This window comes from Candidatus Zymogenaceae bacterium (assembly GCA_016931225.1).
Lineage (GTDB): Bacteria > Desulfobacterota > Zymogenia > Zymogenales > Zymogenaceae > JAFGFE01.
On record JAFGFE010000003.1, the window covers coordinates 1 to 97,901 of the forward strand.

General features: G+C 55.4%; 80 protein-coding genes. 24 read left to right on the forward strand and 56 right to left on the reverse strand.

What is annotated here, in order from left to right:
- The 3 genes from JW885_00695 to JW885_00705 form a co-directional block, all read left to right on the forward strand.
- A partial coding sequence (locus JW885_00695) for a hypothetical protein (GenBank protein MBN1880661.1) occupies nt 1–375 on the forward strand: 375 nt, incomplete at its 5' end.
- A 536-nt stretch (nt 376–911) separates the two neighbouring features.
- Nucleotides 912–1,304, forward strand: a complete 393-nt coding sequence (locus JW885_00700; protein ID MBN1880662.1) for a hypothetical protein — start codon at nt 912–914, stop codon at nt 1,302–1,304.
- Nucleotides 1,305–2,051: 747 nt separating this feature from the next.
- Nucleotides 2,052–2,444, forward strand: coding sequence for a hypothetical protein (locus JW885_00705; GenBank protein ID MBN1880663.1), 393 nt, complete (start codon nt 2,052–2,054; stop codon nt 2,442–2,444).
- 175 nt (nt 2,445–2,619) lie between these two features.
- On the opposite strand, the gene JW885_00710 is transcribed toward JW885_00705, so the two are convergent.
- The 6 genes from JW885_00710 to JW885_00735 all read right to left on the reverse strand — a co-directional run bounded on the left by JW885_00710 (nt 2,620) and on the right by JW885_00735 (nt 9,531).
- Nucleotides 2,620–3,918, reverse strand: coding sequence for a bifunctional folylpolyglutamate synthase/dihydrofolate synthase (locus JW885_00710; GenBank protein ID MBN1880664.1), 1,299 nt, complete (start codon nt 3,916–3,918; stop codon nt 2,620–2,622).
- A 79-nt stretch (nt 3,919–3,997) separates the two neighbouring features.
- Nucleotides 3,998–4,849, reverse strand: a complete 852-nt coding sequence (locus JW885_00715) for an acetyl-CoA carboxylase carboxyltransferase subunit beta (protein ID MBN1880665.1) — start codon at nt 4,847–4,849, stop codon at nt 3,998–4,000.
- 9 nt (nt 4,850–4,858) lie between these two features.
- Nucleotides 4,859–5,623 carry a 3',5'-cyclic-nucleotide phosphodiesterase gene (locus JW885_00720; GenBank protein ID MBN1880666.1) on the reverse strand — a complete coding sequence of 255 codons (765 nt, stop codon included), beginning with the start codon at nt 5,621–5,623 and terminating at the stop codon, nt 4,859–4,861.
- A gap of 18 nt (nt 5,624–5,641) precedes the next feature.
- Nucleotides 5,642–6,298: a Crp/Fnr family transcriptional regulator gene (locus JW885_00725; GenBank protein ID MBN1880667.1), complete on the reverse strand. Its 657-nt coding sequence runs from the start codon at nt 6,296–6,298 to the stop codon at nt 5,642–5,644.
- 72 nt (nt 6,299–6,370) lie between these two features.
- Nucleotides 6,371–7,438, reverse strand: a complete 1,068-nt coding sequence (locus JW885_00730) for a GAF domain-containing protein (GenBank protein ID MBN1880668.1) — start codon at nt 7,436–7,438, stop codon at nt 6,371–6,373.
- Between the two features lie 731 nt (nt 7,439–8,169).
- On the reverse strand, nt 8,170–9,531 hold the full coding sequence (locus tag JW885_00735) for a TrpB-like pyridoxal phosphate-dependent enzyme (protein MBN1880669.1): 1,362 nt from the start codon (nt 9,529–9,531) through the stop codon (nt 8,170–8,172).
- A gap of 891 nt (nt 9,532–10,422) precedes the next feature.
- On the opposite strand from JW885_00735, the gene JW885_00740 reads away from it, so the two are divergent.
- Nucleotides 10,423–10,851 (forward strand): prepilin-type N-terminal cleavage/methylation domain-containing protein, encoded by a 429-nt coding sequence (locus JW885_00740; GenBank protein ID MBN1880670.1) that lies wholly within the window; start codon nt 10,423–10,425, stop codon nt 10,849–10,851.
- A 174-nt stretch (nt 10,852–11,025) separates the two neighbouring features.
- Here JW885_00740 and JW885_00745 read toward each other — a convergent pair whose 3' ends face one another.
- From JW885_00745 to JW885_00780, 8 genes are all read right to left on the reverse strand, one after another.
- Entirely contained in the window at nt 11,026–11,541 is a 516-nt protein-coding gene (locus JW885_00745; GenBank protein MBN1880671.1) for an OmpH family outer membrane protein, read from the reverse strand.
- Between the two features lie 115 nt (nt 11,542–11,656).
- A complete protein-coding gene (locus tag JW885_00750; protein MBN1880672.1) occupies nt 11,657–12,169 on the reverse strand; it encodes an OmpH family outer membrane protein in 513 nt (170 codons plus the stop codon).
- A gap of 149 nt (nt 12,170–12,318) precedes the next feature.
- Complete coding sequence (locus JW885_00755; protein MBN1880673.1) at nt 12,319–13,041, reverse strand: hypothetical protein; 723 nt, start codon at nt 13,039–13,041, stop codon at nt 12,319–12,321.
- A 185-nt stretch (nt 13,042–13,226) separates the two neighbouring features.
- On the reverse strand, nt 13,227–14,930 hold the full coding sequence (locus JW885_00760; protein ID MBN1880674.1) for a hypothetical protein: 1,704 nt from the start codon (nt 14,928–14,930) through the stop codon (nt 13,227–13,229).
- Nucleotides 14,931–15,388: 458 nt separating this feature from the next.
- Entirely contained in the window at nt 15,389–15,601 is a 213-nt protein-coding gene (locus tag JW885_00765) for a zinc ribbon domain-containing protein (GenBank protein ID MBN1880675.1), read from the reverse strand.
- Between the two features lie 26 nt (nt 15,602–15,627).
- Complete coding sequence (gene trxB / locus JW885_00770; protein MBN1880676.1) at nt 15,628–16,587, reverse strand: thioredoxin-disulfide reductase; 960 nt, start codon at nt 16,585–16,587, stop codon at nt 15,628–15,630.
- Between the two features lie 337 nt (nt 16,588–16,924).
- Nucleotides 16,925–17,206, reverse strand: coding sequence for a zf-HC2 domain-containing protein (locus JW885_00775; GenBank protein MBN1880677.1), 282 nt, complete (start codon nt 17,204–17,206; stop codon nt 16,925–16,927).
- Entirely contained in the window at nt 17,178–17,798 is a 621-nt protein-coding gene (locus JW885_00780; protein ID MBN1880678.1) for a sigma-70 family RNA polymerase sigma factor, read from the reverse strand. The genes JW885_00775 and JW885_00780 overlap by 29 nt, the downstream gene beginning before the upstream one ends.
- A gap of 239 nt (nt 17,799–18,037) precedes the next feature.
- Here JW885_00780 and ybgF point away from each other — a divergent pair, with 239 nt between their 5' ends.
- The 3 genes from ybgF to acs all read left to right on the forward strand — a co-directional run bounded on the left by ybgF (nt 18,038) and on the right by acs (nt 22,695).
- The gene (ybgF, locus tag JW885_00785) at nt 18,038–18,913 is read left to right on the forward strand and encodes a tol-pal system protein YbgF (GenBank protein MBN1880679.1); all 876 of its coding nucleotides are present in this window, start codon (nt 18,038–18,040) and stop codon (nt 18,911–18,913) included.
- A gap of 411 nt (nt 18,914–19,324) precedes the next feature.
- Nucleotides 19,325–20,605 (forward strand): OFA family MFS transporter, encoded by a 1,281-nt coding sequence (locus tag JW885_00790; GenBank protein MBN1880680.1) that lies wholly within the window; start codon nt 19,325–19,327, stop codon nt 20,603–20,605.
- A 122-nt stretch (nt 20,606–20,727) separates the two neighbouring features.
- Entirely contained in the window at nt 20,728–22,695 is a 1,968-nt protein-coding gene (gene acs, locus JW885_00795; protein ID MBN1880681.1) for an acetate--CoA ligase, read from the forward strand.
- A 133-nt stretch (nt 22,696–22,828) separates the two neighbouring features.
- On the opposite strand, the gene JW885_00800 is transcribed toward acs, so the two are convergent.
- The 17 genes from JW885_00800 to JW885_00880 all read right to left on the reverse strand — a co-directional run bounded on the left by JW885_00800 (nt 22,829) and on the right by JW885_00880 (nt 42,250).
- Nucleotides 22,829–23,467 carry a hypothetical protein gene (locus tag JW885_00800; protein ID MBN1880682.1) on the reverse strand — a complete coding sequence of 213 codons (639 nt, stop codon included), beginning with the start codon at nt 23,465–23,467 and terminating at the stop codon, nt 22,829–22,831.
- A gap of 292 nt (nt 23,468–23,759) precedes the next feature.
- On the reverse strand, nt 23,760–25,430 hold the full coding sequence (locus tag JW885_00805) for a long-chain fatty acid--CoA ligase (protein MBN1880683.1): 1,671 nt from the start codon (nt 25,428–25,430) through the stop codon (nt 23,760–23,762).
- A gap of 390 nt (nt 25,431–25,820) precedes the next feature.
- Complete coding sequence (locus JW885_00810) at nt 25,821–27,866, reverse strand: tetratricopeptide repeat protein (GenBank protein MBN1880684.1); 2,046 nt, start codon at nt 27,864–27,866, stop codon at nt 25,821–25,823.
- Between the two features lie 47 nt (nt 27,867–27,913).
- Nucleotides 27,914–28,678, reverse strand: a complete 765-nt coding sequence (locus JW885_00815; protein ID MBN1880685.1) for a 1-acyl-sn-glycerol-3-phosphate acyltransferase — start codon at nt 28,676–28,678, stop codon at nt 27,914–27,916.
- The gene (gene fusA, locus JW885_00820) at nt 28,675–30,729 is read right to left on the reverse strand and encodes an elongation factor G (GenBank protein ID MBN1880686.1); all 2,055 of its coding nucleotides are present in this window, start codon (nt 30,727–30,729) and stop codon (nt 28,675–28,677) included. The genes JW885_00815 and fusA overlap by 4 nt, the downstream gene beginning before the upstream one ends.
- A gap of 72 nt (nt 30,730–30,801) precedes the next feature.
- Nucleotides 30,802–31,623, reverse strand: a complete 822-nt coding sequence (locus JW885_00825; protein MBN1880687.1) for a glutamate racemase — start codon at nt 31,621–31,623, stop codon at nt 30,802–30,804.
- Nucleotides 31,624–31,842: 219 nt separating this feature from the next.
- Nucleotides 31,843–32,232, reverse strand: a complete 390-nt coding sequence (locus JW885_00830) for a DUF2752 domain-containing protein (GenBank protein ID MBN1880688.1) — start codon at nt 32,230–32,232, stop codon at nt 31,843–31,845.
- Between the two features lie 49 nt (nt 32,233–32,281).
- Nucleotides 32,282–32,632 carry a CD225/dispanin family protein gene (locus JW885_00835; protein MBN1880689.1) on the reverse strand — a complete coding sequence of 117 codons (351 nt, stop codon included), beginning with the start codon at nt 32,630–32,632 and terminating at the stop codon, nt 32,282–32,284.
- Nucleotides 32,633–32,875: 243 nt separating this feature from the next.
- The gene (locus JW885_00840; protein MBN1880690.1) at nt 32,876–33,496 is read right to left on the reverse strand and encodes a V-type ATP synthase subunit D; all 621 of its coding nucleotides are present in this window, start codon (nt 33,494–33,496) and stop codon (nt 32,876–32,878) included.
- Between the two features lie 126 nt (nt 33,497–33,622).
- The gene (locus tag JW885_00845) at nt 33,623–35,020 is read right to left on the reverse strand and encodes a V-type ATP synthase subunit B (protein MBN1880691.1); all 1,398 of its coding nucleotides are present in this window, start codon (nt 35,018–35,020) and stop codon (nt 33,623–33,625) included.
- A gap of 23 nt (nt 35,021–35,043) precedes the next feature.
- Nucleotides 35,044–36,828, reverse strand: a complete 1,785-nt coding sequence (locus JW885_00850) for a V-type ATP synthase subunit A (protein ID MBN1880692.1) — start codon at nt 36,826–36,828, stop codon at nt 35,044–35,046.
- A 94-nt stretch (nt 36,829–36,922) separates the two neighbouring features.
- Nucleotides 36,923–37,252, reverse strand: coding sequence for a V-type ATP synthase subunit F (locus tag JW885_00855; GenBank protein ID MBN1880693.1), 330 nt, complete (start codon nt 37,250–37,252; stop codon nt 36,923–36,925).
- Nucleotides 37,239–38,393: a V-type ATPase subunit gene (locus JW885_00860; GenBank protein MBN1880694.1), complete on the reverse strand. Its 1,155-nt coding sequence runs from the start codon at nt 38,391–38,393 to the stop codon at nt 37,239–37,241. The genes JW885_00855 and JW885_00860 overlap by 14 nt, the downstream gene beginning before the upstream one ends.
- Before the next feature lie 196 nt (nt 38,394–38,589).
- Nucleotides 38,590–39,201: a V-type ATP synthase subunit E gene (locus JW885_00865; GenBank protein MBN1880695.1), complete on the reverse strand. Its 612-nt coding sequence runs from the start codon at nt 39,199–39,201 to the stop codon at nt 38,590–38,592.
- A gap of 82 nt (nt 39,202–39,283) precedes the next feature.
- The gene (locus JW885_00870; protein MBN1880696.1) at nt 39,284–39,763 is read right to left on the reverse strand and encodes a V-type ATP synthase subunit K; all 480 of its coding nucleotides are present in this window, start codon (nt 39,761–39,763) and stop codon (nt 39,284–39,286) included.
- A 130-nt stretch (nt 39,764–39,893) separates the two neighbouring features.
- Nucleotides 39,894–41,939, reverse strand: coding sequence for a V-type ATP synthase subunit I (locus tag JW885_00875; GenBank protein ID MBN1880697.1), 2,046 nt, complete (start codon nt 41,937–41,939; stop codon nt 39,894–39,896).
- Nucleotides 41,936–42,250 carry a hypothetical protein gene (locus tag JW885_00880; protein MBN1880698.1) on the reverse strand — a complete coding sequence of 105 codons (315 nt, stop codon included), beginning with the start codon at nt 42,248–42,250 and terminating at the stop codon, nt 41,936–41,938. Before JW885_00880 ends, JW885_00875 begins: the two co-directional genes overlap by 4 nt.
- A 312-nt stretch (nt 42,251–42,562) precedes the next feature.
- Between JW885_00880 and JW885_00885 the strand changes: the two genes are divergently transcribed.
- From JW885_00885 to JW885_00895, 3 genes are all read left to right on the forward strand, one after another.
- Complete coding sequence (locus JW885_00885; GenBank protein ID MBN1880699.1) at nt 42,563–43,924, forward strand: MFS transporter; 1,362 nt, start codon at nt 42,563–42,565, stop codon at nt 43,922–43,924.
- A 111-nt stretch (nt 43,925–44,035) separates the two neighbouring features.
- Nucleotides 44,036–45,937 carry a potassium transporter TrkA gene (locus JW885_00890; GenBank protein ID MBN1880700.1) on the forward strand — a complete coding sequence of 634 codons (1,902 nt, stop codon included), beginning with the start codon at nt 44,036–44,038 and terminating at the stop codon, nt 45,935–45,937.
- A gap of 65 nt (nt 45,938–46,002) precedes the next feature.
- Nucleotides 46,003–49,143, forward strand: a complete 3,141-nt coding sequence (locus JW885_00895; protein MBN1880701.1) for a hypothetical protein — start codon at nt 46,003–46,005, stop codon at nt 49,141–49,143.
- A 109-nt stretch (nt 49,144–49,252) separates the two neighbouring features.
- On the opposite strand, the gene JW885_00900 is transcribed toward JW885_00895, so the two are convergent.
- Nucleotides 49,253–50,452 (reverse strand): (Fe-S)-binding protein, encoded by a 1,200-nt coding sequence (locus tag JW885_00900; GenBank protein MBN1880702.1) that lies wholly within the window; start codon nt 50,450–50,452, stop codon nt 49,253–49,255.
- A 354-nt stretch (nt 50,453–50,806) separates the two neighbouring features.
- Between JW885_00900 and JW885_00905 the strand changes: the two genes are divergently transcribed.
- The 7 genes from JW885_00905 (at nt 50,807) to JW885_00935 (ending at nt 59,432) form a co-directional block, all read left to right on the forward strand.
- On the forward strand, nt 50,807–52,288 hold the full coding sequence (locus tag JW885_00905; protein MBN1880703.1) for a PAS domain S-box protein: 1,482 nt from the start codon (nt 50,807–50,809) through the stop codon (nt 52,286–52,288).
- 212 nt (nt 52,289–52,500) lie between these two features.
- Nucleotides 52,501–54,693, forward strand: coding sequence for a penicillin acylase family protein (locus JW885_00910; GenBank protein MBN1880704.1), 2,193 nt, complete (start codon nt 52,501–52,503; stop codon nt 54,691–54,693).
- 83 nt (nt 54,694–54,776) lie between these two features.
- Nucleotides 54,777–55,181 (forward strand): hypothetical protein, encoded by a 405-nt coding sequence (locus tag JW885_00915; protein MBN1880705.1) that lies wholly within the window; start codon nt 54,777–54,779, stop codon nt 55,179–55,181.
- A 66-nt stretch (nt 55,182–55,247) separates the two neighbouring features.
- On the forward strand, nt 55,248–55,490 hold the full coding sequence (locus tag JW885_00920) for a MoaD/ThiS family protein (protein MBN1880706.1): 243 nt from the start codon (nt 55,248–55,250) through the stop codon (nt 55,488–55,490).
- Between the two features lie 169 nt (nt 55,491–55,659).
- A complete protein-coding gene (locus JW885_00925; protein MBN1880707.1) occupies nt 55,660–56,376 on the forward strand; it encodes a hypothetical protein in 717 nt (238 codons plus the stop codon).
- 726 nt (nt 56,377–57,102) lie between these two features.
- Nucleotides 57,103–58,287 (forward strand): MFS transporter, encoded by a 1,185-nt coding sequence (locus JW885_00930; GenBank protein MBN1880708.1) that lies wholly within the window; start codon nt 57,103–57,105, stop codon nt 58,285–58,287.
- A gap of 68 nt (nt 58,288–58,355) precedes the next feature.
- Nucleotides 58,356–59,432, forward strand: coding sequence for a dipeptide epimerase (locus JW885_00935; GenBank protein ID MBN1880709.1), 1,077 nt, complete (start codon nt 58,356–58,358; stop codon nt 59,430–59,432).
- A 240-nt stretch (nt 59,433–59,672) separates the two neighbouring features.
- Here the strand turns inward: JW885_00935 and JW885_00940 are convergent, their stop codons facing one another.
- The 12 genes from JW885_00940 to JW885_00995 form a co-directional block, all read right to left on the reverse strand.
- Nucleotides 59,673–60,437 carry an alpha/beta hydrolase gene (locus tag JW885_00940; GenBank protein MBN1880710.1) on the reverse strand — a complete coding sequence of 255 codons (765 nt, stop codon included), beginning with the start codon at nt 60,435–60,437 and terminating at the stop codon, nt 59,673–59,675.
- Nucleotides 60,430–61,413, reverse strand: coding sequence for an MBL fold metallo-hydrolase (locus JW885_00945; protein ID MBN1880711.1), 984 nt, complete (start codon nt 61,411–61,413; stop codon nt 60,430–60,432). The genes JW885_00940 and JW885_00945 overlap by 8 nt, the downstream gene beginning before the upstream one ends.
- Nucleotides 61,414–61,428: 15 nt before the next feature.
- Nucleotides 61,429–62,676 carry an anaerobic glycerol-3-phosphate dehydrogenase subunit C gene (locus JW885_00950; GenBank protein ID MBN1880712.1) on the reverse strand — a complete coding sequence of 416 codons (1,248 nt, stop codon included), beginning with the start codon at nt 62,674–62,676 and terminating at the stop codon, nt 61,429–61,431.
- 170 nt (nt 62,677–62,846) lie between these two features.
- A complete protein-coding gene (gene glpB, locus JW885_00955; protein MBN1880713.1) occupies nt 62,847–64,124 on the reverse strand; it encodes an anaerobic glycerol-3-phosphate dehydrogenase subunit B in 1,278 nt (425 codons plus the stop codon).
- A gap of 36 nt (nt 64,125–64,160) precedes the next feature.
- Nucleotides 64,161–65,756 carry an anaerobic glycerol-3-phosphate dehydrogenase subunit A gene (gene glpA / locus JW885_00960; protein MBN1880714.1) on the reverse strand — a complete coding sequence of 532 codons (1,596 nt, stop codon included), beginning with the start codon at nt 65,754–65,756 and terminating at the stop codon, nt 64,161–64,163.
- A gap of 58 nt (nt 65,757–65,814) precedes the next feature.
- Nucleotides 65,815–67,302: a glycerol kinase GlpK gene (glpK, locus tag JW885_00965; protein ID MBN1880715.1), complete on the reverse strand. Its 1,488-nt coding sequence runs from the start codon at nt 67,300–67,302 to the stop codon at nt 65,815–65,817.
- 161 nt (nt 67,303–67,463) lie between these two features.
- Nucleotides 67,464–69,728 (reverse strand): 4Fe-4S dicluster domain-containing protein, encoded by a 2,265-nt coding sequence (locus tag JW885_00970; GenBank protein ID MBN1880716.1) that lies wholly within the window; start codon nt 69,726–69,728, stop codon nt 67,464–67,466.
- A 63-nt stretch (nt 69,729–69,791) separates the two neighbouring features.
- A complete protein-coding gene (locus JW885_00975) occupies nt 69,792–70,766 on the reverse strand; it encodes an electron transfer flavoprotein subunit alpha/FixB family protein (GenBank protein ID MBN1880717.1) in 975 nt (324 codons plus the stop codon).
- A 103-nt stretch (nt 70,767–70,869) separates the two neighbouring features.
- Nucleotides 70,870–71,631 carry an electron transfer flavoprotein subunit beta/FixA family protein gene (locus JW885_00980; GenBank protein MBN1880718.1) on the reverse strand — a complete coding sequence of 254 codons (762 nt, stop codon included), beginning with the start codon at nt 71,629–71,631 and terminating at the stop codon, nt 70,870–70,872.
- Between the two features lie 45 nt (nt 71,632–71,676).
- Nucleotides 71,677–72,822, reverse strand: a complete 1,146-nt coding sequence (locus tag JW885_00985) for an acyl-CoA dehydrogenase (GenBank protein MBN1880719.1) — start codon at nt 72,820–72,822, stop codon at nt 71,677–71,679.
- Between the two features lie 68 nt (nt 72,823–72,890).
- Nucleotides 72,891–74,867: an enoyl-CoA hydratase/isomerase family protein gene (locus tag JW885_00990; protein ID MBN1880720.1), complete on the reverse strand. Its 1,977-nt coding sequence runs from the start codon at nt 74,865–74,867 to the stop codon at nt 72,891–72,893.
- A gap of 63 nt (nt 74,868–74,930) precedes the next feature.
- Complete coding sequence (locus tag JW885_00995) at nt 74,931–75,545, reverse strand: TetR/AcrR family transcriptional regulator (GenBank protein ID MBN1880721.1); 615 nt, start codon at nt 75,543–75,545, stop codon at nt 74,931–74,933.
- 446 nt (nt 75,546–75,991) lie between these two features.
- On the opposite strand from JW885_00995, the gene JW885_01000 reads away from it, so the two are divergent.
- Complete coding sequence (locus tag JW885_01000) at nt 75,992–76,693, forward strand: transglycosylase domain-containing protein (GenBank protein ID MBN1880722.1); 702 nt, start codon at nt 75,992–75,994, stop codon at nt 76,691–76,693.
- 129 nt (nt 76,694–76,822) lie between these two features.
- Here JW885_01000 and JW885_01005 read toward each other — a convergent pair whose 3' ends face one another.
- From JW885_01005 to JW885_01015, 3 genes are all read right to left on the reverse strand, one after another.
- Entirely contained in the window at nt 76,823–77,266 is a 444-nt protein-coding gene (locus JW885_01005; GenBank protein MBN1880723.1) for a hypothetical protein, read from the reverse strand.
- Between the two features lie 60 nt (nt 77,267–77,326).
- Nucleotides 77,327–77,779 carry a MarR family transcriptional regulator gene (locus JW885_01010; GenBank protein MBN1880724.1) on the reverse strand — a complete coding sequence of 151 codons (453 nt, stop codon included), beginning with the start codon at nt 77,777–77,779 and terminating at the stop codon, nt 77,327–77,329.
- Between the two features lie 407 nt (nt 77,780–78,186).
- A complete protein-coding gene (locus JW885_01015; protein ID MBN1880725.1) occupies nt 78,187–78,684 on the reverse strand; it encodes a cache domain-containing protein in 498 nt (165 codons plus the stop codon).
- Nucleotides 78,685–78,948: 264 nt separating this feature from the next.
- On the opposite strand from JW885_01015, the gene JW885_01020 reads away from it, so the two are divergent.
- On the forward strand, nt 78,949–79,560 hold the full coding sequence (locus JW885_01020; protein MBN1880726.1) for a flavodoxin family protein: 612 nt from the start codon (nt 78,949–78,951) through the stop codon (nt 79,558–79,560).
- Between the two features lie 53 nt (nt 79,561–79,613).
- Here the strand turns inward: JW885_01020 and JW885_01025 are convergent, their stop codons facing one another.
- Together JW885_01025 and JW885_01030 are read right to left on the reverse strand one after the other, a co-directional pair.
- Nucleotides 79,614–80,405: an aldo/keto reductase gene (locus tag JW885_01025; protein MBN1880727.1), complete on the reverse strand. Its 792-nt coding sequence runs from the start codon at nt 80,403–80,405 to the stop codon at nt 79,614–79,616.
- 175 nt (nt 80,406–80,580) lie between these two features.
- A complete protein-coding gene (locus JW885_01030) occupies nt 80,581–82,323 on the reverse strand; it encodes a hypothetical protein (protein MBN1880728.1) in 1,743 nt (580 codons plus the stop codon).
- Between the two features lie 297 nt (nt 82,324–82,620).
- Between JW885_01030 and JW885_01035 the strand changes: the two genes are divergently transcribed.
- Nucleotides 82,621–83,325, forward strand: a complete 705-nt coding sequence (locus JW885_01035) for a cysteine hydrolase (protein MBN1880729.1) — start codon at nt 82,621–82,623, stop codon at nt 83,323–83,325.
- Nucleotides 83,326–83,371: 46 nt separating this feature from the next.
- Here JW885_01035 and JW885_01040 read toward each other — a convergent pair whose 3' ends face one another.
- Nucleotides 83,372–83,827: a PaaI family thioesterase gene (locus tag JW885_01040; protein MBN1880730.1), complete on the reverse strand. Its 456-nt coding sequence runs from the start codon at nt 83,825–83,827 to the stop codon at nt 83,372–83,374.
- Nucleotides 83,828–84,162: 335 nt separating this feature from the next.
- On the opposite strand from JW885_01040, the gene aroF reads away from it, so the two are divergent.
- Nucleotides 84,163–86,052, forward strand: coding sequence for a 3-deoxy-7-phosphoheptulonate synthase (gene aroF, locus JW885_01045; GenBank protein MBN1880731.1), 1,890 nt, complete (start codon nt 84,163–84,165; stop codon nt 86,050–86,052).
- A gap of 253 nt (nt 86,053–86,305) precedes the next feature.
- On the opposite strand, the gene JW885_01050 is transcribed toward aroF, so the two are convergent.
- From JW885_01050 to JW885_01065, 4 genes are all read right to left on the reverse strand, one after another.
- Nucleotides 86,306–87,553, reverse strand: a complete 1,248-nt coding sequence (locus JW885_01050) for a PAS domain-containing protein (GenBank protein ID MBN1880732.1) — start codon at nt 87,551–87,553, stop codon at nt 86,306–86,308.
- A gap of 277 nt (nt 87,554–87,830) precedes the next feature.
- Nucleotides 87,831–88,253 (reverse strand): Zn-ribbon domain-containing OB-fold protein, encoded by a 423-nt coding sequence (locus JW885_01055; GenBank protein ID MBN1880733.1) that lies wholly within the window; start codon nt 88,251–88,253, stop codon nt 87,831–87,833.
- Nucleotide 88,254: 1 nt separating this feature from the next.
- A complete protein-coding gene (locus tag JW885_01060; GenBank protein ID MBN1880734.1) occupies nt 88,255–89,433 on the reverse strand; it encodes a propanoyl-CoA acyltransferase in 1,179 nt (392 codons plus the stop codon).
- A 536-nt stretch (nt 89,434–89,969) separates the two neighbouring features.
- Nucleotides 89,970–91,040: a hypothetical protein gene (locus JW885_01065; GenBank protein ID MBN1880735.1), complete on the reverse strand. Its 1,071-nt coding sequence runs from the start codon at nt 91,038–91,040 to the stop codon at nt 89,970–89,972.
- 259 nt (nt 91,041–91,299) lie between these two features.
- Between JW885_01065 and JW885_01070 the strand changes: the two genes are divergently transcribed.
- Both JW885_01070 and JW885_01075 read left to right on the forward strand, forming a co-directional pair.
- Entirely contained in the window at nt 91,300–92,160 is an 861-nt protein-coding gene (locus JW885_01070) for a hypothetical protein (GenBank protein MBN1880736.1), read from the forward strand.
- 171 nt (nt 92,161–92,331) lie between these two features.
- A complete protein-coding gene (locus JW885_01075) occupies nt 92,332–93,180 on the forward strand; it encodes a hypothetical protein (GenBank protein ID MBN1880737.1) in 849 nt (282 codons plus the stop codon).
- 144 nt (nt 93,181–93,324) lie between these two features.
- Here the strand turns inward: JW885_01075 and JW885_01080 are convergent, their stop codons facing one another.
- Both JW885_01080 and JW885_01085 read right to left on the reverse strand, forming a co-directional pair.
- Complete coding sequence (locus JW885_01080; protein MBN1880738.1) at nt 93,325–94,710, reverse strand: MFS transporter; 1,386 nt, start codon at nt 94,708–94,710, stop codon at nt 93,325–93,327.
- Between the two features lie 556 nt (nt 94,711–95,266).
- Nucleotides 95,267–96,724 carry a hypothetical protein gene (locus JW885_01085; GenBank protein ID MBN1880739.1) on the reverse strand — a complete coding sequence of 486 codons (1,458 nt, stop codon included), beginning with the start codon at nt 96,722–96,724 and terminating at the stop codon, nt 95,267–95,269.
- Between the two features lie 446 nt (nt 96,725–97,170).
- On the opposite strand from JW885_01085, the gene JW885_01090 reads away from it, so the two are divergent.
- Complete coding sequence (locus JW885_01090) at nt 97,171–97,737, forward strand: manganese efflux pump (GenBank protein ID MBN1880740.1); 567 nt, start codon at nt 97,171–97,173, stop codon at nt 97,735–97,737.
- The last annotated feature ends 164 nt before the right edge of the window (nt 97,738–97,901 follow it).

The following is a 97,901-nucleotide window of genomic DNA, read 5'->3' on the forward strand; positions in this document are numbered from 1 at the left end:
GTCAATGAGTTCTATGAAATTCACATCGACCGAGCGAAGAATCGATGCTATATCACATTTAAGGGATACTGGAAGAGCATTGATGAGGTACCGGATATTGTAAAAGATCTCACCACGTTTCCGAAATTGCTCATGCCAAATTTCACGACGCTGACCGATATACGCGAATTTAAAACCCCCGCCCCTACTGTCATGGAGGCTTTTATCGAAGCCCAGAAGGAAAACTCGAAACATGCTTATAGGAAAGCGGCCCGGGTGGTGACCCAACCCTTGGAAAAGATGGCCGTCGAAAGGGTCTGGAAGGGTGGGGGCTTTGAAGGGCAATCGGCTCTTTTCAACACCATAGAAGAGGCCGAGGCGTGGCTTGATGAATGAGGTCATAGGATAAAAAAGGCGACCCGTGCGACCGCCTGTTTCATCCGTGTAAAATTTACGTTGTTTTGTACATTGTACTATTTAGCCGTCAAAGAGAAACAACATGCATATGCTATGAAATACTTCAATTAAATTAAACACACAATGTAATCCACCGGAAGGCGAGAAATCGACTTCCGGTTTTTTTTATATGTAAAAGCCGGATGTGTATCGAACAGGAGACCGTCACGAAACCGTATATGACGGCATCCTCCACCGCCTCTTCTGCCGTATAAATCGACCCTTCCGATTGTCACTCCCTGCCTCCTTCTTCACCATGTTCAACACCTCGCCACTTCACCTCCGGCAATACGTATACCCATGATGCAACGACACTCTGTGGTATGTACAGACATGCCGGAGTAATGACGGCATTACTCCCGCTACAGATACGGAATTGTGTTTGACTTTAAAACATACTCATATTAGTATGGTAATATATTATAGTATATTCAGGTTGTAAGTACGATTGTTATAGTAGAAAAGGGGACAAAGCGATGAAAGAGCCGATTGTAGTCAATGAGTTCTATGAAATTCACATCGACCGAGAGAAGAATCGATGCTATATCGCATTTAAGGGATACTGGAAGAGCATTGATGATGTGCCGGATATTAAAGCGGACCTCACCAAGTTTCCGAAAATGCTCATGCCAAATTTCACGACGTTGACCGATATACGCGAATTTAAAACCCCCGCCCCTGAAGTCATGGAGGCTTTTATCGAAGCCCAGAAGGAAAACGCGAAATTTGCTTACAGGAAAGCGGCCCGGGTGGTAACCCAACCCTTGGAGAAAATGGCCGCCGAACGGGTCTGGAAGGGCTCTGGCATTGAAGGGGAAATGGCTCTTTTCAACAGCATAGAAGAGGCCGATGCATGGCTTGATGAATGAGGTCATAGGATAAAAAAGGCAACCCGCGCAACTGCCTGTTTCATCCGCGTAAAATCCGCGTTGCCTTGTACATTGTATTACAAAGCCATCTAAGAGAAACAACATGCATATGCTATGAAATACTTCTATAAAATCAAACACACAATGTAATCCACCGGAAGTCGAGAAATCAACTTCCGGTTTTTTTAACATGTAAGAGCCGGATGTGTATCGAACAGAAGACCGTTACGAAACCGTATATGACGGCATCTCTCACCGCCTCCTCCACGGTGTGAAACGAACCGGTGACCGGAACTCGGCCGCAATTCCTTGCCCATTCCTTCGCCGCGTTGAGCGCCTCGGCCACGCATCCGTAGCGTGAGTATACGACACCCAATCCCTTCAACGCCGCCCTTTCCAGCGTGTCCGTCCCCGTCGCCCGCTCAATCCACAACCGGAAGAAGTTTGCACACAATACTCAGGTGGCCCCCGCCTCCCGGGGTTTCTACGTCTTATCCCGTATCGTCTCTGTCGCCGGGGTGATTCCCCGCTACGTTTTTCCACCCTGAAAACATCTCGATATACTCCGTCTCAAACACATCAAGAAACCACTCGATCAGCACATCTCTTATATTATTACAAAACAACTATACTTTATCATCAATCAATAATAGTTATCAATTTGAAATTATTCTTGATTCCATCGAATAATAGCAATATAATATATTTGAAATGTATATTATTCATGGTGTTGTTGAGGGGGTGCCGATGAAACAGGAAATTGTGAAAAACGAATACTATCAACTCATCGTTGATATCGAAAAGAACAGGCTGTACTACAACCTTTTTGGATTCTGGCGAAGTTTGGACGTTGTTCCCGACAACTATAAAGACATGAAAACAGCCATGTCAAAACTAAAACCGGGATTCGATGTTGTAGGTGATCTCAGATTTGCGAAGCCTCCACCAGAACCGGTCGCAGAGCTTCACATAAAAACCCAGAAACTTGCAATGGATATGGGTCTTGCAAGAACAGCCGAAATATACAGCGAAGATGCAGTGAAATTTATGGCGGAGCGTTATTCTCGAGAATCGAAGATGGACACACAGGTGTTTTCGAATATATTGGATGCTGAAAACTGGCTCGATTCATTCAAGTAACAACATGACTTCCATAATAGCGCCGTTGGAAATAAAAGACATCAGCATGTGATAAACGACACTCGCACAGTGACAAAACGAGCCGGACTTTGCCGGGAGGGGAGAAATCTCCTCCCGGTCTTTTTACTCACGTATAATTCCAGCATCTTTCCGACGAGACACCACATACGGATCTCTATAATGTGGTATCCCCCACCGCCTCCTCCACGGTGTGAAATGAGCCGGTGACCAGAACCCGGCCTCCCTCCCCCGCCCATTCCCTCGCCGCGTTCAATGCATCTGCCACGCTTGCGTGGTGTGAGTACACGGCACCCAATCCCTTCGCCGCCTGCCCCAGCGTGTCCGTCCCCGCCGCCCGCTCGACATCCGGCCGGGCCAGGAAAAAGCGATCGGCGATTCCAACAAGCTCTTCCATTACACCCTCGATGTCCTTATCCGCCATCATCCCCAGGACCAGGGCCGTGGGCTTTTCCGGGAGCGTCCCCATATACGCAGCCAGTGCCTTCGCCGCGGCCCGATTGTGGGCCACATCCACGATCACCTCGGGCCGCTCCGATATCACCTGGATGCGCCCCGGCAGCCGCGCCTCCCTTAACCCCGCACGTATCGCCTCATCCAATATCGTCACCCCCCGCTCTCCAAGGGATTCCTCCAGATATTCCAGCGCCGCAATCGCCGTCGCGGCGTTCTCCCCCTGGTGGCGGCCGAAGAGCCCCGTCCGGATGCCGGTGACGGTCCTTTTCACGCCCCGGTAGGTCAGGACGCCGCCCGCTCCCTCCTCCATGAAAAAATCCTCTCCAAAAAACCGGGCCACGGCATTGTGCTCCTTCGCCCTTTTGATCAACACCGCCTTCGCCTCATCGGACACCCTCCCCGCCGCCAGACGGCCGCCGGGGGGGATGATCTCCGCCTTTTCCCCGGCGATGGCCGCCTCGGTCTCCCCCAGGTATTGGGTGTGGTCGAGGGAGACGGTGGTGATCACCGACACCATGGGATTTACGATGTTTGTGGCGTCGAACCGCCCGCCCATCCCCACCTCCATCACGGCGTAGTCGACGTTTTTCCGGGAAAAATGGAGATACGCCAGCAGTGTCAGGAACTCGAAATAGGTGGGGGAAAGCCCCTCCGCACGGCTCGCCCGCAATTCCATGATGAGGGCGGCCGTCTCGGCCCGGGTGATCTCCCGACCGTTCACGGTCACCCGCTCCGTCACCGACGTGACGTGGGGGGAGTAATAGCACCCCGCCTTCATTCCCAGCGCCGTAAGCATCCCACCCAGATACGCCGCCGTGGACCCCTTCCCGTTGGTCCCTCCCACCAGTATCACCGGGATCGTGTCCTGGGGATCGCCAAGAAGCGCCGCCGCCCGGCGCATGACGGAGAGGTCGGTCCGCATCCCCCGGGCGGCAAGGCCCTCGAGGAATCGAAACGCCTCCGTGATCATTTCTTCGGTCGGGTGTTCTCTCGTCGTCACCTGTGCTCTCCATGTAAAACGACGCCGGAAACAGTCTCGTTTCCCGGCGTCGAGGCGTCCGGTTTGAAAGGATGTATCGTCATGATAGGGGGGCGAGAAAGTCCAATAGCTTCCTGATGGTGGTTCGTATCTGCTTGCGCTCGACGATTTTATCGATCATCCCGTGTTTCAGGATTTCCTCCGCCTGCTGGAAGTTCTCCGGCGGCTTCTGGTTGATGGTGGACTCGATCACCCGCCGGCCGGTGAACCCGATGACGGCACCCGGCTCCGCGATGACGATATCCCCCAGCATGGCGAAGCTGGCCGCGATGCCGCCGGTGGTCGGGTCCGTCAGAATGGAGATGTAAGGTATCCGGGTCTGCTTCAGGCGGGAGACGGCGGAGGTGGTCTTCGCCATCTGCAACAGCGAGATCAACCCCTCCTGCATGCGGGCGCCTCCGGACGCGGTGAAGGACACGAAGGGGAGCTCTTCTTTGATGGCCGTCTCGATGGCCCGGGTGATCTTTTCCCCCACGACGCTCCCCATGCTTCCCCCCATGAAGAAAAAGTCCATCACCGAGAGGATGACCTTTCGCTCCAGAATGTCCGCCCGGCCCACGATCACCGCCTCGGTGGTGCCGCTTTTCTCCCTCGCTTTTTCGATGCGGTCAGGATAGGGGAGGCTGTCTGTAAAACCGATGGGATCCGTCGTCTCGAGGTCGCCAAACAGCTCGACGAAGCTGTCCTGGTCTGCAACCAGGTCGATCCTGCGCCACGCCCCGATGCGGAAATGATGTCCGCAGGCGGTGCAGACGTCGTGATTGCGCCTCACCTCCTTGATGAATATAATCGAGTCACAGTCGGGACACTTGCGCCAGCTGTCTGTTTCGGTACCGGTTGCATGTGCGCCGCCGTGCCGTTTCCTCTGTCCGTGTCCGGTTTTTGATCCCATATGTCTTACTCACACGTTGAGCACCTGGCCGTGCCTGAGGATGATGATATTCGACCTTCCGATCGCCTCGATCTCTCTCTGTACCTGATCATAATGATTCGGTTTGAGGTGATGGACATAGATGATGACGTCATCCCTGGCAAGGCCCTGAAGGTCCCGGGCCAGTGTCTGGGGCGTATAATGCCCGCTGACGTCCGCGATATTTTGAAGCTCGTTCGGAAAGGACGTCTCGACGATAACCGCCTTTATATCGCCGTGTTCGTTTACCGTTCTCCACAACAGCTCGCTGGGACCGGTATCGCCGGTGTAAATGAATCGTGAGCCGTCCTTACCGATGATATATCCCGCCGACTCGATCACGTGCATGAGCGGAAACGTGCGGACCGAAAGGCCCTGCACGGTCATCTCATCCCCGATCCCGAACCCGATCAGCTCCACCACCGGAGATCCATCGGAGATGATAGCGGTGAAATCCGGCCAGTTTATGTTGTTAAAAAAATATTTTTGAAAATACTCTATGGTCTTGTGAGACGCATACACGCGGATGGGGAGGTTTGGCCGTCCCAGAGCATTGTCCGATAAAAAGGCGATATCCTTGCAATGATCCAGGTGGAAATGCGTAATGAACACGTCACGTACCCGGTCCTGCTGATCGATGGATAATTCCGTTACCACCTGACCGGCATCGAACAGGACAGAGCCATTTACAAGGTAGGCGGGTGATGAAAAGCCCGGGTGAAGCCCGCCATCACACCCGAGTACCTTTATTCTCATACCTGTTCTCGGGTTATCCTATCCCAAGTCTCCGAACTCCTCTTTGAGTATGAGGAATTCGAAGTATTGCTTGAGCCTTTCGGTGTTGAGAACGGTAAACGTATCCGGAGATACGCTGACAATTTTCGCCCTTTCAAGTTTTCCGACGATATCCTGTACCATTTGCATCCGCACACCGGCCTTGGATGAGAGTCCCTCTATCGTCAAAGGAATGCTGATCTCTCCATTCTGTTTCCGCCCATCGGATTCGCACAGCCTTTCAAGGGTATGAATAACCCGGCTGTTACCGTCCTTTATCATCAACAGTTCTATTTTTTTATCCGTCTCGTCAAGACGATCGGCCAGCTTCTTGATCATTCGAAACGATACATCGGAATTGCTCTTGACCATGTCCTCGAACGTTTTTGGATCGATTACCAGAAGCGTGCTGTCTTCAACAACCTCCGCCGTGGCAGATCTGGGCTTGTTGTTCAGGATCGCCATCTCCCCGAAAAACTCGCCCTTGCCGAAATGGGCGAGTATCGTTTCCTGATCACCCAGCTTCTTTGAGATTTTCACCTTACCCGCATGAATGACATACATCTCCTTGCTTGAGGAATCCCCTTCTTCAAACAGAATCGTGCCCTTGGTAAAATCACGACCATATTTTTTCAACAAAATGTCTTCTGCGGACATGGGATAAAACCTCCCAAAAAGATATTTTTATACTCTACATAAAAAAGCGGGTAAAGTCAAACCATTATTCCATCACCTGACGAGACCTTTATTATAGGCGGATATAAATGCGTCGACGATATGAGCATCGAACTGGGTGCCGGAAAATCGCCGCAGCTCTTCGATGGCATCCCGGTCATCCATGGCCTTGCGGTAGGGACGATCGGTGGTCATGGCGTCAAACGTATCCACCACCGCAATAATGCGGGCGATCAGCGGTATGTCCCCCCCCGTCAATCCCAAGGGATACCCCGTCCCATCCATGCGTTCATGGTGGTGCATAATGCCCGGAATGGCGTCCTTGAGCATCTTGATATGTCCCAGAATCGTCGCACCCGTCTCTGGATGTTCCTTGATGATATCAAATTCCGAATCCGACAGCATGGTGTCTTTTCTGAGTATTGAATCTTCAATGCCTATTTTCCCCACATCGTGAAGAATCGAGGCGAGGCGCAGGTTTTCCTCATCGTTTTGATTGATGGAAAGCTGTGTGATAACCGCCATGCTGTACTGCATGACGCGCTTGGTATGATCGCCGGTATATGGATCCCGTTTTTCTATGGCATCCGCCAGGGCCTCGACCGTTTGAAAAAACGTTTCCCTCAATTCTTCATACAGACGGGCATTGTCTACGGCGATGGCCACCTGATGAGAGAGAGATACCAAAAGCGACAGGTCATCCTCGGTAAAGTTTCTTTCATAGGTCTTGTTGATCGCCTGCAGTACGCCGATAATCTCGTCTTTCACCACCAGGGGAACGCACACCATGTTCCTGGTGCGAAATTGTGAGGTGTCGTCCGCCCGCTGTGAATGACGTGAATCCTGCTTGACCTCGTTTATCAGAAGCGGCTCGTTGTGTTCAGCCACCCACCCCGCGATACCCTCCCCCGGCTTGAGCCTGATTGTTTTGACCGCATCCCCTTTTTCACCCAGCGCCACTTCAAAATAGAGCTCTTGAGTCTGTTCATCTAAAAGCAACAAAGAACCGACCTCACACTCCATAAGGTGATCGACGGCCTCGATCGCCCGCTCCTTGACCGTTTGTGCATCCAGCGACGAATTCAATATGACCGCAAAGTGCGCCAACTCCGAAAACCGCATGGCATTGCGATCACGAATTTTCATCAGGCGAATATTGTCTATAAGAACAGAAAGAAGGGATGCCGCCTCAAAATAGATGGTGACAACGTCATCATTTACCGGAACATTTTTCTCCCGGGCGGGAATCTTCATGACGGCGATGCCGTTTCCCCCGAGAAGCACCGGGATGTACACCTCATACACGCCGTTTTCATCGGGGCCGAACCGTCTGACTATACCCTGACCGGCTGTTTCGTACAGCCGATGCGCCACAACAGAATTCCCAAAAGAATCCGAAAACGATGTATCAAAATCTCCACGTCCTATTGGAAGGATACCGCCGGCATCGTCATCCACGATAAACAGCCGACATGCCTGTATCTGATACGATCGAATGATCTTCGCCAGCATCAGCCTGACCAACTCCTCGGGATTATCTATCTCCGTCGACATTCGGGTCAGATCGTCAAGGATACTTTTTCTTACTTCATCTCTGTCGACCGAAGTCACTCCAGTTCTCCAGCAGCGAAACTCGTACATCCGTTTTCTCTCATTACCATGATGTCTCGGGGGGGATAGGATACATAATTTTACTTATAATATCATATAATTTTAGCACATTGTTGTATATACTTCATTTCCAGCTTGAAAAAATGAAAAATTTCACATTCCTCCCACACACGACAGGGGCCGGATGTTGTATCCGGCCCCTGTCGTCACGCAATTGTCGGGATTATTTTCCGGAAGATCGCTTACAAGTCCACCTTCGGTAAATCTTTGAGCGCCGCTTCTATCTTTTCGGAGGGATATTCGTAATCTTCCAGGTCCTTTTCGAAGTACTTATCGTACGCGGCCATGTCGAAGTGTCCGTGGCCGGAGAAGTTAAACAGGATTACCCGCTCTTCCTTCTTCTTTTTTGCATCCAGCGCCTCATCGATTGCCCCGCGAATGGCATGTGACGTTTCCGGCGCCGGAATGATGCCCTCGGTGCGTGCGAAGGTCACCGCCGCCTCAAAACACTCGTTCTGATGATAGGCCACGGCTTCAATGATCTTCTGGTCGTACAGGGTGCAGAGCGTCGGCGCCATACCGTGATATCTCAGACCCCCGGCGTGAATTCCCGGAGGCTCGAACGTATGGCCCAGGGTATGCATGAAGATCACCGGCGCCACCATGGCGGTATCGCCGTAATCGTAGGCATACGGCCCCTTGGTGAGGGTCGGACATGAGTACGGCTCGGTCGCCAGGATTCTGGTCTTTTTCTTGTCCCTGAGTACTTCCCTGATGAACGGATAGGCGAGCCCCGCAAAGTTGCTGCCGCCTCCGACGCAACCGATGACCACATCCGGATAATCGCCGGTTTTACTCATCTGACGAAGGGCTTCTTCCCCCACCACCGTCTGATGCAGGCACACGTGATTCAGGACACTTCCGATAGAGTAATTCGTATCCCCATGGGTAGCGGCGTCTTCCACCGCCTCGGAGATGGCCATTCCCAGGGTCCCGTTGGTATTCGGATTTTTTTCCCGGATCATTCTCCCGATCTGGGTCTCTTCGCTGGGGCTTGAGAAGATCGTGCCGCCCCAGGTCTGGATCATCGACTTTCGGTACGGTTTCTGTTCAAACGATATCCGCACCATGTACACCGTCACGTCGATATCGAACAGACTGCCGGCAAAAGACAGCGCGCTCCCCCACTGGCCGGCGCCGGTCTCCGTCGAGATACGCTTCATCCCGGCCTGCTTGTTGTAAAACGCCTGTGCCACAGCGGTGTTGGGTTTGTGCGAGCCGGCGGGCGATACGCTCTCGTTTTTATAGTAAATACGGGCGGGCGTGTTGAGATATTTCTCCAGCCGAGTCGCTCGAACCAGGGGCGTGGGCCTCCACAGGGAAAGGGCTTCCATCACCTCATCGGGGATGTCTATGAAGTCCTTCTCACTCACTTCCTGTTCTACCACGGCCATCGGAAAAATGGGCGCAAAGTCGTCCGGTGTTGCCGGCTTCAGGGTTTGAGGATTGAGCGTCGGTTTCATCGGAACCGGTAAATCGGCCACAACATTGTACCATTTGTTCGGCATCTCCGATTTATCGAGGATGATCCTTTTTTTCGTCATTGTACTTCTCCTTTTTTATCGAAAACAAAAAAGCGTTGACATAAAATTCCTCTGTGTATCCACATAAATACTATACGAAATGTCTATTTCCACCGTCGCCCCATGGGGCGATCACCTCCCTCCATTTCAATAAAAAAACCGCTCAGCGTACTAACGCTCGCGGTCTTTTCTTGGTTTCCCAAAAAAAACCGCGGGCAACCTGTGGCTGCCCGCGGTATGGATTATCGTACCATCACCTTCCTATGGGCGAACCAAGGCACCTATGTACCCGGGCCACACCCACATCCATCTTTCATATTGAAGCATTCCGTCTACTGTCGTATCAATTAAATTCACTTCTTGCTTTTACCATTCAATCCCTACTATTTAGCGAATCATAGCGGGAAATAGAGGGCCTGTCAAGTTTTTTTTCAAGGCGCTGGAAACATGAATTGACATCCCGATTGTCCCATTTCGTACACATCCGCACCGCTGATATACCTTTACATTCGAAAAATGCGTTCAAAGGGCGTAACGTCTCAACACAACACACATATGACATGTAATTATTCGGTATTGCCCATCTTCCACATTGTGTTCCCTGTAGATTGCCGGATTAGATACGAACATGAAAAAGAACGACACCCTCCGATGAAGTCTCTGATAACACCGTCAGATGCTGTACTATCTTTATTAATGAGACAAACTCATCGGATAGACGGAAGGACATACATAAAAATACAGCGGTCGTCACAGAGAACATGAGGGACGGCTTCTCGCATTTTTCGGGATGCAACATATTTCTGCATTTTCATATATTTTTGTTTGTTTTCCTCCAGCATGTGTTATACTAAACCACCAATATTTGAATTTAAAGGATACAGTGTAATATTCTTATTGACGGAGCAGAAAATGGTTGGCAGATCTCACACAAATCGCCTCGGTTTTACACTGATAGAGCTGATGATTACCGTCGCTATCATCGCCATTCTCGCGGCGATTGCTATTCCGAGTTTCATGTTACTTCAGGCAAAATCCAAGCAATCAGAGGCGCGAATACTCATGAGCGGTGTTTTCAATGCTGAAATCGCCTATTATGCGGAAAACAGCGAATTTACCGGCGATTTTTCGGTGCTTAATTTTCAGCCGGCATCCGATCCCAAGTACTATAAAAATTGGTATCTCAATATCAACGGAGAGCCCGATCATTTCACCGCCACGTGCTCGGCAAATATCGATAGGGACACCGATTGGGATGTCTGGATAATTACGGAGCGCAATAGAGAACCGTGGAACCAGTTTAATGATTTACGTAACACGATAAATCCATATCCGTATTGACGAGCTTTCGGATACACAACACCCGGAAAAGGGCATGACAGAGCTCAGATCATCGGCGTGCGAACCATTATAGTATGTCGGTATCAACTCCGACGCATCAGTTCGACAAAAAAAGAAACGGCCCGCCCTCAGTTACCGAAGGCGGGCCGTACTTTTGATACTCCATGAAAGAGTTTACTGGTTGTTGAGGGCCTTGATTACTTCGTCGGTGATATCTATGCTCTCATCGGCATACAACACACCGGAAACCCTGCTTTCAAGGACCATCGTATATCCCTCTTTCTGGCTCATTTCAGTTATGAGTTCTACAACGTCATTCATGACCACATCGATCAATTCCGATTCCATCATGTAGAGTTCGTACTCGTAATCTTCATACTTACGCTGAAATTCGAGGTATTCATTCTCGTAGGTGCGTACTTTATCCGCATAGGCCTCTGCGGAGAGTAGAGCGGCCTCATTCTCCAGCTCTTCTCTCATTCTTATCAGGGCCTCTCCATCCTTCTCGACGTCTGCCCCCGCCGCGTTTATTCTTGTGTCCATCTCCTTTTGCGCCTTTATGCCGGCATCCGACAATTCGAGCACCTTCTGGAGATTGACGACCGCAAATTTCGTCTCTGCGGCGAATGCACCGGCAGAGATAATCATGACGGCGCATATAATTGCCAAAACGCATGCCGCTTTTTTCATAACAATCCCTTTTTCTCGATTCTCATCGTTACATACCATGCCGAAGACAGCCCACCGTTTCACTTATTCCGTGGCTTTCGGTATTTCGGCGAACGTCTTTTGCCACAGGGAGAGGCTACTTATTGTTGAGCTCCTTGATAACCTCATCGGTGATATCTACACTCTCTGGAAAGTAGATAACACTGGCACCGTTTTTTTCAAGAATCAAGGTATATCCGCCGCTTTTGCCGAGATCTTCGATAACTTCGCTTAACTGTGTGAAAATGATGGCGGTCAATTCATAATACTGATTCTGAAGCTGGTAGTCATAATCCTCCGCCATCCGCTGCAGTTCGAGAAGCTCATCCTCATACTGACGCTTTTTTTCGGCCAAGGCGGTTGCGGAAAGCATGGGAGCCTGTTTCTCGATATCCTCCTTCATCTTGAGGATTTCTTCCTGTTTTTTCTTTACGGCCGTTTCGGCGGTGGTAAGCTTCGACTCCAGCTCGGTTTTCGCCTTTTTCCCCGGTTCGGACAGATCGATCACCTTGATAAGATCGATTACTCCCACTTTCACGTCTGCGGCAAAAGCGGGTATGCTCATGGCGACAATAACACATATCGCAACAAACAGAGCTAATCGTTTCATAAACTGCATTCCTCCTTGTTTTGTCTCATTTCGTTTCTCAGGGGCATGTAAAAATAATACCCCATTGAAATATTCGTACACTTGTAACACACTCAATCAGGAAGGGCAAGAAAATAATAATTAGAAAATTATAACGAATCATTATCAGATCAACGTCCGACGTCTATCCACCGACCGACCTTGTATCTGATCTTTCGACCGGTATACTCACCCTTCGGGTCGACAACCAGCTCCAGGTAGCTTTCGCCCTCATCAGCGGTCCAGTAGGTTGTGACTTCCACTGCATCGCGGGGGGGGATATCTTCAACGAATCGCTCAAAGGCATGACCGTCCTCATAGAAATACATGGTTACCGCATCCGCCCGTTCATCTCCCCTGTTTTCTACAATCACCGAGAGCTCCACATCCTCCCCCTCCTCGGGAAACGGCGGAGAAACGCCCAGCCTGCCGCTGATTGTCAGATACACACCGGTGAGGGGAGCCTCGTCAACATGCATCTCCCCCTCCCAGAGGGTGCGTCGCTCGGATCCGTCCGGAGACAACACATCATAAGTAAGAAGATACGCACCCTCGGTGGGGATGATGATGTAAAACAGTGTTGATGTCTCCCACTGTGCCGAAAGGGACAGTTCTCTTCGCTCGATCTCTTCGCCGTTTACACTGATACTCTCCATGCATGTGACCGGGAAGTTCCCTTTATTTTCGACTATCAGTTTTACCTCCACCTCTTCATGAGGGACGATCCGTTCGGGACGGATAAATGAATCTCCAACCGACAGGTCTTCCAGAGCGGTATCGTCCGCAACGGCCGCGGTCGATACAAGAAACAAAGCGACGGCAATCTTCAGCGCCTGTGATATCCTCACGCTCATTTTGGTCTCACCTCAGTCATAGTTGTCACACATATTCTCCAGGTGCGGTATCAGTTCTCCTGTCTCAATCATCACGAGTTTTGATGCAAAAAAACGCCGGCATCCATCCGGCGTTCTCGCATTTTTTTATAGATACCCCGCCTTACCGTCCACCCGAACCTGAAAGGAGGATTTTCGCAGAAGAGTTAGAAGCGGAGATTCAGTGTGGCCTTATAGATGTTTTCTCCGTAACTGTTTCCGGTATCATCGGTATGATAATCCATATTCTCAAAACTCAGAACCAGTGTTGAGGTAATGGTATCGTTTTCGTATAACACCTGCTCCAGTGCCGCCTTGGTGCTGTTTCTTCTGGTATCGTAGCGATCATCCTCCTCCAGGTATGAGATGACCCCGAGATACGACAGACGCAATGTGGTTTTTGTCGGCTCGTAGGTGACGCCCAGACCCGCATCCAGAATCTGAATGTTATCCTCATACAATTTATACGGGCCGTATTCCATTGTCGTCTTGTACTCAAATTTATAGCCGCAGTATATATCCCAGCTGAGGTACAGTGCGTCGAAGGTATATCCCCACTTTACGGCGAACGAGTTACTCATTCTGTCCGTACCGTCGGTGGTATGATCATTGGTATAGCGCAGTCGATACTCCAGCGAGTAGTACATGGTATTGTATCGATTCGAGACGACGAAGCTCAGATCATAGGTGTCCTTGTCGACACTGCGGGGTGAATCATTTGAATAACTGGAGTACAATTTGCCCTGAAACTTCAGCTTCAGCCTCTGGAAATACCCCTCGGTTTCGTGAAAGGGTTGATATTCGGCGCCGGTCTCATAATATGAGCGATACGTGCGATATTCGGCGTCTGAATCAAGGTCAAGAAGGTTTCGTGTATATTTGTATTCCGCCCAGAGCTTCAAATTGCTGGTGGGGGTATATCGAACCTCACCCTTGAATGTCTCCCTGTCCCGGGCGGCCGTGCCCATGACGGTGACAAAATCAGGTTCCACGTACTCATAATCAAAGGAGAGCTTTAGGGATCGAATAGGACGATAATCGGCCTCCACATACATTGCCAAGCCGTCGTAGGCGTCGGCCAGGTAGTCACGCCTGTTCTCGTGATAATAACTCCAGGCGCCCTCCCCTCTCACCAGGAGGGTTCTCTCCAGAAGTTTCACCCTGAAATCGGCGGAGATGATGTCATTCGAGTAATCCTTGACGTTTGAATTGTATTCCGGATTCTCGCGCACCCGCCAATAGAGCCAGGTCACCTCATCGTGAAGGTAGGTCATGCCGAAAAGATATTCGGACTTGGGTGTATATTCGATTCGCCCGCCGGCGAACGTATGTCGATATTCATCATCCCAGGGCTCCCTGTTCTGACCGACGAGGGCCAGAAACTTGAAGGAGGGAGAGGGTTTATACCATGCCTTTACGCCCAGAAACGTGTTATTGAATGAATATTTCGTATAGTATTCGCTTATATCTCCGACGGCAAGTTCGAAATCATCTCCGTACAGGCGCAGATATATCTGCAGGAGATACCAACGATGATCCATGATTTGCTTATCGGTGGTATTTCGGATATACGCAAAAAACTCAAGGGCCATTTTTTCCGAGAGTTTTTGGTCCAGCCTGAATCGAAGACTTTCGTTGTAGTGCCAGTTGTCGTGATGTTTGTGGGGAAAATTTTCGTTATCGATATCCAGGTTGGAGCGGTCAACGTTTCCGTATACTTCCTCGTAATATACTTCCATGGAATAATCGATGGTCGCCCGACCGTCTTCCCAGGTGACTCCGGTAGCGGAAATGGGGGAAAAGAAAAGGAGAAAAGTGAGAACGGCAAAACCACCGAATACGGTTATCTTTTTGTATATCTGTATCTTCATACCAACTCTGTCCGAAAAACGTGGACGTTCGATGCGCAACATAATATGTTTACACAATAGAAACAGATATGTACCTTACTGTCAAGTAAAAAAACCATCTACAGTATACGCCTTTTTCTCCAACATCTATTTTATGAAAAGCTAGTGACCTGCGGCCGTGTATGTCAATACACGTATCCCTCGGACTATCGCCTATTCCAAACCCGGCCATCATCAACAGAGATCTTAAAAAAAAACGGGGACGATTCGCCCCCATTCATAAAAAAGATTTTTACCCTTGCACTCCGTCCGATTTTTATGAGTAACACGCCGAAAAAAACGTCGGACCCGGCATACGCCGGAGTCCGATTGCCGGGGAAATCCTCCTTATTCAAACAGTCCCGTCGGAATTACATTTGTGTCTGTGCGTGGGACATGTCATGTCGTCTCCAATCCCGGGAGAACGTTCCTCACCTCGCTCAGGTGAATCCTCCACCGCCGGGTCCGCACGATCCGCCGGATACGGTACCGGATGTGCCTGTGCCGGTTACCGACGATACGGCGCTCATCTGCTTGACCGGGTCCTTCGTGCCGCATACGGGACATGGAACATCCCGGGCGTCTTCGGATATCTTGTGAATCACATCAAAGACGTGACCGCACTTCCTACATTTATATTCGTAGAGAGGCATTCTCTTTACTCCCTTGTGAACGCCCGTCAGGGGGCGCTGAATTCTCCATATTCACGATTTTCAAGCTTTTCAATATGTTTTTCCGCAGAAAAAGCGGCGATCGACCCGTCCCCCGCAGCGGTGACAACCTGGCGAAGCTTCTTTGACCGTACATCGCCGCACGCGAAGATCCCAGGGTTTGATGTGGCCATGTCCGGTGTGGTGATAATAAATCCGTTATCGTCATAATCGACCAGATCGCCAAGATATGACGTATTCGATTGAAAGCCGACATAGATAAACACGCCCTCCACCATTAACGCGCTTACGGCATTATTTTTGACATTCCGGATGGCAAGCTCCGACACCCCGCCCTCGCCCTTGATTTCATCCACCACCGTATCCCACACGATCTCGATTTTCTCATCGCGAAAGGCCCGTTCGGCAAGCACCCGGTCGGCCCTGAGGCGGTCCCGGCGGTGAATCAGGTATATCTTTTTTCCATATCGCGTCAGGTATAAGGCCTCCTCCACCGCCGCGTTTCCTCCGCCTACAACGGCGATGTCCGTATCCCTGAAAAACGCCCCATCGCACACCGCACAATAACTCACCCCCCTGCCGGTGAATTTCCCCTCCCCCGGAATACCCAGACGTTTCGGCTCGGCGCCGGAGGCAACGATAACGCTCTTTGCGGTATAGGCGTCTCCCGACGTTTCAACGGTAAAAAAGTCGTTTTCCGGTATTATTCGGGTTACCTCGGTAATCGTGACGATTTCCGCACCGAATCTGCGGGCCTGGTTTTCCATGGACTCCATGAGGGCGGGACCGGATACTCCCTCCGGGTAGCCGGGATAGTTTTCGATAACGTCGGTCGTGGCGGCCTGGCCCCCGGGGGCCATCTTCTCGAGCAGGATGGTTTTCATGCCTCCCCGGGATGCGTACAACCCCGCGGTCAAACCCGCCGGGCCCGCCCCGATTATCAGGATATCGTATTGAGATGTCGTCATGGTATGATCACCATTCCTTTGTCAACAGGTGAGATGTGTCATTCGGCGGTATCCTGTGGTCCGTCCCAGACCACGAGCAGTCCCAGCATCCCGCCGACGGCGCCGGCAATCCAGGGACTGCAGAGCATCGTTCAGGTAACGCCCATTCGTCCCGTCAAAACGCTTGCCCCGACCCCAAGGCCGAAACCGACAGCGATGCCTGTGATGCGAATGATGTTTCGTTTCATGATACATACGGCCGATCAGGCCACACACGCCCCCTCACACATGAAGGCATCGGCCCAGAGCGGCAAAGGTATTAAAAAGATCGAATACAGACGAGAACACAGAAACGGCGTCAGCATTCCTTGCATCTTGTGCGCAGAATTTCACGAAGCCGCCGTCCCACCTCTTCGGGCATCTTGTATTCCTCACACCCGCCGATCTTGTGAGACAGCTCTATAGTCAACTCGAAAGACTCGAAAAAACCCCGACAGATGTCACACTCCTTCATGTGCCGTTCAAGCTCTCTGCATTTGTCCGATGACAACTCATTGTCAAGATAACATGACAGCAGTTCACAGAACCTATCGCATTCCGTCGGGTTTCCCTCACCCTTTTTTCGATTTGAATTCCCCATCCAATGTCTTTTCCAGATATTCCCGTAGATACATTCGAGCTCGGTGAAGTCGGGATTTCGCCGCCGATTCCGATATCCCCAGAACCTCGGACGCCCGCTGGGTTGAAAATCCCTCCACGTCTCGCAACAGAAAAATGGCCCGATATTTTTCCGGCAGCTCGTTGACCGCCTTATTCAGTATGTCAACCAGCTCCTTTTCAAGAAAGGCCTCCCGGGGATTCCGCTCAAACCAACTGTACGGCCGATCCCGCATCATTTCCGGCGGAGGAATCTCATCCTCAAATTCCGTATATCCCCGCCCCGACTTTCTTATTTTCATCAGGGCGTTATTTGTGGCGATACGATAGATCCAGGTGGAAAAACTTGACTCTCCCCGGAACGACTCGAGGGCCCGAAACGCGTTGAGAAACGTCTCCTGAAGAACATCCTCGGCGTCTTCCGGGTTTCCCAGCATGCGAACGGCATGACCGTAGATTTTCTTTTCATACCGCCTGACCAGCTCCTCGAAGGATTCGTAATCGTTCTCCTGGGCCCGTTTTACAAGCTCATCATCGGTGAGCGCATTAAAGTCGTTTTTATTTGTTTCATTCATTTAGATGATGTAATACTTCATTCGTTTCATGGAAAAGCAACACGTGGGCACATACTACCCGAGGATTCACCGCTTGTCAATGCTCTGAAATACTTCTGCTTGATGCATGAAGCGCTCCGCTGTATAATGGAACGAATCGTCCGTAAGGGATGTCCCAATCGATAATTGCTTTCGTTTGTGTCACGGATAAATCGGTCGCACATATTACATGATTCGTGACCGTATAAAGGAGACTGATAATGACAAAACATGGAATTTCTATAGGTCTGAAGCGGGCCGTAACGGCTCTGCTTCTCGTATTCGCGGCGATCGGTCTGGCCTCCTGTGTCACGCTTTCGGGGCAGTCAGATCTGGAACGGGAGGTAAGTTACCTGAGGAGAGACGTGGACGACCTGATGAGTGCGCGATACGATGAGAAAGCCGCGTCCGGGGCGAACTACGATATCCTCTCGGAAGAGGTGAGGGAGCTTCGCGGCTCGTATGAACTTCTCCAGCACGAGTCGGACAGCCAGGCCGATGAGCTTTCCATCCTGTCGGATGTGGTAAACAGGACCATCGTCGACCTGGAAAACCGCCTGTACGCCATCGAAACCAGGCTTGCGGCCATCGAGGCGGAGCTGGGGATCACACCATCATCGGCGCCCGTGACAACACCCCCGACGACGCCGGATACCGCCCCGGCGCCGCCATCACCCGCAACGACCCCTCCTGCGGATACCACTCCCACACCTTCCCCCATCGGCAAAGAGGGAGACAAAATCTACTACGCCGCGTATGAACGGTATCAGGACGGCGACTACACCGATGCAATCAACGATTTTTCCACCTTTATCGCCACCTATCCCGAATCCTCCCTGGCCGACAACGCACAATTTTGGATCGGTGAATGCTATTACTCTCAGGGAGAGTATGAAATGGCCATCCTGGAATATGACAAGGTCATCAACAGCTACCCCGGCGCGGACAAGGTGCCCAGTGCATATCTTAAAATCGGGTATGCCTTTGCCGAGCTGGGAGACGAAGGGAGCGCTCGAGCCTTTTTGATGGAACTCATCGATAAGTATCCGGATGAGCCCCAGTCCGACCTGGCGAAGAAGAAACTGGAAAGCCTCTGATTTAAGACGCCGCTGTCGATATCGTTTCAGAAGACGGCGACACATCTTTAAAAACCGAGCCGTCTCCGTATCATCGGAGGCGGCCTTGTTTGTGCAGACATGACTGTCTCGACACAGACGGTCTGTATCTGTCTCAAGCACACCACCTGTTAATACAATGTTTTTGCATACAATTGACATATTTTTTAACCGAATGCGTCCATAATGTAGTGAGAATCCGAGAGTAAGTGATTGAATCGTCATTCATATTTTACTTGACATTTCAGCATTTTTTTTCTATAGTTCGTTGAATATGCTTGGTTGAAATTTTGTTTTTCGACGCATTTTCATTGATTCAGTGTCGATAAAGGGAATTTTGTTTCCGTTTATATATTGATCAACTTATTGTTTATGACCAAGGGGGTAACTTTCATGTCTGAAGGAAAAACCATGAACAGATGGTGGGTGGTTTTCGGAGCCATCCTCATCCAGCTCGTACTGGGTGCGATCTATGCCTGGTCCGTGTTCACACCGTATCTGACCGGGAAGGAATCCGACGGATTTACCGAATTCGGTTTCACCGCAACGCAATCCCAGTTCGTGTTCGCCGTGGGGCTCTTGTCGTTCGCCATCATGATGATCCTTGCGGGTCGCTGGCAGGATAAGGCCGGCCCGCAGAAAGTCGCCATTACCGGCGGTATCATTCTCGGTATTGGATATGTGCTGGCAAGCTTCTTTGGCGGGACCTTTCTCGGGCAGCTCATCTGCATCGGCATCATCGGCGGCGCAGGCATCGGTTTGGCCTACGTCTGTCCCATCGCCGCCGGGGTCAAATGGTTCCCGGATAAAAAAGGTATGATTACGGGACTGGCCGTGGCCGGTTTCGGTTTCGGCGCCCTGATCTGGATCAAGCTGGCCGGAAGCTGGTTTCATCTGATCGCCACTATGGGCGTTCTCAAGGTTTTCCTGCTGTACGGCATTATCTTCGCCGCGGCGGTGCTGATTGGATCCATCTTCGTCAAAAATCCCCCTGAAGGTTATAAACCCGCCGGTTGGGAGCCCCCGGCTCCGGCATCCGCCGGAGGAGCTGGCTCCGACGATTTTTCTTCCGGAGAAATGCTGAAGACCTACCAGTTTTACTTCCTGTGGATCATGTTCGTCTTCTCCGCTCTGGCCGGTCTGATGGTCATCGGTAACATCAAGCTTTTCGGCATCGACGCGCTGGAAACCTATGCGACCGCAGACGTGGCCGCCCGGGCTTCGGCCATCGCGGGAACCGCCATGGCGATCTTCTACTCCCTGCTTAACGGTATCGGCCGCATTACCTGGGGTTCGGTATCAGACAAGCTGACCCGCCCCAAATCGATCTTCGCCATGACGTTATTCCAGGCGGTTATGATGGCCATCCTTTTCTGGCTCGGCCGCAGCGAATGGGGTTTTTATATCGCCGCAGCCCTGATCGGGTTTAATTTCGGCGGCAACTTCGCTCTGTTCCCCACCGCCACCGCGGACTTCTTCGGCGCCAAGAACCTGGGCGCCAACTACGGCCTGGTCTTCACCGCCTACGGCATCGCCGGAATCATCGGCCCGACGCTGGGCGGAAAGGTGTTCGACGCCACCGGCTCCTATCTCGGAGCGTTCATCCCGGCCGCCGTGCTGTGCCTGATCGCATCGGTCCTGGCACTGATCATCAAGAAGCCCGTAAAGGCGTAACACAATCAACAACCGGGGAGGCGGGAGATACCCTCCCGCCCTCTCTGTTTTTGCAACCGAACCTGTTTCTGTAAATCGCGTTATATAAAAAAACGCACCAAGGCTGTAAGGAGGTTATTAACATGGCTGATGAAAAAGCGAGTGCATTCGAGGGCAAAAGCTTTGCACCGCCGAAAGACTTCACCGGTAAGGCATACATCAAGAGCCGAGAAGAATACGAAAAGCTCTATGCCGAATCATTGAAGGATCCCGATGGTTTCTGGGGTAGGATTGCCGATGAGTACATTACCTGGTCCAAGAAATGGAACAAGGTAAACGAGGAAAATTACAAGGAAGGCGACATCAAATGGTTTATCGGCGGTAAGCTGAACGCCTGCTACAACTGCTTGGACAGACATCTGGGCACCGAAAGGGAGAATCAGATCGCCCTCATCGCCGAGGGTAATGAGCCGGGCGAAGACTGGAAATATACCTACAAGGAACTGCACAGCGAGGTTTCCAAGTTCGCCAACGTCCTGAAGGATCAGGGAGTCAAGAAGGGCGATCGAGTGACCCTGTACCTGCCGATGATCCCGCATTTGGCCATCTCCCTGCTGGCATGCGCCCGTATTGGCGCCATCCACAGCATTGTGTTCGGTGGGTTCTCCGCCGACGCCCTCAAGGATCGTATCATTGACTGCGATTCCAAACTGCTGGTCACCTGCGACGGCACCTTCCGCGGCTCCAAGGCCGTTCCCCAAAAGGACAACGCCGACAAGGCCATCGAAGGCACCAAGGTCGAGAAGGTTATCGTGGTCAATCGCGTGGGCGATAAAATCAAGTGCAACTGGAAGGAAGGCCGCGACCTGTGGTGGGAAGACCTGATGGCCAAAGCCAGTGATGACTGCCCCTGTGAGGAGATGGATGCGGAAGACCCGCTGTTCATCCTCTACACCTCCGGCTCCACCGGCAAGCCCAAGGGCGTCCTGCACACCACCGGCGGATACATGGTATATGTTTCGTTTACCCACAAGATGATATTCGACTATCATCCCGGCGACATATACTGGTGTACGGCGGACATCGGCTGGGTGACCGGACATTCCTACATCGTCTACGGCCCCCTAGCTAACGGCGCCACCTCCATCATGTTCGAGGGCGTTCCCGCCTATCCGGACTGGGGCCGCTTCTGGGATATCGTGGACAAGTACAAAGTCAACATCATCTACACCGCCCCCACGGCCATCCGCGCCATCGCAAAGGAAGGCCTGGATCATGTCAAGAAACGTGATCTCTCCAGCCTCAAACTTCTGGGCACCGTGGGCGAGCCGATCAACCCGGAGGCATGGGGTTGGTACCATACCAACATCGGCAAGGGAAAATGCCCCATCGTCGATACCTGGTGGCAGACCGAGACCGGCGGTATCCTGATTACCCCGCTCCCGGGCGCATGGCCCACCAAACCCGGCAGTGCAACCCTGCCCTTCTTCGGCGTGGAGACCTGCCTGGTCGACGCCGACGCGAAGGAAATCGAGGGTCCCGGCGAGGGAGCACTGTGCATCAAGCGTTCCTGGCCCGGCCAGATGCGCGGCGTGTACGGCGACCCGAAACGCTTCAAGGAAACCTACTTCGTCCAGTACCCGGGGTACTACTTCAGCGGCGACGGCGCCCGCAGGGACGAGGACGGCTATTACTGGATTATCGGCCGCATCGACGACGTTATCAACGTCTCCGGTCACCGCATGGGTACCGCCGAGGTTGAGAGCGCCCTGGTCGCCCATCCCAAGGTAGCCGAGGCCGCCGTTGTCGGATTCCCGCATGACATCAAGGGCCAGGGCATCTACGCCTACGTGACCCTGAACAGCGGTGAGGCAAAATCCGACGAGCTCAAGAAGGAACTGGTACAGCATGTCCGCAAGGAGATCGGCCCGATAGCCACTCCGGACAAAATCCAGTTCGCAGACGGCCTGCCCAAAACCCGCTCCGGTAAGATCATGCGCCGTATCCTGAGGAAGATCGCTGAGAATCAGCCCGAGGGAATCGGCGACACCTCCACACTGGCCGATCCCGCCGTTGTGGACGATCTGGTGAAAAATCGCGAAGTTTCCTAAGACTTCACGTATCACCGAACGAATAAGGGAGGGCTTTTCGCCCTCCCTTTTTTATGGAAAAAACTGGAGTCATTCTGAAGAAGGAGGGGGATTGTCCCCTCCTTCTTGGATTCTTCGGATGATTTTCCTCCCGTTACCGCTCCTCGAAGATGATCCGAAACCGACACTCATCGCTTCCCAAGACGCGACACGTCTCCTCGGTGCTGGTTACTTTGAGGGTGGCGTCCAAGACCTGCATGACTCCGTGCACCAGTCCCCTCACAAAAGCACACGCCGGTTTGTCAAATCCGGATATCTTCTCTTCATCCTTAATCATCTCGTTGCACTCATTGCAATGGGGAAAATGCATAATCACCGTGTTCTCGTCCAGGTGAAATTCAACGGTCTCATCGGGATCGTCCCCTGTGCTGGCAATGTACCCCATATAGGCCAGCTGTACCTTGTCCCGGATATCTATATCCATCGCTACCAGGTCTTGAAACGGCTTGTGTTGCATGACAACGGTCTTGATGGTTCCCACGCCGGCCCGGAACATGAGCAGGTTATACCCCTTGTCCCCCATGATCACCCGCACCGCCTCGAAAAAGTTCGTCACCTTTTCATTCGGCTGAACGTGGGTTTCCATGTCATAATCCGGCGGCGAATCGATGAGATCCGCCAATCCCGCATACTGGAGCACTGAATTTTTTCCATGGGTTCCGAGAATATCCTCGATGGAATCGATGGTGCTTCGAAACGCCATGCTGGTGATGCCTATTATCTCTCCTGTCATAACTCACTCCATGTGTTGTTGAATCGTCCCTTGAAGCATATCCACATGTATCATCGCTCGACCGATGATGTAACACACGGCTTTAATATACAAAATTTCAGCATTTTTCGGCAACCCTTTTCTTTCAGACGATGCCGCTCCATATTTTCCCCATGCCGTCCTTTTACGGATCGTATAAGAACATGTATTCATACAGCTCCGACACAACAACGTCAAAAGCCCCGGTACGAAACTGTTTTTTCGTCCCAGGGCTTGATGCAGCGTCGGTGATCGATGACCCGACGAACCCGTATTACTTTTTCATCTTTTCAATTTCCATATCCCGGAGTTTTCTCCTGAGTATCTTGCCCACCGCCGATTTCGGGAGCTCATCGATAAACTCATATATTTTCGGCACCTTATATGCCGCAAGCTTCTCCCTGCAGTAGGCGTCCATTTCCTTCTCTGTTATCGTTTCACCCGGCTTTAACACGATAAACGCCTTGACCGTTTCACCCCGATACTGATCCGGCACTCCCACCGCGCAGGCCTCCATGACCTTCGGATGTTCAAAAAGGATTTCATCGATATCCCGGGGGAAGATATTGTATCCGCCGGCGATAATCATGTCTTTTTTCCGGTCGACAATGTACAGATACCCGTCCTCATCCAATTTCCCGATATCTCCGGTATAGAACCACCCGTCCCGAATGGAGTTTTCGGTCTCCTCGGGCATGTTGTAATACCCCTGAAGCATCTGGGGACCCTTGAAAATCACCTCCCCCTCCTCGCCGATGGGCATATCCTTTGTCCCCGTTTCCAAATCCACGATCCTCAAATCGGTGTTGCATATCGGAGGTCCCACACTCCCCGCCTTGAGCTTTCCCCGCCAGGGGGTCATGGTGATAATGGTGGTCGACTCGGTCATGCCGTATGCCTCCACGATATCGGCTCCCGTGGCTTCTCTGAGACCGGTGATCGTCTCCATCGCCAAGGGAGCGGCGCCGGAGAAAAATCCCCTGACGTACGGATACGAATGCTTCTTGAATTCCTCCAACTCCAAAAGCCCCACGTATATGGTGGGGACGGCCGGTATGATCGTCGGCTTGTACTTCAGAATCATATCCATCACCGCCTGTGGCTCCGGTCGCGGGATGAGTATGTCCGTCCATCCGTTTATAACGCATATGTTCATAACGGCGGTGAATCCCGCCATGTGAAATAGCGGAAATACCGACAGTTCCCGTTCCGGCGAATCCTGCACGTCAAAATACCACGCCCGGGTAATCTGGGTAACGGCCGTGGCGTTTCTATGATTGATGATCACCCCCTTTGATCGTCCGGTGGTTCCACCGGTGTAGGGGATGACGGCAAGATCATCCATTCCGGGGCCGGGGCCTGTGTACTCCGATGACGCGTTCTTTATAATGTCTGTGAATTGACAATAATCTGGAGCCGGCTCATAGGGATAATACATCCCCTTTTTCAGCCTGGGGAAGAGCTGTTTCTTCGGAAAGGGAAGATAATCGTTTATGTGAGCGGTGATGATGGTCTTGATGTTCGTCTTCGGTTTGAGGGCCAGCATCCGGGGCGCCAGCAAGTCCAGGGTGACCAATACCGTTGATCCGGAGTCGTTGAACTGGTGCTCCAGCTCCCGGTCGGTGTAGAGCGGATTACACGGCACCGGTACCGCACCCATCCGCCACGAGCCGTAATAAGCGATGACGATCTGGGGAATACTCGGCAACAGCAGTGCAATCCGGTCTCCCTTTTTCACACCGAGATCGAGCAGCGCATTGGCAAAGCGGCTGACGAGTTTATCAAACTCTGCATAGGAAATTTCCTTGCCCATAAAGAACAGGGCGGTCCGTTTGGGATATTTTTGTGCGGTTCGGGTGAGAATATCCGGAAGAGTAATTTCTTCGATCTCGATTTCCGGCGGTACTTCGGGCACATATGACTTGTGCCAGATGCGTTCCTGCATGTTTCATCCCTCCTCGTTCGATATGATGCCGTCGTCGATGGATAAAACGACACGGCGACGAAAAACCGTCCCGAAAAACCATTCGGGCACATTTTTGGGATGAATCGGTCGGAACCGGCTGATGGAAAGAATGATGACGTTCTGGATGATTGGTCGTATACGTATCAAACAGTGCCGGCATATTCGCTAAAGTAAAGCCCGGTGTTCACCCCTCCGATCGGCCTCAATTATAGGTATGATGAGTGGAGAAATCAAGGAGATTTTATACCGGCGGTCAGTTTTTATATGGTATGTTGTATATACTTCGCCTCGAGCGTCCCTTGTATTCTTTGGGGCCGCCCACGATCATCGATGACGATCCCCCGTGCATCGCCGATACTGGCCCGGAGGCTACACGCCGCCGAGGTCTACCATGTATGTTTCATAAAACGTCGGGGCCTTCTTTTTCGCCTCATCCACCACATGTAACACCTCTCCCTGGGACTTGAGGATTATGATGGTGAATGTGTCCTGGTTGTCTCCACCCCGGCCGGCGTCTTCTGTAAGCTTCTTTTCATAATACCGCACCACACCCACGGCTTCGACGTATTTCTCGGCATACGTCATGTCGCCGCCGATAGCATCTGTTCCGGTAAAGAGGGAAAGCCGTGTGTGTATATCATTCCCGATCTTCCTGACCGTTTCAGCCCTATCGAACAATCCGTTCGCCTCATGTGCCAGAGCCAGGTGCTCAATCAGGCCATCAAGAGTGATAATCCGGGCGCCCAACAGATCCTCACCGATACCTGGGAGGCTCGAAGAGCGAAACAGGGCGTCCTCATACCGGGCCAGGGCGATGTCTTTGTCTCCCTCTGCGTCGGCAAGCAGCCCCTGGGCGTATACCGCCCGCCACCCCAGTGCGGTTATGGAGAGCTCATCCGCGATGCGCTGGGCCTCCTCAAAATATCCGGCGGCCAAATCCGTACGGTCCTGGGCCAAAAGCGACATCCCCATCCCGATCAGCGCATCGGCCTCGTATACACTCGCGCCCTCGTCACGAAACAGCGTCAACGACTCGTTGAAATCGCCGACCGCGTCTGTATATTCCCCGTCCATATACTTGAGAAATCCGAGATATGAAAGGGATCTTGCCACGTAGCGCTCGGTGCCCGTGGGCATCTCGTTTAATAGCGAAAGCGCATCCTCCACGGCATCAGCGGCATCGTCGAATCCGCCTGTGGCAATCAGCACTTCTCCTATATTCAGCAGGTTCACCGCCACCAGGCGCTGTTGCCTGTAGGAGATGAACATCTCGTTGGATTCGGTAAAATAGTCCAGGGCCTCTTCGGTATCGTTCATCTCCAGGGCGAGTTTTCCGAGGTTTGTCACCACCTTCGCCTCGCTGAGGCCGTCGCCCAGCACTTGATACATGAGCCGGGCCTCGGAAAACGAATCTTTCGCATCATCGAATCTGAGCAGCTGTCCGTAGATGATGCCGAGGTTCGTCAGGATTTTTCCCGCCTCACCCGGATATTCATTTTCCTTTGCAAGCATAAGCGCCTTCTCGTAAACCTTGATGGAGCCGGCATAATCCCCGGATTTGTCCATAATATCCGCCTGGGTCGTCATTACCAGAAGGGTGGAATCGATCTCGTCTATATTTTTCACGAGCCTTTCCCCCTCCTCCAGACGCTCCAGGGCGTCGTCGTATCTCCCGATACTCCCCAGGGCGACGGCCGTTCGGGTGATAACCCACACCATGGATACGGTATCGTTCGCCTTCTTTCCGGCCTCGAAGGCGGTGTTATAGGCGTCCAGGGCCTTGTCGATCCTCCCGACATCGACCATGATGTCTCCCACACCGACCATATCCTGCATGAAGGCAGGCCCGTCACCGAGCCTTCCATGCAGCTCCGCGGCGGTTACATACATGGCGATAGCGGTCTCATAATCATCCAGTACATAGTAGGCCCGCGCCAGGTTATAGATCGCCTTCGCCTGTTCCTCACTCATACCCAGATCGTTGTAGTTCTGAGCCGCCTCCAGAAAGGCCGCTCCCGCCTCATAGTACATGCCGACACGATAGGCGGCCATACCCAGATTCATCAGATCATTGGCTATGTCCGAATATATTCCCCGCTCCCGGTCGATCTCCAGCGCACGATAAAAATATTCCACCGCAAGGGCATAGTCCTGTGTGTAGTAGTACATCAGCCCGATATTGTTGAGCACCATCGCCTGGTGTTCCAGGTCATTGTTCGCCCTGTATATCGGCAGCGCCTCCTCCCAATAACCGATGGCGCCTTCTAAGTCGCCCGCGTTGAATGCGTCCACACCGAGGTCAAACAGTACGTTCGGGTCATCCTCCGCACCCGCGGTAATCGGCACAATCAGTACCACGGCAAGAAGGAAAAGGGCCAACACGCCCGATAATTTCGTCTGTAATATAATCTTCATATATTTCTTTCCCAATATTTTTCCCGAAATCGTTACTTTTCCCTATTTCAATATTGCTTTCCGTACTCCATATCCATCTTCGATGAAATAGTCTCCCTGATCTTCGCCATCAGTTTGTTTCTGTCCTCATAGGTCATGCCCGAAACCTCCACCGGATCGTGCACGATCAGCTCAATCCTCCCCGGCTTCATCGCAAACGGCCTTCCCTTCGGAAGGGCGTACCTGCCGCCGTTGACCGTCACCGGGAGGATGGGGGTGTTCGTCGCCAGGGACATCACGAAACCGCCCTTCTTGAATTCCATGAGTTCCCCATCGGAACTCCTGGTGCCTTCGGGGAAAAACACCACAGAGACGCCGCTTTTCGCAATCTTCTCTTTCGCCGCATCCAAGCTTTCCCTGGCCTTCTCCGAATCTCCCCGGTCGATGTAGATCATCCCCAGCTGGCTGCAGCCGTACCCGAAAAGCGGTATACGCCTGAGCTCCATCTTCATCACCCATCGAAGCTGCAGCGGCATATAGGCGATCAGCGCCCAGACGTCGAAGTGGCTCTGGTGGTTCGACATGACGATATATGATCTGTTCCTGTCAATCTTCTCCTTGCCGATTATATCGACCCGGGTCATGGCCACCTTCAGGTTCAGCCAGGACCAGAGCCGTCCGATGAGGTTCCCAAAGTTCGCATCACGATCAATCCAGGGTATCAGGCCGACGATGATGACGATGATACCGAAAAACGTGGTGCTGACGCCTATGAAGACGATCACCACCGGATACCAGAGCTTAAAGACGATCTCATAGAGAAACCGCTTCATGGTGCATCCTCCATACGATCATACCGGGAAAACTGCATGGTGAATGTAGCCCGGCCCTGGCTCTGGGAGCGCAGCGCCGTTGAATACCCGAACATTTTGGACAGCGATACATCAGCATGTATCTGGTTGATATTTCCCTTCACATTCACACCCTTCAGATGCCCTTTCCTGGTGTTAATATCTCCGATGATTTCACCCATGAACTCTTCCGGGGTGATGATTTCCACATCCATGATTGGTTCCAAAAGCACCGGTTTCCCCCTCTGAGCGCATTCCCTGAGGGCTATGCCCGATGCAATGGCGAATGCCATTTCATCGGTGAGTCCCTCTTTTATATTCGCGGAGACAATCCTGATCTCCACGTCGACCAGCGGATAGCCCATCAGTGGACCGGTGGTCGATGTGTCCCGAATGGACCTGATCGCCGACTCCACCCATTCGGGACTCACGGCACCTTCACCGTCTGTGGGAAGTTCGCTGACGATAGAAAGCCCCGATCCCCGTTTCACGGGTGAAAGGGTCAGCGTTACGCCGGCGAATTTGGCATCCCCCGCGATCTCCCGATCGATCACGCCCTCGGCCGTGACGCTCTCTGTAATCGTTTCCCGGTACACCACCTGGGGTTTCCCCACGTTGGCACCCACGTTGAATTCCCGCCGCAGACGATCCACCATGATCTCCAGATGCAGCTCCCCCATGCCAGAGATAATCGTCTGCCCGGTGTCATCGTTCTGTCTGACCGTCAACGTCGGGTCTTCCTCCACGAGCTTCTGAAGCGACTGCTCCAGTTTTTCCTGGTCCGCCACGGTCTTCGGCTCAATGGCCAGGGATATGACCGGGTCATTGAAGAATATCGACTCGTAGAGTATCTGGTTGTTCCTGTCGCACAGGGTATCGCCGGTTGTGGTTTCCTTGAGCCCCATCGCCGCCACGATGTCCCCCACTGCGGATGTTTCTATGCGTTCCCGCTTGTTGGCATGCATTTTGAGGAGCCGGGCGATCTTTTCGGGCTTTTGCAGCCTCGGATTATAGACCGTATCACCGACCTTGATCTTTCCTGAATATATTCTGAGATAGGTCAGCTTTCTGCCCTGATCCATCTGTACCTTGAACGCCAGGGCCGAAAGCGGGGCCTCCTCGCTCGTGTCCCGCTGAAGCTCCTCCCCGCTCTTCGGGTCAAAACCCAGTATATTCGGCACATCCTCGGGCGATGGGAGCAGATCGACCACCGCGTCCATGAGGGGCTGAATTCCCTTGTTTTTCAGACCCGAGCCCATGAACACCGGTACGAACTTCCGTGCGATAACGCCCTTTCTCAGGCACGATATCAGCTCATCTTTCGTTATTTCCCGACCGTCAAGAAACTTCTCCGCCAGTTCGTCGTCCATATCCGCGGCGGCCTCAATGACCGCCTCCCGCATCGACTGCACCTCACTTATAAGATCATCCGGGATATCTTCGGACAGCACCGTCGCCCCCTGATCCTCATCGGAAAAGAGGATGCTTCTTTCACTCAAAAGGTCAACGACGCCGGCAAAGGTGTCTTCCGCACCGATGGGAAGCTGAAATGGGATTGGAGTGACCGCCAGCTTTTCCCGCATCATCTCCAGCACCATCCTCCAGTCCGCGCCAATGCGATCCATCTTGTTGATAAAGGCTATCCGGGGAACGCGATATCGATCCGCCTGGTGCCAGACCGTCTCCGACTGGGGCTCCACGCCGTCTACCGCGGAGAATATCGCCACAGCCCCGTCCAGTACCCTCAGAGAACGCTCCACCTCCATGGTAAAATCAACGTGACCGGGGGTGTCGATGATATGTATCTCGTGATCCCGCCAGAGACAGGTGGTAACGGCGCTGGTGATGGTAATCCCCCGCTCCTGCTCCTGGGGCATCCAGTCCATGATCGCCTCTCCGTCGTGGACCTCGCCGATTTTATAGGACACGCCGGTATAGTAGAGTATCCGCTCGGTAACGGTCGTCTTCCCGGCGTCTATGTGAGAGATGATGCCGATATTGCGGATTTTCTTGAGTCGTCCTGGCTTGGCCATTGATGATTTCCTTGTATATACATCCCGCCGGCGGTTCGGCTGAAACAGAGTGGTTTCGAGGTGTCTCCGTCGTTATGCGGTAATATCCACGTGCGTCACTTCCGTAATCGGGATTCCCAAAAACGGCCCCCCCACCCGCGCAAAGGTGTCCGGGTCGTCGGTCACATAAAAAGAGACCTTTCTTTTTCGTCCATCGCCGTTTTCCATCCCTTGTCCGGCGAGCATATCCTTTACCTCCTGGGCCACCGGGGTCGCCGAGTCTACGATCTTCACCTCATACCCCACGGTTTGAGCTATCACCGTCTTTAAAAGCGGGTAGTGTGTGCATCCCAGCACCAGGGTATCGATGTCCCTGGCGGCCATCTCCGCGAGATATCTCTGGGCCACAAGCGCCGTCACGTCGTCATCGGTCCACCCCTCCTCGGCCAGGGGCACAAACAGCGGACACGGCGTGCTGAACACCTGCATGTCTCTATTTATTGCCTGAATTTCACGCTCATATGCGCCGCTCTGTATGGTCGCCCTTGTCCCGATGACGCCGACCCTGCCGTTTTTCGAAACTTTGCAGGCCCTGGCCGCCCCGGGGCGGATCACCCCGATGGTCGGGACGCCCGCGTGCTCGCGGATGGCGTCCATTCCCGCCGATGCCGCGGTGTTGCACGCCACGATCAGGAACTTGATGCCCAATGAAACCAAAAAATCCGCGTTCTTTCTGGCGAACCTGACCACCGTCTCCGGGGACTTGTTTCCGTAGGGAATCCGGGCGGTGTCTCCCAGATATATACAGTCCTCACTTGGGAGAGCCCGGAGTACTTCCCGGAGCACCGTCAGCCCTCCCACACCGGAGTCGAACACCCCGATGGCGCCGTCTGACGGGTGATTCGGCGATACGATATCCCCGGAATGCGTCACGTTATGTCCTCTTTCGTGATGTGATCACTTTCTTTGCAGACCGAGAGCGAATCATGCGGTATCACCGCTACTCAAACAGCCGTCGAAATAAGCTTGTAGAGTATGCCATTTTTTCTCTTCTGTCAAGTGATGTCCGGTATAATTACATCCGTTTCCGTGGTGCCTGAGTGCCTCTTTCACCTCGAAAACGTCCCCTGCTTCTTATGGGGCGAGAAACGCACATGGGTAGGTCTGGATGTTCCGCACAACGGCGAAGATAATGATAACGGCGAGAATTGCCCATATCCAGATCGGCTGAAGCGGCTTTTTGCGCAGTCGTTTTTTCGTGACGAACCAATAGACCCGCTCCAGATATGCCCCCAAAAGAATCGGAACGGCGATGACCGCCAGGGCGTTGCTGGAAATGGCAGAGATGATCCTCCCGGAAAGCAGTTCATGGACGGCCCACAGGGCACCGCACCCGGGACAATACCAGCCGGTCAGAACCCTGAAGGGACAGGGGGGGTAGATAATCGACGTGACGGGGTCGAAAAAAAGGACCATCGCACAGAACAGTACGACGGCCGCGGGCACCAGGAGAATCTGCCACATGCCGGGGCCGGCTTGCGATGTGTCTGTTTCTCCGGGCGACATGTCAGGATTACAAAGAGTCCGCGAGGACTAAAAACCCGATGATGACCATGTAGAGAACTACATACATGGACCAAAAGACGATACCCACCGCAAAGGTAATCCAGCACCACATCCGGGCGTTTCGTGACGCCGTGCGCGCGTTGTCATATTCCTTTGCAATCAGCAATCCGTTGACCCGGGTGGAATATATCAGACCGACGATTCCGAGGGGAAAACAGCAGAATATCATCACGATAATAGCGGGGGCCAGGTAGTTGGGCATGTACCCCTCAACCTGTGCGTTATCGCCCGTGGGAAGGCGGGGCTCTTTTTCCTCGGCCGGTGTGTTCTGTGCAGGTTCTATCTCCGTCGTGCCCATCTGTGCTCCTCTCCTTTCAGAACGTAACTCTTTACCCATCTATACACGATACGGAGGGGATACACAAGTTATTTCTTTATTTCACACACTCGTAAAAAAACGCGGTGAGGAGTTCCCTCGCCGCGTTCGTTTTCCATGTTTTCTTCTTCCCCGTGTGTCGGCTCACGCCCCCGATTGGTACCTTCCCCATTCCCTTTTGTCGTCCCTTCCCGTCATCTCCCTTCCCCCAACAATTGCCTCCCCTTACTTCGCCCGCACGATGTCCTTGACCTTCATCAACCGCGACAGGTTCGAACGCTCCATTTCATCGAGTTTAAAGGTGATGAACCTCACCGTTTCCTCGATATTCGGAATCAGGACGTATTCCAGGGCGTTGACCCGCCGGCGGGTCTTTACCAGCTCGTCGGCCAAAAGCTCCGCGCGCTTTTCGTTCTGGGCCAGGACGATCATCTCGGAAAAAAGCTTTCTCAGCTCCATGATGTAGAGGTCCAGCTCACCGGAGGTGCCGGCGTACCCGTAACAGCGCAGCGCTCCCTCCTCCTCGAAGGTGATCTCGGGGACCTTGACGTTCATGATGGAGATCACCGAGACATCCATCTTGATCTTCACGGCGGGGAGGGCCAGAGCCTCCTCCACCCGTGCGGGACCCATGAAGGCGTTTATATGAATAAACCGCTTGAGGATATTCGACAGGTCTCGTTCCACCCTGGCTCGGATTTTTCTGGTCTCCTCAATGATCTCCATGAACTGACGCATCAGCTCGTCCTGTTTGTCCTTGAGGAGCTTGTGACCTCTTTCCGCCACAACAAGCCGACGCTTGAGCCGCATCAGCTCCATTCTGGTGCTGTTTACGTTGAGTTTCATCCGGTTATCCGTCTTGTCGGGGTATCACCCCTATTCAAGGGGTATCACCCCTTTTAACCTTTCAACCATGCCCCGTCATCACCTAATCGCCCTACTCCGTTTCACGCCCCCCTCTTGGCCCCTCGCTTAGCTGGCGGCGGCCTCCTCGCTCTTGAACCTGGGCAGGTATTTCTTCAGGAACTCCGGCCGGATACGCTTGAGCTCCACCGTCGGGAAGACAGACAAGAGCTTCCATCCCAAGTCAAGGGTCTCCTCGATGCTTCGATCCGCATATTCCCCCTGGGAGACGTACTCATCTTCAAACGTATTGGCGAAGTCAAAAAAGAGCTTGTCTATATCGCTGAGGGCGGCCTCGCCCAGAATAACGGCCAGCTCCTGGGCTTCCTTGCCCCTGGCATATGCGGCGAAGAGCTGGTTGTTGACGTCCGCGTGGTCTTCCCGGGTTTTTCCCGGCCCCATGCCCTTGTCTTTCAGGCGGGAGAGAGACGGCAACACGTCGATGGGGGGATTTATGTTCTTGCGAAGCAGCACTCGGGAGAGGATAACCTGTCCCTCGGTGATGTAACCGGTCAGGTCCGGTATCGGGTGCGTCTTGTCGTCCTCAGGCATGGTAAGAATCGGGATCTGGGTAATGGACCCGGTCCGCCCTTGGATCTTCCCGGCCCTCTCATAAATAGAAGAGAGGTCTGTATAGAGATACCCCGGATATCCACGTCTGCCCGGAATCTCCTTTCGGGCGGCGGAGATCTCCCGGAGGGCCTCGCAGTAGTTGGTCATGTCGGTCAGGATGACCAGTACGTGCATCCCCTTTTCAAACGCCAGGTACTCGGCGGCGGTCAGGGCCATCCGGGGGGTCGCCACCCTCTCCAGGGCCGGGTCGTCGGCCAGGTTCAAAAAGAGCACCGATCGGTCGATGGCGCCGGTCTTGTTGAACTCGCTGATGAAGTAGTTGGCCTCCTCGAAGGTGATGCCCATGGCGGCGAACACGACGGCGAAAAGCTCGCCGCTGCCCCGCACCTTGGACTGCCGCGCGATCTGCGCCGCAAGCTGGTTGTGGGGAAGACCGGAGCCCGAGAAGATTGGGAGCTTCTGCCCCCGAACCAGGGTATTCAATCCGTCGATGGCGGAGATACCGGTCTGGATGAACTCCTCCGGGTAGTCACGCGCATATGGATTGATGGGGTTGCCGTTGATATCCAGCCTCTTTTCGGCGATGATCTGCGGGCCGTCGTCGATGGGATTCGCCATGCCGTCGAAGACCCGTCCCAAAACATCCTCCGAGAGAGGTATCTGGATACCCCTTCCGAGAAACCGCACACGGGAGTTGTAGATATCAACGCCGGAGGTGCCCTCAAAGAGCTGGATCATCGCCCGGTCTCCATCGACCTCCAGGACCTTCCCGGTGCGCCGCCTTCCGTCCGGCAGCTCCACCGTTACCAGCTCCTCGTACTTGACCCCCTCGATCTCTTCAACGATCACCAACGGGCCGTACACATCCTTTATCGTCAGGTATTCTTTCTGCATTTACTGTTCCCCGTTTTCGCTCCTTAAAATCCGAGCACGATGTCCTCTTCGGTGGATACCTTCACCTGGGTCTCCACCTCGCCCTCGATGCTGTTTGAGATTCTTTCAAGTTCCTTGATATTCGTCTCCGGTATGTATTTCATCTGGGCGATCTCTTCCTTGACCTTGAGCTTTTCAAGGCTTTCAAAGGGAACCCCCTTGTTGAGGGCCTCGGTGGATACATTGTGCAGTTTCAGGATAAGCTTTATCATCTGATTCATCTTCTTCGATGAACAGTAACTGTCCACATCGTGAAAGGCGTTCTGATGGAGGAAGTCCTCCCGAAGGGACCGGGCCGTTTCCAGGGTCAGCCGGTCCTGGGTGGACAGAGAATCGACGCCCACGAGCTTGACTATCTCGGCCAGCTCCGCCTCTTCCTGGAGTATTCTCATGGCCTCCTGCCTGTTTTCCACGATGTCCTGGGCCACCTCTTTTCTGAGGCTTTCCTCCAGGTTGTCATGGTACAGGGAATAGCTGTTGAGCCAGGATATGGCCGGGAAATGCCTCTGGAAGGCCAGCTTGTCCTCCAGGCTCCAGAATACCTTGACCACCCGCAGCGTCGCCTGTACCACCGGGTCCGACAGGTCGCCGCCGGGAGGTGACACCGCGCCGATGATGGAGACGCTTCCCTCCCGGTTATCGCCGCCGAGGGTGATCACCCGGCCGGAGCGCTCATAGAACTCTGCGATGCGGGTTCCGAGATACGCCGGATAGCCCTCCTCGCCGGGCATTTCCTCAAGCCGTCCGGATATCTCCCGCATGGCCTCGGCCCATCGGGACGTAGAGTCCGCCATGACCGCCACGGAATATCCCATATCCCTGAAATACTCTGCGATGGTGATGCCGGTATACACCGAAGCCTCACGGGCCGCCACCGGCATGTTGGAGGTATTTGCCACAAGCACCGTCCGGTTGATGAGGGTTTCACCGGTCTTGGGGTCTTTTAAATGGGGGAACTCCTGGAGCACGTCGGTCATCTCGTTTCCCCGCTCCCCGCAGCCGATATAGACGATGACTTCGGCGTCGGCCCACTTCGCCAGCTGATGCTGGATGACGGTCTTTCCGCTTCCGAAGGGACCCGGCACGCACGCCGTTCCCCCCTTTGCCAGGGGGAAGAAGGCGTCCACGACCCTCTGGCCCGTAATGAGAAGCTCCGTGGGAGTCTTTTTTCTCTTGTATGGGCGGGAGAGGCGGACCGGCCATCTTTGGATCATGTTCATCTTTTTGGTGCCGTCCGCGGTATCGATCTCGCAGACCGTATCCTCGATCTTGAACTGGCCCGACTCGATCTTCTTTATCTTACCGGAGATGCCGATCGGGACGATGATCTTGTGGACGACGGCCACCGTCTCCTTGACCTCGCCGATGATATCCCCCTCCTCCACCTCATCACCCTTGGACTTCAACGCGACGAAATCCCAGACCTTGTCACGATCCAGCGCCAGGGCCTCCACGCCCCGGGTGATGTAATCCCCCGCCTTTTCCTTGATGACGTCCAGTGGGCGCTGAATCCCGTCGTAGATGGAGGTTACCAGGCCGGGGCCCAGTTCCACCGATAGCGGCATATTGGTTGGATACACCGGGTCGCCGGGGCCGATGCCGCCGGTTTCTTCATAGACCTGAATAAACGCGCTGTCGCCGTGGAGCTCGATGATTTCTCCGATGAGACCTTCCTCGCTGACCTTCACCACATCGAACATCTTCGAGCCGGACATCTTGTCGGCCACCACGAGCGGTCCCGACACCTTCGTTATGACTCCCTGTTTCATAAACCCACCGTATACCGTATATTCGCCTTATTTTCCGTTCAGGTCGTTTTCCGCTTCGTCCCGTTGTCTGTCAATCGATGTGCGGAACACGCCGCTATTCTTCCTCGTTATCCATGGCAAGCCGGGATCCGACCGCCGTTACGATGATGTCATCCAGTTTCTTCAACCCCATGCCCCGGCTGCCGCCGGCGTCGGGGATGGTCACCACCGACGGGATGGGTCGATGGGCCACATCTTCGATCAGGTCGGGCACCTCTTCGGCAAAACGCTCCGTGATGAAAATCACCACCGCCTCGTCCTTGACGGCCCTGTTGAAAGACTCCCGCACTCGGCCGGGCCCGGGGGTCATGACCGTCACGCCCAGGGCTTTAAATCCCAAAACCGAATCGCGATCTCCGATGACCGTCACCTTATTTTGAGACATATCCCAACCTCATCTTTATATCGTCAGCCGCAAGGCCGTTTTCCTTCCCCAAAACGACGGTCCTGAGTTTCTTTATTTCGATGTTCTTTCGATAAAAATAATCTATGAGCACTTCAACACCGAAATTGATGAGCCGCACCCTGTCCAGCAACCTGAGGATCTCGTTGTCCATCAGCGCCTCCAGGCGGGAGAAGGTGGTGGAGTTTTTCAGGTAGGGTATTCCGTCACCGGTCAGATCGGTGTATTCCGTTTGAGCGAAGAAATCGGTCTCCACCTCCTCAATTTCCCTGGGGTATTCTTCGAGAAATCGAGCACGGTCTATGCCGCCGCCTTCGATAAAACCCTCCTGAAACGCAGCCTGGGGCTCTTCAAGCCATTTAAGCCGTAAAAACGTCAGGATGTTGGTGATATCAACCTCCATAACCAGAAGCTTATAGAGCAACAGCTCCCGCAGGGACTTGGCCCGACCGATGAGATATTCATACATAATGCGATCCACCGCCAAATCTATATCCACGGGACGCTTCTCGGCGTCATATGCATCACGTGCGGCGATCGCTGCTTCTTTCAGATGCCCGGGGAGGTCTCCCGATTTCTCCGGTTCTCGAACCTCTTGGAGTATCGTCAAGGGAGAGATGGTGCCCAGATCGCTGAAGGATTCCTTTGCGTCCATCCCTCTATGGACAGACTTCACGGCCAGCTTCAGGTTGAAGTAATCATAGGGGATGAAAAGGAGGTCCGTTACCTCTGTATCCTGGCTCAGGGAATCAACGAGCGTTCTCACCCGTTTTTCCTCGTTAGAAAGGATACTGTTGATATCGTATACCGCCTCTGTTGCGCCTATGTCGTCCTGGTAGGCTTGCGCGTAGTCGGTATCACCCAGCATGGAGAATACATCCTCGGTCCGCCGCGCCTCCGCTAATCGAAGAAATCGATCATGGGCGACCATGCGGTGCTCGATGGTTCTAATGTATCCCGCGGCATAGGTATATCGCCGGTCGCTGCCCCATCTCCACTGACCTGACAGGAGATACAGGTCGAAATCCACCGGATAGACGCTCCCCATACCAACGGACCCGAAAAACGCCACATCCAGGTTCCTGTCTTTTTTCAACGCGGGGTGTACCGGTATTTGATTCATCGGTTTATTTCTCGTTGTGTCACGGCGCGATGCATCCATCATGCCGTCGGGTGTTTCAGTTAAATCCCGTCAAATTCCTTCATCCGCCGATCTTCGACGTATGGTATTCTCACTCTTTCCCTCGCCACAGGACCCACCGTTCTCCATACCCGACTTCTCCACTCACCCTCGCCGAAACGGCGGGCGCCGCACATTTTTATGATTCCGGAAAGAGTATCTCAGTCAACCGCCCCTCCAGCTCGTAGCGCAGCTCTCCCAAAAGCACATCGAGGCTCAGGTTTATCTCCGTCCTCCCCTTTGAAAGGACGATGCCTCCCTCGATGTTCCTTGTCTCATTGGATACGTCGACCTTGCCGGGAAGTTTTTTCTCCTTGAGCGCGGCGTTGATCGATGAAGTCCACGTCTTCAGCTTCTTTGAGAGGCGCTTGTTGTCCGACGGAGACAGCATGATTATCTCATCGCCGGAGGCACAATGGTTGACGGCAAGGCCGGACAGGAGCTTCAGGTATTCGTCGTCGGGTAGGCCATGCAGCTTCGCTTTCGCCTCGGCGAATACCTCGTTTATTATGCTCTCCTTGGCGGCGAGCACGCGCTTTCTCCCCTCGAGCCGGGCCGAAGAGGTCTGGCGGCGGACGATTTCTTCTGCCTCGTCCTCCGACCTTTTTTTAGCGTCCTCGTCCAACTCCCGCTGGTCGGCGTCGAGCCGTGTCCTGAGCCTTTCGACATCCTCCTCGGCCTTTCCATCGATCACCTTTACGGTGGATGCAGCTTCGGACAGTATTTTTTCAACGATGTTCTCTAAGGACATACGATCACCTTATCTTTTTCTCAAGACGGTGTTTCCCGTTCTGTTCCCCTGCGTTGCGGCCGCTGTGAGCGCCGCACCGCTGTTAGACGACGATACCCTGGAGCATCAGGATGGTGATCAACAGGCCCAGAATCGCATAGGTCTCGACCATGGCGCCGTAAATAACCGCCCGCATCATGGCGTCCGGTCGCTTGGCTGCCATGCTGACGCCGGTTGCGCACACTTTACCCTGGTTGATACCGGAAATCCATCCGGAGAGCCCCGTGGGTATCCCCGCAAAACAGAGCATCCAGGCCTGGGCCATTCCCGGAATGGTCGGGTCGCCGGTGAGCAGGTTTATCTGGTTCAGAATCAGAAACGCGCCCAGGAAGCCGTATATACCCTGGGTTCCCGGAAGGGCAACCAGGATGAGGAGGTTTCCGAATTTATCCGGGTCTTCGGCCAGCACGCCGTTGGCCACCTGGGCCGCCGTGCCGATACCGATGGCGGAGCCGAAACCGCCGAATACCACGGCGATGGCGGCGCCCAGGATGGGCAGCGCCAGCTCGGGCACCGTGAGCATAAAAATGTTTTCCTGCAAGATCTCTAACATGTCAACTCTCCGAAAAAGGCTTTGTCGCGCAGGGTGTCATCATCCCGTCCCCGCCGCTTAGTTGGCGGATTTTTCACGGTGATGTATACATCCCGTCACATTATTTCTCCATTTCGTCATCTATAAGAACGTATTTCGTCTCTATTCCGAAGGGACGGAAGGGTCTCCCCCCGCCCTCGAAAAACTTCGTATAGAACTCCACATATTGGAGCCTCGTGGTATGCACGAACGCACCCAGGGCGTTGATGGCGATGTTGAACGCGTGCCCCGCCAACAGGATGAGAATTGCGGCGATAATCCCAACCACCGGGATACTGGCAACCATACCGGCGACGATATTGACCACCGCCGCGATGATACCGGTGGCAAGCCCCAGGGCCAGAAGCCTGAGATAGCTGAGCACGTCTCCCATATACGAGGTGCTGCCGTATATGGCGTACACGCCCCAGAGGATGCGCACCAGGATGTTGCCTTCCTGATGAGAAAAGAGGATGATGGCCGCCACCGCCGTGAGAATGGCGATGGTTGCAGTCTTGACCCCCCACGCCGGTATGAGTCCGGGGGCCATGAACTGGGTCAGGAGCACCGCGGCGCTGTCGAGAAAGATGATCCACCCGAGCTGCACGAACAGGGCCTGGGTGAAGTTCTTCCGCTTGAGATTCATGACCATTTTTATGAGCAATCCAAAGTTTATCTGGACCACCCCCAGCACGATGCAGATGAGCATGAAGGTAATGGTATCCTGCACCGGGTCGAACAGCTTGAGCTGATAGAGGAAGTTGTTCAGCGGTGAGGTAACCGCAACAGTCGCATCGGGATTTGCGGCCAGGGCCGCCGTGACGTCCTCGGCATGGACCGGCTCAACGATGGAGATGCCGAACCAGCCGCCGGTGGCGGCTCCCGCCACGATGGTGGAGATCGCGCCGATGGTCAACAGTCCCACGAGCTTTGTCTTCCCCAGGGTGTGGCGGAACTTGATCATGGCGAAAATCATCAGGGCCAGCATAATCAGCCCGTATCCCGCATCGGTCAGGCACAGCCCGAAGAATATGACGAAAAACGGGAACAGAAGTGGCGTGGGGTCCACGCCATCCGGAGCGGGCATGCCGTAGAGCTCCGTGATGAGCTCGTAGGGGCGCACGATCCGTCGGTTCTTCAGAAGAATCGGCGGCTTGTCGTCCTCGGACGGCGGAAACGGCATCATTTCAACCAGGTCGAACCTTCCCGTCACATCCTCCCTCATCGAATCCACGACACTCGTTGGCATCCATCCCTCGATGAACGACACATCCCGGGAGGAGCGGACCTCTTCGGCCACCTCTTCCCGCTCCTTTTCGATGGTATAGTGATCATAGAGGGCTTCAAGGTCACCGGTCTTTTCGGCGAGACTCCGGGCCTCTCCCTCCTGTTCCTCTCCCCTCGCGGTGAGCTCGGTTATTTCCCGCTCCAGTTCCTTGACAAGGTTCTCAAACGTGCCGTCTGCATCCGGCAGGGACTCCTTTTCGGCCTCTATCTTCGCCAGCGCCTCATCGTACGCGGTGCGATCTTCCTGGTGACAGGCGAAGTGAAAATAGGTATAGTCGCCGATGGCACAGATCCTAGTCAGCACGTGGGTATTACCCGTCTCCTCCATGACCCGCTCCACCTCACTTGCGGGGGTCTTGTAGATCATGAACAGGGTCTGATAGACGTGTTTCGTCTCCCTGAGACTGCTGATGGGCGTATCGATGCAGAGCCAGGGGCGATAGACATCCGCCGTGGACTCAAGCTTCGTAATCTGGTTTTTGTTCTCGTTGATTTCCCGGTTGAGTCTTCCCGCCCGTTCAATGACGTCACGAGTCGGAAAGCGTTCCGCCAACAGAGACAGGTCTTCCACGCCCTTTTGCTCTTTCGGCGCCATGAAAGACTTTTTATTGCCGTACGGCTTGAGGAATTGGAGGGTGAAGTCTATCTGGGAGGTGAGCGCCACCAGGTCGTTGAGGCGATCGGAATCGGCTCGAAAGAGATCGCCGAAGGCTTCCTTCACCTCGGGTTGGGAGAGTTCCGATATTTCCACAACTCCCCGCTTTTGAATGAACTTCAGAAACGGCTCGCGCTCATGGTTGTGGATGACAAAAAGAACTTTTGATAGATCCGAGATACTCACTGGTCAAACATCTTTTCTGTAATAAGGTTCACTGCCGCATCTCTGGACTTGTCCGCCCTGGCTCTGATCCTGTTGATTTCCTGCTGGGCTTCCTCCAGGATATTGGATTCGGCCGCCGCCGCATCCTTCTTCGCCTGCTCCATCAACTCCGCCCGCTTCGCTTCATTTTTTTTTCGGGATTTTTCCAGGATATCCTCCCGCTTCTTTTCAAAATCGGTCTGTGACGCCCTGGCACGGGCCTCGGCCTCTTTTATCAGCTGCTCGCTGGAGGCTTCGGCTTTCTTGATGGAACCGATGATGTTATTAAGCATGATATCCATCCCCGCATAAGGTTGATAAAATCAAACTCTACTTTATATAGCATCACAAAATAAAATGCAAGAAAAATCAAAAAAATTTTTCTTAAATAATTCACTTTTTTTATCCCGTCGTCGTGAACACACCATGCTTTCCCCCCGGCCCTTCTTTCTTCTTTTCGATATACTCCTATTTACACCTTTACCTCCTGTGTGTTATGATGCACTGCCGGATGAGATTAACATGTCAATCCGCACTCGATGCGCGTTGCTTCACGCGCTGTGTTTTTCATGCCATAAAATCACGATGTCAAGGAGACGATCGCTATGTCCGCAGAATCACAGCGTTCAGAATCGCCCGTCCCTCTGAAAACGAAGCTCTCATACGGCGTCGCCGACCTGGGTATCTGTCTGCCCCTGTCGACGGTCACCTTCTTTCTGCTCTATTTCTATACCGACATAATCGGGCTCTCGCCGGCGCTGGCCGGCCTGGCCATGTTTCTGCCCAAAATGTGGGACGCCGTCTCCGATCCCATGATGGGCCAGATCAGCGACCATACGAGAAGCCGCTGGGGACGGAGGCGCCCGTATCTCCTGTTCGGCTCCTTTCCCTATGTCATCGCTTTTATCCTACTGTGGACCCCGTTTTCATCACTGGGATCCACCGGAACGTTTATATATTTAATAATAACTTATATCCTGTTTTTCACCGGGTCGACGGTGGTGGGCGTCCCCTTCAACGCCCTGCTTCCCGAAATATCCCTGGATCCCCACGAGCGGACGAAGCTCCAGGCGTTTCGCCAGCCCTTCGCGATTATCGGCTGGATCTGCGGCAGCGCCCTGGTGCTGCCGCTGGTGGGCATGCTCTCCGGGGGGCAGCCCGGGTTCGTTCGGGTGGCGGTGATCTTCGGATTCTTCACCGTGCTCGCGTTTGTCGTCACCTTCCTGGGCGTCAGGGAGCGGCCCGATTTTATACGGAGCAAGACCCTGTCGGTCTTCTCGTCTCTCAGGGAGACCTTTAAGAACAGGCTCTTCTTGATTTTCGCCGCCGTGTATGTGTTATCATCCATGGGATATACGCTCCTTTCCACATCGATAATCTACTACGCGAAGTACTGGCTGGGAAACGAGCCTTTCTTCACCACCATGATGGGCCTCGTACTCGGATTCGTCCTTGTTTCGATTCCGATCTGGGTGTTTCTCAGCGGAAAGATCGGGAAGAAGGAGACCTTCATCGCCGGACTTCTGGTCTTCATCATTGCCATGGCCCTGCTCCCACTGCACCCGCCCCGGATAACCCCGTTCATTTACGTCATCATGATAATCGCCGGTTTCGGCAGCGGCGCCTACTTCATCTTTCCCTATGCCATCATGCCCGAAATCATCGATGTTGACGAGCTTTCCACCGGCACCCGACGGGAGGGGATGTATTTCGGGATATATTTTCTGATGCTGAAGCTGGCCATCGCCCTGGCCCCGGCGATCGTGGGATTCTCCCTCGGCTTCTTCGGATTCGAGGCGAACCAGGAACAGACCGAGACGGCCCTGAACGGCATCCGTATGATATCCGGGTTCGCGCCCCTGGGATTTCTCGCCCTGGCTCTCGTCACCCTGCTTTTCTTCCCCCTGGGGAAAGCAAAAGCCGACGAAGTGAGCCGGGCGATGGCAAAAATGCGAAACTCCTCATAAGAGATGCTCCCGTGAAATATAAGGACGAAAAGCCTGTGCCTTTTTTTATATAAGAGAGAAACGATAGAAATGTGATTTTTTATATCACGATTACATAAAGGACGTTTCGGTATGTCAAGGATTTCATTCGGTGATCGATTGCGCTACCGGTTCGACAACATCATGGCCCGGGGCGCCGTCGCCACCATCACATGGCTCCTGATCATTTCCATTCTCCTTATCCTCTTTTTTACGATCCTGGTGTTTTTCACCAGTATCGATCCGGAAGGGAGGGGGTTTTTGGAAATGGGCTGGGCCACGATGATGCGCGCCATCGACCCGGGAACCATGGCCGGCGACACCGGCAACTGGGCATTCTTGATCCTGATGCTGTTGGTCACCCTCAGCGGCATCTTCACCGTCAGCATACTCATCGGCATCCTGACTGCGGGCATCGAGGATAAGCTCACCGACCTCAGAAAGGGACGATCTTTCGTGGCGGAAACCGGACACACGGTCATCCTGGGATGGTCGCACCACGTGTTCACCATACTCTCGGAGCTGATCATCGCGGGCGAAAACCAAAAGCGGACGTGCATCGTGATCCTGGCGGATGTGGACAAAATCGAGATGGACGACGAAATCTCGGACAATGTCAGACGAGGGAAAAACACGGTCATCGTCACCCGCAGCGGCAGTCCCCTGGATCGAAACGACTTGGAAATCGTCAACATCGAACAGGCCCGATCCATCATTATTCTGGCCGGCGCCGACGAGACCGGAGATATCGAGGTCGTCAAGTCGATCCTCGCCCTGACGAATACCGCCGCCCGAAGGACCGAACCCTATCACATCGTCGCCCCCATCCGCAATCGGAGCAATCTCGAGGTGGCCCGGATGGTGGGCGGGGACGAGGTGCAGCTCGTGCTCGCCGGCGAGGTCATCTCCCGCATTGCGGCGCAGACGTGCCGCCAGTCCGGGCTTTCGGCGGTCTACACGGAGCTTCTCGATTTCAGCGGGGACGAGATATACTTCCAGGAGGAGCCGACCCTCTTCGGCAAAACCTTCGGAGAGGCGCTTTTCGCCTACGAGGACTCGGCCCTAATGGGGATACGCCTCAGCGACGGGCGCATCCTCTTAAATCCCCCCATGGATACCGTCCTCAAGCCCGGGGACATGGTCATCGCCATCTCCGAGGACGACGACACGGTCATCCCCTCAACCGGCGCCGATATTTCGATAGATGTTTCGGCCATCACGGAGGGCGTCCCGGAGACACCGGGGCCGGAGCGAACCCTGGTGCTGGGGTGGAACCGTCGGGCGCCCCTGATCGTCCGGGAGATGGACAACTATGTGGCGCAGGGCTCCGAGCTCATGGTCGTGGCGGAGCGGGAGGGCATCACCGACCGGGAATTCGCGGATCGATTCCGCGATTTCGACCTGAAAAACACCACCCTCTCATATCGGCGGGGCGATACCGCGGACCGCACGGTATTGGAGAGCCTGGACGTGGCCTCCTACGACCATATTGTGCTGCTCAGCTATACCGACCGTTTCCCCCCCCAAACCGCCGACGCCCAGGCCCTGGTGACACTGCTTCACCTCAGAGATATTCAGGAACGTTTCGGAATACACCTCTCCATCGTCAGCGAAATGCAGGACATTAAGAATCTCGAATTAGCGGAGACCGCCAAGGCGGACGACTTTATCGTCAGTGACAACCTGATAAGCCTGATGCTCTCTCAGATATCCGAGAACAGGGAGCTGAAGCGGGTGTTCGACGACCTGTTCGATCCGGACGGCTCGGAAATATATTTAAAGCCCGTGGCCGACTACGTAGAGACCGCTCACCCGGTCAATTTTTACACCGTCCTGGAAGCCGCCAGGAGAAAAAACGAAGTGGCCATCGGATACCGCCTGGCCGATCTGGCATTCGATGCGGAATACGCCTACGGCGTCTTCGTCAATCCGAAGAAAACGGAGACCCTCACCTTCTGTGCCGATGATCGGATTATCGTTCTTGCCGAAGACTGATGAGAGACAAAATACATCAACAAAGATCCCATACACTACCCCGGATAACCAACGACTAAGCGCCCATGAAACAGAAAAACCTCATAGAAGACCTTTTTTCCCACTTCGTTACCCCTCCCAGGGAATACTCACCGGCCCCCTTCGTTTTTCTCAACCATGATATGTCGCCCGAGATCACCGGCGACGTCCTCAGGGAGCTCTCCAGAAACGGGATATACTCGGTGGTCATGCATCCCCGTACGGGGCTGCGGGTTCAGTTCGGCGACGCGACCTTCTGGGAGCGGCTCTCATCTTTGATCTGGAGGGCGGGGGAGCTGGGCATGCAGGTGTGGTTGTATGACGATTACAACTGGCCCAGCGGCACCGCGGCGGGCCGAGTCGTCCGGGATCATCCTGAATACATCGCATCCGGACTGGTGTTCAAGAAATATCGAAACGTCCACTCCACCGAAGACGTCCTGTGCGTATACGGCCGGGATCGCTCGGGGCTTCTCCGGCCGACATCACATCCCACAGGGAAAAGCATGGCCGTGGTCGCCCGGCGCATGACAGACACCACCTTCGCCCTGAACGCCGCGCCGTGGTTCTCGGAAATCGGGAGGGGGGCCCTTGACATACTCAACCCCGACGCCGTGGCATATTTCATGAATATCGTGTATCGTGAATTCGAGGAAAACCTCTGTGAGTTTTTCGGAAATCCGATCATCGGCGTGTTTACCGACGAGCCCCAGAACTATCGACCGTTTCCCTGGACCGCGGACCTTCCCCGACGGTTCGAGGAAGAATACGGCTATGATCTGATCCCGCACCTGGGATCTCTGATCGAGGACTCCGGCGATTTCGCCGACATCCGCCATGACTATTATCGTCTCGTCACGCTCATGGGCCGGGAGGCGTATTACGACAAACTGAGGGCCTGGACGCGCACGCACGATCTTCACCTGACGGGGCACCTGGGAGAGGAGGATTTTCTTGAGAAACTCCCTCACACCAACGGAGACCTCTACGCCCCCCTTTCCCGCCTATCCATGCCCGGCACCGACTACCTGGGATCGGGCCACGGCCTGAAGGAAAACGAGGTGCTCTCGGGCGCTCCCAACGTGAATCCGAAGATGGCCGCATCGGTGGCCCGGACGATGGGGCGGTCGCGGACTACCTGCGAAATCTGGGGAGGGGCCGGCTGGGGTGTGGGTCCGAGAACCCTCAAGGAATCTCTCGACTGGGCCGCGGCCCTGGGAATAAACCTCTTCTTCCCGCACGCGGTACACGTCTCCCTCATGGGACTCAGAAAGCGGGATTTTCCCCCGTCACATTTCTACCAGCAGCCCTACTGGGACGAGTTTCATGTTTTTTCGGACTACATCTCCCGGGTCAGCCTCATCACCTCCACGGGATCGCGGCGGGGCGGGATCCTGGTCCTGTTCCCCACCCGCGCCCTCTGGGCGAGCACCACGTATATCGGCAGACTCTCCCCTGAAGGCAAAGAGTTGTGTCGGGGGATCAGAGACATTACGGATATCCTCGTCTCGCATCAGTACGGATTCGATTACCTCTTCGATGAGGCGATCTTTGAAGGAAAGGTGACCCTGTCGGACGGAATGGCGCACCTGGGAGACGGGAGATACAGCGTCCTGATCATTCCTCCCACCCCGTATCTTTCGGATTTTGTCGAAGTATTCATTAATCGAGCGAAAATGCACGGCGTGCGGGTTATCCTGTTGGGAGTGGTCCCGGAAATACTGAAGTCCCACCCCAAACGCTCGCTGATCCCCAGGCGCATCATTCGAGCAAAGGATGTCCGGGCGCTTTTGCCGATTCTGAAAAAAACCGTGCGTCCGGATATCTCCATCATCGGCGAGAATTCCGACAAATTCGTCGTACAGTGCCGCCTATACGATAAAGCCCGGATTTATTTCATGACGTATCTGGGCGACACTCCGTTTTTCGGAGAACTGGTGCTCAGGGGGGAGGGAAACCTTGAAATCTGGGATCCCGAGCGGGGTGAGCGGTTCGGCGTGAATCGTTTCGAGGTTGTTGAACGGGGCGTCAGGCTGAATGCGGCGTTTTCTCCCGGCGAATCCCGGATTTACGTCATACACAACAGCATGACGAGCGCACAGGTCGGCTGGCCGTCACGGCTGAAGAATCCCGTCGGGCGGATATTTCTCAGCAGGAGGTGGGAAATCACGCCGCTTCAGGACAACATGTTCCGCATCGAAAACTGGCGCATTATAAAAACATCACGGCCCGTCCGATTCCCAAACATCAAAACCCTGTGGAAGGACACCATCATTCCCCTTCCGTCGAAAATCATCATCACCGCAATCAGGATTGCGGTGGAGGCTATAAGCCCGTTTTTTGGCCTCAGGAGGAAGATTCGGTATCGACCCTTTGAATCGATGGAGAAAGACTTCGTCATGGCGGATCTTGCGGAACGCCTTCTCTTCCTCAACCTGTCGAAGATGAGCATATACCAGAGATTCGACGTTATCAAGGAAGCGGTGAGGTACATGGGCCTCCCGCTGGTGGATTCCATGCCCCCCGAGGGCGCCGAATACGAGATAGAGGCGAATTTCTTCGTGGGGATCATACCCCCCAAAACGCACCTGATATGGGAAGACCAGAAGGAGTTGATGGAGATCTATGTCAACGGCACCCTCATCAGCGATAAATCCCAGGAATTTTTCCTCTGGGATCGGTCCAACCGCCGCTCCGACATCTCCCGCTTCCTCAGACACGGGAAAAACCGCATCGGGATCAAGTCCAAACAGGTATCGTTTCCCACCCTCCCCCCCACCGTGCACTGGATTGAACCGGTGGTCATCACCGGAGATTTCATCGTATCGGGAGATGTCATCACCTCCCAGGACGAACGCCCCTCCGGGCTGACCTGGGGGGAGGAGAAGAGCGGCAATTACAGCGGCACCGTCAATTTTCACACCACGTTCATCGTTTCGAAGCACTACGCCGGCAAGCGGGCCGTCCTCCACATGGAAGACGTGCGGGAGACCGTCGAAATAACCGTCAACGGCGAATCCGCCGGCGTCCGCCTCTGGCCGCCGTACAGTATGGATGTGACGAAATTCCTGAAAACGGGCGAAAACAGCATCACCCTCAGCGTTTCCAACACCGCCGAAAACCTCCTGGGCACCCCGCTGATATCCGGAATCCTGGGACATCCGAGGATAGACTTTCACGACATGTAGCATGTCGCGGCGATCCGGACACCCCCCTGTGCGCCCGACGGGTCGGCGTCGAAAAGACACCGGCGCCGCACGCGGCACCCCCGGGCGACATCCCTGCTCTTTGTCGCCGTCAAAAGGTCGTCTCTATGGTATCGGATCGAAATCGCCGTCGACTGAGAAGCATGGGCATTTGGTTTCGCATGATGCCGAAAAACATGGTGCGGGCGCGCTTTTTGTTTCTGCGAAGCGGTTCTTCGCCCAATGCCATCTGCACCAGCTCCATGATGTGATAGGTGGGAACCCGAAACAGCGGGAAGCCGAGCCGCCCGGTGCCGTAGGTCTGCATGCATCCGGCGCAGTAGGTGGCCACGATGTCTGTGCGAGCGCGACGGGCGGTCATGATCGCGGTAATCGTCGATTTCAGGACGTCAAAGGGATGATACGCCGATGGATGGGAAAATCCCCCGCCGATGCCACAGCACAGCGCCCGGTCTTTTGATTTTTCCATCTCCACCACCTCGACCCCGATTTCACTCAGGAGCTTCCTGGGAATGTCCATGAACTCCTCCCCCAGGAACTTGGCATGACACGACTCCTGAATCGTCGCCGTGATGCCCAGCGGTCTTTCCACAGTCAGCTCACCGGACACGATGCGCTCGTACAGTATCGGCAGAAAGTGTTTCACCTCAAACGAGAAGCGGGCGCCGAATTTGGGGAGGATATTGGTAAAGAGGTTGTACCCCGCCGTGCAGGGGATGATCATGCGTTTTATACCCATTTTTTCGTAATGGGCGGTCAGCCGGGCGGCAACCTGGCGGAGCTCGTCGAAATGTCCCATGCGAAAATACATCTCCCCGCAGCAAACGTCCAGGGACCCGCGAATTTCCATCCCCGAAAGCAGTTTCGTTCTGCTCAGGTACGGCACGGTAATCCAGTTGCACCCGGGATAGAATATCTCGTCCGTCGGCGTTTCGTCCTTCCAGGATTCCACCAATGCCTTTTCATCCTCGGGCAGTCGGTCCAGCACATAGGTGCGGAAATTCTTTCGACTCAGGGGAAGGTAGTATTCGGCCCGAAGGGGCAGTCCCTCGTCGGAATACATCTCGTACCACCTGTTCATGATGAGGTGCGCCGGATTCACCCCCTCGGGACAGATTTGGTTGCAATACATGCAGCTTTCGCAGCGTCGCAGCACGGTTTTTGCGTCTTTTCCGTCCAAAAGTTTCTTCATCTCCGATATGGAACGATCAAGCGGCAGTTCCATGACCGGACACCGGTGAAAACACTCACCGCAGAGCGTGCACTTATCGGGGTGGAAATCCATCGTCATGCGTCACTCCCCTTTCCTTTTGCCGTGAAAAATATCGGCTCCCTGTGGCCTCGCCGTCCTCCTTCACAGGGCCGGATCCCTGATGCAGCATACGGCGCCCGGACATCCGGATGCATCAAGAATAGCCGTTATTCTCTCCGATGTCAATCATCCAGAGTTTTCACATCAATATGTCCACCGCCTACCGGAGAACGGTGTCATTTGCCCGTCGCCCGAGTGGTCGACTGCATCGTGCATATGTTATAAAAACCGTATGATTGCCTTACGGCTTTTTTTATGTTATAGGTAGACTTTATCACGGCTGTATAATATATAAGACCTTCTTCCCTGTACATATCACACGATCGGGAAAACATGCCCCAATCACCGATATACGTATTGCTCATCGAGGACAGCACGTTTCACCAGCTTGAAATCGCCGACATGCTGAGCGAATCCATCCGAGAATCATTCGAATTCCTGTGCGCATCATCTCTTTCCGAGGGTCTTTCCATACTGGATGATCGGCATGTGGACGTGGTGATCCTTGACCTGAACCTCCCAGACAGCGCCGGCATAGAAACCCTCGAAAAAGTCAGGGAGAACAGATTGTTCCTGCCGGTGGTGATCTATTCCGGCATCGAAGACGAGGAGCTCGCCCTCTCTGCGGTGACCAAGGGCGCCCAGGACTACCTCTTTAAGGGGCAGATTGAACGGATGCTCTTGATTCGCTCGCTGCGATATGCCATAGAACGCATGCGGACGGCCCGGAGTCTCGCCGAGAATGAGGATCGATACCGGGCGCTGGTGGAGACAACCGAGGACGGCATCGCCGTCATCCAGGGTCCCCGGCTGGTCTTCTGCAACCACCAGCTTGCCGGACTTCTGGGCTACACGACGGATGAAATCATCACCCGGCACTATCTCGACTTCATCCATTCCGACGATCGAAACCGATTCAGCCGCATGGTGGACCTGACCACCCAGGGTTCAACCAGCCCCGTGGTCATGGAATTTAGGGCCGTCACCAGAAGCGGAGAGATTTTCGAGGTGGAGGCGGGTGCGTCGTCCTTTATGTGGGAAAACACGAATGCGGTGCTCTGCTCCTTTCGAGACATCACCGAACGGCGACGCCTTGAATTCAAGCTCTTTCAGGCCGACAAGCTGGAGAGCCTGAGCATCATGGTGTCCGGCGTCGCCCACGAGCTGAAAAACCCCCTGGCGGCCATCATCGGCGCCGCGGATATACTCCTCGAGGAGGAGCGGACCGACGACCTCGTCGATCGCTGCTGCAAGATATTCAAGCGGGAATCGGACCGATGCGCACGGATCATCAGGGAGATGCAGACGTTCGCCACGGGAGAGACACAGACCGGTTTCATCATCGACGTCAACGACGCCATCGACCGCACCCTCGTCATGTGGGAAGACACCCTGGAAACCAAAAACATTCGTCTCGACCTCGATTTGTCCCGGAATATTCCGGGCGCAAGCGTGGATCCATTCCGGTTTCACCAGGTTCTGTTCGTCTTCATCAAAAACGCCGTGGAGGCCCTTGAAAAAAGGAAAGAGGGCACACTCACCATCAGGACATCCATGTCCGACAACGCCATCATCATGGAATTCGAGGACGACGGTCCGGGCATTCCAAAGGACCACATCTCAAAATTGTTCGATCCCTTTTTCACCACAAAATCCCCGGGCAAGGGGACCGGCATGGGCCTGTCGATCGCCCATACCATCGTGTATGAACACGGCGGCGGCATCGACGTTAAAAGCAAAGAGGGTAAGGGCACGACCTTTACCGTGACGCTGCCGGCGGTCCGGCGGTTCCCCGACATCGTTGAGAAGGTATGATGAGCAAGAAAAAACGACCTGATCGTAAGCAGTTCCCTGTGCACATTCGATCGCACACCACACCGACCGATGATACATCATTACACAACACGTTGCATGACCCATTTTTTATGGGTACGTTATTGAACGGCGCCGAACCGACCGTGAATACTGATGGATAGTATGATGTGTGATTCCATAGTGAGTATTTATTTTTTATTTAGAGGACAGACATGAAAATCAAGAACGCACCGGTAACGTTGCCCGGAATCGTGGACAATGTCACCATCACCCGTATGGAGGGGGGATACCCCAAAATCGAGGCGAAGAACAGCCGGGATGCATACTACGCCCTGGGCTACATGCACGGGTATGACCGACAGGTGCAGCTCTGGCTGACCAAGCTCATCGGAACGGGACGCGCCAGCGAATGTCTGGAGGGCTCCGACGAGCTGGTTGCCGTCGACCGGTATTTCCGGTGGGTCGACCTCGTGGGAGACGCCGACAGTGAGATCGAAAAGCTCACCCCCGAGGTCCTCCAAACCCTGCACGACTACTGCCGGGGGGTCAACAACGCCGTGGAACGGACGCCCCGACCCCTGGGTTTTCGTATGGTCGGCTTTCGGCCCGATCCCTGGACGGTGCGGGATATCATCCTGATCGGCCGGATCATCGGATTCGTGGGACTGACCCAGAGTCAGGGCACCACGGAAAAGCTCATCATACAGATGCTGCAAAATGGGATCGATTATAAAAAGCTCCAGGAGTTGTTCCCCTATATGACGGACACCCTCACACCCGAACGCCTGGAGTTGATAAAAAAGGTGAAGCTCGACGGCCCCTACATCCCGGACGGAATCGAATGGCTGAGGGCCGCAACATCCTTTCACGCCAGCAACAACTGGGCCGTCAGCCCGAGCAAGACAGCCGATGGAGCCGCCATACTCTGCGGGGATCCGCACCTGGAGTCCAACCGCCTCCCCTCGGTCTGGTACGAGGCCATGCTGGATTCACCGGAGGTCTTCGGCGTCGGGGTGACGCTCCCCGGGGCGCCGTTTATCTCCATGGGCCGGTGTCGGCATATCGCCTGGACGGGCACCTATTCCTTCGTGGACGTCATCGACTACTTCATCGAGGAGGTCAAGGACGGAAAATACCGCCGGGGGGACGAATGGGTGGATTTCACGGTGAGAAAGGAGACCATCATCCCGAAGAAGAAGGACCCGATAACGATCTCATACTACGAAACCGACCTGGGACTCTTGGAGGGCGAACCCACCGAAGACGGCTTTTATCTGACCTTCGCCTGGTCGGCCCGCAAGGGCTGCATCGCCGAGTCGTTGAACCGGCTTTTGGAACTGCCGGCGGTGCGAACCGTCTCCGAGGCGATGGATATTTACAGGGACCTGACGTTTTCCGCCTTCAACTGGGCGGTGGCGGACACCGAGGGAAACATCGGCTACCAGATGTGCGGCGCGTTCCCCAAAAAGGCGAAGGGCGCCTCGGGCCTGCTCCCCCTGGAGGCCTGGGATAAAAAGAATCACTGGCAGGGTATCATAAGCGCCAAAGAGTACCCCCAGCTGTACAACCCGAAAAAGGGGTATGTCCACAACGCCAACGAGGACGTCAACCACCTGGGAAAGGTCAAACCCCAGAATCTGCCCATGGGCTCCTACCGTGCCGATCGTATCGCGGCGATCTTGGCCGCCAATGATTCCCTCACCGTAGACGACATGAAGCGGATGCACTACGACACCTACTCCGTTCAGGCTGAGCGGTTCATGAAGGTCATCCGGCCCCTGCTTCCCGAGACGGAGAACGGGCGCATCCTCAAAAACTGGGATCTGAAATACGACCCGGATTCCCTCGGCGCTGTGCTGTTCGAGCGTGTCTACGAGGAGCTGATCCGTCTGGTATTCGGCGAGATGAACCTGGGGGCGGGGGTGATTGATTTCGCCCTGACCGAGACCGGCCTCTTCAACGATTTTTACGGCTTTTTCGACGACGTCCTCATGAAAGAGCGCTCCCTCTGGTTCGGAGAAAAGAGCCGCGAGGAGATTTTTCGGGAGGCGGTGACCCGCGGATTGTCGAAAAAGGCGGTGCCGTACCGAAAGGTTCATTCCATCGTCATGACAAACCTCTTCTTCGGCGGCAAGCTTCCGAAATTTCTCGGGTTCGACTACGGCCCGGTTCCCCTCATCGGCAGCCGCGCCACCATCCCCCAGGGGCAGATATTCACCGAAGCGGGACGCAAGACCACCTTCATGCCGTCCTATCGGGTCATCTGCAACATGGGCGAAAACGCCATCCACAGCAACATCCCCGGCGGACCGTCGGACAGGCGATTTTCGGGATTTTACACCACCGGCGTCCGGGAATACTACAACGGCACATACACCGTCCATCGATTTGAGAACGGGGACTGAGGCCCTTTGACCTTGTCAGCGATATGGGTGTGGTATATACTGAATAGGTCGGATTCGATCACCCAAAAAACGAGGAAACCGAGATGAAACATACACAGAGAATCATGAGATACGCCGCACTCTTCGGCGCCGTGCTCTTTCTTCTCACGGCCTTTGGATGCGCCAGCGCCCCGCCCCCAGCGGCGCCCTCCTGCTCGGATTTCACCGGGACCTGGAACACCACCCAGGGCCCCCTGACCATCGAGCAAAACGGCTGCGCCGCCGACGGCTATTTCCCCTCACCCACCCGGTTCAGCAGCTTCAGGGGTGTGGTCATCGGCAATCGCCTTGAGTTCTCCTGGGAGGGCCCCACGGGAAGCGGCATGGGAGTCATCTATATCAATGAGACCCTTGATGCCTTCACCGGCACCTTCGGCGCCGGCACGCGACCGGATGACGCCGCCTGGGAGGGCGTCAGGGGGGTCTGGCCCGAGGGAAGTCCACGATAGTTTCAGATTCGCCTGAAAGCGACCTGCGGTCATCCATTATGTATCGGCACAAACAGCGGGGATCGTATGTTCAACAGAAAAACCATCACCGTCACCGTCAAGCCCTACGGCATCGTGGCACAGAGCGTGACCGGGGGCGAATATCGGGTCCCCGAAGGGACGAAGCTCAGAAAGGTCTTAAGGAAATCCGGCGCCCTGGGCGCCGGTGTTCCGATCATACCCATGATCGAGGGTGAAAAGGTGCCGCCCGGCCGCAGGCTTTCCGACGGAGACGAGATAAAGCTGCTCCACGTGGTGGGCGGCGGTTAGGGATATCCCCTGCCGATGGATGACGGGCGCCCGTTCCCCGGCACGGCGTGAACGGGCGCTCAAGCATGAAGCGTGAAGTGATGCTTCATTCTTTTTCGTTGCATTCGGCGAAAAAAACAGGTAGCATACGCATCGCATCACATCATGTTTTTACGAGGAGGAATTTCTGATGTTTGACAAACCGCTTTCCAAGCTTGAACTCCCCGCCAAGATTCTGTTGACTCTGTTTATTCTGACACTGGGGCTGGGCTATCTGGCGGCGGTATTCACCGTATATATCGGCCACAAGGACGCCGACGGGAAGCCGGCCTTCACGATGAAGGATGTCGTCGTCACCTACTACGGCGACCGGGAAAGCACCGTACTGGAGACCATCAGCATGGGCTCCATGAAGCCCTATTACGCGAGTGAAGATGAGATCGAGACGGTGATCGGTTGGATAGACGACGGCGCCGACCGGATCGGGTACGAAAAGGACGTGGCGCCGATCTTCAAGAGGAGCTGCATATCGTGCCATTCCTCGGGAGGCAGCGAGTCGTCATCCCCCCTGACCAGCTTTGAGGAGGTGACGGCCTACACTACGGTCAACACGGGGCTCGACTTCATCACGCTTGGGGGTCTCTCCCACACCCACCTGATCACCCACGCCCTGATGTTCCTGGGGCTGTCTCTTATCTTTCTCATGACGACGGTGAAGGATAGATGGAAGATCATATTGATTTTCGCCGCCTACGGCGCCATCGTTTTTGATGTCGCCTCGTGGTGGCTCGGCAAGCTGGCCCCGGGCTTCGCCGCCGTCAGCGTCGTCACCGGCAGCATCATGGGCCTTGCGTTCGTGTTCTTCTTCTTCGTGCCCCTCTACCAGCTCTGGTTCAAGAAGAACTGACGAACGCCGTCTGAAAAACGACACCATCCGCGCCCTCCGATCCTGCATTCGATCGGAGGGCGTGTTTTTTCGCCCTTTGCAGGGCGAACCACCATTATCCTTCCATTCGGTCCCTCCTTATACACGAAAGAATACACGGCACACCGTCTCCTATCCCGTCGTTTCACTGTGTCAATATTCAGAATAACAGTGGGACGATCGACGGCGCTGCAGTCCGATATATGTTGTACCTGGATGACGGCGCCGCCGGCAGTTACGTGGAATGGACCGGCAGTTCGTTCACGCCTCTCAACAGTGGAGCTTCCGATGTGTGGTCGGGGAATGCGCCCGGCGCCGCGTACGGCACCATGGAGAACTCGATCGATACGACCAATTATGGAGGCACAATCAATCCCAATTAACCGCATTGGCGGACAGGGTGAAAACAGTGGGGGCGCCGTCGCGTGATGCGACAGCGCCCCCCTTTTTTTATCTTCCGTATGTGTCTCCACTCATTGACACCGAGGCCGGGCCGCCCGGCGGTATTGTTCTTCCATAGAAAAACACGATGACCCATTTTCCCCACGATCACCCGCTTCCAAACAAGCCCCCCGGGTACCCCCCTTCGGGGGGCTTTTCATCGTTCCTTTAAAAACCCCTTGACCCCGCATCCCGCCCGTGATAACAAGAAACCAGCATACGGATATATAAAGAGATCATACAAAAATATACGGGGGAACCGAAGTCATGGAAAATAAAGTGCCTCTGAGCCTGTTTTACGGACTGGTCTATACCCTGGAGGGTATCCTGACCACCTACTTCATCATCTTCAATATTCTCTACCTCAGGTCCTTTGAAAAATCTTTCACCGAGATCGGCCTGATCAACGCGGTGATCATCATCCCCTTCATCATAAAGATATTCGTGGGCATCTTCAGCGACGGGGTGAACCTCTTCGGCATGGGGCACCGCAAGCCGCTGGTGGTCATCGGCATCATCATGGAGGCGGCGGCCATCTTCGCCATCCCCTTTATCTCCCCGGTGACGCACATGCCGGTGTTTATCGTCGTTCTTTTTCTGGCGGCCCTGGGCATGTCCATATTCGACACCGCCACCGACGGCTACTGCATCGATATTACCCCGGAGGATCACCGGGGCTACGTCCAGGGCCTGATGGTGGGGGGACGGGCCGTGGGCGCCGTGCTTGCGGGAATCGCCATCGGATACATCGCCCATCGCCTGGGGTGGCCCTGGGTCTTCTACGTCATCGGCATCTTTTCGGTTCTCCCCCTGATCTTCGTGTTCATCGTGCCGCCCGAGGTCGAGCGGACAACGGAAATCGAGTTCGATAAATCAGCCTTCAGGTCCTTTCTGAAGCTGCCGGTGATCCTGTTCATGATCCTTGGATTTGTCTATCCCCTGGTGGTGTACAGCGTCGAGAGCGTGGTGGGGGCGTTCGTAAATGAGGGGATCTCCATGAACCTCTGGAACGTCGGCACCATCACGTCGCTCATCGGCATCGGCATGGCGGCCGGTGCCCTCGCGGGGAGCGGCCTTATCGACCGGCTGGGGCATAGGAGGTCCGTCTACGTCGCACTGATTACCACCAGCGTCATCGTCGCCGCCCTGGCGGCCATCAACGCCCCGACGGCGGCGTACATCCTGACCGTGATCTTCGGATTCGCCTTCGGATATTACGAGGCGGTCTATTTCACGTTGGGGATGGACTTCGCCGACCCCCGCATCGCGGCCACGATGTTCGCCATATTCATGGCCCTGGGCAACTTCGGCATCGGCCTGGGTCAGCCCATCGCCGGGGCGCTGATGGATACCGTGGGATTCCGCTGGACGTTCATCGTCTTCGCCCTTATCAACCTTATCGCTTTACCGCTGATACCGTTTATTTTCAAGAAGCGGCCGGCGGCGGCATGATCGAAACCGGACCGCCCGTCGCATCAATGCGCCGTGTCTTGATTTTACATTGATGGGATTCACACGACATGAAAATTACATCCGTTGACATTGCACCCCTGAACCTGATACCGGTCATCCCCCTGACCATATCCTACGGCAGCTTCGACGTCCTGGAATACGTCCTGGTAACCATTCACGGCGAAGGCGGCGCCGTGGGATACGGCGAGGGGGCCGCCGATACCGAGGTGACCGGGGAAACCCAAGACTCGATTATCACCGGCCTCACTCCCCTGACTGACGAGATGGTTGGCCGGGACCCGATGGACATCGAAGCCATCATGGGGTTATTGACCGAGCGCCTCCCGTCATCGCCCACCGCCTGGGCGGCGGTGGACATGGCCCTCTATGACCTGATGGGAAAGTCTCTCGGTCTTCCGGTGTACAAGCTCCTGGGCGGCGCCGTCCGCCGGGAGATCGCCTTTTATCCCACCATCCCCATGGACACGCCGGATGTCATGGCCGGATACGCCGACGGGATGTACAAGGGCGGTTTCCGAAAGGCAAAGATCAAGCTGGGCACCACCATCGACGAGGATGTGGAACGGGTTAAAAAAATCCTGGAGGCGGCGCCCGACATGGTTCTCGCCCCGGATATCAACCAGGGCTGGAGGGACGCGGATACCGCCATGTCCGCCCTGGAGCGCCTCAAGGACGCGCCCATCAGCTGGGTGGAGCAGCCGGTCAAGGCCGACGACCTGGAATCGCTCGTCGAGGTGACCCGTCACTCCCCCTTCCCCATCATGGTGGACGAGGGGTGCCACGGCCCCGAGGACGCCCTTATCATTGCGGCCCGGAAGGCCGCCGATATCATCAACATCAAGCTGATGAAGGCGGGGGGGCTGTATCGGGGGACCAAGCTCGCCGCCGTTGCCGAGGCGGCGGGCATGCCGGTGTCCGTCGGCTCCATGTTCGAATCCTCCCTGGGAAGCGCCGCGGGCATGCACCTGACGGCGGCGAAAGCGGGGGTCATCGCCTGCGAATCCATCGGCCCGCCGTTTCTGAAAAACGACGTTGGAACGGGGCTTGTCATCGATTTTGAAAAGATGATCATCCGGGTGCCGGAAGGACCCGGCCTGGGCATCGAGGTGACCGATCTACCCTGATCGTTTCCCGGAGGAACAGGAGAGTCAGGATGAGGGAAGGAGGAAACGGGAGAGTAAAGGAAGAGGGGGAATCCTGTGAGCGGCTCCGGGTCAACGGGGGTCCGATAAACATGGGAGGGAAACAAGAAGTGAGGAGCACGGGGCGACCATGCAAATGCGCGGGACAAACGACGCCCCCTCACCGCCGCCCGAGAGGGGGATCACACACCTGTATCGATGGATGAATCCGGTGCGGACGCCTCAGAGCTTTTCCATGAAGCGGCGCACAACCCTGCGAAATTCCGTCGGCTCCTCGGCCATGACGAAATGCCCCGCCCCGGGAAAGATCTCGAGTTCGGAATCACCGACATGCTCATTGAGGTAGGTTGAAAACTTCATGGCCATGAGGTTGTCTTTGTCCCCGCTGATGATGAGCGTCGGCACACCTATCTCGTCCAACCTCCCCCGGGAATCAAAGGTGTTGCAGGCGGTGTAGTCACCGGAGGTCACCTGCGGCTCGACGGCGGCGAAGATCTTCCGGTATCTCTCAATCACCTCCCGATCGGTATCGGGGCCGTAGGCCACGGAGCCTGACATGTCGAGAAACGCATCGTAGTCCTTTTCGATACCGGCAAAGATGGCGGACGCCACGGGCATCTTCGCCCCGGTCCCCATGAGCACCAGGCCCGTCACCAGGTCCGGATGCGAAAGACTCAACGCCTGGGCCACCGCCCCCCCCATGGAAAGCCCGACAATCACCGCCGGGAAGAAATCCAGCTCCCGCATGGCCCGGGCCGCGAAATCGCCGTAGGCGAATGCGTCCGTTTCCCCCTCCCCGCCGGTGCCTCCCCGCCCGGGAAGATCCAGGGCCAGGGTATCGTACCAGGTATTGAAGTACGCCACCTCATCCTCCCACAACCTGGACGTCGCCCCCGCGGAGTGTATAAACACCATGCGCTTTCGACCGTTTTGCCGCTCTCCCATCAATCGTCCGATCGTGCTCTGGGCCCCACCTCTCTTACTCATTGACCACTCCTTTGAAACTAACAGCCTCCTCGGTTTCCAGCGAAACGGCCCCTCCCTCCCTCTCGATCAGCGCCAGTGCGCTATAGACCTCGAAGACCGTAGAGGCGAACATATCCCGGGAAATGTCCGGGAAGAGTGCGGATGCGATTTCAGCGGGGGTGCCCGCGAATCCGGTATCCAAAAACTCACTGATACGATGTGACGTGTCTTCGTACCGGGACAGAAGCCCCCCGATGAATGTTCGGGGAGCCCCGATCATTTCTCCGTGGCCGGGACATATCACCGACGGCGACAGGTCCGCCAGTTTTCTCAGAGACGAAATGTATTGCCGAAGATCATTTGCAGGTCCCGTGCGCATGTCCACCAGGGCGTGTGATTCGGCAACCGACGTGATATGATCTCCAGAGAAAACCGCCCCGGACTCCGGCTCCAAAAGCGAGATGCTCCCCGGCGTGTGCCCCGGCGTATGGATTATGGAGACCGACACACCGCCGCAGTCCAGGGCGTCTCCCTCCTCGAGATGAGATATATCCGTGAGAGGTTGGAAGAACCGCCGCATGACGCTGGTGAACAGGCGCACCATCCGCTCGACGTCCCTCTTCGGTATGCCCATGCGGCAAAAGAACGGGATGTTATCCCGGGCGGCCGCCACGTGTTCGTCGATATCCGTCAAAAGATACCGGGCGTCATCCGTGTGCATATAGACCGATGCGCCCGACTCCTCTCGGATGCGCTCGACAAATCCGATATGGTCGATATGTCCGTGGGTCAGGATAATCCGTCCGATGTCCGAGACCTTTCGTCCCAGGCCGGAGAGTGTGTCTTGGAACGCCCGCCGGGCCGTATCCGTATCCAGCCCGGTGTCGATAAGGGTGGGGATATCCCCGTCGATAAGGTAGGCATTGACGGGGGAAAGGGGAAACAGCGCAGGGGTCGTGATGGTGTGGATGCCGGGCGTCGGGTCGTGTCGTGTCATGAAATCAGTCGTGTCCTATCGCTGTTCCGACGCCGTATCCGGTTCCTCTTCGGCCGCATCAAGGCCGTAGGCCCTCTGGAGGATGAAAATCGGGTGCAGTCCCTTCTTGCTCGAAAGATTTTCTATCTGCATGCGGCACGCCTCGCAGTCCGAAAGGGCGTAGGGGCCGTCAAACCGGCCAAGCTCCCGTTCCAGCTCCCGGCCGATGGCCAGGCTGATGTCGTATTTTTCGCTCTTGAACCCATAGGTGCCCGCCAGCCCGCAGCAGTAGGTCTCCAGCTCTTCCACGTGAAGCTCCGGTATCAGGCCCAGGAGATCCAGGGCCGGCAGGCCGATCCCCAGGGACCTGAGATGACAGGGGACGTGATAGGGAATCGACAGATCCACCGGCTCAAAATCGGTATCGAGCTCCCCGGCTTCGTACAACCCCCATAAAAACTCCGAGACCTCCTTCATCCGATCGAAGAGCGCCGCGGCCTCGGGAAGGTCCAGGTACGTCTCGTAGTCGTCCCGGATCATCATGCCGCAGGAGGTGGAGCTGTAAATGATGTCAAGGCCGTCGTCGGCGGCCCGAAGCAGCCCCTCGAGGTTTTTCTTGGCCAGCTTTCGAGCGCCCCGAACGTCCCCGTTGCCCAGAAGCGGCAGGCCGCAGCAGTCCTGCTTCGGGAACACCGCCTGGTAGCCGTTTCGCTCCAGGACCCGCACCACCGCCCTTCCCAGGCTCGGATCATTGTTGTTGGTAAAGCAGCCGAAGAAATAGGCCACCTTTTTGTCTGATTCGAAGTGATAGGACTCACGAATCCATTTTTCGAAGGGCTGTTTTGAATAGGACGGGTATTTCACGTCCTTTTCCAGATGAAGGATCTTGTCAGACATCCAGCGAAAGGGCCTGAGCTTTAAAAACGCGTTGGCCGCCGGCGCCGCGAAGCTCGCCAGATCGCCGAACATATACGCGTGGGAGAGGAGCCTGTCCCTGACCGGAATGCCCCGGGCAGCTCGAAGGGCTATCTTGGCCCTGGTGTTCAGCTCCGATATGTTTACTCCCGACGGGCAGACGATATCACAGATACGACAGCCCGTGCAGTATTCAACCGATGCGTCGTGCGGCTCGTCTCCCTCGGAGCGAAACCGCTGAAAATCGGGGCCGACCTGCTTGGGCCCCAGGAATTTCTCGGTCACCTTCACCACCGGGCAATGCTCCACGCAGATCGTGCACTTGATGCATTGGTCGGTGGGATAGCGTATGTCTGTTTTCACCGTCATTCTATCGTACCTTCTCCGCGTTCATCCCCCCGGCGTCCGGGCCGCAGGGGTTTCGGGAAACGCGTGTTTTTTCATTGAGTGTCCGTGTGTATCGGTTCTTCTTTTTCTTAACATGCGGCGCCGTCGCCGTCCGCCTTTCCCGTTCCTGCATGTTTCGATCCATCACCCGCCTACAGCTCCCCCGCCAGCCTTCCGGCCTTGAAACCGGACGCGATCGTCACGCCGCCGCCCGATTTTTCCCTCAAGGCGGCGTATCCGGCAAGCTCTGCGCCGCACGCGAAGAGATTCTCATATACGTGCTTTTTCCCGTCGCCCGTGGGCCTGAGCCGATCATCCACCTCAAGGCCGATCTTGTTTATCGGGTGTCCCGAGGGATCGAAGAACCGCTCCGCGAACCACTCGTTTCGACGGGACGGCCCCGAAACCGGGAGGCCGAAAATCGGCTCCAGTGTGCTTTTCCGGTCCGTGATTATGCCTCGGCCCACCAGACCCCCGGTGGCCAACACGAAGGTGTCGCCCTCGATCCGTTTCGTCTTTTTACCCATTGATATATTGACGGCAGCAACCCTGCCGCCCCGTATCTCGGGATCGTGAACATCATATCCGATGAGCAAGCGAATCCCCGACGCCCGCACGCGGCTCTCCAGCGCCCGGTAGAGCCGATACCCGGTCACCGACGGCGGGAGGGTGGGCGTTTCGAATATTCGGGTTCCCGCCATATCCTCCAGGCGGCGAAAAACCTCGTCGCCGCCTCGGATGCCCAACACCGCCGGCAGGGCGATCCGTTCCCCGTCCCGCACCTGGCAGAAGAGGGCGCGTCCGATCGCCTGGATCATGGCGTCCTCCTCCATCTTCCGGGCCAGGGTCAGGGCGCTCATCCCGGAACCATCGGCCCCGATATCCACATCCAGCACGCGCCCGCGAAAATGGGGGATAGAAACACCCGGCACGGTGCTGGTGGAGATATTATGGGCCATATAGGCGGGATAGAAATCCTTCAGCCCCCGAAAGCCGGCGATCAATACATCCGATTCTTCCCGGACGTCTCCCGCCTCCATACGCTTGGAGAGGAAGGCTGTGGGCTTGATGGTTCCCACCGCCGTGGGAACCAGGAAATTCCGATCCAGATTCCCCACGTATGTCACCCCCTCCCGAGCCACGGCTTCCTGGAAAAAAGACATCCCCTTCTCCAGCGCCTCCACGCCGACCCGGGCGTATGGGTGCTTCGGGTCCTCGGAGATAAGCCGCTCGACGCCCTCCCGAGGGGAGGACAGGGGCGCGGTGTCTTGGACCGGGTAATAGCCCAGGATGTCGATGGTGCCGGAGAAAATGGTGATGATGCCCATGCCTCTGGAAACCACCAGCGTCTTCTTTCCCCGCTCGGCCGCCGAAAGCGCCGCCATCAATCCCCCCAGGCCGGCCCCGATAACTACCGTATCATATTTCATCTCTTGTCACATCTGCATCTGAATGCGGTTGATCGTTCATTTTTTGGATTTGGACGCCTTTTTCCCCAAGGGCTGGATTTTATCTAGGGCGAAAATCCCCAGGTATATCCCCTCCACCAGCTGCTCCTCCCGGAGCTGATCGCCCCAGAGCACCGGCCGGATACCCCGCCACCGCTCCTCCATGAAGGACGTCAGTATTTCGTTGGCTTCATACTGGGGGACCATATCCAGCTCGTGAAGAATGCCCAGGAGTCGATAGGTGCAAAATCCTCCCTGGCACGATCCCATCCCGACCCTGGTCCTCTGGCGGATATCGTTGAGGTTGCTGGTCTTCATTTCGTTGATCACCTTCAGCACCTCGTCCTTGGTCACCAGCTCACACTCACAGACGATCTCCTCCACCTTCCCCTCCTGTTCCTCCCCTTCCTCCACCGTCTCGATGGAGGTGAACCTGTCCTCCAGCCGATAATGCTCTCCGTCCTCCGATCCGAACAGGGGTTCTGATGCCGTGGAGCACGGGATATGTACACCCATTTCCTCGGCGACGACATCCACCATTTTTTCAGCCATCAAACGGTAGGTTGTCAGCTTCCCGCCGACGATGCTGTAAAAACCCCTGACCCCGTCCTGTTTCCCGTGATCGAGGATGCTGAAGGACCGGGAGATGTCCCGACCGGAATCGGCGTCCTGGGCCGCCACCAGCGGCCTGATGCCGGCATAGGCCCGGATGACCCTGGCCTCGGCCGAGGGGGGGAGCACCAGGCCCGCCTCCTTCATCATCAGGTCCACCTCTTTTTTCGTCACCGTGAAGTTTTCCGGATCGGACACGGTGATGGAGGTGGTGCCGATGATGGAGGTGGGCTCGTTGGGGACGATGATATCCCCGTCTCCGGGGGGCCTGAGCCGGTTGATGACGGTGTTGTTTATCCTGCGGTTGAAAATCAAAAGGCTTCCCTTGGAGAGGGTCAAAGGAACATTCGCCCCCGCAAGCCCCGCCACATGTCCCGCCCAGGCGCCGGTGGCGTTGATGATGCGCTTCGTCCTGATGTGATGACGCTCATCCGTCACCCGATCATGGACCTCGGCGCCCGTCACCCGTCCCTTTTCGACGTCAATGCCCACCAGCTTGGTGTGTCTGAGTATCCGGCACCCCCTGCGGGCTGCGTCCCGGGCGTTGTCTATCGTCAGGGCGAAGGGGTCCACCGCCCCGTCCGGAACCTTTACGACGGTTTTCGCCTCTCGGGAGAGATTCGGCTCAAGCCTCAGGGCCTGGCTCAGGGAGAGGACCTGAGTCTGTATTCCCGCCGCGTCACAGGCGGCCAGAAACCGATCCGCATACGACTCATCATCCCCGGGAAGGCTCACAAACAGGCCGCCGGTGTCCTCGATGGTTCGTGAGGCGATGCGTTTCAGGATGACGTTCTCCTTGATGCACTCCACCGCCGATTCCTGATCCTTGATGACGTAGCGCCCCCCGCTGTGTAGGAGACCATGGCAGCGCCCGGTTGCGCCGGCGGCCAGGTCACCCTTTTCCACAAGGATCGTATCGATGCCCCGCATGACCAAGTCCCGGGCCACCCCGGCTCCGGTCACGCCCCCGCCGATTACCAGCACTTCAGTCTTCAGTTCCAAATGCCGTCACCCTTCCTTTCGATATCCCGCTTTTTCCGTCTTCACTATAACATATATATCACGTTCCCGAACTGACCCGGCGCACCGCCTCCTTCCATCCGTTGTACAGCCGTTCCCGCTCACCTGCGGCCATCTTCGGGGTGTAAAGCTCGTCGACCTTGCGGGTTTCCTTCAGGTCTTCCGCTGATTTCCAGAAACCGGACCCGAGACCCGCCAGCATCGCGGCCCCGGCGGCGGTGGTTTCCACCATCTTCGGACGATCCACCCGGATGCCCAGGATATCCGCCTGGAACTGCATCAACAGGTCGTTGGTGCTGGCCCCGCCGTCCACCCTAAGCACCTCCAGCGGCACCCCGGATTCTTTATTGACGATCTCCACCAGATCCCTGGTCTGGTACGCGATGGATTCCAGGACGGCCCGGGCAATATGCGCCCGCCCCGCACCCCGGGTCAATCCCAGGATGCCGCCCCGGGCGTGCATGTCCCAATAGGGGGCGCCCAGTCCCACGAACGCCGGAACCATGTAGACGCCGTGGTTGTCCTCAACGCTTGCCGCCAGCTTCTCGATCTCCGCGGCGGTGTCGATGATCTTCAGCTCATCTCTCAGCCACTGCACCGCCGCCCCGGCGATGAAAACCGACCCCTCGAGACAATACACGGGCTTCCCCCCGGCATCACACGCCAGGGTCGTCACGAGGCCGTTCTCCGAATAGACCAGGTCCTCGGTGATGGATAACAGAAAACAGCCGGTCCCGTAGGTGTTCTTCGCCATTCCCGGCGTGAAGCACCCCTGGCCGAACAGCGCCGCCTGCTGATCCCCGGCAACGCCGGTGATGGGCACCTCCCGGTTGAGGGGAAGCTTTATGGAGGTATGGCCGTACAGGGCCGCCGAGTCCTTCACCTCGGGTAAAATCGATTCGGGGACATCCAGTATATCCAGTATTTCACCGTCCCATTTCTTCTCGGCGATGTTATACAGAAGGGTCCGGGAGGCGTTGGTATAATCGGTGGCGTGTACATTTCCACCTGAAAGATTGTACATTATCCAGGTGTCGATAGTGCCGAACATCAGATCGCCGGCCTCGGCCCTCTTCCTGGCCCCGGATACATTATCCAGGATCCACTTCACCTTCGTGCCGGAAAAATAGGCGTCCACCACGAGACCGGTCTTTTCCCGAAAGAGCTTCTCGAGCCCCTTTCCCTTCAGGGCGTCGCAGGTATCGGCGGTCCTTCGGCACTGCCAGACGATGGCGTTGTGCACCGGCTTTCCGGTTTTTTTATCCCACAGGACCGTGGTCTCCCGCTGGTTCGTGATGCCGATGGCGACGATCTCTTCAAGTTCGATATCGTTCTGTAAGCACGCCTCGAGCATCGTCTCCTCTACGGTCCTCCATATCTCCTCGGCATCGTGTTCCACCCATCCCGGTTTCGGGTATATCTGTTGAAATTCTTTGTAGGCGCTGCCCACCACGTCGCCGTTCGCGTCAAAGAGGTAGGTCCGGCTTCCGGTGGTTCCCTGGTCTATGGCCATGATATAACCGCTCATTGGTGCTCTCCAGTAATTGACTGCGTATGGGATAAATACAAGGTTCAATTATACCATCGATATACGCCTTTTCAAGATTTTTCACCGCACAAAAGGAAAGCGGGATTCCCGTCATAATGGGAACCCCGCTTTTCAATGGAGTATGTTGAGTATTCTTGTCCCTATTTGATTCCCATGGATTTGGCGACCAGCTCCAGGATGTCGAAGCATTCCATGGACTCCTCCTTACCCAGCTCCTTGATGCCGTCCGAAAGCATCGTCAGGCAGAAGGGGCAGGCGGTGGAGATGGTCTTGTAGCCCTTGTCGATGGCGTCCTGGGTGCGCACATGGTTGATGCGCTTTCCGAGGGTTTCCTCCATCCACATACGAGCGCCGCCCGCGCCACAGCAGTAGCTCTTCGTCTCCTTACGGCTGAATTCCTTGACGTCAACGCCGGGAATGGCCGAGAGGATTTTTCTGGGCTGGTTATACAGATTGTTATAACGGCCCAGGAAACATGAATCATGATAGGCGACGCCGCCTATGCCGTCCACATTCTTCTCCAGCTTGATGCGGCCCTGATTGATCAGGTCCAGGATCAGCTCGGTGAAGTGGTACACCTCAAACGTACCTCCCTCGTTCTGGGGATATTCGTTCTTGAGGCAGTTATACCCGTGGGGGCATGTGGTGACGATCTTTTTGACGTTGTACCCGTTCATGGTCTCGATGTTCTGCATGGCGAGCATGGAGAACAGGTACTCGTTTCCGGCCCGCCGGGCGGAATCGCCGCAGCAGCCCTCTTCCTGCCCGAGGATGCCGATTTTCACACCGGCCTTCTCCATGATCTTGACGAACGTCGTCGCCACCTTTTTGTAGCGGTCGTCAAAGGATCCCGCACATCCGACGTAATAGAGGTATTCCACCTCCGGATCTTCCGCCAGCGTCTTGACCGGCAGGTCATTGGCCCAGTTTCCCCGCTCATGGAATCCGAATCCATACGGATTGGAGTTGTTTTCCATGTTACGCATGGTGGTCATGAGCTCGGCGGACATCTCGCCCTCCATGAGGACCTTGTACCGCCTCATGTCCACTATCTTCTGGGGCTGATCAATCAGCACCGGACACGCCTCGACGCAGGCCAGACAGGTCGTACAGGACCATATGGCGTCGATGTCGTTGGCCTCGCCGATGAGGGCGGGACTCTCTATCTCCTCGGATGCAACTCCCTTCTTGATATCGCACGCCCGTGCGTAGAGGTTGTCGTTGGTGTCAAGGACGATGCGCTTCGGAGACAGCGGCTTTTCGGAAAGATGCGCCGGGCACTGATCCTGGCACCGGCCGCAGTCGGTACAGGCGTCGCCGTCAAGCAACTGTTTCCAGGTGAACTGCTCCACGTAATAGACGCCGAAGGACTCCGCGTTCTCCATATCCTCGATGGGAGCCAGCGCTCCCCTCGGTTCGAGTTTCCTGAAGAAGATGTTGATCATCGAGGTGATGATGTGCATGAGCTTGCCCCAGAAGAGATACGCGACGAATCCCATGGCAAGCAGCAAGTGTATCCACCAGTTGATCATGTGAAAGGTCAATATGCCCGCTTCACTCATCATGCCGTTGAAGGCCTTGGCCAATACCAGACCCACCGGCGACCATTTTGCGAGATCGGGATTGTAATAATATGCGTTCCTGACCACATAAATGGTATCCGCCGAAAGCTCGAAATCCGCCAGGGCCTCGTTGGACGCAATGGCGCCTGTCAACTCCTCGTTCTCCTCAACGGCGGCCAGAAGCTCCTCGTCGGTCAGCTCCGTTACTTTGGCCAGGAATTCCTCGCCGCTCGTCGCCAGGACCTCGCTCATGGCCTGGACCTGGGGATTGGGGCTCACCTCCGTGGCGGCCATCCTGAGGCCCTCGTTGAAGAAACCGGACAGCAGGATCAGGAAAATGAGTATAAGCGAAACGGTATCCGTGCCCTTTCGTCCCAGCCGTTCCGGGCGCTGGATATAGCGAATAACCGCGAACACGATAATCGCAACCAACGCACCCAGGCCGAACAGGTCGAGCACCACCGAGTACCACTTATAGAAGACGCCGTGCCAGAACCGGTAATCGAAGAGCAGCAGGGTGAAGTCCTCCTGGATAACGATCAGGGCGGTCCCGATGAACAGCACCACGAATCCCCAGAAAAGCAGGAAGTGGGCAAGACCCGGCACCTTCTCCTTGAGAAGCTTCCACTGCAAAAACACATACTGGACAAGCCCCCAAATGCGCTTTCCGATCTGGTCGGTACGCTTTTCGGGCTGTCCCAGTTTCCAGACTTTGATTTTCCTCACCAGGGAGTAGATAAAGAACGCCATGATGACGAGGGCGATGCCGTAGACGACAAATCGCACCACGCCGTGAGGTCCTCCCAGGTTGAAGAAAACTTCCCGAGATATTTGTAATTCCATTCTTGACGCTCGCGTATTGTACTAAAAAAAGGGGGGGGCTACCCCCCCTGTTTCATCGTTCAGTTATTCGGCCAGCAGCTTCTTCACCTCGGAGGTAATCTCCGGAACGACCTTGAAGAGGTCTTCCACGATGCCGTAATCGGCCTTGGAGAAAATCGGAGCGTCCGGATCCTTGTTGATAGCCACGATGTATTTTGACGATCCCATACCGGCAAGATGCTGGATGGCGCCGGAGATACCGGCGGCGATGTAGAGAGACGGGGACACGGTCTTACCGGTCTGTCCCACCTGATCGCCGTGGGGACGCCAGCCGGCGTCCACCGCTGCACGGGAGGCGCCCACCGTCGCGGTGGCTCCCAGGGCGTCTACCAGCTCTTCAAGGATCTTGTACTCGTCGGGGCCCTTCATTCCCCGGCCGCCGGATACGATGATATCGGCTTCCGTCAGGTCGACGCGGTCTCCGGCCTCGATCTTGGTCTCCTTGAGGACGGCCTTGGCGTCGCCTAAGGATACCGAAACCTTCTCGACGGCCCCGGCCTTTGCGTTTTCTTCCGCAGGAAAAACCTTGGGCCGTCCGGTGGCGATCTGCGGCGATCCGGTCACCTTGATGGTGACGAACGCCTTACCGGCGAACACCGGTCGGAAGGAAAGCAGCGCATCGCCGTCCAGATCGAATTTCACGCAATCGGAGGCCATGGCGGTCTCCAACCGGGCCGCAACCCGGGGCAGCAGGTCCTTACCCATGGCCGACGCACCGCCCAAGAGAATCTTGGCGTCCTTGGCCACTTCCGCCACCGCCTGGGCATAGAGGTCGGGGGCATAATTCTTCAGCTTCGCGTCTTCAACGACGAACACTTTATCCGCACCGTACTTCCCAAGTTCCGCGGCAATACCCTCGACACCATCGCCCACCAAGACCGCGGCGCACTCGCCGCCCATCTGGTCGGCCAGCTTGCGTCCGGTGGTGACCATCTCGAAGGATACCTTCTTGAGAGCACCGTCGCGCTGTTCTGCAAATACGAGAACTTCTTTTGCCATTTTTATCTCCTTTTCCCGTCGATCGACAACCCCCGATCATATAAATCCATGATGCCGTATTTTTTTCGGGAAACCTGTCGACCTCTGGTCCTTTGCATATCGATTAGATGACCTTTGCTTCCTCACGAAGGGCCTTGACCAGCTCCGCCGCCTTGGCCGCCGGGTCGTCTCCCTCGATGATGCGTCCTGCGGGCCGCTCCGGAGGCATTTCCCACTTGGCGATCTCGGACTTGGCGCCCTCAAGCTTCACGTCCTTGATGTCCAGGGGTTTTTTCTTGGCCTTCATGATACCGGGGAGAGAGGCATACCGGGGCTCGTTCAGTCCCTTCTGACAGGCGATGACGGCGGGAAGACTTACTTCGAAGATCTCCTTGCCGCCCTCGATCTCCCGGGTGCACACCGCCTTGTCGCCGGAGAGCTCCACGCTGGTGACCACGTTCACGCACGGGATATCCAGAAGCTGGGCCACCATTGGACCTACCTGGGCCATGTCGTCGTCAATGGCCTGCTTGCCGCAGTAGATAATTTTGTAGTCCCCGCCCTTGAGTTCTTCGGCCAGGGCCTTGGCAACGCCAAACGCATCGGTGTATTCATTTTCGCCGATCTTGAGCAGCACGCCCTTGTCCGCGCCCATGGCGAGACCTGTGCGAATGGCCTCCACCGCCCGCTCGGATCCCATGCTGACGATGGTCACCTCTTTAGCGCCGGCGGATTCCTTGTTCTTCAATGCTTCCTCGACACCAAACTCATCATAGGGGTTCATAACAAACTTTACCCCCTCTTTCACATACCCGCTTCCATCAGGAGCGACTTTGATGAGGGCCTCGGTGTCCGGAACCTGTTTCATAATGACGGCTACGTTCACTGTTATCCTCCTTGGTTCTTTTTTGTATCTATGTCTGTGTACGATCTACTTCTGTCTCAGGAGACTGCTGGAAATAACCAGGCGCTGTATCTCCGATGTTCCTTCGTAGATCTCGGTAATCTTCGCGTCTCTGAAGTACCGCTCCACCGGATATTCCTTGGTGTAGCCGTACCCTCCGTGGACCTGAATCGCCTTGGTGGCGGCCCACATGGCCGTTTCCGACGCGAAGAGTTTTGCCATGGCCGCTTCCTTGGAGAAGCGCACATCACCCTTGTCCTTGAGCATCGCAGCCCGCCAGGTCAAGAGCCGGGCCGCGTCAAGACGGGTCGCCATATCCGCGATCATCCACTGGATGGCCTGGAATTCCGCGATGGCCTGACCGAACTGCTCACGGGTCTTGGCGAACTCGATGCTCTCCTCCAAAGACCCCCTGGCAATGCCCAGAGCCTGAGAAGCAATGCCGATACGGCCGCTGTCCAGAGTGTGCATGCCGATCTTGAATCCCTCTCCCTCGCTACCCAACAGGTTTCCCTTAGGCACCTTCACGTCCTCGAAGATGAGCTCCGTGGTGGAAGAGCCGACGATGCCGAGCTTGTCCTCCACCTTCCCGACGGAATACCCTTCCATGCTTTTTTCCATGATCATCATGGAAAGGCCCTTGTGCTTGTGTTCTCCGGTCCTGACCAAGACCACCGCGGTATCCGCTTCACGCCCGTTGGTTATGAAGTTCTTGGTGCCGTTGACGATGTAGTGATCTCCGTCGAGCTTGGCGGTGGTGCGGGTGCCGGCTGAATCGCTGCCGGCGTTGGCTTCGGTCATGCCGAAACAGCCGATTTTCTCCCCCCGGGCGAGGGGGGTGAGGAATTTCTTTTTCTGCTCCTCGGTGCCGAAATAGTAAATTGGCCCCGTCCCCAGAGATGTATGCGCGCTCATCACCACACCGGTGGACGCGCAGTGCCTGGATATCTCCTCGATGGCGAGGGAGTAGGAAACGTAATCCATGCCGGCGCCGCCGTATTCCTCCGGGAATACCACGCCCATCAGGCCCAGCTCCGCCATTTTTTTTACGCTTTCGGTGGGAAACTTATGCTCCCGGTCAGTCTCCTCGGCAATCGGTTTGAGTTCCTCCTCGGCGAACTTTCGGGTCATGTCGAGAATCATTTTTTGTTCATCGGTTAGTTGAAAATACAAACCGTTTCACCCCCTTTCAGGTCACTCTTTTATTTTTTATTATTTCAAATCGTGTTCCGTGATTTTGTTTACCTGTCCTTGAAGTTGGGCGCCCGCTTATCGATAAACGCGGCGATGCCCTCCTTCTTGTCCTCGGTGGTAACAAGGCGGCCGAAGCACTTGGACTCTATCAGCATTCCATCGTCCAGGGGAACCTTGAGCCCCTCGGTAATCGACTCCATGGCCGCCTCCACGGCGACCTGTCCCTTGCTGGCGATGAGCGTTGCCAGGGCCTTGGCGTCGGATAGGGTTTCCTCCGGCTTCGATACCTTCTGTACGAGGCCGTACTCGTAGGCCTCGTCGGCCGAGATGAAGCGTCCGGTCAGGACAAGCTCGAGGCCTCTCGCCTTGCCCACGTGCCGGGGTACCCTCTGGGTACCGCCGAATCCGGGGATGATGCCCAGGTTGATTTCCGGCACGCCGATCTGGGCCCTGGATGAGGCATAGCGGATGTGACACGCCGAGGCGATCTCCAGCCCGCCGCCCAGGCAGTACCCGTTGATGGCGGCGATGACCGGCTTTCTGGAGTTCTCTATCTTGTTCAGAATCTTTTGGCCCATGCGGGTCAACTCAACGCCCTTCTTGGCGCTTTCGACGAACTGGATCTCCTTGATGTCCGCCCCGGCGACAAAAACACTGCCCGCACCGGTCAGGACGATGACCTTGACGGCTTTATCCGCAAAGGCCTGGTCGAAAGCCTCTTCGATATCCAGGACGGTCCTTCTGGCCAGGGCGTTCATGGGCGGATTATCAATATGCATTATCGCCACGCCGTTGGCGTCGACCTTGTAGTGACATCGCTTGAGGAGACGCCTTTTCCCTTTTGCTAGATCATCGAGAATCTTGGGCGCCTTGAATCGTACCGGGTCGATGGTCTTGGCGAATTCGTTGAATTTCTTCTTGACCATATCCCATCCCAGCACCTCCTCGCCGTAGTGGAGGGGGCCCCAGGCGGTCTTGTAGGGAAAACCCGTGCCGAATACCATACCGGTGTCCACATCGTGTGGAGAGGCGAATTCCTCCTCGACGAGCATCAGCGCCTCGCGGATCTGAACCAACAAGAGCCTCAGGTAGTCAAAGGGAACGCCCGTCGGTTTGGTGTTCTCCCGCTCCTTTTTTAAAAGCGTCAGAAAATCGTCGCTGTTGGGAGCTCCGTCCTTGGTGTAATCATAAAAACCCTTTTGAGCCTTCTGGCCTAAAAGACCCTTTTCCACCATCGCCTTCATCAGCGGGGACACCGCGCATCGCTTGCCGTACGCATCCTCCAGGGTGCCGGCGGCATGGGTTCCCACATCCAGACCTACCAGGTCCGTCAGGGTAAACGGCCCCATGGGCATTCCGAACTCCGCCGCGGCCTTGTCTATCTCCTGGGTGGTCAATTCCGGCGTGTCCAGGAGCGCCGTTATCGCCTCGCTCATATAGGGTATCAACACGCGGTTGACGGCGAATCCGGCACAATTGCCCACCTCAATGGGTGTCTTTCTGATTCTGGCGGAAAAGTCCATCATAGCGTCCACCACCTCCCGGTCGGTTCCGGGATAGTGGATGACCTCCACCAGCTTCATGACGTTTGCGGGATTGAAGAAATGAAGCCCCACAACTTTTTTGGGCCGTTTGGTGGCCCTGGCGATCTTACTGATATCCAGAGACGACGTATTGGTGGCGAAGATCGTGTGCTCGGGACACACCTCTTCGAGATCTGCGAAAACCTTCTGCTTGATGTTCATTATCTCGGGCACCGCTTCGATGACCAGATCCACGTCGTCAAAACCTTTGTATTTCAGGGTGCCGCTGATCAGCCCCATGCCCTTGTCCATCTTCTCCTGGGTCATCTTGCCTTTTTCAACCCGCTTGGAGTAGATCTTCTTACAGTTTTCCAGGGCCTTATCGATGAATTTCTTGTCGATGTCTTTGATGATGGTTTCAATACCCACAGAACTCAGCACATAGGCGATCCCGCCGCCCATGGCGCCGCCGCCCATCACCGCTACCTTTTTGATTTCCATACAAAACGCTCCTTACAATTTCATTATTGCCGTATTACGATCGATGAAGAGAGACGAGTTTGACTATCCGACCGCTTTTCTGCTTTCAGCCTCGTCCTCGATGATAATGCCGTTGAGAAAGAAGATTGCCACCTGTTGCGCCGCCTGGTCGATCTCATATTTTTTCTTTTGATGAAACAGGAACATGGTCGACAGCTCATCCAGGGCGCCGAAAAAAGCCCGCTTGGCCAATCCCGGCATAACCTCCCGGCGAAAGAGGCCCTTCTCCTGTCCCTCCCGAACAATACTGGAGATAATATTGAGATATTCGATGAACTTCCGGTTTCGGTACTCACGCATGAACTTCGAGGACTGGCGCAGCTCCACCTGGATAACCTCCGCCAGGTTCTTGTTCTCCCGCACCATGTTCAGATGTACCACGGCGAAGCGTTTTATCTTTTCCACGGGAGTCTTTTGTTGTTCAATTTCATTCTTCATGTTCGTGATGATACGGTCCATTTCCTCCTCGAACAGAGAGATGAGGATATCGTCCTTGTTCTTGAAATAGAGATAGACGGTACCGTCGGCTACCTTCGCCTCCTTGGCAATTTCCGAAACCCGGGAGTTGTAGAAACCGTTTTTTGCGAAGACCTTGATGGCGGCCTTGATGATTTTCTTGTGTTTGTCTTCAGTCTTCATGTATTACCACTCGCGGAAAATTGTACCGGATGACCGCCGCCCCTTGAACCCAAAGAGGCTTCAATGACAATGTGTGTAACTATATGCCCGCTCGATCAGCTTCCGGTGAAAATAATGAATGACTATTCATTCAAAGTGACTTTGTAACATAGAAAACTGAATGATGTCAAGATAATTCTCGTGCAAATATAAACAGGTCAACGGAGCGACCGACAGCCCGGGAGCTCTTCCGGTTCTAAGGAGAGGTGTCTCGTTCGGAAGCGCGGGGTGTTACGCGTGCGTATCGATCTCTGTGGATACGATGCTCTCTTTTGATATAGCAAAAAAGGTAAACCGGCTTTGAGGGCGCAAAACGAGCGGTGCGGGAACAGTTTTAAGCGGTTCGGTGTCTCATTGAAAGACGAGCATACTCCATCGATTTGAAAAACGCCGAAAGGACACCACCGATGAAAAAATTCGCACTGATACCCGTCATCATTTCCGTCTTAATTTTGTGTGGAGTGATTCTCTATTACACCGTGGTAGTGATCGAAGCCCGGGAATATACCCGAACGGTGGTTGCGGACGTCCTGTCGGATACCGATAATGCGGTATCCCTGGATGATCTGTCCGACGAGCGGCTTTCGATGCTGCTTGCCGTTGAGGACCCGGCGTTTTTTTCCCATACCGGCGTCGACCTGAAGACTCCGGGGGCGGGATTGACCACCATCACCCAGTCGCTGGTGAAGATATTCTATTTTGACGCGTTCACGCCCGGGGTAAAGAAAATCAGGCAGACCCTCATCGCCCGGTTCGCCCTGGATCCGCTGGTATCCAAGGAAGACCAGCTTGTCCTCTTCATCAATTATATCGGCCTGGGGAAGAACACACGCGGTTTCCGTGAGGCGTCCGAATATTACTTCAACAAGACCTTCACGGACCTGACCGACGACGAGTACCTTGCCCTGGTGGCGATGATCATTGCGCCGGGGACGTTCAATGTTGCAGACCATCCGGAAAGAAACGCCCTGAGGGTGTCCCGGATCAAGGCCGTAATCGAGGGTGACTATACCCCGAAGGGGCTGTGCGACCTCTATTATGGTCCCATGGAAGAGGATATCATCGACCAGCTCCCGCCCATGTCCTACTTCGAGAAATACTACGAGTGATTCCAAGTGGATCGAATGGGATCGTCGAGCCGTCCCCCGATGCACGAAAGACCGGGGGGCGGCTCGACGACCTGTTCGGGGCGCACCCGGACGCATGCCGCGGGGCCCCGCATCCATCTGCACAAGCGATCAGGCGGGGGGAAGAATCTCTCCACCGAAGGCGAACCTCTCCCGCTTGACGGGAAGCGTCGAGAGATCAAATATTTCGCCCCGACCCCGGGGTATTCGATAGGCGAAGGTGATCCGTCGCTGATCTCCAGGATAGAGATCATTGAGCATCGGATTCTCCTCGAATATCCTGTCGACGATCCCGTCGTCGTCGAGGAACTCCACATCACCGATGAGCCGAACCATCACGTAGTCGCTCGTCATGCCGACCAGGGCGATCCTCGGTGTCTTTTGAAGCTGTGTGCAGTACGCCTTTCCCTCCACCCCGAGCATATAGAGCCCATCGTCTTCGGCCATCATAATGTCCAGTATCCTATTTTCCGGCATACCGTCGTCCACCGTCGCCCCGGCCACCGACTTGATCTCCCTCAAAAGCCCGAAGGCCATTTTTGTGACAGCATCCATTGGATTTTCTCCTTTATGTCATTTTCTCGAAATTAAACAGTACGCCGCTTGGCGGCATCCTTACCGATCGGTGCGGGAAAGATATACGTTCAGGTTGTCGTCAAGGTGATTTAAAAAATTCATCAGGACCTCCCGCTCCTCCTCGGGCATCTCCCCGTATACCGTGCTGATGAGCAGCTCCGATATCTCCTGAAACGCCGGGAACAATCTTCTCCCCTTCTCCGTCAGCGAGACGAGCACCGATCGTTTATCGTCGGGACAGGACATCCGGGTCACATACCCGTTCTTCTCCAGGGTCCTGATCATGACGGTGATGGTGGATTTGACCCGTCCCGCGGACTCGGTTACGGCCTTGATGGGCACAGGCCCGTCCGCCTCATACAGGGCCGCCAGCGCCCGCCCGTGGGCCGGAAGGACATCGTCGATGCCTCGAGACCTCAGCTCATCGGCGATAATGGTGTGCGCCTGGTCCCGTATCCTGGCAATCAGGTCGATAACGCCCCGTGTCTTCATACCCCGTATCCTCTCTTTCCATACCAATGACGACGTATAAAAAACCCGCCCTCCCATTCTCCGTTCCCTCGTTCCCTGATGGCGATACATTAGTTCGTATACGAACTAATGTCAAGAAAAAAATACGAGTTGTCCTTCCGATTTCCACGAGGGAAAAGAGACAAAAACGGTGCGGTGAGGGGAAGGGAAAAATCGGAGGTGAAGGAAGATTGAGATGTTTTTTGAGTATTTTGGAGGTCACTCCCCGCCTTTAATCGGGCCAAGTTGCCGGTCTTTTTGGAAAACACAACGGCGTCTGCCCCGGTTCCGGTTCCTGCACAAAAAAACGGCCCGTCACCGTTGTGACGGGCCATGTACGTCGGTTTGTTCCGGCATAAAACACGCCGGGTATCGGGTGATCTTTTACCCTATTCGCCCAGCTTCCCATTCAATTCTTCGATCGTCACCCCTTCCGGATTGTACATACCGGCGCCCAGTGTGTACTTCGTTCCCGGCTTTTTATATATATAGGAAATCTTCTTCTTGGAGATGCCGGTGCCCGCCTCACGCCACATATATTCAATCCAACGTCCCTCGGGGTATTCGTCTCCAGCCTTGCACAGCTCCACCCCCACGGGCCATCCCTCATCGTCGAGGATATCCTCGATCGACTTTCCGACCACATCCGGGAAAATATTGGCGACGTTCACGCCCTCGGCGCAGTCATACACAAAGACGTAGGTGTTTTCCCACGCCCAGGGACCCTCCGGGTCCTTAAACTCGGCAAGCCCCTCTTCGCCGGTCTCCTCCAGATACGCCGCCGCCTCCCTCACCTTCAAAACCACCTCCTCGGGAGTCACGACGTCCTGCGCCGCGACGGTCATGGATAAGACCATCGCACATACAATCCCAACTAATACTATCATCGATTTTTTCATTGCTCACTGACCTCTCAAAAACAAAGAAAAAAAGACGCCGACGCTACCAGCGCGCCGCGCCACCGCATCCCCCCGGTGTCATGCTGAACATGGATCGGGAGATGTACTATGTATTAGTATATAGACACTTCTCAACCGCTGTCAATCTTTTTCACGCCCACGCACCGGAACCCTGTGGTGTGCAAGGCAAAAAAACATTGACCTCAGCTTTGTTTTCGCATAGGAATGAAGGGGAGCATCAGGGAGGTTATAATGACATCACCGAAACGAAAAATCATAGGCGTCTGCGGAAGCCCCCGAACGGGATCCAACAGCGGCGTCATGCTGGAGGCGATGCTTGAGGGCGCACGGGAGGCGGGCGTTGAGACGGAGCTGATACTCCTTTCCGATCTCGAGTTTTCCTCGTGCATCGGCTGTGAGGGGTGTCGAAGGGCGAAGACGTGCGTCGGCCTGGACGACGACATGACCCGACTCTACCCCTCCCTGATCGACGCCCGGGGCCTGGCGCTGGCCTCCCCCACCCACAACTACAACATCACCGCCCTGATGAAGACCTTCATCGATCGGCTCTACTGCTTTTACGACTTCACCGACGATCACCCCAGGGCGTACTCGAGCCGTCTTGCGGGCCGGGGCCGCGTCGCGGCGGCGGCCGCGGTCTGCGAGCAGACAGACTCATCGGACATGGGCTTTACCATCGAGGCCATGACCCGGCCGCTTTCGGCCCTGGGATACGAGATCGCGGGAGACGTCCGGGCCTACGGCGTGTTCGAGGCGGGTGGAATCAAAAAACAACCGGACGTACTGGAACAGTGCCGGGAGCTGGGACGAAGGACGGCACAGATGATTATCTCCGGGGGGTGATGCCTTTTAATCCCCGCATTCTACCCACACCCCCCTTTCAAAAAACCACTCCCCTACCCGTGAACATAATCCCCAATACGGCGAATCCGCGCCATTTCGTCATCCGACAGCGGCCCCAGCTTCAGCGCCCGGGCGCCCTCGTCCAGCTGGGCCATGCTCCCGGGCCCCGTCATGCAGAGGTCCACATCCGGATGCGAGAGCACGAAGCGGTAGCAGTCCGCCGCCGACATCGGCGCATCCCCGGGCGGCATCTTCTTCGGCTTGAGGAGACTGCCGTGGCGGGTGGCCGTGTAGATGGTGACGCCGGGGCGGTTGCTTTTGGGAAGATACGGGAATATCTCCTCCTCCGCACCCCGATGGGCGGCGTTGTAGCGCGTCATGAAGATGTCGATGGGAGAGTCACTCATCCGTGCGATCCGTCCGAAGAGTTTTCGGTTGTGGCCGGACATGGCGATGAACCGGACGCGGCCCGCGTCTTTCTCCCTCAAGGCTGAATCGACAAGTCGCTCCATTGGATATCGATTATGCCATCCCAGAAGGAGCACGTCGGCGAAATCGACGCCCAGATTCATGAGCCCCTTCTCCACCGAGCGCCCCGTCATCAGGCCGAAGTGGTCATAACTCTGCAGGACAATGATGATGTCATCCCGGTGTTTTTTCGCCAGAGTTCGAAGACCCTCTCCCATCCCCGACCTTCGGGGCGTGCTCCAGTAGAAGTAGTTGATTCCATATTCTTTATAGGCCTTTTCCACCCCTTTTCCGGAGATGCCGTACCCCCCGGCCAGGCCGAGCCTGCTCACCTGAAGGCCGGTCCTCCCCAGGGTGCGTCTTTCGGTAAAGTTCACGGGATGCCTCCTTTCGTGTTCGATTGAGGACTATCTCACGGAATATATGCAATTATCACATATAAAAAAGACAAGCGCATCTTTATTCTATTGCACATTTTCATTCTATAAAAAAACCGGGATTCGAGAACATTCTCGAATCCCGGTCCGATTTGATATGCTTTGCGGTTATATTTTAAAACTTATACCTGAGCTCGATCCTCCCGCCGTACTCCCAGGTGGAGACGTCCGTGCCCACGGAGCTGGGGCCCTCAAAGGTCAGACGAAAGGGTGTCCACCAAAAGTTGCCGAAGTAACCGCCGGTGGCGCTCCCATCGAGATTGTATTCCAGCCCGTCCAGGGGCACCACCATCATCCCCGCAAGATCGATCGTCAGCCGGTCCAGGGGCGTGATCGAAAGATCGAGGAGGAACGACAGGTTCTGGTATACATCCCTGTCGGAGTAGTCAAACGTCAGCTCGGGGACCGGCGCTATAGTGGGATCAAAATCCTGCCCCGGGATGCAGAATCGATCCAGCTCCATCCTCCCCAGGCCCACGTCGTACCGCACCCCGAGGGAGGCGGTGAGAATATCAGAAAACGTGCGGTCCAGGATGAATTCCACCGAGAAGATGTCCCTTGTTTCCCTCAACAGGTCGTCGTAGAGAACCTCCACCGGGACGCCCCAGCCGTAGCCAAAGATATCATCGTTGCTCATATAGCTTGCGTGACGATACTTCATGTGCTCGTAGGAGAAAATCGCCTCGGCATCGAACCCTCCCAGGGGGAACTCCACGCCCCCGCCCAAGAGCAGCCGCCACTCGCCGTAATCGTCCCTGAAGGTTGTGGGTACTCCCTCCAGGGATAACATCTGAGTCTTCGTCAGGTAAAGGAATCCCCGGGGATGTCCATCCATCCCCCAGGATATCGCCTCCCGGGAAAACTCGACGAAAAAGGGGATGGTCAGAGTATCGTTTATCTCATATGACCCATCGAGGGACAGCATGATGTCCCAGCCGAAGAGGTCGTTGGAATCCATGTTGTGATCATAATACGACGAACCGACTATACCTATTACATCGTACGTGACTTCGGCCATGACCGCCTTTTCCTTCACTTCCCCGACGGTCATGCCGCTCTCGATCGTGACATCGAACCGCAGCCGATCCAGAGGGGAGAGAGAGATCCCCAGCACCGGGGCGAATCGATGGCGCTCTGTCTTGAAGGTCTTATCGATCCACACGTCTTCCCATTCCAGTATTGGAAATCCCGGCCACCAATCATACCCGACGTCGGTCCGTGAGTAGTTGGTCTTCTCGATCCCGTATTCGTACCGAAATCCCATTCCCACCGAGAGGGTATCACTGAAATTCACGTCGTACAGCGCCGAGAGAGCCAGATCATGAGCATCCACGTCCCTCAGTATGGATGACGTGACCGATGAGGCCGGATTCGGCCAGCCGGGGAACGAGGGGTCATAGGTGGAAAGTGTCGAATTTCCATCCATTTTGACATCGCCGTAGCGATATTCCAGCAGAAACAGCGCGCTTGCGCGGTCCCCGGTCTTCAGCGCCGCACCGATGCTCGTCCCCATGGAATTGGTGCGCCAAATCTCCCGCCCGTCCGAGACGGAGTACCAGTCGGGAGGTGGGAGAAACCTATTGCTTTGGTAGAAATAGGAGTCGACGGCCGCCCGGGTGGTGCTGCCCATGTACCAGGTATCGAACAGGAAGATCGGGCCCCCGTCCACGTCGATGAGGGCGGGATTGTCACCTATAGCATCATTCCCCATGCTGCCGTCATGATAGGGCAGAAGCCGGGGCGTGTCGGTAAAATCGGTGTTGTTCATCAACAGGTAGTCCTGACCGTATGCCGGCACCATCCACAGGACGGCGATGACGGATACAACTGCCAGGATACAATATCGTCTCGATATCATGTAATTACCTCCCAAAACACATATTCATTTCATTATATACTTTGGTAACGTATACCATACTTCACACGGATTGGACACTGTTTTATTTAAACAATGAAATTTTTCTAAATCCGATCAATTCGACAAAACATATGAACACGATATGTCACCTATACCCGCTTCCCACCTATTCCTCGGGCGGTGTCAATTGTATTGACCGCAAGCGACTTGTAAGGGTATGATTGACACGTCGTCATCGAAATCCGCCCAGAGCGGGCGGTTGACACCGATTCATTTTCCTAATACAGGAGTACACCAATGGCGGAATTGACCATGGTGGACGTGGTGGCCGCGTCCTACGAGCTCTCTCCGGATGGACTTGAGCATCTCCCGGCGCCGACGAAGAAAAACACGGCGCTTCTCCTTGTCGACATCCAGGGTCTGGCGACCCCGGATTATCTGGCGAAAAAGGCCGTGGCCAAGGGCCTCCCCGAAGACCAGGTGACGGCCGCCCTGGCCGACTACCGGGAGCGTTTCGACGCGGCCCTGGCCAACTGCGCCCGGGTTTTATCCGCCGCCAGAAAAAACAACATTCTCCCCATCCACGTCAAGATCGAAACCCGCGCAATCGACGCCCGGGACGCCGGCCTGGGGCATAAACTCTTGGATTGGCGTGTCGTGCCGGGAAGCGACGGGGCGCGGTTCCTTGACGAGTGCGCCCCCAAGCCGGGGGAGATGGTCATCACAAAGACCGCCAGCTCCGCGTTCATCGGTACGGGACTTCATCAGACCCTTTCAAACATGGGAATACGGGTTTTGTATGTCGCCGGGTTCGTGGCCGATGAGTGTGTGGAGACGACGGTTCGGGTCGGCATCGATCTCGGGTATTTTACCAACCTGATCTCCGACGCCACCACCACATACTATGAAAAGAACCACCGGCATGTGGTGGACAAATTCACCGAATGGGGCATTACGATAACGGCCCAGCAGGTCTCGGAGATTTTTGAATCCCTCACATAACAGGGCTTTTGGACACATCGATACGACACACGCAGGCGGGGCGGTATCACTCCCTCATTTTCACCGCCACGACCCGCCCCTTCGCAGACAGCACATCATCCGCGTGAACGGTGCATGACACGACGCTCTTTCTGGGAGTCGTCTCTTCGATGCGGGCTGTAAGTAAAAGCTCCGCCCCGACCGGCGTGGGTGCGATGTAGTCCACCTCGAGCCTGGCGGTAAAGAACAGGATCACGGGATCCACCCCCAGGGTCTTCCCCTCAGCGTCGTGGGCCGCGGCTGCGGCGGTGCCGATAGAGTGACAATCGACCAGGCAGGCGATGAGCCCCCCGTATACCAGACCCGGATAGGCGAGGTGATCGTCACTCGGCCTGTAACGACAGACCCCCTCTGCGCCGTCCCAGTAGGTCTTTATGGCAAGCCCCGTCGGATTGTGCCGCCCACAGCCGTAACAGACGGCGATATCGTCGGGATAAAAATCCTGGATCGCTTTTTCACTCATGGCGTTTCATATCCTTTCCGCTGACGCTCCGTATCTGTGCTCCGATCAAAATGGTGTGCCTCCTCCTCTCATAGCATTCTCACGTGCGTGCGCGGGATGTCAAGGGAAAAACAAACGTGCAGGACTTTTCATCATCTCTGTAGATGTCGCATCATAAATTTTTGGGATTGACCTCTCCCCCTCATCGCAGTATAGTCATTCGATACTTCGAAAAAGTCACTCCCGTCGTGAGCGGGCTTCTTATTCGGCGGCGTGAAAAATACCAAAAACTCTCCCCCCCGGTGACGAAGGGGGACGCCGGGAAGACCGGGACCAGAAATCCAGGAGGAAACAACGTGATACTGATACTGTCAAAAGACATCACGAAGAAGCAGAAAAAACAGTTGATTGATACCCTGAAGACCGAAGACTGCATAATCCGTGAGATCGTCGGTGTGGAGGAGACGATTCTGGGACTGGTGGGGCAAATCAAGCGGGACATCAGATACTTCGAGACGCTTCCCGGCGTCTCCAAGGTGATTCCCATATCCAAGCCCTACAAGCTGGTCTCGACGGAGTTGCATCCGGAGCCGTCGGTCATCCATGTAGGAGACGTCGCCATCGGCGGAGACCGCCTTGTGGTCATCGCCGGTCCCTGCGCCGTCGAGAGCAGGGAGCGCACCCTGGAAATCGCCCGAGCGGTGAAGCGACACGGCGCCGTGCTCTTTCGCGGCGGCGCCTTCAAGCCGCGGACCTCTCCCTACTCCTTCCAGGGTCTTGAGGCCGAGGGGTTGAAGATACTGGCCGAGGTGCGGGAGGAGACCGGCATGGGGGTCGTATCCGAGATGACATCCCCCGGCCAGGCCGACCTGATGATGAAGTACGTCGACATGGTCCAGGTGGGCGCCCGGAACATGCAGAACTTCGAGCTTTTGAAATCCGTCGGCCGCATCGGCAAGCCCGTGCTCCTCAAGCGGGGGCTCTCGGCCACCATCGAGGAATGGCTCATGGCCGCCGAATACATCCTGAGTGAGGGAAACGACAACGTGATCCTGTGCGAGCGGGGCATCCGCACCTACGAGACCTATACCAGAAACACCCTGGACCTGTCGGCGATCCCGGTTACCAAAAAGCTCACCCACCTGCCGGTCATCGTCGATCCGAGCCACGCCACCGGCCTCCGGGAAAAGGTCAGCCCCATGGCCCGGGCCGCCATCGCCACCGGGGCCGACGGCCTGATTGTCGAGGTACACACAAATCCGGAGGAGGCCCTCTCCGACGGCCCCCAGAGCCTCTACCCCCAGCAGTTCGAACAGCTCATGCGGGACCTCGCGGTCATCGCGCCGGTGGTGGGAAAACAGGTGGATCTGGATTACCTGGAAAAAACCCGGTCTCTTGCCGCATTGAGGAAGAAACCGGGGGAGACAGCCGAGATCGTCTATCGCGGCGACCCAGGCACGGCGAGCTATAAGGCCTGCTCTCATTTCTTCGGCGAGGGGTCGTTTCGGGGCATCGAGACGTTTCGGGAGGTATTCGAGGCGGTGAAAAGAAAAGACGCCTCAATGGGGGTGATCCCCCTGGAAAACTCCCTGACCGGCAGCATTCATGAAAACTACGATCTGCTTTTGGAATACGATCTCTCCATCGTAGGGGAGCTGACACTCAGGATAATCCACAGTCTCATCGGCCTGCCGGGAGCAAAGACGGAAGACATACGGCGGGTCTACTCCCATCCCCAGGTCTTCGAGCGATGCAAGGAATTTTTGGACGACCACCCGGACTGGGAGCTGGTGGCCGCCAAGGACGTACTCAGGGGCATCGAGCGGGTCAAAAACAATAATAATCCAAAGGAAGCGGTCATCGGCAGCAGTGAGGCTGCGGACATTTCCAACCTCGTCATCCTCAAGGAGGGGATCGAAACCAGCCCGCAGAATTTCACCCGTTTTGTGGTCATTTCCGACACGGAGAAGTGGGAGGGCGAACGGGACAAATCCTCGCTGATTTTCGCGGTGGCGGACAAGCCGGGCGCCCTCTTCCAGTCGCTCCGGGTATTCGCAGACCAAGGAATCAACATGGTCAAGCTGGAATCCCGGGCCATTCCCCACAAGCCCTGGAGATATCTCTTTTATGTGGATATCGAGCTGGACGTGACGGACAAAAAAAACAAATCGGTCATCACCCTGCTTGAGAAAAACACCGATTTTCTGAAGGTGCTGGGGAGCTATCGAAAGGGCACCATCCTGTAACGGCTCCCTTCCGTACGGGAACACGGACAGTCGGAATATACCATCTTTTACGCAAACCGGGGAGCCGATAATCGATCGGCTCCCCGGTTTCATTACAATAAGATTTTGCTTTCACCATTCAACCCGGAGAACAGGCTTCGTCATTTTTCGATTTATCCGATGAACGATGTATCGGACACATCATGACAGGAATTTCCTTGCGTGAAGCATCCCCCGCCGGTAGGCGAAACTGTTTCGTCGCCTCTTCACACACCTATTCCTTATGCCTGTCGGCGGTGATATCGCTCCTGATCTCGATGACGCCGTCGACCTTTCCCGCATCGTCGATGACCGGGACGGCCTTGACGCGCCACTTCCGCCCGTCACTCGATTCGATTTCCCCGACACACTCCTTTTTGCCGGAAAGGGCGGCTGTGACCGGACAGGCGTCCCGGACGGCCTTGCGCTCCTTGAACAGCTTGTGACACTCTTTCCCGATCATCTTCCCTTCGGGAACACCGGTCAGCTCCGCGGCCGCCCTGTTCGCCCACTGTATCCGCAAATCGGTATCGAAATAAACGATGCTCTCCGAAACATTGTCGAGTATCACTCGAAGCTCGCCCGTGGTTGCGGCCAGCTCCCGCTCGATCCGGTCCCGTTCCTTGGTCTCTTTTTTCAGAAGTCTGTCTTGACGTTTCAGCTCCTTGGTCCGCCGTACCACCTCTGCTTCCAGCTCGTCATGGGCGCGCTGGAGGAGTTCCTGGGCAATCCGCTTTTCGGTAATATCCTCGATACAGACCATCACCAGATTCCTGGGCAAAAACGAGCAACTGACCGAGAAGAACCGTGTCTTTCCCGTATTTTTGTCCGTATACTCAAGCTCGCTCTTTTTATTCTCCCGATCCCGGGCGCATTGATGCATCAGGTGGATGATCTCGTTTTTTTCCTTGAATAACAACAGGGCGCTCGTCCCGATATCGGCGCCGTCTGTTTCTCCAATAATTTTATCCGCGGCGTGATTGAAATTAATCAGGGTGAAATCTTCCGGGTCGATCCGAAATGTGAAGGTGGGTACGGGAATTCCTGCATACTGGGCGCGGAGCCGCTCTTCGGAGAGCATTAATCCCTCCTGCATGCGCGTCCGCTCCAGGGCATAGGCAATGGACCTGATGAGGATGTCCGGCGTGATGTCTTTCTTGAACAGGTAATCCTGAGCGCCCTGTTTGAGCGCCTGTATCGCTACGTTCTCGTACTCCCAGGATGAGAGAACGATAACGGGCGCGCCGGGTGCACTGTTTTGAAGGATTTCAATGGTATGTGCATCCGAACCAGTATCCGGGATGATATCGGTGAGGATGATATCGGGTATGATCGAAGAAACAATATCCAGGGCTTCGGCGATATTCCGCACGTGAATCACCTCTATCTGCTCACCCCGCCGTTCATGTATCATCGTACGGATGAGCCGGGCGAATTCAACATCGTCCTCCACCAGGAGTACTATTTCTCTAAACGGTAACATGTGAACCACGCCAACCGGAAATGAGAAAAGAGAGGGTAACGGTCATCTCCGCTCGAAAACAAGAGGACATCTCGCATCCACTTGATATATATATTATATGTATCGCGAACGCAATGACGCACCGTGAAACGATCACATCACATGCGAAATCGATCCTGCAAAACAACAATCGCCCGATCGACGACCACAGGGAGCAGTAACCCCATATGGCGGTAGGATATGTTTCAATATCGCGGAAAATATTCTATCGTCGACTTGTATCAATCTTGTTCGAATCTCACTTTTCGAATTGAAACAGGGGCCGGCAGGCGTCACCCGCCGAATAGGCGTCCCCGGGAAACACGCGGGCGCCGATGGTCTCCCCCATCCTCACCCTTTTCCCAATAATATCCATGTTTACGACGGCGGGGTCCACGTCCACCAGGTTCCCCATGATCCACGGCCCTTCATCCAACTCCACCATCACGACGGTATAGGGGGCCTCGCTCTCTCTGCCGAGGGGAGCCACGAAGTTGACGGTAAATGTCTGAATGACGCCCCGACCACTCAGCTCCTTTACTTCAAGGTCGCCGGCACCGCAGGCCGGGCAGATCATCACCGGCGGCGTGATGACCGCACTGCACTTTGTGCATGTCAATCCCAAAAGCCGGTTTTTTTTGAGTGCTCTGTTATATTCGTCGAATGTCAGCGTATATTCCATGTTACCAGCCCCTCTTGAAAATCATGTTCACAAGCGTCCCCCCGTCTCCCCCCAGGGTGTCGGTCATGCCGATCTTAGCCCCCGGCACCTGCCGCTCGGATTCCACCTCTTCCCGGAGCTGCCGAACGATTTCGTACACCTGGGCGGCGCCCGTGGCGCCGATGGGGTGGCCCTTGGACTTGAGCCCGCCCGACGGATTGATGGCGATCTTCCCGCCGATATCCGCCTCGCCCTTCATCCATGCGTCCCCGGAGGTGCCGTAATCGAAAAATCCGAGGCTTTCGGAGGCGATGAGACTTGCGATGGAAAAACAATCGTGCAGCTCGCAGACGTCAACGTCCTCCGGACCGATACCCGCCATCTCGTATGCCCGCTTTGAGGAGAGCTCCCGGGAATAGATGCGCGGCAGGGTATCCTTCTGGCCGGCCAGGGGGCCGGCGGAGGCCTGACCCGCACCGATGACGTAAACCGGCTTGTCGGTGAGTTTTTCGGCTGCCTTCTCAGAAGCCAGCACTATCGCCGCCGCGCCGTCGGAAAAAGGGCAGCAGTCATGCAGCTGAAGCGGCGTGGCTACCGTGAACGAGGAGAGTACGTCCTCCACGGTAACCTCCTTTTGCATCTGGGCCTTCGGGTTGTGCATCCCGTGGCGGTATGACTGGACGGATACCGTCGCCATTTGTTCCTTGAGCAGTTTCAGCGGCACATCGTATCGCTTCGCATAAAGATGCGCCAGCATTGCGAATACACCGGGGAAGGTGACGCCCGACGGGAATTCGTAACGGCTGTCGCTGAACATGGCGAAGGTCCTGGTGGCAAGCGGCGTTCCCATTGTGGCTGCGCGCTCCACACCGCCGGCCAGGACAAAATCATACTGGCCCGACGCCACCCACATAAAGGCGTCCCGCACGGCCATGGACGCCGACGCACAGGCGCCGTCGTACTTATTTGCGGGAATCCCAGGGCATCCGATGTTTTGGGCGATGAACGCCTGAATCATCCCCTGGCCTTCGCAGAAATCTCCCAGGGCGTTGCCCAGAAAGAGCGCCTGTATATCCGCAGGTGTAATGCGGGACGCGGCGATGGCCTCGGACGACGCCTCGGCAAACAGCTCCACGCCGGTTTTTTGTTGGGGACCGGTGAATTTCGTCTGCGCCACACCAAGCACGATGACATTTCTCATATTAAATATTACCGTTGGTTTTAGAGATATAACAAGAAAAAAACAGGACACGGGCCGTGGACCCCCGCCCGAAGTCACACAAATGTTTCTACATCCTAACATTGACACGGGGAAAAAACAAACAGAAATCAGCAATCACGGGCGATATGTCAAAATCGAGACATCTATTGAGCAGGGAGTTCCAGCGGGTACGGGGTATTTTCGTGTTCCCCGATTATATACCATACGCAGGCGATACGAGATATTAAAATGACACGTCGCGTCCGGGCAATCCGTGCGTCGTGAAACCGAGACATTCATCGGCGTGTGTTGTTGATCCACCGCTGAGCACACCCGACAATCACAGGGTTTTATACGGTGAGGATCGCATCAGCGAAAAAAGACGCGCCGCCGAATGTATCCGACTCCCCTCTCAGGGGGCTTTCTGGAAAGAAGCCCCGGGGTGTATCCGTCTGTCGTTCAATCGAAAACGACACGGCACCGGCGGCATACACCCGCGAAGGCTCTCGATACACCAGTTGCGTGCGGATGAGTCACTACTGAATATCCAGGATCGTCATCACGCCGAAGTGATCGGACGGGTGCTGACCGTCGACCGGCTCATCCAACACGATCCGGCTTTCCAGCACATTTTCCGCGGTCAGGCTTCCCCCGACGAATATCAGGTCTATCCGGTATTGGGCGAAATAGTCGATCTGATCGCCCACGCTCATGGTATCCTTTATCGGGACATAGTAATCGATGATGTTCAGATTCCTCTCCGGATCCCACGTATAGCCCGAATCGTCCGGGTTCACCAGGCTGTAGGTGTCTATGAACCCGGCATCGATGATCTGCTGGATCTCAGGAGAGACCACCTCGGCGTTGAAATCGCCCATCAGGATGATCGGCGCCCCCTCGGGCACAATCTCATCGATGAACGCGAGAATCCCCCGCACCTCTTCGGCCCGACGCTCGGCCTCGATCTTGATTTCCTCGACCTCAAAGAGGTACTCCTCTTCGGTCATAAGGCCCGTTTGGTACATCTCCTCGAGCTTCTCATAGACCCAGGGCTGGTTGGCGGCACTGGCGTGGATATGGGCGTTGAAGATATAGACATCCCGTCCCCCGACTTCCACGATGCCGCATATCACCTGGCGGGATTCTTTCGTGTGTACGGTGACACAATTGCCGGTGATACCGCCTCCGGACAGCTTCCCCTTGCCGCCGTCTTTCAGACTCAGCCCCTCCCGGGCAAAGATGACGTCCCCTTCCCGGTAATTGACCGGTATCCCGAAATTGCCGATACGTATCCCGCCCATCGCCACATGATGCACATACTCCATCCCCAGTCCCTTTGCGATGAACTTGGCGTTTCTCGGAAGCTTCGTGTTTTCGTTCGTGGTCAGGATATCCGGGGCCAGATCCCGAAGCTGATCGAGCTGTTTGTCGTATCGCACGCTCCGCACGTCGTCGCTTTCGTATTCACCGAATTTGAATACCCCCTCGTAATCCAGGCCGGACCAGATGTTCAGGGTGACAACCTTCAACTCCTCTGCGGATGCGAACGGAATAGTGAACCCCGACACCAACAGCAACACCACAGCGGCGGTTACAATCCGTTTCATAGACACTCTCCTGATTAAAAAATTTACACATTTTATACATTTCTCGTCCCGATTGTCAATCAAAGACGCACACCATTGCGTATCCCGACCTCTACTTTTCACATCCTTTGATTTGAGTCGTTCGGCGCCGTGCCGTCCGTGCCGATCGGATCTTTTCACAGAAAAAATCGGGTGTTGAAAACGTGGCGGGTATTCTGTACACTAATATATATAGTGAATGGATACGGTATCCACCGATCCCTTTAAAGGGGGTATACGTATGAAGCGAATCACTCACAAGTGCGGCGTGTTCGCCTCCCTTGTCGCCCTGGGCGTCACCCTTGTCATCGCGTCGCCCGCCCGGGCGGTCACCACGGTCTCCATCGATCAGCCGGGATCGTTTACCGTCAGCGCGGGCATCGACGGAAGCTGTATGCCCGCCCCCCTTGTCTTCACCATAGGAGAGGGGCTGACGGCGAAGGATTTCAAGGTGTCCTCCATCGACTCCGGATACAACTGCGTCACCGGGGCGCCGTCGGACCTCATGGGATTCGAGATCGAGTCGAACGGTCAGGACATCCACAGCGAGACCATATACAGCAACCGTCCCCCGGATGTCTATTACCAGCCGCTGTCGAAGCTGATCCTGCAGCCCGGCGCCTATACCCTGTACGCATACGGGGGTCGGAGCGCGTACGTGGTGCTGGAGATGACCGTTGAAAGCATCGCCTCCACACCCACCCCGACACCCCCCGGAGGAACCACTCCGTCAGTGCCGTCGACCCCCGGCGGAACCACAACACCCTCGCCGACATCCCCCGGTGGAAACAGCGGCCCTGTGGCGACGACCTTTGGCGGGGGCTGGAACACCGACTGGTGGGGCAGGCTGAACCTCACCGTCAGCGGAAACTCAGTCTCCGGGACCTACGAGGAAAGCGCCGGCCGGGTGACCGGCACCCTCTCCGCCGACGGCAAAACCATCGACGGGTGGTGGTCGGAAGCCCCGGATTATGATCCTCCGGGGAGCGCCGGCAAGTTCGTGCTGACCCTCTCGGCGAACGCCCAGAGCTTCACCGGCTGGTGGTGCTTCGGGAACTCCACAGAGAGCTCTTTTACCATTACCGGCTCCCGGATCGAGTAGCCCCCCGGCCGGCCGCACGGGCCGCCGGCCCGCACACAGCCCCCTCCCTTCGGTATGGAGGGGGAGAGGTGATGCATATCCCCCGCCCCGGGTGAAGAGGAGTGAGAGGGTATCCCGTCCCGACGTGACGGGTTATATACATCTTTATTCTAATTGTAAAGGGTGGCGATTATGCAATCGAGACGAATCGGCGGGAATTATCTTTTAACACTTACGATACTGCTTTTTTTCACGGCATGGGGATGGGTGGCCGCAGCCGGGGAACCCTCCCCCCTCCCCGAAGGATGGACACACTACTCCTCCCCCGAGGCGGGATTCAGTTTCGCCTGTCCGGGGTCGTGGACCCTTGCGGAGAGCCGCACCGGCGAGCCGGCCGCGGGCTTTTTGATCCGGGGAAACGGCCTCGCAATATACACCAACTTCCTGGGCGGGTTCGAGCAATACATCGAGGTTGAGAGCCGTAGTGTCTCCCTGGCCGGGGGTGAGGAGGTGATCCTGAGCATCAACCGGGAGGAGGCGATGCTTCCCGGAGACATGATAGAAGATCCGAACCGCCGCCTGATCCTGGTCTCCCTCCCGGATATCGGCCCCTCGGGGCTCTTGGTTTACTCCTATGACGTCACCGTCGAGCCCAACGCGCCGGACACCATCGAGACCCTCCTTTCCACGTTCACCATTCTTGATTCATCCCCCGGCGCGGGGGACATCCCCGCATCATGGCGGACTTACACAAGCAGTGACTCATCCCTCACCTTTCGGTATCCGCCGGATTGGGAGATCATCTCTGATTTCGTATACGAGACCGCCGGGGGGGCGGCGGCCGATGTCCCCTCCATCGAGCTGGGAAAAATCGGGAATGAAAACTCCAACGACTGGATCAGGATCAACCCGAGGCAGTTTCAGACCGAATACGGCACCTGCCTGGAGGCGGGGAAGCACACCGTGTGCACATACAGCTCCGATCCGGCGGTCGTCTCCATCATGGAGTTGATCGTATCGAGCTTCTCTATTGCGGACTGATCACCGGAGACATCCGTACAAAAACAAATCCGCCGGAGAGAGCGGCCCTTCCCCCGAGGGGAGGTGACGCCGCATCTCCGGCGATGTGCTTCTTCAACTATGTACGCCTCAGACCGGGTGCGCTCTCCCACCCCCCGTCGCCTCCTAACGCGCGCTCTCGATTTTCCGCTTGATCTCCTCGAACCGCTCGGCGGTCAGCTCATACTTCGAAAACGGGATGAAGCTGATGAGCACCACCAGGGCCGGCACCAGGCAGAACATGATCCTGATGCCGGTCTCCACGCTGTCGGGCTGCGCGCCCTCCAGAGTGAAGCCGGAGAGCTTCAGGGCGAAGCCCACGATGGCCGGGCTGACGGAGTAGGCGATCTTCTGGCCCGCAGACCACATCCCAGAGAACACCCCCTCCCGGCGCAGGCCCGACTGCATCTCGTCGTACTCGACTGTGTCCGGCAGCATCGAGAACGGAAAGAGCTGGAAGCTCGAAAAGCCGATGCCCGCGACGAAGATCTGGGCGTAGAAGAGCTTCAACTGGGATGCGTCGGTGAAAAAGAGCGAGGCCATGCTGACGATGAATATCACCAGGCCGACCACATACGCCTTGATCTTGCCGAGGCGTTTTCCCACCTGCACCCAGACCGGGATGAAGATGATGGCCGTGACCAGGAACACCGGGAACGCCGTGGTCATGGCGGTTTCGGGAAGGGCCATGGCGTAGATGACGTAATAGATGAATCCCGCCATGAGGATGCCGATGGCCAGGGCCTGGAAGAAATAGCTCGATATCAGCATCAAAAAGGGGAAGTTCTTAAACGCGATGACGATCTGCTCTTTTATGGGCGGCGTCTTTTCCACCGCCGGGATGGACGCGGCCTTCCTGGTGCCGAAAAAGCAGATGAGGCACGTGGCGACGATGACAACGCCGAAAATGATTCCCATGAAGCGATAGCCCGCCTCACCGCCGCCCCCCATCTCCACCAGCGGCATCGCCAGCCCCCCGGCCAGGAGCGCCCCGACGGACGCGAATATCATCCGAAACGACACAAGCGACATCCGCTCGTTGTAGTCGTCGGTCATCTCCGGCACCATGCTTGAATAGGGCACATTGATGACCGTAAAGGCGGTGCACCCCAGGACAAAGAGGATCGACACATGCACCGCCCGCATGATTTCCGATGTGTAATGGGGCGCCATGAACAGGGCAAAGAAGGTCAGGCCGAAGGGCACGGCGCCGTAGAGCAGATAGGGGCGCCGTCTCCCCATGGATGATTTCGTCTTATCCGAGATGACGCCCATCATCGGGTCGGACACCACATCCCACAACTTCGGGAAAAAGAGGGCCATCCCGGCCACCGCCGGGTCCACGTTCAGGACGTTGGTGAGAAAATAGAGCAGGTACATGCCGGTGGTGACGATGAAAAAATTACTGGCGATATCGCCCACACCGTAGCCGAGCTTGATCCCGAAGGGGAGCCTCTGTCCTCCGACGGTATCCGTCCGGTCGCCGGGATTCGTGATAGTGTTTTCGGTCATATCCAGGTCCTCCATCGGCCGGTCCTCTCCGGCATATACGTGTGAGAAAACAAAACATCCCCTCCACCGCCTGCCCGAACCGAACGTCCCGCCGCCTTCATTTTCGAAATTCACCTGATGGATGCGTCACCTGAAGGAAGGATACGATATCCCCCTTACGGCGGGATGTTTCTGCCTTTTTACGTCTTTTATGGTCGGCGTGTCAAGAATTCTTTATAAAATACATCATTTTTTGTCTGATGTTTCACGGACGATTTTCTCCATATTCTCTATCCCATTTCCTGTTTCGGGCAGGGATTGAAACACAGATCCGTACCCGCATTCCCTGTGCGTTCCAAACATGGACATCGATGGGGCGGCACTGCACACGAAAAGGTCCCTCATTTATCGACATCGATACGGGATTGTCCATCGCCGAAACCCGGCAATGTATCTGATGTGTCTTCACGGCGGGTGGAGGTATTAAACAAAAAAAAGACCCTCCGTCGGAGGGTCTTTTTATATACATTCCCATGTCCGGTCGGCCTGGGATTGAAGCCGATCCGCCGTCTCGAGGTTATCTCGAGCTATTGCCGCTGTTCCCCATGCTGCTGTTGTTGCTTCCACTGTCTGCTCCCGGTCCGCCCTTTGATTCGTCATCGCCGTCGTTGCCGTCCTTGTCGCTGTTGGGGCCGCCGTTTCCCTGTCCCGGATTGTCGCCGTCAATACCGTCTTCGTTGTTGCCGTGACCCTTGTTGTCGTTCCCATTATCGTTGTCGCTGTCGTTGCCGCCGCTGCTGTTGCTGCCGTTGTTACCGTTATTGTTTCCGCTGTCGGCTCCCGGTCCGCCCTTCGATTCGTCATCGCCGTCGTTGCCGTCCTTGTCGCTGTTGGGACCGCCGCTGCCCTGTCCCGGATTGTCGCCGTCAATACCGTCGCTGTTGTTCCCATGACCCTTGTTGTCGTTCCCATTATCGTTGTCATTCCCATTATCGTTGTCGCTACCATTGTTGCCGTTGTTGCCGCCGTTATTGCCGTTGTCGTTGCCGCTGTCGGCTCCCGGTCCGCCCTTCGATTCGTCGTCTCCGTCGTTACCGTCCTTGTCGCTGTTGGGGCCGCCGCTTCCCTGTCCGGGATTGTCGCCGTCAACACCGTCTTCGTTATTGCCGTGACCCTTATTGTCATTATTGTCATTATTGTCATTGTTGTTATTGTCGTCGTTGTTGTCGTTATCGTTGTCGTTATTGTTGTCGTTGTCGTTATCGTTGTCGTTGTTGTTATCGTTGTTGTCGTCGTTATCGTTGTTGTCGTTGTTATCGTTGTTGTCGTCGTTATCGTTGTTGTCGTCGTTGTCGTTGTTGTCGTTGTTGTCGTCGTTATCGTTGTTGTCGTCGTTATCGTTGTTGTCGTTCTGATCGTTATCATCACTGTTCCCGGCCGATCTATTTGAGCTGTTTGAATTATTTAATGATAAACCGCTGTTTGGATCGACGCCGAACGATCTCGGCGACCCGTCATCGGGAGAGCCGTCATCCAGCAGATCGCTGATGGATATGACATCCGACGTCACGAACGCCAGCACCACCGTATCCACGTCCAGTTCCATACACTCCTCGGCGAAATCATCTTTCGCATATCGCTCGACCATTCCGTCGGCCCTTACCACCGCCAGGTCGAACATCCGCTGTGCATCTTCGCTGTGCATGACGGACGTAAATCTATAATCTTCATACGCCTCCATGCTTTCTGCGGATATGATATTCTCATCAAACAGTATGCTCGCCGGGTCGTACTCGAGCAGACAGTAATCCTCGGTTGGAATCACACCCCGCAGGGGAACGAGCCTGTCGTCCGCGTCATTGCTCATCCGGGCGATGTCGCGGATCGCATCGTCGTCCAGGACCTCGGAGTACCCGAGCGCATCAAGATTCACCGCGCTGATGGGTGACCCATGATCATGCGCATACACCGGCAGCACCAGTATCAATGAAAAGGCCGCCATTAAAACCATCGTCTGTATTTTTTGAGCGTTCATTGTGTTCACCTCTTGTTTCAATCTTAATCATGATTACAATATACTCCCCGCCGGACATTTCATCCATTCTCCATTTGTATGATTATTCTTCCACGGATGTAGTATTTGGGATAAAAACGGCGAAATGCGACGGGAACCGCCGGGATTTTGGGTGAACCAACGCATTGCGGTGTGGCCCCCCACCCGCGGCACGGGCCGAACGACGGTGTATGCCGGGCACGTACGAGGTGCGCGGAGAGAGGATCGCGCCCGTCTTCCTCCCGGTTTTCTCGGGACATCAATCGCCCGGGATGGTACAATGTGTTTTTTATGTGACGGGATCGGGGCGGGCGCGCCGCATCGGCGCCGGATGTGGAAATCGACTCTCTTTGTATCGATACACCTCGGGGTGCGGTGGTATCGGCGGTATCACATGGGATGGGCGCATCGGGGTCGAAAGGCGGAACATGGATCTGATCAGTATTTTTTTTGTGGCGGTGGCCCTGGCAATGGACGCGTTTGCGGTGTCGCTGGCCACGAGCCTCGCCCTCAACCCGGTGACGGGGGGGCAGGTGTTTCGGTTTTCCTTTCACTTCGGCCTGTTCCAGGCGATGATGCCGGTGATCGGCTGGATGGCGGGGACGGCGGTGTATGAATATATATCCGCCGTCGATCACTGGATCGCCTTCGGCCTTCTGGCGTTTGTGGGGGGCAAGATGATTTACGAGGCCCTCTCGCCCGAGAAATCAGAGCGCACCGCGTCCGACCCCACCCGGGGGTGGGACCTGATCGTCTTATCCGTGGCGACGAGCATCGACGCCCTGGCCGTGGGGCTCTCCATCAGCATGCTGGGGGGGACGATCCTGCTGCCGGCGGTGATCATCGGCCTGGTGGCGGCGGCGCTGACCGTGGTGGGGATGATGCTGGGGGGGAAGATCGGCGGTATGTGGGGAAAAAAGGTGGAGGTGATCGGGGGGCTGGTCCTCATCACCATCGGGATACGCATCGTGGTGGAGCACCTGTTTTTTGCGTGAGTCACAATAGGTATATCCGAGGGTTTTCTCGGACAGTATAAAAAGGGTTTTAGTAAAGGGGGAACAGTAAAAATATATATTTGCCCTAGTCACTAAAAGTGTTGACAGGTGACGAGTAAATAGAAGACGAGTCACGGTCTTCCTGTTAAGATGGATTAGCCAAA

What these genes read in the sequence shown, in the direction of transcription:
- JW885_01035 (MBN1880729.1), top strand. Translation starts at nt 82,621, where the DNA reads ATGGCGGAATTGACCATGGTGGACGTGGTGGCCGCGTCCTACGAGCTC.
- JW885_00890 (MBN1880700.1), top strand. Translation starts at nt 44,036, where the DNA reads ATGTCAAGGATTTCATTCGGTGATCGATTGCGCTACCGGTTCGACAAC.
- JW885_00915 (MBN1880705.1), top strand. Translation starts at nt 54,777, where the DNA reads ATGAAACATACACAGAGAATCATGAGATACGCCGCACTCTTCGGCGCC.
- JW885_01020 (MBN1880726.1), top strand. Translation starts at nt 78,949, where the DNA reads ATGACATCACCGAAACGAAAAATCATAGGCGTCTGCGGAAGCCCCCGA.
- JW885_00845 (MBN1880691.1), bottom strand. Translation starts at nt 35,020, where the DNA reads ATGCAGAAAGAATACCTGACGATAAAGGATGTGTACGGCCCGTTGGTG.
- glpK (MBN1880715.1), bottom strand. Translation starts at nt 67,302, where the DNA reads ATGAGCGGTTATATCATGGCCATAGACCAGGGAACCACCGGAAGCCGG.
- JW885_00885 (MBN1880699.1), top strand. Translation starts at nt 42,563, where the DNA reads ATGTCCGCAGAATCACAGCGTTCAGAATCGCCCGTCCCTCTGAAAACG.
- JW885_01050 (MBN1880732.1), bottom strand. Translation starts at nt 87,553, where the DNA reads ATGTTACCGTTTAGAGAAATAGTACTCCTGGTGGAGGACGATGTTGAA.
- JW885_01085 (MBN1880739.1), bottom strand. Translation starts at nt 96,724, where the DNA reads ATGAACGCTCAAAAAATACAGACGATGGTTTTAATGGCGGCCTTTTCA.
- JW885_01070 (MBN1880736.1), top strand. Translation starts at nt 91,300, where the DNA reads ATGAAGCGAATCACTCACAAGTGCGGCGTGTTCGCCTCCCTTGTCGCC.
- JW885_00790 (MBN1880680.1), top strand. Translation starts at nt 19,325, where the DNA reads ATGTCTGAAGGAAAAACCATGAACAGATGGTGGGTGGTTTTCGGAGCC.
- JW885_00880 (MBN1880698.1), bottom strand. Translation starts at nt 42,250, where the DNA reads ATGCTTAATAACATCATCGGTTCCATCAAGAAAGCCGAAGCCTCCAGC.
- JW885_00910 (MBN1880704.1), top strand. Translation starts at nt 52,501, where the DNA reads ATGAAAATCAAGAACGCACCGGTAACGTTGCCCGGAATCGTGGACAAT.
- JW885_00740 (MBN1880670.1), top strand. Translation starts at nt 10,423, where the DNA reads ATGGTTGGCAGATCTCACACAAATCGCCTCGGTTTTACACTGATAGAG.
- JW885_00815 (MBN1880685.1), bottom strand. Translation starts at nt 28,678, where the DNA reads ATGAAGCGGTTTCTCTATGAGATCGTCTTTAAGCTCTGGTATCCGGTG.
- JW885_00745 (MBN1880671.1), bottom strand. Translation starts at nt 11,541, where the DNA reads ATGAAAAAAGCGGCATGCGTTTTGGCAATTATATGCGCCGTCATGATT.
- JW885_00970 (MBN1880716.1), bottom strand. Translation starts at nt 69,728, where the DNA reads ATGGAATTACAAATATCTCGGGAAGTTTTCTTCAACCTGGGAGGACCT.
- JW885_00895 (MBN1880701.1), top strand. Translation starts at nt 46,003, where the DNA reads ATGAAACAGAAAAACCTCATAGAAGACCTTTTTTCCCACTTCGTTACC.
- JW885_00830 (MBN1880688.1), bottom strand. Translation starts at nt 32,232, where the DNA reads ATGTGGCAGATTCTCCTGGTGCCCGCGGCCGTCGTACTGTTCTGTGCG.
- JW885_00925 (MBN1880707.1), top strand. Translation starts at nt 55,660, where the DNA reads ATGTTTGACAAACCGCTTTCCAAGCTTGAACTCCCCGCCAAGATTCTG.
- JW885_00860 (MBN1880694.1), bottom strand. Translation starts at nt 38,393, where the DNA reads ATGAATCAAATACCGGTACACCCCGCGTTGAAAAAAGACAGGAACCTG.
- JW885_01065 (MBN1880735.1), bottom strand. Translation starts at nt 91,040, where the DNA reads ATGAAACGGATTGTAACCGCCGCTGTGGTGTTGCTGTTGGTGTCGGGG.
- JW885_00940 (MBN1880710.1), bottom strand. Translation starts at nt 60,437, where the DNA reads ATGAGTAAGAGAGGTGGGGCCCAGAGCACGATCGGACGATTGATGGGA.
- JW885_00705 (MBN1880663.1), top strand. Translation starts at nt 2,052, where the DNA reads ATGAAACAGGAAATTGTGAAAAACGAATACTATCAACTCATCGTTGAT.
- JW885_00975 (MBN1880717.1), bottom strand. Translation starts at nt 70,766, where the DNA reads ATGGCAAAAGAAGTTCTCGTATTTGCAGAACAGCGCGACGGTGCTCTC.
- JW885_00930 (MBN1880708.1), top strand. Translation starts at nt 57,103, where the DNA reads ATGGAAAATAAAGTGCCTCTGAGCCTGTTTTACGGACTGGTCTATACC.
- JW885_00990 (MBN1880720.1), bottom strand. Translation starts at nt 74,867, where the DNA reads ATGGAAATCAAAAAGGTAGCGGTGATGGGCGGCGGCGCCATGGGCGGC.
- JW885_00805 (MBN1880683.1), bottom strand. Translation starts at nt 25,430, where the DNA reads ATGCAGGAACGCATCTGGCACAAGTCATATGTGCCCGAAGTACCGCCG.
- JW885_01015 (MBN1880725.1), bottom strand. Translation starts at nt 78,684, where the DNA reads ATGATAGTATTAGTTGGGATTGTATGTGCGATGGTCTTATCCATGACC.
- JW885_01060 (MBN1880734.1), bottom strand. Translation starts at nt 89,433, where the DNA reads ATGAGAAATGTCATCGTGCTTGGTGTGGCGCAGACGAAATTCACCGGT.
- JW885_00765 (MBN1880675.1), bottom strand. Translation starts at nt 15,601, where the DNA reads ATGCCTCTCTACGAATATAAATGTAGGAAGTGCGGTCACGTCTTTGAT.
- JW885_00715 (MBN1880665.1), bottom strand. Translation starts at nt 4,849, where the DNA reads ATGGGATCAAAAACCGGACACGGACAGAGGAAACGGCACGGCGGCGCA.
- JW885_00800 (MBN1880682.1), bottom strand. Translation starts at nt 23,467, where the DNA reads ATGACAGGAGAGATAATAGGCATCACCAGCATGGCGTTTCGAAGCACC.
- JW885_00920 (MBN1880706.1), top strand. Translation starts at nt 55,248, where the DNA reads ATGTTCAACAGAAAAACCATCACCGTCACCGTCAAGCCCTACGGCATC.
- JW885_00865 (MBN1880695.1), bottom strand. Translation starts at nt 39,201, where the DNA reads ATGTCCTTAGAGAACATCGTTGAAAAAATACTGTCCGAAGCTGCATCC.
- JW885_00720 (MBN1880666.1), bottom strand. Translation starts at nt 5,623, where the DNA reads ATGAGAATAAAGGTACTCGGGTGTGATGGCGGGCTTCACCCGGGCTTT.
- JW885_01030 (MBN1880728.1), bottom strand. Translation starts at nt 82,323, where the DNA reads ATGATATCGAGACGATATTGTATCCTGGCAGTTGTATCCGTCATCGCC.
- JW885_00735 (MBN1880669.1), bottom strand. Translation starts at nt 9,531, where the DNA reads ATGACGAAAAAAAGGATCATCCTCGATAAATCGGAGATGCCGAACAAA.
- JW885_00725 (MBN1880667.1), bottom strand. Translation starts at nt 6,298, where the DNA reads ATGTCCGCAGAAGACATTTTGTTGAAAAAATATGGTCGTGATTTTACC.
- fusA (MBN1880686.1), bottom strand. Translation starts at nt 30,729, where the DNA reads ATGGCCAAGCCAGGACGACTCAAGAAAATCCGCAATATCGGCATCATC.
- JW885_00730 (MBN1880668.1), bottom strand. Translation starts at nt 7,438, where the DNA reads ATGCGGTTTTCGGAGTTGGCGCACTTTGCGGTCATATTGAATTCGTCG.
- JW885_01075 (MBN1880737.1), top strand. Translation starts at nt 92,332, where the DNA reads ATGCAATCGAGACGAATCGGCGGGAATTATCTTTTAACACTTACGATA.
- JW885_01000 (MBN1880722.1), top strand. Translation starts at nt 75,992, where the DNA reads ATGAAAAAATTCGCACTGATACCCGTCATCATTTCCGTCTTAATTTTG.
- trxB (MBN1880676.1), bottom strand. Translation starts at nt 16,587, where the DNA reads ATGACGACATCTCAATACGATATCCTGATAATCGGGGCGGGCCCGGCG.
- JW885_00945 (MBN1880711.1), bottom strand. Translation starts at nt 61,413, where the DNA reads ATGACACGACACGACCCGACGCCCGGCATCCACACCATCACGACCCCT.
- JW885_01040 (MBN1880730.1), bottom strand. Translation starts at nt 83,827, where the DNA reads ATGAGTGAAAAAGCGATCCAGGATTTTTATCCCGACGATATCGCCGTC.
- JW885_00780 (MBN1880678.1), bottom strand. Translation starts at nt 17,798, where the DNA reads ATGAATGAAACAAATAAAAACGACTTTAATGCGCTCACCGATGATGAG.
- JW885_00700 (MBN1880662.1), top strand. Translation starts at nt 912, where the DNA reads ATGAAAGAGCCGATTGTAGTCAATGAGTTCTATGAAATTCACATCGAC.
- JW885_00995 (MBN1880721.1), bottom strand. Translation starts at nt 75,545, where the DNA reads ATGAAGACTGAAGACAAACACAAGAAAATCATCAAGGCCGCCATCAAG.
- JW885_00850 (MBN1880692.1), bottom strand. Translation starts at nt 36,828, where the DNA reads ATGAAACAGGGAGTCATAACGAAGGTGTCGGGACCGCTCGTGGTGGCC.
- JW885_00755 (MBN1880673.1), bottom strand. Translation starts at nt 13,041, where the DNA reads ATGAGCGTGAGGATATCACAGGCGCTGAAGATTGCCGTCGCTTTGTTT.
- JW885_01090 (MBN1880740.1), top strand. Translation starts at nt 97,171, where the DNA reads ATGGATCTGATCAGTATTTTTTTTGTGGCGGTGGCCCTGGCAATGGAC.
- JW885_00775 (MBN1880677.1), bottom strand. Translation starts at nt 17,206, where the DNA reads ATGGGGAATTCAAATCGAAAAAAGGGTGAGGGAAACCCGACGGAATGC.
- JW885_01055 (MBN1880733.1), bottom strand. Translation starts at nt 88,253, where the DNA reads ATGGAATATACGCTGACATTCGACGAATATAACAGAGCACTCAAAAAA.
- JW885_00935 (MBN1880709.1), top strand. Translation starts at nt 58,356, where the DNA reads ATGAAAATTACATCCGTTGACATTGCACCCCTGAACCTGATACCGGTC.
- JW885_00810 (MBN1880684.1), bottom strand. Translation starts at nt 27,866, where the DNA reads ATGAAGATTATATTACAGACGAAATTATCGGGCGTGTTGGCCCTTTTC.
- JW885_00870 (MBN1880696.1), bottom strand. Translation starts at nt 39,763, where the DNA reads ATGCTCACGGTGCCCGAGCTGGCGCTGCCCATCCTGGGCGCCGCCATC.
- acs (MBN1880681.1), top strand. Translation starts at nt 20,728, where the DNA reads ATGGCTGATGAAAAAGCGAGTGCATTCGAGGGCAAAAGCTTTGCACCG.
- JW885_00835 (MBN1880689.1), bottom strand. Translation starts at nt 32,632, where the DNA reads ATGGGCACGACGGAGATAGAACCTGCACAGAACACACCGGCCGAGGAA.
- JW885_01005 (MBN1880723.1), bottom strand. Translation starts at nt 77,266, where the DNA reads ATGGATGCTGTCACAAAAATGGCCTTCGGGCTTTTGAGGGAGATCAAG.
- JW885_01010 (MBN1880724.1), bottom strand. Translation starts at nt 77,779, where the DNA reads ATGAAGACACGGGGCGTTATCGACCTGATTGCCAGGATACGGGACCAG.
- glpB (MBN1880713.1), bottom strand. Translation starts at nt 64,124, where the DNA reads ATGAAATATGATACGGTAGTTATCGGGGCCGGCCTGGGGGGATTGATG.
- JW885_00760 (MBN1880674.1), bottom strand. Translation starts at nt 14,930, where the DNA reads ATGAAGATACAGATATACAAAAAGATAACCGTATTCGGTGGTTTTGCC.
- JW885_00840 (MBN1880690.1), bottom strand. Translation starts at nt 33,496, where the DNA reads ATGAAACTCAACGTAAACAGCACCAGAATGGAGCTGATGCGGCTCAAG.
- ybgF (MBN1880679.1), top strand. Translation starts at nt 18,038, where the DNA reads ATGACAAAACATGGAATTTCTATAGGTCTGAAGCGGGCCGTAACGGCT.
- JW885_01080 (MBN1880738.1), bottom strand. Translation starts at nt 94,710, where the DNA reads ATGACCGAAAACACTATCACGAATCCCGGCGACCGGACGGATACCGTC.
- JW885_00750 (MBN1880672.1), bottom strand. Translation starts at nt 12,169, where the DNA reads ATGAAACGATTAGCTCTGTTTGTTGCGATATGTGTTATTGTCGCCATG.
- JW885_00900 (MBN1880702.1), bottom strand. Translation starts at nt 50,452, where the DNA reads ATGACGATGGATTTCCACCCCGATAAGTGCACGCTCTGCGGTGAGTGT.
- JW885_00905 (MBN1880703.1), top strand. Translation starts at nt 50,807, where the DNA reads ATGCCCCAATCACCGATATACGTATTGCTCATCGAGGACAGCACGTTT.
- JW885_00855 (MBN1880693.1), bottom strand. Translation starts at nt 37,252, where the DNA reads ATGTCTCAAAATAAGGTGACGGTCATCGGAGATCGCGATTCGGTTTTG.
- JW885_00950 (MBN1880712.1), bottom strand. Translation starts at nt 62,676, where the DNA reads ATGACGGTGAAAACAGACATACGCTATCCCACCGACCAATGCATCAAG.